Raw genomic sequence first — 96,494 nt, 5'->3', positions numbered from 1 at the left:
GGTCTGACGGTTGATTACCAGATCGTCGACAACTTCTACGCCAAGGCTTCGGTTCAGTACCTCGATCCGGAAGATGCAGACGACTCCACTTCGGGCTACTTCCGCCTGCAGCGTTCGTTCTAATCTGCCTATTGATGCTCCCGGTCTTCGGGCCGGGAGCACTTCAAATCAGTTTCTGATCCGAGTGACCTCCGATCAGCTACGGGGACGAGTCCGGTCTTCCCTGCCGGGCCGTCCTTGCAGCGTTTTTACGCACAGTCCTCCGGCAGTCTTTCAGCACAGCCTTTCAGGTGAACCGAAGCGGTATGCTGCATATTGCACGGCGGCTTCTTGCCAGCATTGCCTCTCGAGGCACTCCCATTTTCAATTTTCAAGTGAGCTGGATTGATCGATAGCATCATCGGCTCCAACCGGCGCGCCGACCTCATCAACGAACGGATCGATCTTGATGTGAGGGCGACCAACGAGCCTGACGATGCGCAAGCTCGACCGGGCGCGGCGCATCCTGGTCGCAAGTCCCTCGCTGGTCGAGCGTACCGGCGGTTTGAATTGCGTGGAAAAGCTCGCCGACCTTCCGACGTTGGCAATGACGTCATGGGTGTCCTTTCATGGTTGGGAATTGATCGCTCCGAATGACGCCAAACGAGTGATTCGGCATCAGCCGCGGCTCACCTGCCGCAGCATGACCGCCATCCTCGACGCGGCCCGGGCGGGTCTCGGCTTCGGGCTTTTGTTCGAAAGCGCCTGCGAGGCCGATCTCCAGGCCGGCAAGCTGGTGCGGGTGCTGCCGGATTGGCAGTCGGAGGAGAGCCCTTTTATATTGTCTTCACGACCGCCAAGGGCATGCCGCCGGCAGCGCGAGTGTTGATCGATTTCCTCGTCGAAAAATCCCGACAGCATTAGTGAAGCGGCATTGACGAACAAGGGCCTTCGCCTCGAAACCGGAATGCGCTTATTTCAGCCGTGCCAGCAGCTTTTCGCCAGTCAGTTCCTTGACGGCATCCTTGCCGATCCAGCGGGCGGTTTTGTCAGGGCTTTCCGCCAGCCCCTTGGCATGGGCGAGGGCGGGTGAATGGCAGGCGAGATTGCGCTTGCCGATACTGCGGAGTGCCCAATTGACCGCCTTGCGCACGAAGTTTCGAGGGTCGGTGGCATGAGCCTTGATCAGCGGCAGCCAGGCAAGGATGGTCGTGTCGGGTTCGTTCTTGCGATGGACGGCGGCGCCTGCAATCATGGCGAAGGCAGTGCGCCTGACGAATTCACGCTCGTCGTCGGCGAATTCTGAGATGAGTGCGTCCAGTCCGGCCTCGACGAAGAGATCGGCGGCGCAATCGACGATCTCCCAGGAATTGAAATCATTGGCCCAATTCCGGGCTTCTTCCGCCGTCAGCCGTTTCGGCTCGGCAGTGCAGAGGGCGAGCAGGCGGGCTTCACGGATATCGCTTCGCCAGAGTTCGATCGCTCTGGCGTGATTCTTCTTCGCCAGTCTGACGACCGCCCTGATATCGGGATTGGAGATGCCGAGGGCGTGTGTGGTCACGATGCCGAAGCGCGCCATGCCGGCGACGTTCTCCTCCGAACGCAGCGTTTCGAGATGCGCGATCAGTTCTGCCGCATCGGAGGAGGCGTCAATCATTTTTCGAGACGTGCAAGCAATGAGGATGTATCCCAGCGATTGCCGCCCATCGCCTGGACGTCGCCGTAGAACTGGTCGACGACGGCGGTAACCGGCAGCTTGGCGCCGTTGCGGCGGGCTTCGGTGAGCACGATACCGAGATCCTTGCGCATCCAGTCGACCGCGAAGCCGAAATCATATTTGCCGGCGTTCATGGTCTTGTGGCGGTTTTCCATCTGCCAGGAGCCGGCCGCCCCCTTGGAGATCACCTCGACGACCTTTTCGATATCAAGGCCGGCGCGCTTGCCGAAATGCAGCCCTTCGGCAAGCCCCTGGACGAGGCCGGCGATGCAGATCTGGTTGACCATCTTGGTTAACTGGCCAGAGCCTGCCGGTCCCATCAGACCGACCATGCGGGCATAGGCGTCGATGACGGGCCTGGCACGATCGAAGACGGCCTCGTCGCCGCCGCACATCACGGTCAGGACGCCGTTTTCAGCGCCGGCCTGGCCGCCGGAAACGGGAGCATCGATGAAATCGACGCCTTTTTCCTTTGCTGCGGCATAAAGTTCGCGCGCAACCTCGGCGCTGGCGGTGGTGTTGTCGATCAGCACCGACCCCGGCCTCATGCCGTGCAGGACGCCGCTTTCGCCCGATGTCACCGACCGGAGATCTTCGTCATTGCCGACGCAGACGAAGACGAAATCGGCGTCCGCGGCAGCCTCGGCCGGCGTGGTGGCGGATTTGCCGGAGAATTTTTCTGCCCAGGCGACGGCTTTTTCGGCCGTACGATTATAGACGGTGACATCGTGGCCGCCCTTCGTCTTCAGATGACCGGCCATGGGAAAACCCATTACGCCGAGACCGATGAATGCGACTTTAGTCATATGTCCTGTCCTTATCCGGAGTGCGAGACCCTGAGGATTAACCGAAACGGCCGGGCCAGAAAAGCCGTGAAGACGGAGTTCCTTGCGATAGACGGATATGAGGCTGGTCGCCGTTCGCCTCAGCCCTAAATGGAGATCAGGCAAATGTTTCCGGGGGTGACATGCGCGAAACTCCGACGATCGAGCCGCGGCGCAAAGGCCGCAGTGGAATGCAGTCGATGCTTATTCCATCGCAGCAGATGGTCGCAGAGCAGATTCGATCGGCACAGCAAGGTGTTTTCACCGAGCTTGGCGTCCTTCGCCGCCGCCTCGCTGCCGAATACGGGGCGGACGCCTGTTGTCCCGTTACCGTGGAGCGACATCTGCGCGCGATTGCCGATCTGTCTTTCCTCGCCCTACAAAAGGGAGAACCGGTTTCAATGGTCACGCCCTATTGGCGCATGGTCGATCCCATGAGCCTCTTGGCAACGCGTCTTGCGGGTGGGGCGGGCTTTATCCGGGAGCGGCTGGCCGCCGAACGTCAAGAAGGATAGCGGCGGAAGGCTGCTATCAGCAGGCGTTTGCCGGCAAGCGACGGAACTGGGAAAATTATTCCCCCAAGCGGACAACAATGGCAAGTTGATATTGTCGATATAATTTATAGTCTATGCCAGTATTCCGACGAGCGATGGCTCAAGGCATCCGGCCGCGCCATCGATCGACAGGTATTTCAGATGTTCACGCGCAGATGAGCCCGGCATTCCCCTCCCGCCGCACCGCCATCCTCCCAGGCCGGCGCACGTTCTGCACGCTTGCCAAGGGCCAGCTAAACCGCGCGGGCCGACTTTCGAATTTCACAGCAAAGGACCGTTTCCATGACCGCCACATCCGATCCCATCAACTTCCTCTGGTTCATCCCGACGTCGGGCGACGGCACCTATCTCGGTTCCGCCGATCTTAATCGCGCGCCCGAAATCGGCTATCTCACGCAGATCGCCCAGGCTGTCGATCGTCTCGGCTATTCCGGCGTGCTGCTGCCGACCGGGGTTGCCTGCGAGGAGTCCTTCGTGACGGCGGCGGCGCTCGCGGCTAAGACCGACAAACTGCAGTTCCTGGTGGCGATCCGCCCGGGCACGGCCTCACCGGCTTATTACGCGCGTCTGGCGACGACGCTCGACCGCATTTCCAACGGCCGCCTGCTGCTTAATATCGTTGTTGGTGGCAGTCCGGCAGAGCTTGCCGGTGATGGCATCCATCTCGAGCATGACGAGCGTTATGCCCATGCCGAGGAGTTTTTCACCGTCTTTGAGGAACTGCTTGACAAGGGCACGGCAAGTTTCGACGGCAAATATATCAAGGCGACCAATGCGCGCCTCGGCTTTCCCTCGGTGCAGAACCCGCGTCCGCCGCTCTATTTCGGCGGCTCGTCGGATGCCGGCATCGATTTCTCGGTCGGCCGCGTCGACAAGTATCTAACCTGGGGCGAGCCGCCGGCGCAAGTGGCCGAAAAGGTCGCCAAGGTGCGCAAGGCCGCCGCCGAGCGCGGCCGCGAGGTGAGCTTCGGCATCCGCCTGCACTTCATCGTGCGCGAAACCGACGAGGAGGCATGGGAGGCGGCGGAACGGCTGATCCGTCATCTCGACGACGATACGATCCGCGAGGCGCAGGAGCGCTTCGTTCATGAGTCGGACTCGGTCGGCCAGAAGCGGATGGCTGCCCTTCACGGCGGCCGCCGCGACAAACTTGAGGTCTCGCCGAATCTTTGGGCCGGCGTCGGCCTGGTTCGCGCTGGTGCGGGCACGGCGCTTGTGGGCTCGCCGAAGACGGTGGCCGCACGCCTTGCCGAATATCAGGACATCGGCATAGATACGGTCATCGGCTCCGGTTATCCGCACCTGGAAGAAGCCTATCGCGTCGCCGAGCTGCTCTTCCCCGAACTCGGCATTACCCGCGAGCAGCAGCGCCTGGCCTTCAACAACGAGTTCGGCCGCAAGCAGGTTTTCGCAGGCGGCAGCCATGGCGGCAATCTGAAGGTCGTTTCCGGTTCCTGAGGTCGAACGAAGCGGGTAAGTCCGACATCGCCGGAAGCCGCTCGCGGCTTTTGGCGTCCTGTTGCCAACTGACGTGCAGGTGTATGTGGCTATGCCCACTTCGGCTCCTCGTGCCAGCCTAGCGGAAATCGTCCCGGCGCGCGTGAGCTAGCGGAGACGCGTCGATGTATAGTCAATGAGCTATGTTTAAATCGCTGACGGTTTTTTCTCCAGCGGCGAGTTCGTTGCGGGCTCTGGTCAGCAAGCTCACCTATTCAGTGTTTTTCGTTTTAGCCCTTGACTAACGCATACCTGCGTAGCTATACGTTAATCCATAGCTGAATAGGTATTGATCTAAAATGTCCGATGTTCAAGACACGCTGTTCAAAACGCTCGCTGATCCGACCCGGCGGGCTCTGTTCGAGCGGTTGTGCCGGGAAGGGGAGAAGACGGTCGGGGCTCTGACGGCCCGGGCCGGGGTCTCGCAGCCGGTCGTCTCAAAACATCTCGGCATATTGAAGCAGGCCGGATTGGTACGCGACCGCCACGAGGGCCGCCAGACGCATTATAGCGCGCAGCTCGGTGCGCTTGCTCCGCTGGTCGACTGGACCAGCGAGATGGCCGGGTTCTGGCAAAACCGCTTCAACGATCTCGAAGATTTGCTGAAAAGGATGGATCAATGACCGACATATCGACAGAAACGCGCTCCGTCGTCATCGAACGGGAAATCCCTTTTCCTTCGGAAAAGATCTGGCGGGCGCTCACGCAGCCGCACCTGATCCAGGAGTGGCTGATGAAAAGCGACTTCAAGCCGGCCGTTGATCATCGCTTCAGCTTCAACGCTGATTGGGGTTCGGTCGACTGCAAGGTTCTGGAGGTCGAGCCGAACAAGACCCTGTCCTATAGCTGGGATGCCTACGGTCTTGAAAGCACCGTCACCTGGACTCTCACTCCGACCGGTACGGGCACGCATCTGCGCATGGAGCAGTCGGGTTTCCGGCCGGATCAGCGGCAGGCTTACGGCGGCGCCAGGAGCGGGTGGACGCAGTTCCTTGCAAATCTGGAGCAGGTGCTGGCGCGAATGGAGTGAGGCCGCCCGTCGCTTCGGCTGATGCAAACGGGGGGAGGTCCCATTGAACCGGAACAGCTGGTTGCGTCAGCGCCACCGGTGGCTGTCCGTTGCCTTTACCGTGGCGGTTATTGTCAATATTATCGCCATGGTACAGGAGAAATCGACCGTCTGGGGCGGCGTCTTGGCATCGCTGCCGCTTGGCCTGCTATTGCTGACCGGTCCTTACCTCTTCCCGCTGCCTTATGCTGCCAGATGGCGTGGGAGATAGGAGTGACGCAATGGCCGGCAAGACGTCCAAGACCCAGGTGACACTCACCGAGAAGACCGCCGCCAAGCCGGCCGCTGCAGAGCCGACCCTTCTTTCGGGCGGCAATCCGCAGATCGCCAAGGGTTACGGCGAAGCTCCGGTGCAGGCCTATATCGCCGCGATGCCGGGCTGGAAAAGCGATGTCGGGCGCCGCCTCGATGCACTGATCACGCGTACCGTGCCCAACGTGCATAAGGCAGTCAAATGGAACTCGCCGTTCTACGGCATCGAAGGGCAGGGCTGGTTCCTCGGCATTCATTGCTTCACGAAATACGTCAAGGTGGCATTCTTCCGGGGTGCGTCGCTGCAGCCTCTGCCGCCCGGCTATTCCAAGCAGAAGGAAGTCCGCTACCTCGATATCCGCGAGGACGACGAAATCGATGACGCCCAGCTTGCCGCCTGGGTGGAGCAGGCCAGCCAACTGCCCGGCGAACGGATGTAACAACGAATACCCCTCGCATGAGGGCGGGAGGAACTATGAAGAAAGCGACAGCAGCCATGAAGACGAGGGATTCCGGGGACGCAAATGGGGGAGCCTCGCCGTCTCAACTGATCGACGCGAGGATCAAGGAACTCGGCGATTGGCGCGGCGAAATGCTCGCCCGAATCCGTGCGCTCATCAAGCAGGCCGAGCCCGAGGTGGTCGAGGAATGGAAGTGGCGAGGGGTTCCGGTGTGGGAGCGTTCCGGCATCATCTGCACCGGCGAGACCTATAAGAACGCGGTGAAGCTGACCTTCGCCAAGGGCGCCTCTTTGCAGGACCCCTCGGGTCTCTTCAATTCCAGCCTCGACGGCAACACGAGGCGGGCCATCGATTTCCATGAGGGCGACGAGATCGACGAGGAGGCGTTGAAGACGCTCTTTCGCGCCGCCGCAGCCTTGAATATGTCAGCAAAGGCCGCCGCCTCCGGGAAGAAATCGTCGTGATTAGCAGAAAAGCGAAAATGCTCTAAAACGCGTCGCATCAAACTTGATTCATGCGACGCGCTTTAGCTCTTTGTTTTGATGCATGTCGCTATCCCGGAACCGCTGCACACTTCCGGGCGACATGCATCAGTGGATCGGGTTCGCCTCGCGCTCTAGGAAGAGTTCCAGATTGTCGAGGCCGATTTCCGTGCCCTGGAGGCGTGCGCCGTTGTCGGCGTAGCCGTCGAGAAAGACCACCTGTTCAGTAAAGATCATCCTGGTGCCCTCGGGGTCGGCTTCGAAGGCGACGGTGGCGAGCGAGGCGGAGATACGCCTTTCACCGAGCTTCATCTCATAGGCATAGATGATGCGGACATCGGGCACGATATCGATGTAATGGGCGTCAAAAGCATGCAAAAGTCCGTCGGTATCGGCGACATGATTCCGCTCGGTGCCACCGGGACGGAAGTCGAGTCCGTATTCCAGCGGCGCCCATTCGCCGTGGCAGGCGAACCATTGGCGCTTGGCCTCCGGTATCGACCAGGCGCGGAAGACGCGGGCGACCGGCGCCTTCAGGCGCCGCTCGATGACGAGGGTGGTGTGTTCGGCGGATCGTGTTGTCATTCGGAAAAGGTCTCCGGCTCTTCGGCGAGATATTGATCCAGCCTGTCGAAGGTAGCGTTCCAGCGGCTCTTTCGCTGTTCCACCCAGCGCTCGACGGCGGCAAGCGCGCCCTGCTGCAGGCGGTAGGTTCGCACCCGGCCGGATTTTTCGGAGAGTACGAGGCCGCTTTCCTCCAGCACCTGCAGATGTTTCATTACTGTCGGCAGGGCAACCGCAAGCGGCGCGGCCAGCTCGGTGACGGAAGCCGGGCCGCGGCCGAGGCGGTCGATCATGCCGCGGCGGCTGCGATCGGAAAGCGCGTGGAACATGCGGTCGAGACCCGCCTGGCCGTCAATCATCCCGCGGCATCCCGGAAGCGGATGGGCAGCCTGTCATGGTAGGGATAGAACTTGAAATAGGGGCGGGCCTCTTCCAGCGCCCTTGCAAAGGATGGGCGGGCGAGCAGCCGGTCGTAGTAGGCGCGAAGCTTCGGCTGCTCCTCTAAAAACGGGACCAGCGTCTCGGCGTAGAAGAGGGCGGGTGCTGCGCCGCAATCGGCCATGGTGAAGGCCTCGCCCGAGATCCATGAGCTCTCCGAGAGCTGTTTTTCGATCATCGCATAGGCGGTGGCAAGCGTTGCCTTGCAGCCGGCCACCTCTGTCTCGTCCTCCTTGCCCTCGGGGCGCCGGCGATTGCTGACGATGGTCTGCATCGGCGCCTGGACATAATTGTCGAAGAAGCGATCCCAGAGGCGGACCTGCAGTGCCCGGTCGATTTCCAGCGGCAGCAGGGAAACGGGGCCGGGATAATAGTGATCGAGATATTCGATGATGATCGACGTCTCGGGAACCGTGCTGTCGCGCGCTTCGTCCCGCAGCAGCGGCATCTTGCCGATCGGCCAGAAGCGGAAAAGATCAGCGCGCGAGGTCTCGTCGGAGAGATCGACGAGGCGGTTTTCGAAGGGTGTGCCGTTTTCGTAAAGCGCGATCAGCACTTTGTGGCAGAAGGAGGCGAGCGGATGCCCATAGAACACGAGCGACATGCGGCGACCTTTCCTGTTAGGCGGAAACTTTACCGACCGACTAAGTATCAGGTCGGAAAGGAATGCGCAACAGATAGTTCGTCGATCGTGAAACTATTGTATCAACCGATATATCTCGCGATCACCAGATGGCCGGGCGTTGGCTGGCCGTCTTCCATGCGCACGTTGATATCCGATATCTCGACGAGTTCGAAACCGGTAGCCGCCAGGCGTTCTTTCACATAGGCGTCGGCATGGGCGAAGCGCTGGTGTGGGCCGACCATGTAGGCGCGGCCTGCAAGGGTCTCCTCCGGCAGGGTTTCCGAGGAGAAGATGAACAGGCCGCCGGAGGTCAGGTTCTCGGCTGCGCCGAAGAACAGCGGTTCGAGCGCGCCGAGATAGGGCAGCACGTCGGTGGCCGTGATGATGTCGAAGGCTTCCTCATCATTGTCGTCGAGGAAGTCCTCGACCTCGGCGACGAAGAGCGTCTCGTAGAGATCCTTCTCATGGGCGATCTCGACCATCTTCTCCGAAATGTCGAGCCCAGTCATATCCGCGCAGAGGTCGCGCAGCGCGCCGCCGGTGAGGCCCGTGCCGCAGCCGAGATCGAGCAGCCGCTTGAACGGCCCGAGCTTCAGCGCCTGCAGCCGCTGGCGCACCAGCATCGGCACGTGATAGCCGAGCTGCTCGACGAGCACGTCTTCGAAAACCTCGGCATGCTGGTCGAACAAGGTCTCGATATAGGCGTCCGGCGCCCTGACCGGCGTCTCGCCCCGACCCATCGCGGCGATGCGCACCGCTGCACCGCCGTGGTCGTCGGGATCGATCGCCAGGACCTCCTCATAGGCTGCAACGGCCGCGTCGACATCGCCGGCCTTTTCCAGCGCCAGAGCGCGGTTATAGGCCTCGCCAAGGGCTTCTTCGTCGATCTTCTTTGCCATAACAGTCCGCCGTCCTTTTGTTTCACGCATGCGTCTAAGGCGGCTTTCGATGTTTTGCAATGGCGTGGCTGTGGGCGCAGAATGGCCAAAAACAAGACGAAGGGAGGAAAAGCCATGAAATCGGAGCAAGAACGGACGTCATCGGTGTTGGAAGGAGAGGCTGCGCGGGCGTTGCTGCTGCCTGGTACGCCGGGCGAGATTACCAATACGCTCAGCCATTATTACCGCGGCGAACTCGGACGGATGACGAGCTGGCGCGACCGCATCGACCGGACATCCAATTGGGCGATCACCGTGGTGGCGGCGCTGCTTTCGGTGTCGCTGTCGACGCCGACCTCGCATCACGGCGTTCTGCTGTTCGGGATGATGCTGGTGACGCTGCTTCTGATTATCGAGGCGCGGCGCTACCGCTTCTTCGACATCTACCGCGCCCGCATCCGCCAGATCGAGCGCAGCTATTTTGCGCAGATTCTGGCGCCAGACGCGGGGGCCGGCAGAGAATGGGCCGCGGTGGTCGCCAGCAGCCTGCGCAAACCGCGTTTCCTGCTCAGCTATCGGGACGCGATGCACCGCCGGCTCAAACGCAATTACGTCTGGATGTATTCCATCCTGTTTCTTGCTTGGTGCCTGAAGATCTCGACGCCGAAACTGCAGACGGAGGGCATGCCGGCGCTGCAGGCGCAGTCCTGGACCTATGTCATCGACAATGCCGTGCTGGGGCCCATTCCAGGCCTTGCGGTCATTGTCATCGTTGCCGTCTTCTACCTCGGCATCCTCTGTTTTGCGCTCAGCCCAGTCCGCGACCAAGGCGAATTCGGCCATGGCGAGGCGCATGTCTGATGCTGCGCAAGCCGGATCAGTGCAGGATGAACTCTCCCTTCAGCGCCCGCCACTCGGTTGCCGAGATCAGCTTGCGGTGGATGTAGCGCACCGAGTGCAGCGGTCCGTCGAGCTTTTCTTCCCAGAATTTCAGGAATCCGCGCATTTCGGGGAAATCGGGGGCGAGATCATATTCCTGCCAGACATAAGTCTGCAGAATTGCCGGATGATCCGGCAGGTGGTAGAGGATCTGGGCGGTCGTCAGACCATAGCCCTGCAGTTGTTTTTCCATGTCCTTGTGCATCGTGTTCACTTCTTCTCGTCCCCACTCGCGCGCTTATTAGCGCTACATGATATGGAAACATGCGAGTGGTTAACGGAAGCTTTACAGATACTTCATAAAAGGACAATTTATTTTTGATATCAATGGCTTGGCAGCATCTCTCCGAGAGTGCTGCCAAGCCGGACCGCAGGGGTCAGCGCTTGAGATGCCGGGTCAGGCGGCGTTCGATCCAGGCCCAGAGATGGCGCAGCGCTTCGACGATGGCGAGGTAGAAGATCGCCGCCCAGAGATAGGTCTGGTAATCGAAGGTGCGGGAGAAGGCGTAGCGGGTTTCGCCCATCAGGTCGAGCACGGTGATGATGGCGACAACAGCCGAACCCTTGATTAAAAGGATGATCTCGTTGCCGTAGGGGCGAAGGGCGACGATGAGAGCCTGCGGCAGGACGATCTTGCGGAAGGCGATGAACCTGTGGATGCCAAGGGCCGCGGCCGCTTCGTGCTGTCCGTGCGGCACGCTTTCGACAGCGCCGCGAAGGATTTCCGCTTGGTAGGCCGCGGTATTGATGGTCATGGCAAAAAGGCCGCAATACCAGGCTTCGCGGAAGAACCACCAGATGCCGACGGCCTCAAGCTGCGGGCGGAATACGCCGAGGCCGTAATAGACCAGGAACAGCTGGGCAAGCAGCGGCGTGCCGCGGAAGAAATAGATGTAGCCATAGGCGAGCGCATTCAGCACCCGGTTCTTCGACATGCGCGCCGCCGCAAGCGGCAGCGACAGAACTGCGCCGCAGATGACGGAAATGAAAACGAGGCTCAGCGTGACCCAGAGGCCGTGGAGGTAACGCGGTCCGTAGCGAGCGAATTTTTCCGGATCCCAGCCGTTTATCACGGAGATCATCAGCAAAGCGCCGAATACCGCCCAGAAGGCGACGAGAATATAACCGGCGATGCGCGCCGGCGTGACCGGCTTCATCACTTCGCGCGGTGCGGGCTGCGGCGGGATCAGCGTTTCGGCGTAGCTCATCGGCGGATCTCCGAACGCTTGGCCCAGCGCTCGACATAGACGAGCAGAAAGGAGGAGAGGATGGCCAGCACCAGATAAAGGCAGCAGGCCAGGCCATAGAAGAAGAAGGGTTCCTTGGTCACGCGCACCGCGACGCTCGTCTGGCGCAGGATATCGGCAAGGCTGATGATCGAGACGTAGGAGGTGTCCTTCAGGAGCACCATCCAGAGGTTCGTCAGGCCTGGCAACGCGATGCGCACCAGCTGCGGCAAGATGATGAGACGTAGCGTTCGGCCGTGATGCAGGCCAAGCGAGTCGCCGGCTTCATATTGTCCCTTGGGAATGGCGCGAAAGGCCGAGAGCAGAACTTCCGAACAGTAGGCTGAAAAAACGACCGAAAGCGCGATGACGCCGGCGAGGAAGGCGTTGATCTCGACCGGCGGTCCGTCATAGCCGACGAAGGTCAGCAGAGACTGGATGAGCATCTGCATGCCGTAATAGATGATGAAGAGCGTCAGGAGCTCCGGCAGGCCGCGGAAGATGGTCGTGTAGATGCCTGCCGCCAGCCGCAGCGCTTTTTCTTCCGACTGCTGGCCGAGCGCCACCAGGAAGCCGATGGCGAGGCCGATCGGCAGGGTGACGATCGCCACCGAAACGGTAACCTGCAGGCCAAGTGCGATCTCGTCGCCCCAGCCGGTGTCGCTACAGGCAAGGATCGTCGACTGACCGAGCCAGGTGAAGATGCCGACGGGTCCGCACAGCGGATCCAAAATGTGCACAAGTGCGCTCCAGAAGGAGCCGAGCGCGGAAAATAATCCGCCCATGCGTGAATTCCCCTCACGGCTTTTGCCGTTTTGATCTTGCCATCTTTGTCAAACAAAAATGGCGGAAGAGCAAGCCTTCCGCCATTACCTTGACTGGCCAGATAGCGAATTTCTTATTCGCCGTAAACGTCGAAGTCGAAGTACTTGTCCTGGATCTTCTTGTATTCACCGCTGGCGCGGATCGCAGCAATTGCCGTGTTCAGCTTTTCCTTGAGCGGATCGCCCTTACGGATGGCAATGCCTGCGCCGTTGCCGTTGATTTCCTTGTCGACCGGCAGGGTCGTCAGGATCTTGCAGCAGGCGCCGGCGTCGGATTTGACCCATTCGGAGAGAACGACGACGTCGTCGATGACGGCGTCGACACGGCCGCTGGAGACGTCGAGCTTGTATTCGTCAGCCGTCGGATAGAGCTTCAGCTCAGTATCGGCGAGGTGCTTCTCGGCGTAGTTGGCATGCGTCGTCGAGGTCTGTGCGCCGATCACCTTGCCTTTGAGGCCGGCAACGTCGGTGATCTTCGAATCCTTCGGCACGGCGATGGCCGGCGGGGTGTTGTAGTACTTGTTGGAGAAGTCGACGAGCTTCAGGCGCTCCGGCGTGATCGACATGGAGGAAACGATCATGTCGAACTTCTTGGCGTTAAGCGCCGGGATGATGCCGTCCCAGTCGGTGCTGACGAAGGAGCATTCGGCCTTCATCTCGGCACAAAGCGCCTTGGTGATGTCGATGTCGAAGCCCTGGATCGTGCCGCTGGCGTCGACGAACTCGAAGGGCGGATAGGTCGAATCGGTGCCGATCACATACTTCTCGCCATCGGCCATGGCCGAGCCGGCGAAAAGGGACATCGCCGCGATCGAGGCTGCCGCGAAAATACGGGTGGAGATATGCATGAGGATCCTCTCTGTTGGTAGCCGCCGCTCTTTTTCTCGTGGGCTGACGGCTGCAGTTCAACGGTCCGAGACCGCCTTGCGGCGATAATCAGACTTTTTTTCATGGAATTGCAACACAAATCCCATCGCAATTGGGCGGTGCAAATTGCAGTCGAGATGAACGTCGGCAGACTGCAACATTCACGCGAGGTTAATCTGCAGCTTCCTAGAACCGGAACAAATCGGCGGCTCGGCGATTGCCATTTCGCCGTTTCGCCTCATTGCGACGCTAGGGGCGGAAGCTGGGCCTGTCGGCCTTCAGGAAGCTCAAACAGGATCGAGGAAACCCGATGGGCATGAAATCAAGATTGTTCGCAAGCGCGGCTTTTCCGCTGCTTTCCCTCTCGCTGGCGTTCCAGCCTGCATCGGCAATGGCTGCCGTGCGCGACGTCGCGACGCAGGCTCAGGCCGTGCGGCAAGTCGAACAGGGCGGTTTCGAGGTGGCCCAGGATGCGCCACAGGATGCGCCTTCCGATGAGGAGTTGCTGAAGAAGAAGCGCAAGCAGAAGGAAGAAGCTCCAGCCGAAAAGGCACCGGCCGCCGAGCAGCCGAAGGAGGCGCCCGCCGAAAAGCCGAAGGCTGAGCGCAAGGAGGCGCCGGCGCCTGAACCCAAGGCTCCTGAACCCAAGGCAGAGCCGGAAGCGCCGAAGGAAAAACCTGCGCCGCAGGCCGAAAGCAAACCCGAGCGGAAAGCCAAGCAGGAAGCCCAGCCCGAGGTCAAGCCGGAGGCCGCGCCTCAGCCGGAGCAGCCTGTAACGCAGGAGAAGCCGAGGAAGCCGAAGAAGCAGGCCGAGCCGGAGGCTCAGCCGCAGCCCGAACAGCAGCCGGCGGCAAAGGAAGCGCAGCCGGACACGGAGCAGGCGCAGCCGGAAGCCAAGCCGGAAGGCGGCAAGCGCGCCAAAGGGCAGGACAAGGCCCTAGGCAAGGATAAAGGCAAGGGCAAGGCCGAGACTGGTGCTCCCGAAGCCGTGACGCCAGCCGAGGAGCAGGCAAAGCCCGAAGTCAAGCCGGAGGCAAAACCCGCCGCCGAAGCACCGGTGGAGAAGAAGCCGGTAAAGGGCGAAGCCGCAGCACCCGCGGAGAAGCCGGCTGAAGGCAAGGCAACTGAAGATAAGGCAACTGAAGGCAAGGCGACCGAAGATAAAGCGGCGGCACCAGAAGCCGTACCCGCCGAAAAGCCAAAGGACGGCACCGCGGCAAAGCCTGCCGGCGAACAGCCCGCCGGCGCGCAGCCGGCCGCGCCGGCGACCGACACTGCTCAGCCGCTGCCGGATGCCAGCGGCGGCCAGCAGGTCGAGCAGGCCATTCCGGCGCCGGAAAAGGTTTCGCCCGAAGAGCTGGAGCGCCGCAAGAAGATTGCCGCGGATCCGGCCAAGAGCAACGAGACCGTCGTGCTGCCAGTCGAGAACGGTGCGGCCGTGCTCGACAGCGACAAGGATGCCGACCGCAGCAAGGGCCGCGAAGGCCGCCGCGACCGCGACAAGATGCGCGCCGAGACCCAGGAGGTGAAGGTGCCGACCTCGGATGCCGATGCGCAGGCCGCCAGCGGCGCCAAGGCGGCGCCGACGATCAAGCTTGAAGCGGTGACCAGCGAGAAGGGCAGAAAGCTCGATGCGCGGCCGCAATTCGTCCGTCCCGACGGTGCGCGCGTCGACGATAGCACCGACGACAATCGTGTGATCATCCAGTACGACAATCGGGTGATCGTGCGTGGCGACGACGACAGGCGGTTCCTGCGCGACGGCGAACGGCCGAGCTACGAGGAACTGTCGGGTGATCGCTACCGCGAGACAATCACGCGGCCGGAGGGTTATCGTATCGTGACAATCCGCAACCGCTATGGCGACATCATTCAGCGGTCGCGCGTCGACGCCCGCGGGCGCGAGCATGTGCTCTATTATTCGCAGGACCTCTACGACGATCCGGACCGCGACTATTTCGAGGATCCGGGCGCCGACCTGCCGCCGATGCGGCTGCGCGTACCGCTCAACGATTACATCATCGATACTCGCAGCGACCCGGACCGGGATTATTACGAGTTCCTGAGCGAGCCGCCCGTCGAGCCGGTGGAGCGTGTCTACTCGCTTGACGAGGTAAAGTATTCGGCCCGTATCCGCGACAAGGTGCGCCGCATCGACCTCGACACGATCACCTTCGCGACCGGCAGCGCCGATATCCCGATGACCCAAGCGCGTACCCTGCGCAAGGTTGCCGACGCGATCAGCCAGGTGCTGAAAAAGGATCCGAGCGAAACCTTCCTGATTGAGGGTCACACGGATGCCGTCGGAACCGATCAGAGCAACCTGGTCCTTTCCGACCAGCGGGCGGAATCGGTCGCGAACGTGCTCTCCGACGTCTACGGCATCCCGCCGGAGAACTTGGCGACCCAGGGCTATGGCGAGCAATATCTGAAGGTCAACACGTCAGGCCCCGAACAGGAAAACCGCCGCGTCACCATCCGCCGGGTGACGGCGCTGGTTCGGCCGGTGGCTGCCAACCAGTAAATATCGTTGCCCCTCTCCATTATGGGGAGGGGCATTTTATGGCCTTTTCCTTCTTCTCGGCGGGGCGAAGGCGGCCGTCGATGATCTGCTGCCCCCATCCCGCCGGTCCTACTCGCCGGCTTTCCTGGCCGCCTTTTCGATGATGTCGGCGACCTTCTCTGCTTGGGACGCGAAGACGGCGTGGCTTGCCTTGATCTCGGTCACCTCGCTGCCGGCCCGTTTTGCCATCTCGCGTTCCAGGTCGGGGTTGATGGCGCGATCCTCCGTGGCGACGATCGACCAGCTCGGTTTTGTCCGCCATGCCGGCTCGGCGCTTTTGGCGGAGAACGCCTGCTTCGAGGCGAAGACCTGTGACCTTGCTAGGAAGTCGGCTTCGGCTTTCGGCAGGTCGGCAGCGAAATCCGCGGCGAAGGCTGCGGGGTCGAGATAGAGATACTTACCGTCCTTGGTTTCCTTAATATCCATGCTGCCGGCGGGCTTGGAGCTCGCAAGGCTCAGCAGGCTTTCGCCCTTGTCGGGCTGGAAGGCCGCGACATAGACGAGGCCTGCGACATTGGGGTCGTTGCCGGCTTCGGTAATCACCATGCCGCCATAGCTGTGGCCGACGAGCAGGCTCGGTCCGTCCTGGAGGTCGAGAACCCGCTTCGTCGCTGCCACATCGTCGTCGAGCGAGGTGATGGGCTCCTGGACGATGCTGACGTTGAAGCCGCGTTTCTGGAGAATCTCCGTCGCCTTGCGCCATCCCGACCCGTCGGCGAGCGCGCCGTGCACGATCACGATGTTTTTAACGGCGGCAGCCTCTGCTGCGAAAGCGATGACGGTGGTGGCGAAGGCAAGGGCTGCCGTGAAGAGAAGACGTCTGTTCATGGGTATCACTCCTTTGGTCGTTGTCGAGGATCGGAACTGATCAGTCTGCAGGTCAGCCGAAAGTGAAGGCGTAGGCCTGCACTCCGGGATCGAGGAAGCGGATCTGGAAGTTGCGGGCGCCGACCGTGCCGGACTGGCGCACCAGCTGGTAAAGCCTGGTCGCCGTCACCGTGCCGTTGCCGTCGGCACCGATGTCCGAGCCGTGGTCCGGCCCCGGCGCCTTGCCATCGACCGTCACCTGGAAGCGGATCGGTTTGCCGTCGGCGCCAGGCCCCAGGACAAGATGCAGGTCGCGGGCGCTAAAGCGATACGTGATGCCGCCGCCGGCCTCATCAAGCCTCGCCTCATCCTTGCCGACAGTCCAGGTTCCGGACAGGCCCCAGCCGTTGAGGCCGGGTTCGGCGATCGAATAATTCTGCGGCGCGTCGGCCTGCAGTCCCTCGGGCGAGGCAAAATTCGCTGCCTGTTCGTAGCCGAGATAGGTTTCGCCGGAGCGGATATTGCCAAGGTCCGGACCGGCTTCCACGCCCTTGGCATCCGGTGCGACCGCCGTACTTGACGTCATCTGGCCGCCGGCTTCGCGCAGCAGGTCCTGAATGGCTTTTTCGGTCCTGCCATAATTGCCTTCGCCGAAATGGTGGTAGCGGATCTGGCCCTCGGCATCGATGAGATAGCCGGCCGGCCAGTAGCTGTTTTCGAAGGCGCGCCAGATTTTGTAGTCATTGTCGATCGCGACCGGATAGCCGATCTCGAAGTCACTGAGCGCCTTCTTGACGTTGTCGAGCTTCTTCTCGAAGGCAAATTCCGGGGCGTGGACGCCGATCACCACGAGGCCCTGATCGGCGTATTTTTCCGCCCAGGCTTTGACATAGGGGATCGTGCGAATGCAGTTGATGCAGGAATAGGTCCAGAAGTCGACGAGCACCACTTTGCCCCGCAGCTGCTCGGTGGTCAGCGGCTTGGAGTTCAGCCATTCGACGGCGCCGTCGAGCGAGGGCGCATAACCTTCGACGGGCAGATCGCTGCGGAAGGGCTTTTTCGCGTCTGCGATCAGCACGTCGTTGCTGGCGACCTCGGCGGAGGCGCCGGCGGGCTTGGCATGCAGCCTGTCGAGCACGGCCTGCTCCAGCGAGGCGGTGCTCGCATAGGAAAGCCGCGATAGCAGACTGGTGTCGAGGCCGAGGGCGATGACGGCAACGCCAGCGAGTACCGCAGCACCGAGACCTTGGCGAATCCGGTCGCCGAAGCCGAGCGAGCGTTTCATGGCGGCGAATATCCTGCCGCCGACAAGCAGGGCGACCGCGAGCGAAGACGCGGCACCGGCGGCATAGGCGGCCAGCAGGAAGGTGGTCTGCAGGTTGGCGCCCTGCAGGGCGGCGCCTGTGAGAACAAGGCCGAGGATCGGCCCGGCGCAGGGCGCCCAGAGCAGGCCGGTGGCGACGCCCAGGATGAGGGCGCTCTTGACCGTCGGCGCGGCGCGTCCACCGCCGTTGGCGTTCAGGAGATTGTTGCCGAGATCGACGATCGGCCGGGCAAGGGTGCTGGCGAAGCGCGGCGACAGCAGGCTGGCTCCGAAGAGCGCCAGCAGGACGATAGCGGCGAGGCGGCCATATTCATTGGCGCGGATGGCCCAGCTGCCGCCGACCGCGGCCAGCGTGGCGACCAGCGCGAAGGTGGCGGCCATCCCCGCCAGCATCGGCAGCGTGCTCTTGACGAAGGGCTGCCCGGCACGGGCGAAGACGAAGGGGAGGATCGGCAGGATACACGGGCTGAGGATCGTCAGCGCGCCTCCGAGATAGGCAATGATCAGAAGTGTCATCATCGTTTCCTTTGAAACCGATTGATCGGGCTCTGGACGGCGATGGGCCTGAACCAGCAACGACGGGGATATGGCCGGGTCGACGTATCCCGGATGTGTCCGACTTCGCGGGAAAATGTACCGAAGTGTTGCTGATGGGAGATCGCGATACAGAGCGACACAAACCGGGGTCGCAGCAACCGCCAGCGGTGAAAACGGCGCGATTGTATCGGAATGTATCCCGGCGGCCGGAAGCTACATCAGCATTCAATAATGATTGCTCATGACATATCGCTGATACAAGTGGAACGTCTTTTGAGGACGTGATTCATTCGACAGGAGAGACCGATGTCAGAGCAAATCAACCATCACCGCCGCCGCTTCTTCGGCATGACGGCAATCGCCCTTGCGGCCGTCGAATTCGGCGTGGCCGGCACGGCCGTTGCTCAGTCGGCGCTGCCGGCCGTGAAGGCCGGAACCAATACGTCTTTCGAAGCGCTGAAGCGGGTGAATGCCGGGGTGCTCGATATTGGTTATGCCGAGGCGGGCAGCGCGGATGGCCCGGTTGTGCTGCTGCTGCACGGGTGGCCCTATGACATCTACAGTTTCGTCGATGTCGCGCCGCTGCTGGCCTCGGCGGGCTACAGGGTGATCGTGCCTTATCTGCGCGGTTACGGCACGACCCGGTTTCTGGACCAGGCAACGGCGCGCAATGGCCAGCCGTCGGCGCTGGCTGCCGATATGATTGCGCTCATGGATGCGCTCGATATCGAAAAGGCGGTCGTTGCCGGTTATGACTGGGGCGGGCGGACGGCAAACATTATGGCGGCATTGTGGCCGGAACGCTGCAAGGCGATGGTCTCGGTGAGCGGCTATCTGATCGGCAGCCAGGAGGCCAATTTGAAACCGCTGCCGCCGAAGGCTGAGCTGGCCTGGTGGTATCAGTTCTATTTTGCAACCGAACGCGGGCGCCTGGGTTACGAGAGCAATACCCATGATTTCGCAAAGCTCATCTGGCAGACGGCTTCGCCGAAGTGGAATTTCGACGATGCGACTTTCGACAGGTCGGCGGCCGCCTTCGACAATCCCGACCATGTCGCGATCGTCATTCACAATTATCGCTGGCGCCTGGGGCTTGCCGAAGGCGAGGCGAAATACGATGCCTATGAGAAGACGCTCGCCGCATTGCCGATGATCTCCGTGCCGACGATCACCATGGAGGGGGATGCAAACGGTGCGCCGCATCCGGAGCCCTCGGCCTATGCCGGAAAATTCTCCGGCCGATACGAGCATCGGACGATTAGCGGCGGCATCGGCCACAACCTGCCGCAGGAAGCGCCGCAGGCCTTTGCGCAGGCGGTCATCGACGTGGACCGCTTCTGATCGATGAGGCCGGCCGCAGAGCCTCGTTGCTTGGGCCGGCGGAATATGCGTAGGTCGCGTCAGCCGCCTCGATATCGAGGAGGAGGGCGCGGCCGCTTCTATCGGTAAGGGAACAGGAACATATGGATCATGTCGATCACATCCTGGTCGTCGACGACGATCGCGAAATCCGCGAGCTGGTTTCGGGCTATCTGCAGAAGAATGGCCTGAGGACCAGCACTGCTGCGGACGGGCGCCAGATGCGCAACTTTCTCGAAGCCAACGCCGTCGACCTGATCGTGCTCGACGTGATGATGCCGGGCGACGACGGGCTGGTGCTGTGCCGCGAACTGCGCGCCGGCCGGCACAAGGCGATCCCGATCCTGATGCTGACGGCCCGCACCGACGAGATGGACCGGATCCTCGGATTGGAAATGGGCGCCGACGACTATCTCGCCAAGCCCTTTGCCGCGCGCGAGCTGCTCGCCCGCATCAAGGCGGTGCTGCGGCGCACGCGCATGCTGCCGCCCAACCTGCAGATCAGCGAGGCCGGGCAGTTGCTGAGCTTCGGCGACTGGCGGGTCGACACGGTCGCCCGGCATCTTCTCGACAAGGAGGGGACTGCGATCGCACTCAGCGGCGCCGAGTACCGGCTGCTTCGCGTCTTCATCGATCATCCGCAGCGGGTTCTCAATCGCGACCAGCTTCTGAGCCTGACGCAGGGCCGCGATGCCGATCTCTTCGATCGTTCGATCGATCTCCTGGTCAGCCGCCTGCGGCAGCGGCTGGGCGACGATGCGCGAGAACCGACCTACATCAAGACGGTGCGCAGCGAAGGCTATGTATTTTCCGTTCCGGTCGAAATCACGGAGCTGCGCCAATGAGGGCGATCCCATGGTTCTCGGGTTTGATCTGGCCGAGGACGTTGCGGTCGCGAATCTTCTTGATCCTTTTGATCGGTCTCGCCCTTGCCTACGGGCTGTCCTTCAGCGTGCTCTATATGGAGCGCACCATGTCGGCCAAGGCGGTGATGCTCGGCACGCTGGAGAATGATGTCGCAACGTCTATCGCCGTTCTCGACCGGCTTCCGCCGGGCGAGCGCGGCGATCTCCTCGATCGGCTGAGCCGCGGCAATTACCGCTTCGTGCTCGGGCCCGGACTTCCCGGCGTGCCCGACACGTCAAGCAAAGGGGCCGAGATATCGGGCAAGATCGAGGAGGCGATCGGGCATCGCTTTCCTATCAGCATCGAACGGATTCCGGGTGCGGTGAACCGATTGCAGGCGCATCTGACGCTGAGCGACGGAAGCCCGCTGACGATCGACGTCACGCCGAAGGGCGTCATGCCGATCGCCGGATGGCTGCCCTATGTCTTCGTCATCCAGATGCTGCTGCTCATCCTCTGCACCTGGTTCGCGGTTCGCCAGGCGATCCGGCCGCTGGGTGCGCTTGCGGCCGCGGCCGATGCCCTCGACCCCAACAAGGACGGTCCTGCTTTGACCGAGGCCGGTCCGAGCGAGGTCGCGCATGCGGTGAGGGCATTCAATGCGATGCGGGAGCGGATCGCCCATTACCTCGAAGAGCGCGTGCAGATACTGGCGGCCATCTCGCACGATCTGCAGACGCCGATCACCCGCATGCGGCTGCGCGCCGATATGGCGGAGGATTCACCCGAAAAGGAAAAGCTGGTGCATGATCTCGGCGAGATTCAGCGCCTCGTCCAGGACGGTATAGCCTATGCGCGCAGCGCCCACGGCAGCGGCGAGAAGAATGCCCGCATCGATCTCGCCTCGTTCATCGACAGCATATCCTATGACTATCAGGACACCGGAAAGGCGGTGACCGTCGTCGGGCTGGTTCAGGGCGCCGCCTTGACCAAGCCGCATGCCCTTCGCCGCATCCTGTCGAATTTCATCGACAATGCGTTGAAGTTTGCGGGTGCTGCCGAAATCAGCGTCGAGCACAATGCGGAAAACAATGTCGTCATCACCGTGATGGATCGGGGGCCTGGAATTCCTGAAGACATGCTCGAAGCCGCCATGCAGCCGTTCTTCCGGCTGGAGCAATCCCGCAACCGGGAGACGGGCGGCACGGGTCTTGGTCTTGCGATCGCCCAACAACTGACGGCCAAGATCGGCGGATCGCTCCGGCTCTACAATCGCGCCGGCGGCGGGCTGGCGGCGGAAGTCACCCTTCGGTGATGCTGGCCTGCCGGAAAAATTTCCGGCGGTTTGTATGGGATAATGTCCTGGATGCCGGATGCTACGTTTTGTGACATTTCGGCCGATTTCGGAAACATGCCGGATATAACAGTCGGTCAAACCTCACTCCGTTCAACCCGATCGCCTGAGGCGATCCGATCGCGAGTAGCGACCGAGACAAGGAGTGTTTCCATGACCAAGATCGACAAGGTTCTTTATACCGGCAAGACCCGCACCACCGGTGGGCGCGACGGCGCTTCGCAGAGCGATGACGGAGAGCTAAATATCAAGCTCTCGCCGCCCGGCAGCGCGCGGCCGGGCACCAATCCCGAACAGCTTTTCGCCGCCGGCTGGTCGGCCTGCTTCATCGGCGCAATCGGCATAGCCGCAGGCAAGCTGAAGGTCGGGCTTCCGGCGGAGACCGCGGTGAATGCCGAGGTCGATCTCGGATCGACCGACGGCGGGTATTTCCTGCAAGCCCGCCTCAATGTCAGCTTGCCTGGCATCGAAGCGGATGTCGCGAAGGCGCTGGTGGATGAGGCGCACCGGACCTGCCCCTATTCGAAGGCCACGCGCGGCAATATCCATGTCGAATTGATCGTTGTCTGACGGATAGCGACCGATCGGCCTCGCCGATGGAGGTTTTGATGCGATTGATGATCATCTGCATTCTGGGCGCGACGGTCTTCGCCGCGCCCTGCATCTACGACGTAAGTTCGCGGGAGCCTTCGCCGCTCGCCGGCCTTGTGACGGCGGCGTCCACGGTTTCCTCTTCAGGCCATCAGGGAGAAAGACAGTGAAACTCTATCAGAACGAAATTTCCTCGGCGACCTCAAGAGTTCGGATCGCGCTCGCCCTTAAGGGGCTGACGGCCGAGGTGCTGCCGATCTCCATTCTCGGCGAAGAGGCCGAGAGCCGGCAGGCCGGATATCGCAGCGTCAATCCGCAAGGGCTGGTGCCGGCCTTGCTGACGGATGATGGCGTTCTCATCACCCAGTCGCTGGCGATCGTCGAATATCTCGACGAGGTCCAGCCGCAACCGGCCCTGCTGCCCGACACAGCGGAGGGCCGGGCGCTGGCGCGGTCGATCGCCCTGGCGATCGCCGCCGAGATCCATGCGCTGCTGCCGCCGCGGATCGGGCTGCATCTCAAAACGACCTTCCAGGCCAATGCCGATGCCATCGCCGGCTGGAGCCGCCATTGGGTCGGCGAGGGAATGGCGGCTGTGGAGACGATGATTGCCGGCCGGAGGCCGGGCGCCTTCGCCGTCGGCGACCGGCCTGGCGTTGCCGATATCTTTCTCTTCCCGCAGGCGATCAGCGCCCGACGCATGGGCTTCGATCTCGCCCGGTGGCCCAGTATTGCCGAGATTGTCGGCAGGCTCGAGACAATCCCGGCTTTCCAGGAGAACGCGCCGGCGCCGAGACGATGACGCGATGAAGAAGCGGCCGCAAACGATGGCGGCCGCTTCTGTTCTCAGCGGTTGACCCTTGCCTGCAGATGCGCGGGATAACGATCGCCTTTCACCTTGATGGTGGCGAGCGCGCTTTCAATATTGCCGAGATCCTCAACAGTAAGTTCGACCTCGGCGGCTGCGATGTTCTCGTCAAGCCGATGCAGTTTGGTGGTGCCGGGGATCGGTACGATCCAGGGTTTCTGCGCCAGCAGCCAGGCGAGCGCCACCTGGGCCGGGGTGACCTTCTTGTGCGCAGCGATCTCTGCGAGGAGATCGACGAGCACCTGGTTGGCCTTTCGCGCGTCTGCCGAAAACCGCGGAACGATGTTGCGAAAGTCCTTGCTGTCGAAGGTTGTGGTTTCGCTGATCGCGCCGGTGAGGAAGCCCTTGCCGAGCGGACTAAACGGCACGAAGCCGATTCCGAGTTCCTCCAGCACCGGCAGGATCTCTTGCTCGGGCTCGCGCCACCAGAGCGAATATTCGCTCTGCAGCGCCGTCACAGGCTGGACGGCATGGGCGCGCCGGATCGTCTGGGCGCCGGCTTCGGAGAGTCCGAAATGCCGGACCTTGCCTTCCGCGATCAACGCCTTGACCGTGCCGGCGACGTCCTCGATCGGAACATCCGGATCGACGCGATGCTGGTAGAACAGATCGATGACATCGGTCTTCAAGCGCTTCAGCGCCTGGTGGGCCACCGCGCGGATCTGTTCCGGGCGGCTGTTCATGCCGCTCTGGCCACCATTGGCATCGAAGTTAAAACCGAATTTTGTGGCGATCACCACCTCGTTGCGAAAGGGGGCAAGCGCCTCTCCCAGAAGCTCTTCGTTCTTGTAGGGGCCATAGGCCTCGGCCGTGTCGAAGAGGTTCACGCCGCGTTCGAATGCCCGCTGGATTAGTGCTGTCGCTTCCTGAATACCTGTCGCCGGGCCATAACCGTAACTCAGCCCCATGCAGCCGAGACCGATGGCCGAGACATGAAGTCCGCTCTTTCCAAGCTCACGTTTCTGCATAGAAGTTTCCTTTTCTAACCTTGGTATTGCGTGTCGGTGACATGCTCCAGCCAGTCGACAACCTTGCCATCGAGCTGTTCCTGGATGGCGATATGGGTCATCGCCGTCGTCGGCGATGCGCCGTGCCAATGGCGTTCACCCGGGGCGAACCAGACGACGTCGCCGGCGCGGATCTTCTCGACGGGGCCGCCCTCGCGCTGCACGCGACCGCAACCCGACGTGACGATCAGCGTCTGGCCGAGCGGATGGGTGTGCCAGGCGGTGCGGGCTCCGGGCTCGAAGGTGACGCTGGCGCCGGCCGCACGTGCGGGGCTGGTCACGGCAAACAGCGGGTCGACACGCACGCTGCCGGTAAACCAATCGGCTGGTCCGTTTGCCGAAGGTTGCGAACCGCTTCGCTTGATATCCATTCTTGTCTTCCTTTCGATGTCGGGCTTTCGATGTCGGGGTGGACATGTCCACTCGAGTGAAAAGGTATTTAGGGCGTGCGCCTGATCGCGATTAGATGGTATAAACGGCAAGAACCCATGAGAAAGTTTCATAAATGCCGCGCCCCGCCGTCAACGACCTCATCGCCTTCCTCGCCGTTGCACGCGCACAGAGCTTCACAAAGGCGGCGGGTAAGCTGGGTGTGTCGCAATCGGCACTCAGCCACACCATCCGCGGGCTCGAGGAGCGACTTGGACTGCGATTGCTGACACGCACGACCCGCAGCGTCGCGCCGACAGAGGCCGGCGAACGCCTGCTCGTCTCCATCGGGCCGCGCCTCGACGAGATCGAGAGCGAGCTGGCCGCCTTAAGCGCGTTTCGGGAGAAGCCGGCAGGCACCATTCGCATCAATGCGGGCGAGCATGCGGCCAATGCCGTCCTTTGGCCCGCCTTGGCAAAGCTCCTGCCTGAATATCCCGATATCAATGTCGAAATCATCGTCGACTACGGTCTGACCGACATCGTCGCGGAGCGCTACGATGCAGGGGTGCGGCTTGGAGAACAGGTAGCGAAGGACATGATTGCGGTGCGCATCGGCCCCGACATGCGCATGGCCGTAGTCGGCGCTCCCGCCTATTTCGACACCAGGCCGAAGGCGCTGACGCCGCAGGACCTTACAGATCACAATTGCATCAATCTGCGCCTGCCGACCTATGGCAGCGTTTATGCATGGGAGTTCGAAAAGGACGGGCGCGAGCTCAGAGTTCGGGTCGAAGGGCAATTGGTTTTCAACAATATAGCGCTGCGGCTGAACGCAGTACTGGCAGGTCTGGGGCTGGCATACATGCCGGAGAACTTGGTCGAGGCGCATCTGGCCGATGGACGACTGGTGCGCGTCCTCGAGGATTGGTGCCCGCCGTTTTCCGGCTACCATCTCTACTATCCGAGCCGCCGGCATACGTCGCCGGCATTTGCCCTCGTCGTCGATGCACTTCGCTATCGAGCATAAGCGCTCGCCGTTTCGCACCGCCCGGACAGGCATATATCCGAACCACTGGTGATCGGCTCTTGGCGGAAGCGAAATCATGCCTGCCAGTGATTTGACATTCCTTCGTTCGCCGCTAATTCACACTTGAAATTGAAGGAAACAGTGAATGAATACTGCGGCACCTGCCACGAAAGCCCGGACCGGCGTGTCCGGTTTGGATACAGTTCTGGCCGGGGGGCTTTCGCCGGGGCACGTTTTCCTCCTGGAGGGAAATCCGGGAGCTGGCAAAACGACGATTGCGCTGCAGTTCCTGATCGAAGGTGCACGGCTCGGCGAGCAGGGGCTCTACATCACCCTTTCGGAAACCGAGAGCGAACTTCGGGCCGGTGCCGCATCTCACGGCATGGTGATCGATGGCAATATCGAGGTCTTCGAGGTCGTGCCTCCGGAAAGCCTGCTGGATGCCGACCAGCAGCAGAGCCTGCTTTATTCGTCGGATCTTGAACTCGGAGAGACGACAAAGGAAATCTTTGCCGCTTTCGAGCGGATTAAGCCACGTCGCGTGGTTCTCGATAGTCTGTCGGAGATAAGGTTGCTCGCGCAAAGTTCACTGCGCTACCGCCGCCAGATCCTGGCGCTCAAACATTATTTTGCCCGACAAGGCGCGACAGTGCTTCTGCTCGATGATCTGACGTCCGAGGTGCTCGACAAGACAGTGCACAGCGTCGTGCACGGCGTCATCCATCTCGAAGAGATGGCACCGAGCTACGGCTCCGAACGCCGACGTCTGAGGGTCATAAAATATCGCGGACAGGCCTTCCGCGGCGGCTATCACGATTTCATCATCCAGACTGGTGGCGTTATCGTCTTTCCGCGGCTCGTCGCCGCCGAACACAGGTCGAATTACGCCCGTGATCAGATTTCCTGCAATATTCCAGAACTGGACCTTCTTTTAGGAGGTGGCCTTGAGCGAGGTTCCAGTACGCTCATCCTTGGTCCTGCCGGCACCGGCAAAAGCACGTTTTCGTTTCAATTCCTGATGGCTGCGGTTGCGCGCGGCGAGAAAGTGGCGGCCTTCATTTTTGACGAGGAGCTGGGCCTGCTCTTCACGCGGCTGAAGGCGCTCGGAATGGATCTCGAAGCCATGCGAAACGCGGGCTATATTCACATCGAACAGCTCGATGCCGCCGAACTGTCGCCGGGCGAATTCGCCCACCGCGTGCGCAATTGCGTCGACAAGTCGGATGCGAAAACCGTCATCATCGACAGTATCAACGGTTATCAGGCTTCGATGCCGGATGAGAATTCGTTAATTCTTCATATGCATGAGTTGCTGCAATATTTGAACAGGCAAGGCGCCAACACCTTCCTCACCGTTGCCCAGCACGGCTTGGTCGGTGATATGAAGGCGCCCGTCGACGTCACCTATCTCGCCGACACCGTCATTCTGCTGCGCTACTTCGAGGCTGCGGGAAAGGTGCGGCGTGCGGTCTCGGTGATCAAGAAGAGGACCGGCTTTCACGAGGATACCATCCGGGAATATCGTATCGACGGTTCCGGCCTGAGGTTAGGTGATCCTCTCGTGGGGTTCCAGGGCGTGCTTCGCGGCGTTCCCGAATTTGTCACGACCTCAACGCCGCTCCTCGCGACCGATGGCGGGGATAGCGGCAATTCCTAATTCCGGCAAACCGAAAGCATTGATCTACACGCCTGCCGGTCGCGATGCCTGGGTGGCGAGATCGTTGGTCGATGAGGCCGGATTGGCATCGATTGCTGCCACTGACCTGCCTATGTTCGCGTCATTGCTCAGCGATGACATTGCGCTTGGCGTGCTGACGGAAGAGGCCGTTCGCTCAAGCGATCTCAAGCCGATTGCCGCTTGGGTTTCGGCCCAACCGAGCTGGTCGGACCTGCCGTTCATCGTCCTCACTCAACGCGGTGGAGGACCTGAGCGAAATCCCGCCGCTGCCAGGCTTTCCGAGGTTCTTGGCAACGTCACATTCCTGGAAAGGCCGTTCCATGCGACCTCCTTCATCAGCGTTGCCCGGACCGCATTGAAGGGGCGCCTGCGCCAATATGAAGCGCGAGCCCGGCTCGAGGCTCTGGGCGAGGGAGAACGACGGTTGCAGACGGCGCTTGCCGCCGGTCGTCTCGGGGCGTGGGAGCTGGAGCTGTCCTCGATGGCCCTGTCTGCTTCGGCGACCTGCAAAGCGGTCTTCGGCCGAGGGCCGGATGACGATGTCACGCGCGACGATCTGATCGCAAGCATCCACCCCGACGACCGGGATAGTGTGCTGGCACGCCTGCGCCAGACGATCGATACTGGACGCGACTATTCGATCGAGCACAGGACGATCTGGCCGGATGGATCGCTGCATTGGACCGAGGTCCACGCGCAGCTCTATTCCGACAGATATGGTTCCGCCAGGAAACTCGTCGGCGTCTGCTCCGATACCACCGTCCGCAAGACCATCGAGGAAAATCTGAAACGGCTCAATGAGAACCTCGAAGAGCGTGTGAGGGAACGGACCAAAGAGGTCAACGCCGCTCACCAGACTCTGCTCGAGGAAGTCGCCCAGCGTGAAAGAGCCGAGGAGCAGCTTCGCCAATCGCAGAAGATGGAGGCGATCGGCCAACTGACCGGCGGCGTCGCACACGATTTCAACAATCTGCTGATGGTCGTTCTCGGAAATCTGGAGTTGCTCGGCAAGCATGTTGCCGGAGATGGCAAGGCGACGCGTCTGGTCGACGGGGCGATTCAGGGCGCGCGGCGCGGGGCGGCGCTGACGCAGCGGCTGCTGGCTTTTGCCAGACAGCAGGATCTGCAGGTCAAGCCCGTCGATCTGGCCGAGCTGGTCTCCGGCATGAACGACCTGTTGCGGCGTTCGGTCGGACCCTCGATCAGCATCGAAACCAACCTGCCGGCGACGCTGCCGCCGGCGCTGGTCGATGCGAACCAGCTGGAATTGGCGCTACTCAATCTTGCGGTCAATGCCCGCGATGCGATGCCGGATGGCGGGACGCTGTCCATATCGCTGCGTGATGCGCAGGTGGCCGGCGATGACGGCATTCTCGACAAGGGCGCCTATCTGGTGTTGGCGGTGGCCGACAGCGGCACCGGCATGGACGCGGAGACGCTGAAGAAGGCAATAGATCCGTTTTTCTCGACCAAGGAACTCGGAAAAGGCACGGGCCTCGGCTTATCGATGATCCACGGACTTTCCGTTCAGCTGAATGGCGCACTTCGGCTGACAAGCGAACTTGGAGTCGGAACGACCGCTGAATTGTGGCTTCCGGCGACCGAACGGCGCCCCGAGCGGGCGATCGAAGCCGAACTGCCCGTTCCCCAAGCTGCATCCAGACTTAAGATCCTGCTCGTCGATGACGATGCTTTGATCGCCATGAGTTCGGTCGACATGCTTGAAGATCTTGGCCACGAGGTCGTCGAAGCAAACTCCGGCGCGCAGGCGCTGGAACTGATCAGCAGCGGTCAGCATTTCGACCTTGTCATAACCGACTATTCGATGCCTGGTATGACCGGCGCACAGCTTGCCCGGGCCGCACGGGACATTCATCCGGCGTTGCCGATCGTGCTGGCGACAGGTTACGCCGATCTTCCTGCCGGCACCGATATAGATCTTCCGAGATTGGCAAAGCCCTATGATCAGTCTCAACTCGCCAAGGAAATCGCCAAGGCGATGGCAAGCGAAACGGCTCCGCTTCTTAGATCCGGCGGCGACGCAGGTGGTTCAAAGCTTCGCCTGTCCAAGGCCAACGGTGCCGGCGATGAAATCGGCGATGGCGCCTGTGTCGTCTAGATCGAAGACCGGCAGGGCTGTATCCGTAACGGCGTGATCGGCGGCGATGGCGCAGATATGGGGATCGCTCGACGCCAGCGGCTGGCGATTGGCGGCTTCCAGCCGGCGGGCCTCGATCTTCGGGATCGGCTCGCGCTTGTAGCCTTCGATCAGCACGAGATCGCAGGGCGCAAGACGCGCAAGGATCTCCTCGAATTCCGGTTCGGGCGCGCCGCGCAGCTCATGCATGATGGCGTAGCGGGTGCCGGAGACGATGGTGACCTCATGGGCGCCGGCCTCGCGGTGGCGGTAGCTGTCGGCGCCGACCTTGTCGATATCGAAATCATGATGGGCATGCTTGATCGTCGAGATCCGGTAGCCACGGCGGGTGAATTCCGTCACCAGCCGGACGGCGAGCCCCGTCTTGCCCGAGTTCTTCCAGCCGGCGATGCCGAAGATTTTGGGTGCGGTCATGCGCGAAGGGCCTCCAACCAGCGTTCGGCTTCGACGAGATCATCCGGCGTGTTGATGTTGAAGAAAGGATCGAGCAGGCTGGCGCGGGTCGGATGCAGCGGAAATGATACTTCCGTAACGTCATGCCGTGACAGGAAGTCACGCACGCGGCGCTTTTCGTCGGTGACGATCCAGGCTTCGAGGTCGGCGGCGAGTATCGCCGGCCAGAGCCCAAAGACGGGATGGCTGCGGCCCTCGGAGGCGGCGATGGCGATCTGCGACGGGCGCTCGAGCGCTGCCGCCAGCCGGGCGACGAGATCGGCCGGGAAGAACGGGCAATCCACCGAGACGGTGACGACATGGGTGATCCCGGGAAGGCCGGCAGCATAGACCATCGCCGCATGGATGCCGGCCAATGGCCCGGCCTTGCCGGGAAAATGGTCGGGGACTGCAGGCACATCCTCGGCGGTGGCATCGGCATTGACGGCAACAGAGAGGACTTGCTGCGAGAGGCGGGTCAGGACATGTCGGAGCAGGCTTTCGGCCCCGAGCATTGCGCCCGCCTTGTCGCTGCCCATTCGCTGCGAGCGGCCGCCGGCCAGCACGACGCCTGCTATATCGGATCTGCCGAGCGAGAATTCAGTCATAATCCTACCTCAAACCGGTGAGCGCGGCGCAGATTCCTGCGCGATCGGCGGCACGCGGCGCTTGGCTTCACGATAGAACGTATAGAGGCCAGAAGCGATGACGATCGCAGCACCCACAAGCATCCAGCTGTCAGGCACTTCGGCAAAGAAGAAGAAGCCGAGCAGCGAGGAAAAGATGAGGCTCGTATAGCGAAACGGCGCGACGAAGGAAATTTCGCCGGTGCGCATGGCGAGGATGACCGACTGGTAGCCAACGAGCACAAGCACCGAGGCAAGCAGAAGATGACCGAGCGACGTGGCGCTGACCGGTTGCCAGCCGCCGAGCACCGGGATGAGCAAAGCGCCGAAAAAGGAGATGGAGATGGCGGTGATGACGGTGATCATCAGCGAGGGAATCTCCGGATCGATCGAGCGGGTGGCGAGATCGCGGCCGGCCGTCGTCAGCACCGCGCCGACGCAGAGCAGGGCGGCAGCGGTGAATCCTTCCGGACCTGGGCGAATGATGATCATCACGCCGACCAGGCCGACAAGGATCGCCGACCAGCGCCGCCAGCCGACGGGCTCATTGAAGAAAAGCGCAGCGCCGAAGGTGACGACCAGCGGCAGCGACTGCAGGATCGCCGAGGCATTGGCGATCGGCATCATGCCGAGCGCGGTGATATAAGTGACGGCGGAGAACATCTCGCAGACGATGCGGAGGATGATGATCGGCTTCAGCACGACGCGCCAGGAGCGCAGAGCGCCCATTTTCCAGGCGATCAGATAGACGAGCAAGCTGGTGAAGAGGCCGCGCAGGCACATGATTTCGCCGGCGTTCATGGAGGCGATCACCGATTTGGAGAGAGCGTCGCTCGCGGAAAACCCGGCCATCGCCATGCTCATATAGATGGCGCCCTCAGTATTGCGTGACCGCGGCATGAAGAGATTCCCTTACGTGTGCGTCCCTTCTTAATCGGGAAGAACAATCAAGGGAATCGGATGAATGTCACACGCTGGATAAATCGATGGTGCAGCGCACAATGGCGCTGACGCTGCGGCAGCTGCGTATGTGGAAAGTCCGGCAAGGCGGCGTTTTGCAACGCGAATTTCGATATTCCGATGCGGCGTCGAGGCTTTTGTCCGCTGCTGCGAGGGGCTGATCGTTGGCCGAAAGCATCGGCTGTCGGCGGTTTTCGTTTGTCCGCGCGGGAAACGGGTGGCTGCATCGCCCGATGTTTGAGATTCCGGATGCCTCGACAATTGAGGAGAAACGGACATGAGACTTCTGAACGACAAGGTCGCGATCATCACCGGCGCAAGCTCCGGCATTGGCCGCGCCGCGGCGAAACTCTTTGCACGGGAGGGCGCCAAGCTCGTGGTCACCGGAAGGCGACAAGAGGCGCTCGACGCCGTCGTCGCCGAAATCGAGGCGGAGGGTGGGCAGGCCGTCGCAATATCGGGCGACATCAGGGACGAGGGGCTGCAGGCCAGGCTTAGTGAAACGGCTGTCTCCCGCTTCGGCGGACTCGACATCGGTTTCAACAATGCCGGCATTCTCGGCGAGATGGGGCCGGTGGCGGAACTGTCGCCGGAGGGCTGGCGCGAGACGATCGAGACCAATCTCACCGCGGCCTTCGTCGGCGCCAAATACCAGTCGGCAGCGATGGGAAAAGGCGGCGGATCGCTGATCTTCACCTCCACCTTCGTCGGCCACACCGCCGGCATGCCGGGCATGGCCGCCTATGCGGCGAGCAAGGCGGGGTTGATCGGCTTCGTTCAGGTGCTCGCCGCCGAACTCGGCCGGCGGAACATCCGCGTCAACGCCCTGCTGCCCGGCGGCACTGACACGCCGGCCAGCATCACCAACGCGCCTGACGCGACCGAGGAACTGCTCGCCTTCGTCGAGGGGCTGCATGCGCTGAAGCGCATGGCGCAGCCGGAAGAGATCGCCAATGCGGCGCTCTTCCTTGCGTCTGATCTGTCGAGCTTCGTGACGGGGACGGCGATGCTCGCCGATGGTGGGGTTTCGATCAGCCGGACGTAGGATGGGCGAGGGCGGGATCGGCAGCCTATGGCCGCGGACCTGTTGAAATCCATCCGCCACCGATGGCCATGCGCCGCGGGGCTATTGTCGCAACCAGAGACGAATCGTCCTTTAAGCGGCATCGAAACGCGCGGCCGAGCGTGCAATTCATTTGGCGCCGCCAATTCGCGAGAAAGCGGCCAGAACAGTGCGCTCGGACTGCATCAGATACGCCTCAAGTGCCGCGGAGGCTTCGGCCGTCATCCCTGCCTCAAGCTTTTCAAGGATTGCCGCATTAAGATCGACGTAGGGAGCGTGCAACAGCTCGGGATCGGAGAGCAGGCCGAAGCTGAGGCGCAGCTCTGCGGCGATCTGCGCATAGAAGGTGTTCAGACGGTGACTGTCGGCGAGATCTACGATCGCCGCGTGAAAGACCATGTTCTCACTGCCGACCATACCCCAATCCTTGGCCTCGCGCGCGAGCTTGGCACGCGTGACTGCCGCGCGCATTCGTGCCACCGCCGGATGGTTGGGATACGCCTTGGCGAGCGCCTGGCATTCGATCACACGGCGCACGCGATAGATGTCGATGATCGAGGCCATACTGGGTGTGGCGACAAAAACGCCGCGATTGGGCTCGTGCCGCAAGAGCCCTTCTTTTGTCAGAAGCCGGAATGCCTCACGCAAAGAGTTGCGCGACACATCCAGACCGGCACTTAGCGCTGTCTCGGAAAGGCGCTGGCCCGGCTTCAATTCGCCAGCAATCAGTTTGTCGCGGATTTCCTCCGCCAGGCGCGGCGCGAGCGCCGATGTGATATTTTGTTCGACCATCAAATCCCCTAATGCACAGACACGAGTGAAACCTCCGCGCCCTTGCGCACCGGTATAGCGGTTTGCATCTCCGGGAGCCATAAGAGGAGTGGCTTGACCACGCGGACTGGGGCAACGCCAGACGCCGTACATGGCCCCTCGGGCAGACAGAAAGTGAAAGCCCCCGCAACCCGTTCCTTATCGTTGATGCACGAAAGGAGGCAAGAGCCACTTCGGATGTGGCCGGAACTTGCAACAATAAAGGACACCTGGTCCAAGTGCGTTTGTTGCGGCCGAATTGCGGTTATTTGGTAGAACGATACAGCAAAATCGTTGAACAATCTTGACAGAATTGTAAAACGTGTCACCGTGATGCTGTCAACAAACCTAGGCAGCCCGCCGAGATCTCGGCGTCGGCCTGCACATAAGGAGGGGTTCATGGAACAGTCAGCAATTTCAATGACAACCGTTGCGCCGGCGCGGATGTCGGCCAAGTCGCGCCGCGCTGCGCTCGTGGCGGCCATCTTCCTGATGGCCACGTCTGCCATCGGTCCGGGCTTCATCACCCAGACGGCGACGTTCACAACAAAACTCTGTGCGGCCTTCGCCTTCGCGATCCTCGCCTCTATCCTGATCGATTTCGTCGTTCAGCTGAATATCTGGCGGATCGTCACGCTGACGAAGATGCGGGCTTCCGACCTCGCCAACGCCGCCCTCCCGGGCTCCGGCTATCTGCTCGCAATTCTCGTCATCGTCGGCGGATTATTCTTCAACATCGGCAACATCGGCGGCACAGGCCTCGGCATCAATGCGATGATCGGCCTTGATCCGAAGCTTGGCGGGGCGATCAGCGCGCTGCTTTCGATCGGCATCTTCCTGTCGAAGCGTGCCGGCATGGCGATCGATCGCTTCATTGTCCTGGCCGGTATCCTGATGATCGCCTTGACGGTCTATGTTGCCTTCGCATCGGCGCCGCCGGTTGGCGACGCGCTGTTCCAGACCTTTCTGCCGTCCACCATCGATTTCGCTACCATCACCACCATCGTCGGCGGCACGGTCGGGGGCTATATCACCTATTCCGGCGCCCACCGACTGCTCGACAAGGGCACGGTCGGCATCGAGAATCTCGGTGCGGTCAACCGTGCAGCGCTGACGGGCATCGCTGTCACCGGCCTCATGCGCTACGTGCTTTTCCTGGCCGTCCTCGGCGTGGTTGCGGGCGGAGCCGTCATCGATGTTTCCGGCGCGGGTGCGAATCCGGCTGCCCAGGCTTTCCAGGCCGCCACTGGCAACATTGGCCTGCGCATCTTCGGCGTCATCTTCTGGGCTGCTGCGATCACCTCAGTCATCGGTGCCGCTTACACGTCGGTCTCGTTCGTCACGATTTTCAAGAGAGACATCACCGAACGGGCCCGCAGCATCGCGACTGTCATCTTCATTGCCGTGTCGCTGTTCTTCTACGTGATCATCACCACGCCGCCGGCACAGATGCTGGTCTTCGTCGGGGGGCTGAACGGCCTGATTCTGCCGATCGGCCTGTCGATCTTCATCTATGCGGCCTGGGCCCGGTCCGACCTGATGGGAGGCTATCGGTATCCGCGTTGGCTGCTGGTGCTCGGCGTACTGGTCTGCGCACTGACCTGGTACATGGGCTACAAGTCGATCGGCCCGATCTTCGCGCTGCTTGCCGCGTAACGCGGGACGAGGAGGGCGCGGGCGCCTTTGCGCCCGGGCCCCGCTCTGACTTTTTGAATCAATCACGCTTTCGGTTCCGGACAGCCCGGCCTACATCGTTCGTGATTCACAGGGAGATCTGACATGACTGCCATCGATCTGAACAGCGATCTCGGCGAAAGCTACGGCGCCTGGGGCATGGGCGACGACGCGGCTATGCTGGCCATCGTCTCCAGCGCCAATATCGCCTGCGGCTTCCATGCCGGCGATCCGCTCGGCATTCTGAAGACTGTCAAAGCCGCCGCTGAAAGGGGCGTTTCGGTCGGAGCCCATGTTTCCTATCCCGACCGAGTCGGCTTCGGACGGCGCGACATGGGCGTCACCAGCCCGGAACTGACCGCCGACGTCATTTATCAGATCGGCGCGCTGAAAGGCGTCGCCGCTGCTGCGGGCGTCGTAGTCGGCTACGTTAAGCCGCACGGCGCGCTCTACAACCGCATTGCCCACGATCCAATACAGGGCCAGGCGGTGATCGACGGCATCAAGGCGATCGATCCGGACCTGGTTCTAATGGGCCTGGCCGGAGCACCCATCCTCAAACTCGCGCACAAATCCGGCCTCAAGACCGTGGCCGAGGCCTTCGCCGACCGCGCCTATACGGCCGGCGGGGAACTCGTTTCGCGTCGTGAACCGGGCGCGGTTCTGCACGACACAACCGTGATCGCCCGTCGCATGCTGCAACTTGCTCACGAGGGTACGATCGAAGCGATCGACGGCTCGACCATCAAGGTCGATGCTCAGTCGATCTGCGTCCATGGCGACAGCCCCGGTGCGGTCGCGATCGCCCAGGCGATTCGTCAGGCCTTTGAGACCGACGGGATCACCGTTCGCTCGTTCCTGGCGGCGTGAGCAAACATTTGGAGGAAACCATGATTGCGATTGAGAACCTTGGTCACATCGATGCCGAAGCGGCGCGCCTCGCGCGCCGGCGCTATCGGGCCGGTAATGCCGAGCCGACGTCGGGTGTGGCGCCGGGATTTACCCAGGCAAACATGATCGTCCTGCCGCGCGACTGGGCCTTCGATTTCCTGCTCTTTGCGCAGCGCAATCCGAAGGCCTGCCCATTGCTCGACGTTTCCGATCCCGGCTCGCACATGACGCTTCTGGCTCCGGGGGCCGATCTTCGCACGGATCTGCCGCTCTATCGCATCTGGCGCGACGGCAAGCTCGCCGAGGAAATCGCGGATGCGACGACGGCCTGGGCGGAACGCCCCGACCTCGTCAGCTTCCTCATCGGATGCAGCTTCACCTTCGAAACGTCGATGGCCGAGGCGGGCATCGAGATCCGGCATATCACCGACAAGTCGAACGTTCCGATGTATCTGACCAACCGCGCCTGCCGCCCGGCAGGCCGGCTGCGCGGCAACCTGGTCGTATCGATGAGGCCGATCAAGGCGAGCCGCGTCGCCGATGCCGCGACCATCTCCGGTCGCTTCCCGGCGGTGCACGGCGCACCTGTCCATATCGGCGCGCCGGAAGAAATCGGCATCCGAGACCTGTCGAAGCCGGAATTCGGCGAGCCGGTGCGTATCGAGCCTGGTGAAATCCCGGTGTTCTGGGCCTGCGGCGTGACCCCGCAGGCCGCCGTGATGGCATCCGGCGTGCCCTTTGCCATCACCCATGCGCCGGGGCATATGTTCATCACCGACATTCCCGACACCGCCTATCACGCCTGAGGATCCGATGCGCTTCCTGCCCGTCAACCTGACGACCCTTCTGGTCGAACTCGACGATCTCGACCAGACGCTGGCGCTGTTTGCTTCGCTCGAAACCGATCCGGTGGAGGGCATCGAAGAGATAGTGCCGGCCGCACGCACGCTGATGATCGGCTTTCGCGCAGAAAGGCTCACCGCGGAACGGCTTGCCGGCGAGATCGCCACCCGCGACCTTTCGGCCCGCATCGCGCCGTCCGACCAGCTCGTCGAAATCCCGGTTCACTATGACGGCGAAGACCTTGCCGATGTGGCGCAACTGACCGGTCTGTCAGTCGAAGAGGTCATCCGTCGTCACACCGAGAGCACCTTCACCGTCGCCTTCTGCGGCTTTGCCCCCGGTTTCGGTTATCTTGTCGGTGGTGATCCCGCGCTGCATGTGCCGCGGCGCCAAAGCCCGCGGACTCGGATTCCGGCGGGATCGGTCGCTCTTGCTGGCGCCTTTTCCGGCGTCTATCCGCAGGCAAGTCCCGGCGGCTGGCAGATCATCGGCACGACGTTGGAAAAAATGTGGGACCTGTCGCGCGATCCGCCGGCCTTGTTCCAGCCCGGCTACCGGGTGCGCTTCTTCGATCTCGAAAAGCGGACGGTTGCGATTTCCACTCTGGCGACGAAGGTCGCAGATGCGGGCCCGGCCGAGGTCTCCGGCGGGGCTGTCACACTAAAGGTCCTGGCCGCACCCATGCCGGCACTGTTTCAGGATCTCGGCCGCTTCGGCAAGACCGGCCAGGGCGTGTCCTCCTCAGGCGCGCTCGATCGACGGGCACTCAAGGCGGCCAACCGTGTGGTCGGCAATGCTGCCGGCACCCCGTGCCTCGAAATCACCCTCGGCGGATTTTCTTTCGAGGCGTCGGGCCGGACGGTGATGGCACTGACCGGCGCGCCCTGTCCGATATCGATCCGCGATGCCTCAGGGCGCACCATTGCCGCCGAAACCTATCGGCCCATCTCGCTGGAGCCCGGCGATGTGGTGACGCTCGGCCATGCGCCGCGCGGCATGCGAAGCTATTTGTCGATCCGCGGCGGTCTCACTGTCGAGCCGGTGCTCGGCAGCGCCTCGACCGATACGCTTGCCTTCATCGGCCCGGACCCGGTCACGGCAGGGACGATCTTGACACTGCAAACGGCGACGCAGTCTCTCGGCAGCGTATCGCTTTCCGAAGCGCCGGCCTTCGCGTTTCCGGCTTCCGGCGAGATCGTGACGCTCGACGTGATCATGGGACCGCGCAGCGACTGGTTCACCGAGGCCGCCATCACCAGTTTCTCGGGTCAACTCTGGCAGGTGACCCCGCAGTCCAACCGTGTCGGTATCCGTCTTTCCGGCGACATCGCCATCGAGCGTAAGGACAAGACGGAGCTGCCGAGCGAGGGAACCGCAACCGGCGCGATCCAGGTGCCGCATAGCGGCCAGCCGGTGCTTTTCCTTGCGGACCATCCGTTGACCGGCGGTTACCCGGTCATCGGCACGGTCGCCGAATATCATCTCGATCTCGCCGGGCAGATCCCGGTCAATGCCCAGATACGCTTCCGGCCCGTGACGAGGTTTGCCGATGTTCGGCCGCACGTGCCCGACACCAAAGCCCGGCCGCCAAGAAATAAGTGAGGAGACATCCATGCAGAAAGTCCTGATCGCCAACCGAGGCGAGATTGCGGTGCGCATCATCCGGGCTTGTCGCGACCACGGCCTGCAATCGGTCGCCGTCTATGCCGATCCGGACATGGATGCGCTCTTCGTCAAGCTGGCGGACGAAGCCTACGGGCTCTCCGGCAGCCGTCCGGCGGAAACCTATCTCGATATCGACAAGCTGATCGACATTGCCAAACGTTCGGGCGCCGACGCCGTTCATCCCGGCTACGGGTTCCTGTCCGAGCGTGCGGAGTTCGCCCGAGCCGTCATCGATGCAGGCCTCATCTGGATCGGACCGGATCCGCATGTCATCGAAGCCCTTGGCGACAAGGTCGAGGCCCGGCGCATTGCGCTGAGTGTCGGTGCGCCTCTCGTCGCTGGCAGTGACGGTCCGGTCGAGACCGCTGCGGAAGTCACCGCCTTTGCTGAAAAACACGGTCTGCCCGTTGCCATCAAGGCGGCGCATGGGGGCGGCGGACGCGGCCTGAAGGTCGCCTGGAAGATGGAGGAGGTGGCGGAACTCTACGAATCCGCCGTGCGTGAGGCCAAGGCCGCCTTCGGCCGCGGCGAGTGTTTCCTCGAACGCTTCCTCGATCGTCCGCGCCACATCGAGGCGCAGGTGCTGGCTGACAAACATGGCAATGTGCTGGTTCTCGGCACCCGTGACTGCTCGCTACAGCGGCGCAACCAGAAGCTCGTCGAGGAGGCGCCGGCACCGTTTCTTTCCGACGCTCAGCGCCAGTCGATCCACGACGCCGCGAAGAAGATCTGTGCGGCGGCCGGCTACTCGGGGGCGGGAACGGTCGAGTTCCTGCTCGGTGTCGACGGTACGATCTCCTTCCTCGAAGTGAACACGCGCCTTCAGGTCGAGCATCCGGTAACCGAGGAGACGACCGGCATCGATCTCGTGATCGAGCAGTTCCGCATCGCCGATGGCCTGCCGTTGCGCGTCACCGAAACGCCTGCCCCGCGTGGCCACTCGATCGAGTTCCGTATCAACGCCGAAGATCCCGGCCGTGGCTTCTTGCCGACACCCGGCGCGATCACGGCTTTCGACGCGCCCTCCGGTCCCGGCATCCGTCTCGACACCGGTGTCGGCGTGGGCTCGACCGTTCCCGGCACCTTCGATTCGCTGATGGCGAAGCTGATCGTCACGGGCAGTACCCGTGAGGAGGCGTTGAGCCGCGCCCGCCGTGCCCTCAAGGAGTTCAGGATCGAGGGCGTCGCAACGGTCCTTCCCTTCCACCGCGCCGCGATCGAGACAGAAGAATTCATCGGCGAGACAGGATTCAAGGTGCACACGCGCTGGATCGAGACCGGCTTCGCCGATCGGCTTTCGGCCGTCGCCCGGCCCGAGCCGGTTGCCGATGGCCACCTGATCCGCACCCACGTCGAGATCGATGGTAAGCGACATGAACTCGGCATTCCCGCGGCGCTCCTTGCCGGTCTCGGCGGACTTGCAGGCGCGGGTCGTGGAGGTGCGACAGCGGCAAGGACCGACGACGCGGCGACCATAACCGCACCGATTTCCGGCACGCTGCAGGCGTTCAAGGTCGAAGATGGCGCGGAGGTTGTTGCCGGTGATCTCATCGCCGTCATGGAGGCGATGAAGATGGAAACCCAGGTCACGGCATCGCGGGCAGGCAAGATTCGGATCAAGGTAGAAGTTGGCGGATATCTTCAGGCGGGAGCGGAAATCGCCCGCTTCGAGGAGCCGGTGTCCTCCGCTCCACCTACGACATGATCAACCCGCCATCGACATTGATCGTCTGGCCGGTGATGTAGGCGGCGTCGTCGCTGGCGAGGAAGGTGACCAGTCCGGCGACGTCTTCGCCGGAGCCGGCGCGTTTCATCGGGATGCCTTCGACCCATTCCTTCATCAGTTCGCCGGGGGCGTAGTTGCCAAGCAGCTTGCCCCAGGCTTGGTCGTTATAGGCCCACATGTCGGTTTCGATGATGCCGGGGCAGAAAGCGTTGACGGTGATGTTTTCGGTCGCGACTTCCTTGGCCAGGCTCTGGGTGATGCCGACGACACCCATTTTCGAGGCGGCATAATGCGGCGTAAAAATGAAGCCGTCGCGGGCCTGGCCGGAGGCGGTGTTGATGATGCGGCCGCCGCGCTTGTGCTTGCGCATGCGCGATATCGCCTCTTGAGCGCAGAGGAAGACGCCCTTGGTGTTGACGGCCATGACCTTGTCCCACTCGTTCTCGGTCAAGTCCTCGACGCGGGCGATGGTGATGACGCCGGCATTTTGGATCGAGACGTCGACAGAGCCGAATTCCGTCTCGGCCGCATCGTAGAGGGCGATGACGCTTGTTTTGTCGGTAACGTCGCCGATGAAGGAGATTGCCTTGCCGCCTTCGGCCCGGATCTGCTCGGCAACGCCGTGGACCAGATCCTCGTTGGCCGAAACGACAAGGTTGGCGCCTTCGCGGGCAAAACGCCTGGCGATGGCCGCGCCGATGCCGCGGCTGCCTCCGGTAATGACGACAGTCTTTTGCTCAAAGCGTTTCATGCTCTTTCCTTCGCGGTATCGTCGATAAACAGCAAATCTGGATGCCTGCCTTACGGTCATTGTTGAAGCTCAAGCGGCTGCGACAGCCGTTCGATCAGCGCGAAGGGCGGGCAGGCGGCGATATCGCGCGCCGTCTGGCCCGTTGCTCCCTTCAGCGCCTCGGTCTCAGCCAGGGAGGAAGCGAGACCGGTTCACTTTCTGTCGCCGGCAATGCGTCTTCTTATCCATCACCAGCAGCAGAAACCGCCGTCGACGAGAAGATCGACGCCGGTGACGAAACTTGCCGCAGTCGACAGAAGGAACACCGCCGGACCGACCATCTCGTCGACCGCTGCCATGCGCTGCATCGGCGTCTGCTCTTCGAAGAGCTTGGTCTGATGAACCATCTCCGGACGGGTGTTCATGGGCGTCGCCGTGTATCCGGGGGAAATGGTGTTGACGCGAATGCCGCGGTCGACCCATTCCATCGCCATAGACTTCGACATATGGATCACGCCCGCCTTAGAGGCGTTGTAATGCGCCTGGTTCAGCCCCCGGTTGACGATCACACCCGACATGGAAGCAATGTTGACGATGGAGCCGCGTCCATTCTTCAGCATGGCGCGAGCCTCGGCCTGGCAGGAAAGGAAGATGCCTTTCAGGTTGATATCCATCAACGTCTGATATTGATCCTCCTCCATCTCCTCCGCCGGGTTCGCGTTGGCGATGCCTGCCGCGTTGACGGCAAGCGTCAAGGTGCCGAGATCGGCTTCGGTACGTGCGACTGCATCTCCAAGGGAAGATTTGTTCGTAACATCAGCCGCGATCTGGATCGAGCGGCGGCCGGCGACGCTGATATGTTCAGCCGTCCTGGCCAATCCGTCGTCGCTCCGACGGTCGAGCAGGGCCACGTCGGCGCCGCATTGCGCAAGCCCGATGGCAATGCGCTGCCCGATGCCGCTTCCGGCCCCGGTGACGATGGCAACCTGGCCGCTGAGATCGAAAAGCTTCGGGGCGTTCAGAGTGATGTCGGACACCGCTCTTCCTTTCTCTATCTGTTTAGATGGTAGCTAGCTCCATGACCGAGACGTCATTTGCCTGGCCACGATCGAGGATCCCCGCCTGCTTGCCTTGGGCAAGCACGAGAATGCGGTTGGAGACTCCGAGAACTTCCTCGAGGTCCGAGCTTACGACGATGACCGCCACGCCCTGTTTGGCAAGATTGACGATGATGTCGTAGATGCCTGCGCGAGCGCCGACATCGATGCCTCTCGTCGGTTCGTCGAGCACGACGACTTTGGGATCACGCATGAGCCACTTCGCGATCACGACCTTCTGCTGGTTGCCGCCCGAAAGGTCGGAGGCGTACTGCTCCGCACGGCCCTTGACGCCGAACTTGGCAACTGCCTTTTGCGCAAACGAGCGCTTGACGCTCGGCGTAATCCAACCGCCGCCCAGTTTGTCGAGATTGGCGTAGATAATGTTCTCGCTGATCCGGTGCCCGACCACCAGGCCCTGTTCCTTGCGGTCTTCCGGAACCATCACGATGCCCTTGGCGATCGCGTCCGCCGGATCGCGCAGCCTGAGTTCCTCGCCTTCCAGCTTGATCGAACCGGCACTGATCGGATCTGCGCCCGAAATCGCACGCACCAGTTCGGTGCGGCCGGCGCCGACCAAGCCGGCTATCCCGAGAATTTCACCGGCCCGCACCTCGAAGGTAACGTCTCGGAACGAGTTGTCGGGCGAGCTCAGCCCGGACACCTGCAGGACTGGACGGTCTGTCGGAACGGGCAGGGTGGGGAACAAGCGGTCAAGCGGGCGTCCGACCATGCTCTCGATAATCGTTCGCACCGGGGTCGCGCTGTCCGAGAATTCCTGCACCCGCTCCCCGTCGCGAAGAACGACGATCCGGTTGGTTATCTGCTTGATCTCTTCCATGCGGTGGGAAATGTAGACGATGCCTACGCCTTCCGAGCGAAGCTTGCGAACCTGTTCGAAGAGGGCTTCCGTCTCCGCGCCGCCAAGCGCGGCTGTCGGCTCATCGAGGATCAAGAGCTTTGCGTCGAGAGCCAGCGCCTTGGCGATCTCGATGAGCTGCTGATTTGCTGTGGAAAGGCCGGCGACCGTTCGCGTTGCCGGGATGTGAAGGTTCAAGCGAGCGAGCTGATCCTGGGCCCGGCGAACCATTTGGGCACGGTCGACGACGCCGTTCTTCATTGGCCAGCGTCCGATGAAGACGTTTTCGGCGATCGACAGCTGCGGCAGAAGCTGCAGTTCCTGATGGATCAGCACAACGCCCTTGTCGATCGCTTCCCTGGGGGTGGCCGGGGCATAAGGCTGCCCCAGCCATGTCATTGATCCTTCGGACGGTGTGCGTGACCCGGCGATGATGCCGGACAGGGTCGACTTGCCCGCTCCGTTTTCGCCGAGAAGTGCAACCACTTCGCCAGGATAAACGTCCAAGCTGACATCCTTCAGCACCTGGAGCGGCCCGTACCACTTGGATATGCCCCTCAGGGAAAGAACCGGATCTGTCATTGGCACACCTCCTCAAGACCTCGACTTCATTACGGGTGGTTGGCGATGAAGCCTGCCACGTTTTCCTTGGTTGTCAGCGTGGCATCGAGGAGCTGGACCGGGGGCACTTTTTCTCCGGCGACAAGCTTGGCGGCATTTTCAACCGCGTCACGGCCCATCTTCTGCGTCTGCTGTGTCGCAGTGACGTTGAAGACGCCCTTGCTGAGGGCTTCGAGAGCTGCAGTGTCGCCATCGAAGCCGCCAACGACGATCTTCTGCGACGGATTGGCGACCTTGATCGCCTGCGCGGCGCCAAGTGCAAGACCGTCGGCCTGGGCGAACACGATCGAAACGTCGGGGTTTGCCTGCAGCATGTTCTGCATGATCTGGAAGCCTTCGTCCTGGCTCCAGATGTTGGAGAACTGCTCAGCGACAACTTTCACGTCAGGATAGGCCTTGAGGGATTCAGCGCAGCCCTTCGAGCGATCGACTTCCGGCGTCGTGCCCTTCTGGCCGTGGATGATGACCATCTTCCCCTTGCCGCCGGCTTCCTTCAGAATGTAGTCGCACACTGCCTTGGCAGAGGCGACGGAATCCGTTGCGAGGAAGGTGTCGCCCGGTGCACCCTCGGCGTTGCGGTCGACGTTGACGACCGGGATGCCGGCGCTCTTGGCCAGCTTGACCGGAACGGTCGCAGCGGCCGCACCGGCCGGAATGTAGATCAGCGCGTCGATTTTCTGGGTCAGAAGATCCTGGATCTGGTTGACCTGCGTCGGTCCGTCGCCTTTTGCGTCGACCGTGATGACTTCGATGCCGCGCTTCTTGGCTTCGGCCTCGACCGATTGCTTGATCTGGTTGAAGAAGTTTGCCTGAAGATTGGCAACGGCCAGGCCGAGCTTCTTCAGTTCCGCAGCGTGTACGGGACCGAGCATGAGGCCGAGCAGGGCGGCAGACGCGAGCATGGTGCGCGCTATTTTCATTGTATTTCCTCCGTTGTTTGATGGGACCCTCGGGTATGTCCTCCCCCTTGGGTTATTGATCCGCCCCAAACGTTCGGGGCGGAATTCCAGGTCCGCCAATGCGGCGGACCACGCTCGTCAGGCGCGACGCCTGCGAATGGTTTCCGCGCCGACCGCGAGCACGATGACGATGCCGATGATCACCTGCTGAAGGAACGGCGAGACGTTGAGAAGATTGAGCCCGTTGCGAAGCACACCGATGATAAGAACGCCGATCAGCGTTCCCCCGATGCCGCCGGCGCCGCCGGAGAGCGACGTGCCGCCGATGACAACAGCGGCGATGGTGTCCAGCTCATAGCCGAGACCGCTGGATGGCTGGACGGAATCCAGCCGAGCGGCGAGCACGATGCCAGCAAGCCCCGCAAGGACGGCACTGACGACATAGACTGATATCGTCACGAGCGGGACGTTGATCCCGGCCAGGCGTGCGACTTCCGGATTTCCGCCCACCGCATAAAGCATGCGCCCTTCGGAGCGGAAGTGCAGGAACAGCCATGCCGCAAGAACAACCGCAAGCATCAAAAATACCGTGGCCGTCATGACGCCGAAATGGCGGTCGATTGCCAGCATCATGAACCAATCGGGGAATCCGACGATCTGCTGGCCATCGGTGATCATGTTTGCAACGCCGCGAGCCGCGGACATCATCGCAAGCGTGGCAATGAAGGCCGGTACCCTGAATTGCGTCACCAGAAGTCCGACGATCAGGCCGGAGACTGCCGATGCGATCAGCGCAGAGGCGATCCCGATGGGCAGCGGCAGACCGGCGACATTGGCGGTCCAGCCCATGACCATCATCGCCAGCGCAAGCGCCGAGCCGACGGAGAGATCAATGCCGCCGATCAGGATGACGAAGGTCATTCCGACCGCCATGATGCCGAGAACGGTGATCTGGTCGAGGATGTTGAGGCCGTTTCGAACCGAAAGAAACGTGTCGGTGCTCAGGCTCAGAAAGACGCACAGCGCGAGCAGTCCGACGAGCGGACCGGTTGCTCCCTTGAGCTTGCTCAGCCAGGCTCCGGACGAAAGCCTGTGTTCATTGATATCGAGCGCCACCATTGCTCCTCCCTATATGCCTAGGCTTGTATCCGATATTCGTGCAAGCAAGAATAATTATTCACACTTGTTGGAAAATTCATTAACAAGTTGCTTTCCGGCTGTCAACAAGATTTCCTCGGGCGTCCGCTGTCATTGCATTGTATAAGGGGCTTGACTAATCAGCTTCTTGTGCAAAAATATTGATAAGTGAATATTTATGCACACATGAGGAACCCATGGATACGATAGAACTTGAGCGCATCGCCCGCGAGATCCGATTGCGCGATCTCCAGGCGGTCTTTGAAGCGGGCGCCGGCCATATTGGCGGGGAGATGTCGGTGATCGACATTTTGACGGCGCTCTATTTTCGTGTCCTGAATGTCTGGCCCGATCAGCCGAAACACCCCGACCGCGACAGGTTCGTCCTTTCAAAGGGACATACGGCATGCGCTCTCTATGTGACGCTCGCAAAACGCGGCTTCATTCCGGAGGAGGAGGTCTCCACCTTTCTGCAGCCGCATTCGAGGCTGAACGGGCATCCGAATTGCAACAAGGTTCCCGGCGTCGAAACCAATACCGGGCCGCTGGGCCACGGTCTTCCGGTGGCCGTCGGAATGGCGAAAGCCGCCAAACTCTCAGGCGCAAAATTTCATACCTATGTCGCCACCGGCGACGGTGAGATGCAGGAGGGTTCCAACTGGGAAGCTATCATGGCGGCCGCCCAGTTCAAACTCGACAACTTGACCCTGGTCATCGATCACAACAGGTTCCAGCAGGGTGCGGCGCTCGCCGAAACCAATGATCTCGCTCCGCTTCGCCCGAAGCTCGAGGCCTTCGATTGGGAGGTCACCGAGATCAACGGAAACGCCATGAGCGAAGTCGTTCCGGCTCTCGAACACCGGGGAGCAAGACCGCATTGCATCGTCGCCCATACCAACAAGGGCCATGGAATTTCGTTCATGCAGGACCGGGTCGACTGGCACCACAAGGTGCCGAGCAAGGAACAGTACGAAATCGCATTGGCAGAACTGTCGGAGGCACTGTAATGAACGCGTCAGTAAACCCACCCAAGCTCTATGATTGCCGCGACGCATTTGCCTCTACGCTTGAGCGGCTGGCAGCCGAAAACGACACGATCGTTGCCGTCTGCAACGACTCCGTCGGCTCTTCGAAGCTCGGCGGCTTCAAGGCGAAGTTTGGAGAGCGCCTCGTCAATGTTGGTATTGCCGAGCAGAACATGGTTGGCGTTGCAGCAGGCCTGGCCAACGGCGGACGTCTTCCATTCGTATGTGCCGCTGCTCCGTTTCTCACAGGGCGGTCGCTGGAGCAGATCAAGGCCGATATTTCCTACTCGAATGCCAACGTCAAGCTGGTGGGCATTTCTTCCGGAATGGCATATGGCGAACTCGGTCCGACACATCACTCGATCGAAGACTTCGCCTGGACGCGGGTCCTGCCCAACCTTCCGGTCATTGCGCCCTGTGACCGCATCGAAACCGCCGCTGCCGTTGCGTGGGCCGCGACCTATAACGGGCCCTGTTTCCTGCGTCTGTCGCGCGTTGGCGTGCCCGATCTGCTTCCGGAGGGTCACAGGTTCGAACTCGGCAAGGCAAATCTCCTTCGCCAAGGTTCCGACGTCACGCTTATCGCCAACGGCACTTTGACTCATCGCATTGTGAAGGCGGCCGAAATCCTCGCGGATCGCGGCATCAATGCCAGGGTTCTGAACCTTGCGACGGTTCGTCCAATCGACGAGGAGGCTATCATCGCCGCGGCTAGGGAAACCGGAGCGATCGTCACGGCCGAGGAGCATTCTATCTTCGGCGGGCTCGGTTCCGCGGTCGCCGAAGTGGTGGTCGACAATGCTCCAGTGCCGATGAAGCGTCTCGGCGTTCCTGGCATTTACGCCCCGACCGGTTCGGCAGAGTTCCTGCTCGACGAGTTCGGGATGGCGCCGGCTGCCATCGCCGACGCCGCGCAGTCGCTAATCAGGCGCAAATAATTGGGATCACGTGACCGGCGGGGACGCTTTTGTCGTCCCGGCGGTGACCTGATCCGGAGAGGATAGAATGCGGACAATTCTGGCAATCGACCAGGGCACGACCAATTCAAAGGCCGTTCTCGTTTCCGAAAAGGGAGAAATCGTCGGCAGAGGTTCGGCTCGCGTCGGCATCTCCTATCCGAAGCCGGGCTGGGTCGAACAGGACCCGCGCAGGCTCTACGCCTCGGTCTGCGAAGCAGTCGACGCCTGCCTGAAGGCCGCCGGCCCGGATGTGGTGATCGAGGCCGTGGCCATTTCCAACCAGCGTGAATCCGTCACTGCCTGGGACGCCGAAATGGGAGATGCGCTTGGACCGTTGGTCAGCTGGCAGTGCCGCCGAACGGCGCCCGATTGCGAACGACTCATTGCCGAGGGCCACCTCGACCGGGTGCAGGCGCTCACGGGCCTGCCCTTGGATCCGATGTTTCCGGGTTCCAAGTTTCGGTGGCTGCTCGACCGTGTTCCGGCCGGGCGATCGGTGCGACTGGGAACGGTGGACAGCTGGCTCGTCCACTGCCTGACCGGCGGGCGCCGGCATGTCTGCGACGCTTCGAATGCCGCCAGGAGCCAATTGTTCGATCTGCGGGAGCAGAGATGGAGCGAGGAGCTTGGCGAGATCTTCGGCGTCGATATCGCGCTCCTTCCCGAGGTGCTCGACAGTTCTGCCGATTTCGGTAGAACGCAGGGATTGCCGGGGGTGGCGGATGGCACGCCGATCATGGCCGCGATCGGCGACAGCCACGCTGCCCTGTTCGGGCACGGCGCTTTCAAGCCGGGCGACGGCAAGGTGACCTTCGGAACCGGCTCTTCCATTATGACGACGCTTGCGCAATATATTCCTCCACGCAACGGTGTCACAACCACCGTCGCGTGGCGTATCGGGGGAAAGCCGACCTTCGCTTTCGAAGGCAATATTCTGGTCTGCGCCGCCAGTCTTCCCTGGATGGCTGATATTCTTGGCCTTGCCGATGTGGCGGCGCTTGTCGAACTTGCGGAAAGTGCTGCGCCGGGCGGACCCGGGTTCGTGCCGGCATTCGTGGGACTGGGGGCGCCTTACTGGAATTCCGACGCCCGTGCCCTGTTCTCCCAGATCACCTTCAATACAACGCGGGCGCAAATGGCGCGGTCGGTCACCGATTCCATCGCCTTGCAGGTGCATGACGTGATCGCGGCCATGCGGGCGCAGAGCGGCGGTGCGCTCGGTGCGCTCTATGTGGATGGCGGACCGAGCCAGAACCGCTTCCTGATGCAATGTGTCTCCAACCTCATCGACCATCCCGTGATCCAATGCGAAGCACCCGAGGCATCGGCTTTGGGTGCTGCTTACCTGGCGGGACTGGCACTCGGCTTGTGGACCGATCTCCAGGTGGTCGCGAGGCTGCCGCGAAACACCCAAACCATAGAGCCGCAACCCATGGATCGAGCGGGGCTTCTCGATGCCTGGAATGATGCGCTCGCCCGCTCGACGTCCCGCGAAACACAGGCTAAAGGTGAATAAAAATTCACTCTGGGATTAGCAATGACTCGGCTCAACGAACTCCGCCTCATTTCAAGGGTCGCCCAGATGTACCACATCGAGGGGCGGCGGCAGGCCGAGATCGCACAGCACCTTCGCCTGTCGCAGGCGACGGTGTCGCGCATGCTCAAGCGTGCCGAGGCTGAAGATATCGTGCGAACCAGCGTCATCCCTCCCGTCGGCACCTACAGCGAACTCGAGAGCGCGCTTCGCGAGAAATACGATCTGCCGGAGGCGATCGTCGTCGAGTGCACGGAAGATCGGGACGGCGCCATCATGGCCCGCATTGGCGAGGCAGCGGCGCATCTCCTCGAGGTGACGCTTGCGCCGGGGGAGATCATCGGCGTTTCCAGCTGGAGCCAGACCATTTTCAAGATGGTCGAGAACATTCATCCGCAGAAGAGCGCTCAGGTGAAATATGTCGTCCAGACGCTTGGAGGCATGGGTGACCCTTCCGTGCAGACGCATGCCACGCAGCTGACCACGCGGCTTGCGCGCCTGACCGGCGCCGAGCCGAAACTGCTCCCGGTGCAGGGCGTGACGTCATCCCGAGAGGCAAAACTTCTGATGCAGGCCGATCCGTATGTTCGCGAGACGATGGACCTGTTCGGCAGCATAACGCTCGCGATCGTCGGAATCGGAGCCGTCGAACCGTCCGAACTTCTCGCACGGTCCGGCAACATCTTTTCATCTCGGGAACTCTCCGATCTTGCGGAAGCGGGCGCCGTCGGCGACATCTCGCTGCGCTTCTTCGATAAAAACGGCAAGCCGGTCAAGACGCCCCTGGACGACCGGGTCATAGGACTTCCGCTTGAGGATCTCGAGCGGGTGGAGCGGGTTATCGCTCTTGCTGGTGGATCGAAAAAGACCGACGCAATCGCCGGTGCGTTGCGCGTGGGGGTCATCGACATGCTTGTTACGGACAAGTTTACGGCGCAGCGATTGATCGACTGATTGATTGATGAGGTCGGAAGGATCCTGCCGCTCCGTCGTTTCTGGGCTTTTCAGGATGGTTGTGCCTGGGCGGGAGCGCCCGCCTCGTCCTTCGAGGCTTCGCCCTATGGGCTACACATCTCAGGATGGGGCTCTCTTGGGTGTTGGCACTTCAGGATGAGGGCTGATCGATGTGCCGTGCGTTCAATGGGCTGATTGGTGTGCTTTGCTCGTAACTTCGCTCGACGGCAGAAAATCTAGCGCAGGTATTAACCCACTCTCCGTCATTCCTGTGCTCGTCACAGGAATCCAGTGCGCCCAAGTCTTTGGGCGCGGGAAACCCTTCGCTTGGGCTCAGGGCGTTCGACGCTGCGATCGATTCACTGGATCGATCGCTCCCGCTTCGCGGGACCGCGTCTCACCCGCCGGTGACACTCATATGCCGCGCCACGGCCGGACGATTGTGGGTGCGGTCGATGATGAAATCATGGCCCTTCGGTTTGCGGGTGATGGCTTCGTCGATGGCAGCTTGGAGGAGGGCGTCGTCTTCGGTGGCGCGGAGTGCTGCGCGCAGATCGGCGGCGTCGTTCTGGCCGAGGCACATAAAGAGCGTGCCGGTGCAGGTGAGACGGACGCGGTTACAGCTCTCGCAGAAATTATGGGTCATCGGCGTGATGAAGCCGAGGCGCCCCCCGGTCTCCGTGACCCTGACGTAACGGGCCGGGCCGCCGGTCTGGTAGTCGATGTCGGTAAGCGTGAACTGCTTTTCCAGATCGGCGCGAAGCTCGGAGAGCGGCAGGTACTGGTCGGTGCGGTCCTCGTCGATCTCGCCCATCGGCATGGTTTCGATGACGGTGAGGTCCATGCCGCGGCCATGGGCGAAGCGCAGGAGTTCGGGCATCTCGGAGTCGTTGAAATCCTTGAGCGCCACGGCGTTGAGCTTGATCTTCAGCCCGGCCTTTTGAGCGGCATCGATGCCTTCCATGACCTTGGCGAAATCGCCCCAGCGGGTGATCTTGCGGAATTTGTCGGGGTCGAGCGTATCGAGCGAGACGTTGATGCGGCGCACGCCGCACTCATAAAGCTCCTCGGCATGGCGGGAGAGCTGCGAGCCGTTGGTGGTCAGCGTCAGCTCGTCGAGGCCGGAACCGATCTTTTCGCCGAGCTGGCGCACAAGATACATGATGTTCTTGCGCACCAGCGGCTCGCCGCCGGTCAGCCGGATTTTCCTCACGCCTTTGGTGATAAAGGCGGAACAGAGCCGGTCGAGCTCTTCCAGCGTCAACAGATCCTTCTTCGGCAGGAAGGTCATATTCTCCGCCATGCAATAGGTGCAGCGGAAATCGCAGCGATCGGTGACGGAGACGCGGAGATAGGTGACTGCCCGGCCGAAAGGGTCGATCATCGGATTTGCATCCGCCGTGAGCGGCGACGCGTTGCCTATCGTTCCGACTCTCGTATTCACCAATTCCTCCGCGAGCGAACCTGAAGCGCGCCAGACCTGCCTGTTTTCAAGCGATATCTTCCTATGTGTGCATATGTGATTGCGCCGTCAAGGGAAACGGATTTCGCACACGCTAATTTGCGCTTGCCTCGAAAAAGGCGAACGCCTACTGCTCCAGAGGAAAGAGGGTGATAGAGATGAGCGATATCTGGCCGAGCGAACTTCGCGTTTCGAAAGACCGGCAGAGGCTGGCGATAACCTTCGACGATGGCCAGAGCTTCGACCTGTCGGCCGAACTCTTGCGCGTGCTGTCGCCGTCGGCCGAGGTGCAGGGCCACGGGCCGGGGCAGCGGGTGACGGTGCCGGGCAAGCGCAACGTCGCGATCATCTCGATGACGCCGACCGGCAATTATGCCGTCAGGATCGGCTTCGACGACATGCACGATACCGGCATCTACACCTGGACCTATCTGCGCGAACTCGGCGAAAGGGGCGCCGAGCTGTTTTCGGCCTATGAGGATGAACTCAGGGAAAAGGGCATGAACCGCGACACGGCGGAAAAGCCGCGCTGAACTTCACATAACCAGCCATCGGGGGGCCATATGGCGAAAACGAACGGAAAGAACTGGCTGCGCGCCAAGGGGAGTGCGGCCGGCAGCAAGGTGACCTTCCTCGAACTGTTCTTCGACCTGGTCTTCGTCTTTTCGATCTCGCAGCTTTCGCATGCGCTTGCCGCCCATTATACGCCGCTCGGTGCTGCCGAAGCGGCGCTGATGACCTTTGCCGTCTGGTGGGTTTGGATTTTCACCGCCTGGGTGACCAACTGGCTCGATCCCGACAAGATGCCGGTGCGCGGCATGCTGGTGGCGCTGATGATGCTCGGGCTGCTGCTGTCGGCCTCCATTCCCGAGGCCTTCGGCGACAAAGGGCTGCTGTTTGCCGGCGCCTATGTGGCGATGCAGGTCGGACGCTCGTTGTTTACCACCTATGCAATGACGCGCGTCGACCGCGCCAATACGCTGAATTTCGTCCGCATCACCACCTGGCTCGTGGTGGCCGCCGTCTTCTGGATCGCCGGCGGGTTGCTGGAGCATGAAGCCCGGCTGATCGCCTGGGTGATCGCGCTGGCGATCGAATATATCGGGCCGGCCGCGGGCTTTGCCGTGCCCGGGCTCGGCCGCTCGAAGCCGAGCGACTGGGACGTTTCCGGCGCCCACATGGCCGAGCGCTGCGCGCTGTTCGTCATCATCTGCCTCGGCGAGGCGATCCTGGTTTCCGGCCGCACCTTTTCGGAGCTGCCGGTTTCGGGGCTGACCGGCATCGTCTTCGTCACCGGTTTCATCGGCACCGTCGCCATGTGGTGGCTTTATTTTCGCTTCGGCCATGGGCGCGCCGCCCATCGCATCGAGCATGAGGCGACGCCGGGGGCGTTGGCGCGGCTTGCCTTCACCTATGGGCATATCCCGATCCTGGCCGGCATCATCGTCCATGCGGTGGCCGTCGAGTTCATGTTCTCGCATCCGCATGAGACGGGCGATCTCGGCATCGCTGCGGCGGTGCTCGGCGGCTCCGGCCTGTTCCTCATCGGTAATCTCTGGTTCAAGGGCGCGACGAGCGGGCAGCTGCCGCTGTCGCATCTTGCCGGTCTGGTGCTGCTGATCCTGCTTGCCTTCGCGGCACCCTTCCTCGAAATCTATCTGCTGGGCATTCTGGCGACGCTGGTGCTGATCGTCGTCGCCGCCTGGGAATACCGCTCGCTGAGCGGTGCATCGCCGGCGCCGACGCTGCATTGATCATCAGTCGTCGTCGCTGAGATCCTTGAGCAGCGTGGCTATGATGCGCTCCATCGAGGTGGCCGTCGCCATGCATTGTTCGATCGGCTCGTCGGAGAGCGTGCGTTCGATAAGATCGGTCTGGATCGCCATCGCCGCCTCGGTCAGCCGGCGGCCCTCCGCAGTGAGATAAAGGCGCAGCACGCGTTTGTCGCGCGCGTCGCCGCGCCGCTCGATCAGCTCCCGTTTTTCCATCTGCGGCAAGAGCATGCTCATATTGGAGCGGCCAACCAACAGCTTGCGCGCCAGCTCCTGCTGCGAGATGCCTTCGAAACGGTAGAGATTGACGAGAATATCGAGGTGCGGCGGCTTGATATCGAGATCGGCCAGCGAGCGCGTCAGCGACTGCTGCATCAGCTGGCAGGCGCGCGCCACCGCGATCCAGCTGCGAAAACGCGGATGATCCCAGGGAAGGGATTGATTTTTGTTCATCGTTGTACTTTATTGTTCAGTGTTGAACAGTCTTTTGGATTCTCACTATGGCAAATTTTGCGCTTGAGGTCACCCGCCTGGGTTTTTCGGCTCTGCAGGCGATTTCGCCCGATCTGGCGGGCAGGGCGGCGTTCCGGCTGTTCTGCCGCACCCCTTCGCCGCGGCCGAAGGGAGCAAGGGCGAAGGCGGCGCATGCCGCGGGCGCGGCCCGGCTGGCAGGCGCCGAACGCTTCACTCTCAAGATCGCAGCCGGGGCGAAAGCGCATGCCTATCGGCTGAATGGCGGGGCGCTGGGAAAACGCCAGCGTTTGCTGGTGACACATGGCTGGGGCTCGAGCGCCGAATATATGGCTGAGGTGGTTTCGATGCTTGTGGCAACCGGCGCGGAGGTGGTGGCGCTCGATTTTCCCGGTCACGGGCGCGCCGGCGGGCGTTTCCTGCATATGGGCCTTGCGGTCGGAGCGATCGCCGCGGCCGAGCAGCGGTTCGGCGCCTTCGATGCGGTTATCGGCCATTCCTTCGGCGGTGCGGCGCTGATGGTGTCAGCGGCGGGCTTGCTGCCCGGGGTGGCGCCTGTTGCCTGCGAGCGGCTGGTGCTGATCGGCGCGCCAAGCGAGATGGCCGGGCTGTTTGTCGATTTCGGCCGGATGATCGGCCTTCACCCGGCCGCGCAAGCGGTGCTGGAGGATGAAGTCCATCGCGTCACCGGCCGGAGACTTGAGGAGTTCGAGGCGCGCGATACGCTGGGCGCAATCGGCCGGCCGGTGCTCGTCATCCATGCCGAGGACGACAAGGAGGTGCCGCCGACCCATGCCAGGCGCTATCAGGCTGCCGGGAAGGACGTCCGGCTGCTTTGGGCGAACGGCTTCGGCCATCGGCGCATCGTCGGCGCGGCGCCCGTCCTCGGCGCGATCGCGGCATTTCTCGACTGCGATGGGGGCGAAGAGGGTGTTTCCGACGAAAGCATCAAAAAAGATGCGGAGATCATTCCGTTTTTTGAGCTTCCGGCGCGGCGCGCGGCATTGTAGCGTCCGTCGCAACGATCAAGCCGCGGCGGGACGCCTCATGAAAATCATCAGCAGCATCGAAGAGCTCAATAGGATCTATGGCGCAGGCCTGTCGCAGGCCTCAGTCGACAAGGTGACCAAGCGGCTGACACCGCTCTATCGGGAGATGATCGAGACCTCGCCCTTCGCAGCACTTGCGACCGTCGGGCCGGAAGGGCTCGACTGTTCGCCGCGCGGCGATCTCGGCGGCGTGGTGCGCGTTGCAGATGACGAGACGCTGCATCTGCCGGACTGGCGCGGCAACAACCGCGTCGATTCGCTTTCCAATATCGTGCGTGATCCCAGGCTCGCGCTGATGTTCCTGATCCCTGGCTCGAACACGACGATGCGCATCAACGGCCGCGGCGTCGTCTCGGATGACGAGGCGTTGCTTGCAAGCTTCGAGATGGACGGCAAACATCCGCGCACCGTCATCGTCATCTCGATCGACGAGGTCTATTTCCAGTGCGCGCGCGCCGTGATGCGGGCCGAACTGTGGAATGCCGAACATTTCGCCGATCCTGCAAGGCTGCCCACGCCCGGCCAGATGCTGAAGGCCGCGGTCGGCGATTTCGACCAGGAAACCTACGACCGGGAATGGCCCGGCCGCGCGGCGAAGACGATGTGGTAAAACCGCCGCGGAGTGGAACGGCCGTCAGGTCTTGTAGATCAGCCAGCTCTTGGTGAAATCCTTCTGCATGCCGTCCTGATAGAGGATCGTGCAGTTGCGGCCGGCATTCTTGGCGCCGTAAAGGGCGATGTCGGTCTTGCTGTAGAGTTCGCCGGCATCCTCGGCGCTGGAGGCCATGCAGATGCCGATCGAGACGGTGATCGGCCCGTAGTTGACCCGCGTGCGGGAATTCTTGAACGGGGTCGTTTCCAGCGTGCGGCGGATGCGCTCGGCGATTGCCGTGATTTCCTCGGGCGTATTGCCGTCGATGATGAGGGCGAATTCCTCGCCGCCGGCACGGGCGACGAAGACATCGCGCCGGACGTTGCTGCGGATGACGGAGGCGACGGTGGCAAGGATCTTGTCGCCGACGGGATGGCCGTAGGTGTCGTTGATCTTCTTGAAGTTGTCGATGTCGGCGAGCAGCAGGGCCGTCACGGGCCGCATGCCGGGATTGTTGAAAACGGCGGCGAGGCGCTCGTCGAAGGCGCGGCGGTTGGAAAGGCGCGTCAGCGAATCGGTGTTGGCGATGCGTTTGTATTCGTCCAGTTCCTTGCGGACCTGGTCCATCTCCTGCGAGCGTTGGACGACGTCCTCGACGGTGCGTTCGCCGTGCGCCATGGTGTCGCCGGTCGCCTGGCTCAAAAGTTCGATGGCGTTTTCGATCAGCTCGACGCTGGCATTGCTCTTGGAGGTGATGCGCTTATGGGTCTCGCCGAGCAGCCTGGTATAGCTTTCGAGCGAACTCTGCTCCTGTTTCAGGATCCGCAGCAGGCCGTCGAGTTCGCCTGATATGCGGGTATGGGCGTCATCGACGACGCGGACCGGGCTGCTGGTGAAATATTGCGCGCCAAGCGCGTCAAGTTCGGCCTGCGTCGCCTGGCTGCCGAGCGCGGAAAGCTCGCGGGTGAGCGCCGGATTGGAACCGATATAGGCCTCGTAGAAGAGTTCGTAATTGCGCGGTATCGGCGCAACGCCCATCGAGCGCATGGCATAGGTGATCTGGCCCGCAACATCGGGAACCTGCACCTTGGGCGCGACAGCCGTATTCATCCGGCGAACTCCTCATATATTCAAAGGCAATATTCTATTTGGTAGCTTAAATTTCTTGGGAAAAGATTAAAGCGATATATACCAAATACTACATACGACAATTGCCCCATGGGTCAATACTTCTTGCAGGCCTATGATTCTGCACGGAAAAACGTATCTTTGGCGAGACAGTGCATACTCATTGTGTGAGAACGCTGTCTGAAAAACTTACAGTTATTCTCTGCCGGAGATCGTCTTCGACTTGTCGATATCAGCCCAGGTTCAATTCCTGGAAGAAATCATTGCCCTTATCGTCGATGACGATGAAGGCGGGAAAGTCTTCGACGTCGATCTTCCACACCGCTTCCATGCCGAGTTCGGGATATTCGAAGACTTCGACCTTACGGATGCAGTCCTGGGCGAGGCGGGCGGCAGGGCCGCCGATCGAGCCGAGGTAGAAGCCGCCGTGTTTCTTGCAGGCCTCGCGCACCGCCCGTGACCGGTTGCCCTTGGCGAGCATCACCATCGAGCCGCCGAAGGACTGGAACTGGTCGACGTAACTGTCCATGCGGCCGGCCGTCGTCGGGCCGAAGGAGCCGGAGGCGTAGCCGGCGGGCGTCTTGGCCGGACCGGCGTAGTAGACCGGATGGTTTTTCAGGTAATCGGGCATGCCTTCGCCCTTTTCCAGCCGCTCGCGGATCTTGGCATGCGCCAGGTCGCGGGCGACGATGATCGTGCCTGTCAAGGACAGGCGCGTCTTGACCGGATGTCGCGACAGTTCGGCAAGCACCTCGGCCATCGGCCGGTTGAGATCGATACGCACAGTCGATTCCGACAGCTTCGCCTCATCGATCTCGGGCATGTATTTCGACGGATCGGTTTCGAGCTGCTCGATGAAGATGCCGTCGCGGGTGATTTTGCCCTTGGCCTGGCGGTCAGCGGAACAGGAGACGCCGAGGCCGATCGGCAGCGAAGCGCCATGGCGGGGCAGGCGGATGACACGCACATCATGACAGAAATACTTGCCGCCGAACTGGGCGCCGACGCCCATCTGCTGCGTCAGTCTGTGGATTTCCTTCTCCATCTCGAGATCGCGGAAGGCGTGGCCGCTTTCCGAACCTTCGGTCGGCAGCTCGTCGAGATAGCGGGTCGAGGCGAGCTTGACGGTCTTCAGGTTCATCTCGGCCGAGGTGCCGCCGATGACGATCGCTAGATGATAGGGCGGACAGGCTGCCGTCCCTAATGTCAGGATCTTCTCCTTAAGGAAGTCGATCATCCGGTCATGCGTCAAAAGCGAGGGCGTGCCCTGGTACAGAAAGGTCTTGTTGGCCGAGCCGCCGCCCTTGGCGACGAAGAGGAATTCATAGGCGTCGGTCCCTTCCTCGTAGATGTCGATCTGCGCCGGCAGGTTATTGCGGGTGTTCTTCTCCTCGAACATTTTCACCGGCGCGAGCTGCGAATAACGCAGGTTCTTCTTCTCATAGGCATCCATGACGCCGCGGGCGAGGGCGGCGCCATCGCCGCCTTCGGTCCAGACCCTGCGACCCTTCTTGCCCATGATGATCGCCGTGCCGGTATCCTGGCACATCGGCAACACGCCGCCGGCAGCAATATTGGCATTCTTCAGGAGGTCGTAGGCGACGAAGCGGTCATTGTCGGTCGCCTCGGGGTCGTCGAGGATCGAGGCGAGCTGCTTCAGATGGCCGGGGCGCAGCAGGTGGTTGATGTCGGCAAAGGCCGTTTCGGCGAGCAGGCGGATGCCTTCCGGCTCGACGGTCAGGATGTCTTGGCCCTTGAAGCTATCGACCGACACATGATCGCTACTGATCTTGCGATAGGGCGTGGTGTCCTTGCCGAGCGGGAAGAGATCGTCAGCCATCGAAGTGACCTTTCTGGTGGGCGCGTCGCTAAAATTGGAACCGATCTAAATCCCCTGTCGGGCAAAAGCAATCTGCATGCGGCGGAGTTTGGCGTTGCGGCCATGTCGTGCTGCATTTTGCCGTCGGGATGTCACACGCGGCAGGCGAGTAAAAGAAAGGCGAGATCGACATTTGTCGCGGCCGTTCAGGTTGCCTCCAGATCAAGTCCGGTTCATATTCCCGCAGCGTTAACCTGCCGGGGCTTCCAATGCCAAATGCAAAGCCAACTGCTGTCGACGACCTACTCGTTTTTTTCGAACATGACTGGATCAGGGGCGATCTGCTGCGCCTCGCCAGCGATCCCGAAGGAGCGGAGATGTATGCGCGCTTCGTCAATGGCGTGCGTATCGACGCCAAACATGGGCCTGACCATGAAACGATCATTGAAGGCAAGTACGGAACCTTCAAGGTGAAACCTGACGGTCACTTCACGTACGAGCTGGACTACACTCTCGACGTGGTGAAGAATTTAGGGAAATACGATCAGCTCATCGAGACGCTGAGCTACAAGATGTCCGATGGCTCCGGGGGCACGGACCTCGGCGTGCTGACGCTGGCGATCGACGGCGTCAACGAAGGCGAAAAATACCACGAGGTCCTGGATTTTGACGACATGGGCGTCACGTCGAGGGCGGATAATTTCTTCCTTCCCGACTATCGGGGCTTTGCGCTCTCCGTGAACGACAGTCAGGAGCTGACGCTTCTGAACGGCATCGTCTACGATACCATCCCGGGCGTCGACGCCATCACCGAGGACGGCTTCAGCGATACCGTGCTATCCCCGGGCTCGCTGCCGGTGACCTTGAAAATGGTCGATGGCGGGGAGTTTACCTTTCAGGGCGTCTCGATCGCCGAACTGTCTGCATTGCCCTTTCACCTGACGCTGACCGCCATGAATGATGGCCAGATCGTCTATCAGCAGGAGTTCGAGGTCACCGATCCCAATCTTACGGTCGAGATCGAAGACATTGAAGAAATCCGTTTCGATTTCATGGGCAATTCGGTGGTGATGGACAATTTTTCGCTGTTGGTGTGAGGTTTGCAGGGCTGTGGGTTGCCGCGGCAGGCGGATGCGGGTCTGTCCGCGTTGGTGAAAAATTCAGCAGAACGGCTACCCCAACCTCCCTCATTCCTGTCAGGAGCACAGGAATGAGGGAGGGGGCGGTGGGCGGTACTCCCCAAGGTCCTACTTCGGGCCGATCATCGTTTCCGGGCGGACAATCGCATCGTAATCCTCCGCCGAGACCAGTCCGCTGGCGAGGGCTTCTTCCTTCAGCGTCGTGCCATTCTTATGCGCGGCCTTGGCGATCTTGGCGGCGGCGTCGTAGCCGATCTTCGGGGCGAGCGCGGTTACCAGCATCAGCGAGCGGTCGAGGCCGGCCTTGATGTTGTCCTCGCGCGCCTCGATGCCGACGACGCAATTGTCGGTGAAAGAGACGGCGGCGTCGGCCAGCAGCTGCACCGATTGCAGGAAATTATAGGCCATCATCGGATTGTAGACGTTGAGCTCGAAATGGCCCTGGCTGTCGGCGAAGGTCAGCGCGGCATGATTGCCGAAGATGTGGATGCAGACCTGCGTCAGCGCCTCGCACTGGGTCGGGTTGACCTTGCCGGGCATGATCGAGGAGCCGGGTTCGTTTTCCGGCAGCGCCAGTTCGCCGAGGCCGGCGCGCGGGCCGGAGCCGAGCAGGCGGATGTCGTTGGCGATCTTGAAGAGGGCGGCGGCCGCCGCATTGATGGCGCCATGGGAAAAGACCATGCTGTCATGCGAGGCGAGCGCCTCGAACTTGTTCGGCGCGGTGACGAAGGGCAGGGCCGTTATGGCTGCGATTTCTTCGGCCACCTTCTCGGCGAAACCGAGTGGCGCATTGAGGCCGGTGCCGACGGCGGTGCCGCCCTGGGCGAGTTCGCAAAGGCCGGGCAGGGTCATTTCGATGCGCTTGATGGCCGAGCCGACCTGGGCGGCATAACCCGAGAATTCCTGGCCGAGCGTCAGCGGTGTGGCATCCTGGGTGTGGGTACGGCCGATCTTGATGATGTGGCTGAATTCGGTGACCTTCATGTCGAGGGCGGCATGCAGGTGCTTCAGGGACGGCAGCAGGTGATGAGCGATCCGTTCGGCGCAGGCGATGTGCATCGCCGTCGGGTAGGTGTCGTTCGACGACTGGCTCATATTGACGTGATCGTTCGGATGCACCGGCTTCTTGGAACCCATGACGCCGCCAAGCATTTCTATGGCACGATTGGAGATCACCTCATTGGCATTCATGTTGGACTGCGTGCCCGAACCGGTCTGCCAGACGACAAGCGGAAAATGCTCGTCGAGCTTGCCGTCGATCACTTCCTGGGCGGCGTCGACGATTGCCTTGCCAAGCGCAGGGTCGAGCTGGCCGAGCGACATGTTGGCGCGGGCGGCGGCCTGCTTGACGATGCCGAGCGCACGCACGATCGACAGCGGCTGCTTTTCCCAGCCGATCTTGAAATTGCCGAGCGAACGCTCGGCCTGGGCGCCCCAATATCGGTCGGCGGCGACGTCGATCGGGCCAAAAGTATCGGTTTCGGTGCGGGTTGCGGTCATCGGCCTTGCCTTCCCTTTACATGCTGTTTTCGGTCATCTGAGAAAGATGAGGTCTTATAGGTGGGAACGTCCGACAAGAAAACCGGACCCCATGCGAAATATTGAAATCCAAAGTCATGTTTGGATGGGTTGTGGTGCGTGCTTTTTCGGCCACTTTGAAAATTTTATGCGTCCGGGCGATTTCGTCCCACTGGCCCGGATGCGAAAATTCGGTAAAAAATTAACTAATAATTTCATAATTTTGTGTGAACTTCGGCGCGGCGCCGCGCAGGATCTCCGTCACACAGAATTGAGTCCGCCGGCGCTGGCGGCGCAGGCCGGTTTCTGATCAATGAGCCGGACGCTGAGTTTCGCGGGATTTGAGCTGAGAACAGCATGACACCGGGACTGGAAGATATATGACGTTCGTTTTGAAAAGCGCGGCATCCGCATTGGCAATTTCCTGCGGCGTGGCGGTTATGAGTGCCGCACCCGCGCATGCTTATACTTTGATGGACATGCTGCGCGGCGACAGGCAGCGGACCCAAAGCACCATCTTCATGGATCAGGCGCCCGGCCGTCCGGTGCCGCGCGGCGCCGACGGCGGCTCGCTCGGCGGGCTCGATCCGGAAGCGCCGCTGCCGAAGGTGAGCGGCCCGCGTTACTACACCTATAAGACAGAGACGCTGCAGTTCGTCGACACCAGCAGGTTTGCCGATCCCGTCGTCACCGGCGCGGTCGCCGATGTTTCGGCAAGCGGCGATGCCAGCGCCGAACCCGCAGTCCAGCGCCGCTTCCTGGCGCAGGCCAAGGTGCGCGCCAATGCGGACGTTGCGAAGGTGCTCGAAGCCTATTACGGCGACAGCCGCAATCCGCTTGTCTGGGTCGATGGCAACCAGATCAACGACCGCGCGAAGTCGGCGATGGCGACACTTGCCGATGCGGCTTCCGTCGGTCTCGATCCTGCCGATTATACGGTCCAGACACCGGCGATTGACCCGGCCAATCCCGATCCCGCCTTCCGCGACCGGGCACTGACGCAGTTTGAGCTCGAACTCTCGGCCAAGGTGCTGGCTTTCGTGCAGGACACCGTGCGTGGCCGCATCGATCCGAACAAGATCTCCGGCTATCATGACTTTCAGCGCAAGGCGGTCAATCTGACGTCGGTGCTGAAGCTTGCCCGCATGAGCCCCGATGTCGGCGCCTACATCGCCAGCCGTTCGCCCGATAGTGCTCAATTTGAGGCGCTGAAGGCGGAGCTTGCCAAGCTTCGCGCCGCCGACGGCGGCAATGAGGAGCGAATCGTCGTTTCGCTCGACAAGCTGCTGAAGCCTGGCGACAGCTCGCCCGAGATTGCCAATATCGTCAAGGCGATCGGCAAGCATGGGTCCGAAACGCTGAAGACCGATCACGCGGCAACGCTTGCCGCTTACGCAGGCAGCACCGACTATTCGCCCGATATCGTCTCGCTGGTCGAGGCCTTCCAGCAAGAGCGCGGACTGAAGGCCGATGGCGTCATCGGCCAGGCGACCGTGCGGGCCATGACCGGTGGCGATACCAATGCCTCGAAGATCGACAAGCTCGTCGTCGCCATGGAGCAGGCGCGCTGGCTGCCGGAGGATCTTGGTTCCCGCTACGTGATGATCAACCAGCCGGCCTTCATGGTCTATTACCACAATGACGGCAAGGAACAGCTGTCAATGCGCGTCGTTGTCGGCGGCAAGAACAATCAAACCTATTTCTTCGACGACGAGATCGAGACGGTGGAGTTCAACCCGTTCTGGGGCGTGCCGCAGTCGATCATCATCAACGAGATGTTGCCGAAGCTGCGTTCGGATCCGAACTATCTCGACCAGCTCGGCTATGAAGTCGAGGTGAACGGCCATGCCGTCGCCTCGTCGAGCGTCGATTGGTACGGCTCGACCAATAATGTCTCGGTGCGCCAGCCGCCGAGCAGCGACAATGCGCTCGGCGAACTGAAGATCCTGTTCCCGAACAGCCACGCGATCTACATGCACGACACGCCGTCGAAAAACTTCTTCAAGCGCGATATGCGGGCTTTGAGCCACGGCTGCGTGCGCCTTGCCAATCCGCGTGCTATGGCAGCTGCCGTGCTCGGCACGACGGTCGACGACGTCGCCAAGCAGATCGCCACCGGGCAGAACCATGCCGTGAAGGTGCCGCAGAAGATCCCGGTCTACGTTTCCTATTTCACCGCCTGGCCGAACAAGGACGGCGTGGTGGAATATTTCGACGATGTCTATGGCCGCGACGGCTATGTCGACAAGGCCTTCGACGCGACGACAAAGGCGCGTGGCGCGCAGATTTGACGCAGGGTCTAGCGGGTTATGGAATGGGCGGTCTTCGGGCCGCCCGTTTTGTTTTGGGAGTGAGGAGTAGGGGAGTGCTGCGCTTGGCAGACTGGCGCCCAAAACTCGCCCCTCATTCCTGTGCTCGTCACAGGAATCCAGCAGCCGCGTGTCTACGTGGCGGGGAATTGCAGCCCCGTCGACAAATGGTGCCATTGCAGAAGCAATGTCGTCTTCAAGTGATGGATGCTGGTCTCAATTTAAGGGTCTTTTCGGCTTGCGGACGCAAGCCGGCTGGATTCCTGTGACAAGCACAGGAATGAGGGACGGAGAGGACAAATGAGCGGACTCCTCAGACCGCGACCTTCACCGCATACTCCCGCAGCAGCCGCTCCACCAGTTCCGGCGTCAGCTCATCGTAATGGGTGATGATCATATCGGGATCCAGGTTGGAAACCGGCACGTCCGAATATCCAAAAGGCACGGCGATCGACGGTACGGCAGCGTTCTTCGCCACGGCGATGTCGTTGATGCTGTCGCCGATCATCACGGTGCGGGTGATGTCGCCGCCGGCGCGGTCGATGGTGCCGGTGAGGTGGCGGGCGTCGGGCTTGCGCACGGGGAAGCTGTCGCCGCCGGTGATGGCATCGAAATAGCTGACGAGGTCGAGTTTTTCGAGCAGGCCGAGCGCCAGGCTTTCCATCTTGTTGGTGCAGACGGCGAGGCGGTAACCGGCAAATTTAAGCCGGTCCATCGCGGCGACGAGGCCGGGATAGGGTTCGGTGCAGCCGGGCATGTTGCCGGCGTAATGGGCGACGAAGCGCTCGACCAGGGGCGGCAGGGCGTCGCTTTCGAGCGGATGGCCGCGCAGCCGGCAGGCGCGTTCGATCATTACGCGCGCGCCGTGGCCGACGAGATGGGTGAGGTCGTCATAGCTGACCGGGTCGAGGCCAAGGGCTGAGATCGTATGATTGAGGCTCTCGACAAGATCCGTATGGGTATCGAGAAGGGTACCGTCGAGATCGAAGACGATGAGTGCCGGGCGGGCGTGGGAAAGGGTCAAGGCTTGTCTCTTTGCGCAATGGGTCGTTCTGGAGAAAAGTCGTCCTGAGGCACGACAGGTTTCCCCTGGGAACGACAGGTCGGCTCCGGAACGATGGATCATCCCAGAGGTAGGCGATCGCGCGGCGGAAAGCAACGTTAGGATGCCGGCCGGGAAGGCCGCAGGCATTTGTTTCGGCTTTTCATTTTCCGTGATGATTTTGACTTTCGTTTGCCAGGCGAGCCGTGTAAACAGCACATCCAACGCAATAATTCGGAGTTGGCGGCGCATGGATGCCCGCGAAATGAAGATAAAGGCCGCCGCAGCCGCACTCGCCCATGTCGAAGACGGAATGCGCCTCGGCATCGGCACGGGCAGCACAGCGGAAGAATTCGTTCGCCTGTTGGCGGAGAAAGTCGCAAGCGGCTTCAAGGTCGAAGGCGTTCCGACGTCAGAAAGAACGGCGCGGCTGTGCGTCGAGCTCGGCGTGCCGCTGAAGTCGCTCGATGAACTGCCGGCACTCGACCTGACGATCGACGGCGCCGACGAGGTCGATCCGTCGCTCAGATTGATCAAGGGCGGCGGCGGCGCGTTGCTGCGCGAAAAGATCGTCGCGGCCGCTTCCGAGCGGATGATCGTCATTGCCGACGAGAGCAAGCTTGTGGAAACGCTCGGCGCCTACGCGCTGCCGATTGAGGTCAATCCGTTCGGGCTCGTCTCGACACGGATCGCGATCGAGAAGGTCGCGGCCCGGCTCGGCCTTTCCGGCGACCTCAGTCTGCGCCAATCCGGTGACGGAGAGTTTACCACGGATGGCGGCCATCACATTATCGATGCATCTTTTGGCCGCATTCCTGATGCAGAGGCGCTTTCGAGCGAGCTGAATTCCATACCCGGCGTCGTCGAACACGGGCTCTTTATCAATATGGCGGCACTTGCAATCATTGCCGGTCCTGCGGGTGCGCGCACGCTGCAGGCAAACAGATAACAGGAGCGTACACACATGATGAACATTGCAGGTCTTGGCCGTTTTGCCGCTGCGACCATCGTTCTTTCCGGGCTTGCCTTCGGCTCTGCCGTCAAGGCGCAGGAGGTCTCCGAGGAGCAACTGAAGGCCTCTCGCGCGGCGATCGACGCCATCGGCGCCACCGCCCAGTTCGACAACATTTTGCCCGGTCTTGCCGAGCGCCTGAAGGCCGGCCTGATCCAGGATTCGCCGAACTACCAGGACATCATTTCGTCGACGGTCGACGCGCAGGCGCTGGCGCTGGCGCCGCGCCGCGGCGATCTGGAGAAGGAGGCGGCGCTCACCTATGCCAAGACCTTCACCGCCGACGAACTGAAGGCGATCGCCGACTTCTATAATTCCGACGTCGGCAAGAAGCTGCTGCGCGACGGCCCGGTTGCCTCGCGCGAGACGGCGAAGGCTGCCGACATCTGGGCGCAGGGCATTTCTCGCGACCTGGAAAAGCAGAGCAATGCCGAACTCTCCAAGGTCATCAAGGCACCGCCGCCGGCAACCGACAGCCCGGTGGCTCCGGCACCCGCTCCGGCCCCGGCTGCCCAGAAGTAAAGGCTGCCTCCGCAGATTTGCAAAAGCCCGGCATCGTCCGGGCTTTTTTGCTATGATGGATGCGGCAATACTGATGAGGCTTTGGCGAGGCAACATGTCTGCTCATTACGAGGGCTTGCAGGTGCGAGTATCAGGTAGGGTCCAAGGGGTCGGATTCCGCATGTGGGCGCGCGATGAGGCGTTGCGGCTCGGGCTCACAGGCTGGGTGCGCAATGAAGCGGACGGATCGGTCACCGCTTTGATCGCAGGATCCGATACCGCCATCTCGACAATGATCGATCGTTTCGGCCGCGGGCCTGCGGGAGCATCGGTTTCCGGCGTCGAGTCGGAAGCGACCCAGCTTGCGGAAATGCCGACGGATTTCCGCATCACCGCTTGAAAGCGGCAAACCGCCAGGAGATGGCGCTCTGTGAGCGCCGGACCCTCAGCCCCAATCCTTCGAGCTCTTGGCCAATTGCCATACGCCCGTTTCATCCGGCTCAACGCGCTTGTTGCCGCGATAGAAGATCGGCAGTCCTGTTTTCTTGTCCATCGCAAAGCGGCTCGGCGCGTATTTTTCGTTCTCGTGGCCTTGGATGGCGAGGCCGAGCGCTTCCTTGAATTTGCCAGCCTTGCAGAGGTTGGCGAAGAGAGTTTGATCCATCTTTTGCTCCGGCTTCTTTTTTACAGCGTGGATTTGCCTGCCAGCCTCAGGCGGTCGGGTCAACCGTTTGCCGGGAAAATTCGGGCGAGAGGAACGGGATGATGCAGGAGCGGGCTTTTGTTTTCAGGGCGATCACCCCTATATCAGGAACATCCTTCCAGCGATTCCCTTCCGGAGCTCCTCATGTCTTCCTACGACTACGACCTCTTCGTCATTGGCGGCGGTTCCGGAGGCGTGCGCGGCGCGCGTGTCGCTGCCTCGCTCGGCAAAAAGGTGGCGATCGCGGAGGAATACCGCTACGGCGGCACCTGCGTCATCCGCGGCTGCGTGCCGAAGAAGCTGTTCGTCTATGCTTCGCAGTTCCATGAGCATTTCGAGGATGCGGCCGGCTTCGGCTGGACGGTCGGCGAAAGCAGCTTCGACTGGAAGAAGTTGGTGGCGGCCAAGGATGCGGAAATTGCCCGGCTGGAAGGCCTCTACAAGAAGGGCCTTGCCGGCGCCAATGCCGAGATCCTGGAAACGCGCGCCGAACTCGTCGACGCCCATACGGTGCGGCTTGTGAAAACTGGCCAGACGGTGACGGCAAAGACGATCGTGATTGCCACCGGCGGGCGGCCGAACCCGCATGCAGCCCTTCCCGGCCACGAGCTCTGCATCTCCTCCAACGAGGCCTTTCATCTCGAAGAGCTACCGAAATCGATCGTCATCGCTGGCGGCGGTTATATTGCCGTCGAGTTCGCCAATATCTTTCATGGCCTCGGCGTCGAGACGACGCTGATTTATCGTGGCGCCGAGATCCTGTCGCGCTTCGACGAGGATCTGAGGCGCGGGCTGCATGAGGCGATGGTCGCCAAGGGCATCCGCATCCTTTGCCACGACATGCTGCAGAAGGTTTCGAAGGGCGAGGGCGGGCTCGTTCTGGAGACGCTGAACAGCGGCACGCTGCAGGCCGGCGTCGTCATGCTGGCGCTCGGGCGCGATCCGAACACCGAAGGCCTCGGCCTCGAGGCGGCCGGCGTTGCGATCGACGAGCGCGGCGCGATTATCGTCGACGACTATTCCCGCACCAATGTCGAGAACATCTACGCGCTCGGCGATGTCACCAACCGGGTACAGCTGACGCCGGTGGCGATCCACGAGGCGATGTGCTTCATCGAGACCGAGTACAAGAACAATCCGACCCGGCCGGACTACGAGCTGATCCCCACCGCCGTCTTCTCGCAGCCGGAGATCGGCACCGTCGGTCTTTCAGAAGAAGAGGCGGGCAAGCGTTACGGTGAGCTCGAGGTTTATCGGGCTCAGTTCCGGCCGTTGAAGGCGACGCTTTCCGGCCGCGCCGAGCGGATGATCATGAAGCTGATCGTCGATGCGGGAAGCCGCAAGGTAGTGGGCGCCCATATCCTTGGCCATGATGCCGGCGAGATGGCGCAGCTGCTCGGGGTCACGCTGAAGGCCGGCTGCACTAAGGACGACTTCGACCAGACCATGGCGCTGCACCCGACTGCGGCCGAAGAGCTCGTCACCATGTATGCTCCTAGCTATCGGGTCCGTGACGGGCAGCGCGTCTGAGTCATCCGTGTGCGCTTAAAGCGCGTCGCATCAAACGTGATTCATGCGACGTGCTTTAGCTCTTTGTTTTGATGCATGTCGTTATCCCGGAACCGCTGTGCACTTCCGGGCGACATGCATTAGCTGGTAATGCGAGGCGCGCGAATGACCTTGAGGAATAGCGCCTTCATCGCATCGGCGATACCTTCCGTCGGCGTCACCTCGAAATAGAGGCCGGGCGAGGCGCATTCCTGCATCTTCGTCGGGATCTGGCTCTGGAAGGGGCTGATCCAGGTATTGTACCAGCTGTTCTTCGGCAGAGGTAGATAAGTGGTGTAGAGCACCGCAATCCTGATGCCCTTGTCCTTCAGCGGTTTGCAGAAGGAAGTGTCGATTGGCTCCTGGCAGCGGTTGCCGGTCAGTTTCTTGGTGCAGCCTTTCGGCTTTTCGCTGTCGCCGACGCCGTCCGAGACGAAGAACAGGATCTTCTGCGGTGTCGTGGCGGTGCTGCCGTCGCCGGGGGTGGTGATAATGTCTTTCATCTGCGTCAGCGCGTTGTCGAAGCTCGTCTGCTGGTCGTTATTGTAGCCCTGCTTCGGGATGGTCATCAGATCGACCGCGTCAGTGTAGGTGCCTACCTTGTCGAGGTCGTCCGTCGGGTCCGATATCGTGGTCAGATTGGCGTCTTCGGCCTTGGTGCCGAAGGTATAGACTCCCATGCGGAACTGGTTGGTGGAAACGCGCGTCGACTTCGCGGTCAGCGTCAGCTCCTTCGTCGCTTGGCGCACGACATCGATGCGCATGCTGACTCCGAGCTTCTTGGCAAGGTTGTAGTAGTTGTTTTTATTTTCCGTTTCGTGGCAGGCGAAAGCGCAGCTATCGCTGGTGTTCTTTTCCATCGTCGCGACGTCTTTCGCCGTGGCGCCGACGCCCATCGATGGCGTGTTGTCGAGCAGGATGTAGAAATCCATGAACGATGCGGTCAGATATTCGGCGGTTGCCGTGCCGGAGATGGTGATCGAATCCTTGCCGAGAACGCGCATGAAGGTGGTCGGCACAACCGCGGTGAAGGAAACCTGTGAATTCAGCTTGTTGGCGGTCTTGGTAACGTCGATGCCGAGATCGACATTAACATCCGACAGTTCTCCCGATACCTGCGACAGGAAGATGCTGCGGGCGTCGGTCTTGCCGAGAGAGATCGTGCCATTGCCGCTCATGGTCATGGCGGCGGCGACCGCGCCAGATTTTTCGGCGATCGAGCCGACGGCGGCGGCATCGGCGGCAGCAAAGAGCTGCGTGCGTAGGCTAATGGCGTGGGCGAAATCCACCGCCATGCCTGCCATGCCGAGGAGCGGCACCATCAGCAACGCCGTCATGATGCCGAAATTGCCCGAACGATCCGATATGAATCCCGGCGGAAGGATCGCCATGATGTGTCCCCGATGTTGAAACTCTTCCCGGTTCTACATTCAAAGTCTAAAATATGGGGAAACCGACGTGGTATATGCCGGTTTAACGATGGAAACGGGGATTTTTGCTACCTGTATGCGAGCGTTGGTCGATGGCGGTAGCGTGGCATGGAGCATCGGGGCGATTGGCCTTTGCAAGCCCGATCTAAAGGGCTATAAGCCGCCGCAATCAAGGACAGGTACATCCCAGGGACGGGTGTGAATGAGGTGAGTGACATGGCAGAGAATTGGACCCCGAGCAGCTGGCGGCAGAAACCGATCCTGCAGGTTCCCGAATATCCGGATGCAGCCGCTTTGGCGGCAACGGAGGCCACGCTCGCCAGCTATCCGCCGCTGGTTTTTGCCGGTGAGGCGCGCCGCCTGAAGAAGCATCTCGCCAATGTCGCAGACGGAAACGGCTTCCTGCTGCAGGGCGGTGACTGCGCCGAGAGCTTCGCCGAACACGGCGCCGACAATATCCGCGACTTCTTCCGCGCCTTCCTGCAGATGGCCGTCGTGCTGACCTTCGGCGCGCAGCTGCCCGTCGTCAAGGTCGGCCGCATCGCCGGCCAGTTCGCCAAGCCGCGTTCGTCGAACGTCGAGAAGCAGGGCGACGTGACGCTGCCGGCCTATCGCGGCGACATCATCAACGGCATCGAGTTCACCGAAGAGTCGCGCATTCCGAACCCGGAGCGTCAGGCCATGGCTTACCGCCAGTCGGCCGCAACGCTGAACCTTCTGCGCGCCTTTGCGATGGGCGGTTACGCCAACCTCGAAAACGTGCATCAGTGGATGCTCGGTTTCGTCAAGGACAGCCCGCAGGGCGAGCGTTACCGCAAACTTGCCGACCGCATCAGCGAAACCATGGATTTCATGAAGGCGATCGGCATCACCTCGGAAAACCACCCGAGTCTGCGCGAGACTGATTTCTTCACCAGCCATGAGGCGCTGCTGCTCGGCTACGAGGAGGCGCTGACCCGCGTCGATTCCACCTCCGGCGACTGGTATGCCACATCAGGCCACATGATCTGGATCGGTGACCGCACGCGCCAGGCCGACCATGCACATATCGAATATTGCCGCGGCATCAAGAACCCGATCGGTCTGAAATGCGGCCCGTCGCTGCAGGCCGACGATCTGTTGCAGCTAATCGATATTCTCAATCCGGCGAACGAAGCCGGCCGCCTGACGCTGATCTGCCGCTTCGGCCATGAGAAGGTCGCTGAAAACCTGCCGCGGCTGATCCGCGCCGTCGAACGCGAGGGCCGCAAGGTGGTGTGGTCCTGCGACCCGATGCACGGCAACACGATCACGCTCAACAACTACAAGACCCGTCCTTTCGAACGGATTCTGTCGGAAGTCGAAAGCTTCTTCCAGATCCACCGCGCCGAAGGCACGCATCCCGGCGGCATCCATGTCGAAATGACCGGCAAGGACGTGACGGAATGCACCGGTGGCGCCCGCGCCGTCACCGCCGACGATCTGCAGGACCGCTACCACACCCATTGCGATCCGCGCCTCAACTCCGACCAGGCGCTCGAGCTCGCCTTCCTGCTTGCCGAGCGCATGAAGGGCGGACGCGACGAGAAGCGTATGGTCGCTCACGGCTGAGACCAGCCCGATACGGATGAAGAAAACCCGGCGTGATGCCGGGTTTTTTATTGCCTTCAAATGCTGGCTTGGACGCTATGGAGATTGGCATAGATGCCGTCTTGCGCCATCAGCTGGTCATGGGTCCCCTGTTCGACGATGCCCTCTGCCGTCAGAACCAGGATGCGGTCGGCATGGCGGACGGTCGACAGGCGATGAGCGATGACCAGGGTGGTCCGGCCATTCGCCAGGCTCAGCAGCGCCTGCTGCACCGCCCGTTCACTCTCATTGTCGAGCGCGCTGGTCGCTTCGTCGAAAATCAGGATCTCCGGATCCTTGAGGAAGGCGCGGGCAATGGTGAGGCGCTGGCGCTGCCCGCCCGAGAGCTTGACGCCGCGCTGGCCGATATCGGTGTCATAGCCTTGAGGCAGGGCCATGATGAAGTCGTGCGCATTGGCGGCGCGGGCCGCCGCCTCCAGCTCCGCATCGCCGGCATCGGGCCTGCCGTAGCGAAGGTTCTCCGCCACGGTGCCGGCAAAGAGATAGACATCCTGCTGCACCACCCCGACATGGCGCCGCAGCGAGGCCAGCGTCACATCGCGGATATCAGTGCCGTCAATGCGGATCGCTCCGGCCTCGACATCGTAGAAGCGCGGTATGAGCGCGCAAAGCGTACTCTTGCCGACCCCTGAAGGACCGACGAGGGCAACGAACTCGCCGGGCGCGATGGTGAGGGAAAGCCGCTCCAGCACGCGCGGGCCATCGGCCTCGTAACCGAAGGCGACGTTGGAGAAACTGATCTCTCCCCTCGGCGCCGGCATCGGCCGGGCGGCGGGCCGATCGGTGATATCAGGGTCGATCTCCAGGATTTCCATCGCCCGGATGAAACCGGTGTAGCCTTCCTGCCAGAGACGCACGAAATTGGCGAGCCGCTGGACCGGATCGACAAGCACGGCAACGCAGAGCAGAAAGGTCAGCATATCCGGGACGGTCAGGTCCGCTGTCAGGATACGCAGGCCTCCGACGACGATCACCAGTATGGTGACGAGCTGGGCGAAGGTTTCCGTGCCGACCGAAAACCATGCCTCGCTGCGGTAGCCGTCGGCGCGGCTTTGCAGGAAGCGCCGGTTCTGCTCGGCGAAGCGTTCCCTTTCCAGCGCCTCGTTGGCGAAGGACTGGACGACGCGGATGCCGGCGAGCGCATCCTCGACCCGCTCGTTCACGACGGCGATCTGATGCTTGCTGGCTTCCAGTGCGCGGTTCATGCGCCGGTTGAAATAGAGCGCATAGATCACCGCGACAGGGGTCAGCAGCAGGATAAGGCCGGCCAGCGGCGGATCGATGAAGAACAGTACCAGCATGGCGCCGCCATATTTCAGCACAGCGATGGAGAGGTCCTCGGGTCCGTGATGGAAGAGCTCGCCCAGCCATAGGGAGTCGTTGGTGATACGGCTCATCAGCTGGCCGGTGCGCTGGCGGTCGTAGAAGCTGAAGGAGAGCTGCTGGTAGTGTTCGAAGAGTTCCTGCCGCACCGTCGCTTCGATACGGGCGCCCATGACGTGGCCGCGATAATCGACGAAGAAGATGGCGGCGATCTGGACCGCCAGGACGGCCAGCATGATGCCGCCCATCCCCAGGATCTGGGCAAAGGCCTCCGGGGCGTTAGGCAGAGCCAGAAGACGGCTGGTGACGATATTGGCGCAGAGCGGCAGGGCGAGCGCCGTACCGGCGACGAGGATGGCGCACAGCAGATCCGCCAGCAGCAAAGGCAGATGCGGGCGATAATAGGAGAGAAATTTTCGCATACGCGACCAACGCCGACCGCGGTCGACGGTTGAATCGTCCAGAAAGAATTTCAGGAAGGCGTTATGGCGTCGCGAGCTTTTCCTCGCGCGGGAGAACCGAATATTCATGAGGCAGAATGTCCCTGTGGGCGATGTTTCCTTTCTGTTTGGACAGGGTCGCTCTCATGTCAGTCTCCCAGAGGTTGAATGAAATTGGAGCTGCAGTATCGCCGACTACAGCGACTGATTCAATGCCGGCATGTGACGGGATGGGCGGGTGTTGTCGACAAGCAACAGCGGTGACCGCAACAACTGGACACGGCAACGCCTGCGGGCGTCAAGATTTCTGATGATTTTGTTGAACGGAATGGATTTGACGGCAATCGCGATCGGCGGCAAGTTTCACTCATAAAAGGGGAGAGCGATCATGACCGAACGGCATACAGGCGGCTGTCTTTGCGGCGCCGTGCGATATTCGATTGGGGCGAAGCCTGGACCCGTCGTCGGCTGCCATTGTTCGCAATGCCGCCGGCAGACCGGGTTCTATTATGCTGCGGTCAATGTGCCGCGCACGGCCCTTTCGGTGGAAGATGCCGGCGCGATCCGCTGGTATCGGTCGAGCGCCGAAGCCCAGCGCGGCTTCTGCTCGAATTGCGGTTCGGCGCTGTTCTGGCAAGGAGACCAATCGCCGGAGGTTTCCGTCATGGCCGGAACTTTCGATGAACCGAGCGGCCTTGCCTTCAGCCATCACATCTACTGCGCCGACAAGGGCGATTTCTATGAGATCACCGATGGCCTGCCGCAATATGACAGGTATCCGGTCTAAAGCGCGTCGCGATCTTTCAGATACGCTCCTCGGGCTTTAGTTTCTTGTTTTTACGCACGTCGTTGCGGCGAAACGCCTAGCGGCTTGCCCGGGGAAAACCGCTTCGCGCTTTGCCTGGGAAATCCGCTGCACAGTTTTGCGCGACATGCTTTAGCCCCTGGCGGCAAGATCGGCGCTGAGGCGGGCGACGTCCTCGCGAAGCGCCGTAAGCTCGGTCAGCACGCGCATGTCGATCTTCTGGTGCAGGGAGAGCACTTCGAGCTCGGCCTTGAGATTGACTTCGTAATCCTTGGCGGCTTCGAAGCGGTCGCGTTCGGCTTGGCGGTTCTGCGACATCATGATGATCGGCGCCTGGATGGCGGCGAGCATCGACAGGATCAGATTGAGGAAAACAAAGGGGTAGGGGTCGAAAGCGCCTGTTGCCAGGATGATGGTATTGATCAGCGTCCAGACCACAAGGAAGGCCAGGAAGGCGAGGATGAACGACCAGGAACCGCCGACGCGGGCGATGCCGTCGGCGACACGCTCACCGAACGAGGACTCGGCGGAAAGAGCGGCGTTGACATCGGTCGAGATGACTTTGCGCGCGTGCGCCTTTGCCAGCACGCGTTTTTCAATATCGCCGAGTTCGTCGGCCGGCTTGTCGAAATGATGGTGCATGAAGTTCGAAAGATTAGACATGGCCTGTTTCCGGTGCCCGTTATCGATGCAGTCGCTATCGGGCGCAGTATTCCGCTCCTCCGGCAAATTGCAATGCGTGTCTATGCCGCGAGGCGGTTGCGTGTCCGTTCACAAAAATTTCGTCGCCGCAAGGTGCGGCTTTTGCCGCGGACATGTTGCGGTTGCGGAAGGTGCAGGCTAAATAAATGACATGACACAGGAAAACGCTCTTTCTGATATCTTCCGCATTGCCATCGGCCAGCTCAACCCGACGGTTGGCGATGTCGCCGGCAATCTCGCCAAGGCACGCGAAGCGCGCGCCGATGCGGCTCGCGAAGGGGCGCATCTGCTCGTTCTGACCGAGCTTTTCATCTCCGGCTATCCGCCTGAAGATCTGGTGCTGAAGCCGGCCTTCATCCGCGCCTGCTGGAAAGCTGTGGAGAATCTTGCCGCCGACACTGCCGATGGCGGGCCAGGTGTTCTCATTGGTTTTCCCCGGCAGGACGAGACCGGACGCTACAATTCCGTCGCCGTGCTCGACGGCGGCACGGTGATCGCGGTGCGCGACAAGATCGATCTGCCGAACTACGGCGAATTCGACGAGAAGCGCGTTTTCAACCAGGGCGCCATGCCGGGGCCGGTGAATTTCCGCGGCGTGCGCATCGGCATTCCGATCTGCGAGGATATCTGGGGCGACCTCGGCGTCTGCGAGACGCTGGCCGAAAGCGGGGCCGAGATTCTGCTGTCGCCGAACGGTTCGCCCTATTATCGAGGCAAGGTCGATATCCGCCATCAGGTGGTGTTGAAGCAGGTGATCGAGACCGGCCTGCCGCTGGTCTATGCCGCCCAGCTCGGCGGCCAGGACGAACTGGTATTTGATGGCGCCAGTTTCGCCTTCAATGCCGACAAGTCGCTCGCCTTCCAGATGAGCCAGTTCGAGACCGCGCTGGCGGTGACGACATGGAAGCGCGGCGAAACCGGCTGGCATTGCGCCGAAGGGCCGATGGCGCATATTCCTGAAGGCGAGGAGGCCGACTACCGCGCCTGCCTGCTCGGCTTTCGCGACTACGTCAACAAGAACGGCTTCAAGACGGTGGTGCTCGGCCTTTCCGGCGGCATCGACTCGGCGATCTGCACGGCAATCGCCGTCGATGCGTTGGGTGAGGAGCGGGTGCGCACCGTCATGCTGCCCTACCGCTACACATCGGAAGACTCGTTGAAGGACGCGGCCGATTGCGCAAAGGCGCTCGGCTGCCGCTATGACATCGTGCCGATCGAGCAGCCGGTGACGGGCTTCAGCAGCGCGCTGTCCGATCTCTTCGCGGGCACGGAGAGCGGCATCACCGAGGAGAACCTGCAGAGCCGGGCGCGCGGCGTCATCCTGATGGCGATCTCCAACAAGTTCGGCGCGATGGTGGTGACGACGGGTAACAAATCGGAAATGTCGGTCGGCTACGCCACGCTTTACGGCGACATGAACGGCGGCTTCAATCCGATCAAGGACCTCTACAAGATGCAGGTCTATGCGCTGGCCCGCTGGCGCAACGAGAATGTGCCGCCAAGTGCGCTGGGGCCGTCGGGCGAGGTGATCCCGAACAATATCATCGACAAGGCGCCGTCGGCCGAACTGCGTCCCGACCAGAAGGATCAGGATTCGCTGCCGCCCTATCCGGTGCTCGACGATATTCTCGAATGCCTGGTTGAGAAGGAGATGGCGGTCGAGGAGATCGTCGCGCGCGGCCATGATGTGGCGACCGTCCATCGCATCGAGCACCTGCTCTATCTCGCCGAATACAAGCGGCGGCAATCGGCGCCGGGCGTGAAGATCACCAAGAAGAATTTCGGGCGTGATCGGCGCTATCCGATCACCAACCGGTTCCGGGATCGCTAGCGCTGTCGGGATTGCTGACGCTATCGCTCTAGAAATGCGAGGGAGGAAACATGCGCAGCTCGGTCGAGATCTACAATGTCAGGACGGGCAGAGCTCGCGAGGTTTGGCAGACGGACAAGCTCGTCGAGGCGCCGAACTTCTCGCCCGACGGTTCCTACCTGCTCTTGAACGGCGACGGGCTGCTCTGGCGACTGCCGCTCGATGGCGGCGAAGTCGTCAAGGTCGATACCGGCTTTGCCGTCAACTGCAACAATGATCACGGCATTTCACCCGATGGCACCGAGATCGTCATTTCTGACAAGACCGAATTCGGCAAGTCGACGATCTATATCCTGCCCATCGAGGGCGGCAAGCCGCGGCTCGTCACCGAGAACCAGCCGTCCTACTGGCACGGCTGGTCGCCCGATGGCCGCCAGCTTGCCTATTGCGGCATCCGCGACGATCTCTTCGACATCTATACGATCTCCGTCGACGGCGGCGCCGAGACGCGGCTGACGCATGGCGAGGGCCGCAATGACGGGCCGGATTATTCCGCTGACGGACAATGGATCTATTTCAATTCCAGCCGCACCGGGCTGATGCAGATCTGGCGCATCCACCCCGATGGCAGCGGGCTGGAGCAAGTGACGTCGGACAATCAGGGTAACTGGTTCGCCCATCCATCGCCCAGCAATGACAAGGTTCTGCTCCTGTCCTATGACCCGTCGGTTTTCGACCATCCGCGCGATCTCGATGTGCGGCTGCGGCTGATGGACATGGATGGCGGCAATCTGAAGACGTTGTTCGAGCTGTTCGGCGGGCAGGGCACGATCAACGTGCCCTGCTGGTCACCAGACGGTGACGAGTTTGCCTATGTGCGGTATTTCCCGGTGAGATCTTGAGAGCGGCGCACCGCCATTTTTTTATGGGGTGGTGGTGGCCTGTCTGGCACGATTGAACCTTGTGCGCCTGACCAACTTGACGCGACGTCCGGCACATAGTTGCCGGTTTGGTTGCGCCTAGCGCTTCATTTGTCACTCCTCGATACATCCATAAATTCAACTTGACCGCGACCACCGAACGCCACGGAGAGAAAAATGGGATCTGCCGAAAGCGGTTTCTTAACCTCGCACCCCACGTAAAAGCTCACGTTTGCAAGCCGCTCGGTTTCTGATACTTCGATTCTGGAACAACTCGCATATCGTATTCGATCCATTTCCTGGGATTCAGTAAGGTATTTATTTAATATATCCCTCGTCTGCTCTTCCGGGCTCTTGTGTGACTGGAGGGTTTCTCCATAGGAGTATATAAAAAGTATAGAATGTAAAGAATAATACTATGGGACGACTTAGTATTTTAACAAAACGAAACTCATCTTGCACCTATGGGCGCGGCTGTTGCGACGATATGCATTTTCACAAAGCTCTGATCTAATCCTCAAGTCAACTCGCTTAGGGCTGGCGGGCGGCCACTATTTGATGATGGGGAGCGGGGGGCAGTTGGTCCGCGGACTCTATCAATACCCGTAAGGCATTTTGTCGGCCGTACTTGCGCCGAATTCTCCGCAGTAAGCTTTCCGGGCCTCGTAATCGCTAATGTATTCGCCAGCGGAATTGTCGTGACAATTCGAGATCATGGCATCGGCGGCAAGGCCTGACCAAACTATCGCGATAACGAAGACAATCAGGCATGACAGGCAAAATCCGCCCAGAATTTTCAACAAGCGCATCGGTAGCCCCGTTGTCTAGCTAAACGTGTTTATGGGGTCCTTTCAATTGAGCAAGGCCGCTTCTAGCACGATGTAGCCGATCCTTTGATGATGGGGCAGTGGGTTTGTGCGTTTTCTATAGCACCTTCGCCACTCTGACATGCTAATCGGCCTAGATAGACCCAGCTAACAGCGTTTCAAATAGGAAATTACTCAGTCGTGCGTAAAGTATTGATCGCGACCTTAGCCTTCATGATCTGCTGCCCTGTTCTACTGTTTATCACGTTTCCGGTCGAGTATCTTCGGAGGCTCGGAAAATACGAGCACTCTCATGCTCTCAATCGGATGGCGGTCCCGATCGCCAGATTCTATATACAGAATGATATGAGATATGCTTGCGGTAACGAGACGTACTTCAGGAATTATAATGCCATGAGCTTTTTCGATGACCTGCCGCTTTCGCCGGACGAGGAGATCATGCTTCAGTCACAGGACAAGATTGCACTCCTGTTTTTGAGTGACGTCGTTTATGACGATAATGAATATCTCGACTCTATTCGAACCGTGACCGCTTATAATATGGTCGTCGCCTCTAAGTGCCTGCACAGGCGCACGTCGTGAAAAGCCCTACCGGCGGACGCGGTCGAAGTGCTGGCTTCCTATGGCCTGGTCAAACCGGAACCATGGGGCGGCTTCTGGACCGATAAGGGCCTGCATCTTTTGGACGAAGATTGACATGCGAATGGGCGGCGGGATATCTGCCCGCCGCGCTTGATAGAGCCGCTCAGGCCGCGACGGCGGCCTTGCGACGATCGCGGACGGCGTGGGCCAGATTATCGAGCACGTCGACCGACATGTCCCAGTCGATGCAGCCGTCGGTGATGGACTGGCCGTAGACCAGCGGTTTGCCGGGCACGAGATCCTGGCGACCGGCGACGAGGTTGCTCTCGATCATCATGCCCTTGAGATGCCTGTTGCCGGCGGCGATCTGCGAGGCCACGGATTTGACGACGCGCGGCTGGTTCATGGGATCCTTGCTGCTGTTGGCATGGCTGGCATCGATCAGGATGCGTGGGGTCACACCCAGTTTGACGGCTTCGCCCACGACAGCTTCGACATCGGCTGCTTCATAGTTCGGCTGTTTGCCGCCACGCAGGATGATGTGGCAGTCCTCATTGCCCTTCGTCGAGGCAATGGCGGCTTGCCCGTCCTTGGTGACGGCGGGGAAATGATGCGGCTGCGAGGCGGCCAGGATGGCGTCGAGCGCGACACGGACGCCGCCGTCAGTGCCGTTCTTGAAGCCGATCGGGCAGGAGAGGCCGGAAGCGAGCTGGCGATGGATCTGGCTTTCCGTCGTGCGGGCGCCGATCGCGCCCCAACTGACGAGGTCGGCAATGTATTGCGGCGTGATCGTCTCGAGGAATTCGACGCCGGCGGGCAGCCCCATGGCATTGACGTCGAGCAGCAGGCGCCTGGCAATCCGAAGCCCCTCCTCGATGCGGTAGCTGCCATCGAGATGCGGGTCGTTCATCAAGCCCTTCCAGCCGACCGTAGTGCGAGGCTTTTCGAAATAGACGCGCATGACGATTTCGAGATCGCTGGAGAAGCGCTGCCGCTGTTCCGCCAGCCGCTCGGCATATTCGCGTGCCGCAGCAGGATCATGGATGGAGCAAGGGCCGATGACGACGATCAGGCGGTCGTCTTCTCCCTCGAGAATCTTATGGATCGCATGGCGGTTGCTGGTTACCGTCTCGCTGACGGCAACGGTTCGGGGGATTTCCGCGATGATATCAGCGGGTTTGGTCAGCGGTGTGATCTCGAGGATGCGGAGATCGTCAATGGTATCAGACACGGTATGGCTCCTGTTTGGTCATACCGTGCGGAACAAAAAAGCCGCCAGGTAGACTAGCGGCTGTTCGGGTTGTCGTCGCGTCGACTTCAGTTACGCATAGACCCGCATCCGCTGGGAGCAGCGGTACCAATAAAATCGCGAGGCGTAGATCGAAGTGGTCGACATCGGGCGTGTGTATCGTCGCGGCAGCATTTTGTCACGCAGAATTTGCGGCTTAAAAACCAGGGCGCGGTACCCTTCCCGCAGGGAGCAGAAAGCATATCGCCCAAAAGCGCGGGGCTTCAGGGCGATATGAAGGAGAAGCCGAGATCAGAGGGCGTCGACGTTCACGCCGACGGTGATGGCGCCGATCGGCGTTCCCTTGTCATCGGAAATCGTGACGCTTGCCTGCGACTGCAGCGCCTGGGTCGATTCGTCCTTTTCGATATCGTCGACGAAGACGGCGTCCTTGCCGGCGCCGAAGGATTTCTGGAACTTGCCTTCGTCGCCCTGCCAGTAGTCGGAGGTGGGATCGCTTTGGCCGACATTCAGCCCCTTTGCATCCATGACGAAGATCTCGGCAATCTTGCCATTGGAGGCAGCCTTCTTTTCCTGAAGGAATTTCGACAGCGCATTGCCGAGCACGCCGTCAATCATCGAATGGTCGGAACCATCGACCTCGGCGCGCCACTTCTTGTCGAGGGCGTCGATATCGGCCTGGCCCAGATTGGCGTTTGCGGCATTCTGCGCCTTGATGGCCTCGATGATAACCGGATCGTTCAGCCAGGGCTTTATGTCGCTTGTCACGTAGTCGGAGATCGGGGCGAGCTTCGCATCCTGCGCCATGGATACGCCCATAGGCACGGCGACTGCGGTGCAGGCCAAAAGAAATGCGGTCACGACTTTCTTCATAACTGTTCCCTTCCCGATTTTTGGGGTGTTGAGGATTGAAAGCTTATTGAACGACGTTTGCGTCAGAACTCTTCCCAGGCATCGGGAGAAGCGGCGATGGCGGTGTTGCCCGCATGCCGCTGCGACAAGGCCCTCTGTTCCGGACGAGATTGACGAACGGGTTGAGTGGCTTTGGGCTGGCTGGCGGCAGAGGCTGCGACAGTGAACCTGCCGGCCGAATCCTGCAGAAGGCGTCCCTGTGTGCGCAGCTCCTGGCAGGCCGCGTTGGTCTCTTCGACCATTGCCGCGTTCTGCTGGGTGGCCTGATCCATCTGGTTGATGGCGCCATTGATTTCCTGCAGGCCGGTCGCCTGTTCGCGATAGGACTGGACGATGGAAGCGATACTGTCGCTGATGCGGTTGATCTGCTCTTCGATCTTCAAGAGGGCATCGCCGGTTTCGTTCACCAGCCCGACGCCGGCTGCCACTTCCTGGCCGGAGACGCTGATCAGGTTTTTGATTTCCTTCGCCGCATTGGCGGACCGCTGGGCAAGTTCCCGCACTTCCTGTGCGACGACGGCAAAACCCTTGCCGGCTTCGCCAGCACGCGCCGCCTCGACGCCAGCGTTCAGCGCCAGCAGGTTGGTCTGGAAGGCGATTTCATCGATGACGCCGATGATGCGGCCGATCTGGCTCGACGAGGTCTGGATCCTGTCCATCGCTCCGATCGCGTCGCGTACCACGGTCGCCGAGACATGCGCGCTGCGCTTCGTTTCCTCGACCAGCTTCCCGGCACTCTCAGCCCGTTGCGATGACATTCTGACCGTGGTGGTCACCTCATCCAATGCGGCGGCGGTCTGTTCCAAGGCTGCTGCCTGCTGCTCGGTCCGCCTGGCGAGCTGATCGGCGGAGGAGGCAAGCTCGCTCGATCCTCCTTCCACTGCGACTGAAGCGATCTTGATCTCGGTCAATGCGGCCGCAACCGCTTCGACCATGCGGTTGAAATCCTGCCGCAGTTTATCGAATTCAGGACCGAGATCGGCGAGGTGTATCGAGAAGTCGCCGGCGGCGAGCTTTTCCAATTCATTTGCGAGCGCTGTCATGACCTGCCGCTGAGCATTGCTGGCTTCCTCCGTCAAGGATGCGTTGCGCGCCCGTTCGGCGTCGAATGAGGCGCTCTGCTCGGCCGCGGCCTGCTCTCTTTCGACCTTGGCAATCGCCTCGTTGCGGAAGACTTCCAAGGCACGTGCGAGGAAACCGATCTCGTCGCCGTTTTCCCTGTAGGTAACGGGAGAGGCCAGATCGCCTTTCTGCAGCGCGCTGATCCGCTCGCTGAGAACCCTGAGGGGGCGGCCGACGAGGCTGCGCATGGCGAGAAGAAAGGCGACAACGGCGATGGCGGTGATGACGAACTGCGTCAGCAGCGAAATCAGGACCTTCTGCTTGACTTCGGCAGCGATTTTTTCGACCGACCAGTTGGTGACGACGTAGCCGGTCGCCTTGCCTGATTTATCCAACGGAAGCGGCGCAATGATCGTAACAACGCCGGCAGATATTCCGCTGTCATCGATCGTCGTTTTCTCAGGCTTGGTGCTGAGGCTCTTTGCGAGATCGGCGGGTGCCGGCAAACCGCTGATGCCGTCACGTGTCCACGTATCGACGGCGGCAGGTTCGGCGTTGAAGGCGGCAAACTGCACAAGATCAAGCGAGGGGTCGTCGCGGTAAAGCGAATAGGCGTCGCGCACAGCATTCGCCTTGCCCCATTTCACGCCGCCGGCGGCCAGAGACGCAAACTGCTCCACATCCTTGGACCAGTTCGCCTTGGCGCCATCGATCAACGCCCTGGTTTCGTACATCCAGGTGTAGGTGGCAAAGGCGGAGATGCCGCAAAGGTTGACGGTCACGATAATCGCCGCCAGCTTGGCTGTCAGAGGCATCGTTTTCAAAAAATGGAACATGCCGCGGGGGCCTCGAAACGCGGGCTCGGTCAGATATGTTTCCGACCAGCCTATCAATACAGGCATCCACGCCGGCGGTCGCAGCATGAGCACTCATGCCCATGTCCCCTGTGCGACCCAAAACGCGCAAACGCAGTCTGTCTTCGATGTGTGAAGAAATCATAAAGTGGAATGGGATAGCGAAACGGCGGCCAGCGGGATCAAGGGCTGTTTTCCGCCATGGCCTCTTCCGGCTCGGCCTGGCGGTGCTTGCGGCGGCGCGTCGTCAGTTCGGCGCCGGCATCGCGCGGCAGGCGCAGGAAGGTGATGCAGGCCAGCGCCGAAATCGCCGAGACGCTGAAGAAGGCGGTGTGAAAATCCGAGACCAGAAGCCTGCCGCCGTGGAGGCTGCTCGAAATTTCGAGGATGCCGCCGGCGATCGCCACACCCATTGCCATGGATATACGCTGGGCAACGGCGTTGATCGCGGTCGCCTGGCTGCTGTCGGCCTCACCGACATCGCCGAAGGCCATGGCGTTGACGCCTGAGAAGGCCATGGAGCGGAACAGGCCGCCGGTCAGCAGGCAGGCCATGATCAGCGGCAGCGGCGTCTCCCTGGTAAAAAGGCCGTTGATGCCGAGGAAGATTGCCGCCAGCAAGGTGGTGATCGATATCACGGTGCGGAAACCGAAGGCATTGAAGGTGCGTGAAGCGGCAAATTTCGACCCCATGGAGCCGAGCGCGCTGACGAAGGTGACCGAGCCCGATTGCAGCGGCGTCAGGCCGAAGCCGAGCTGCAGCATCAGCGGCATCAGGAAGGGCAGGGCGCCGAGGCCCATGCGGAAATTCGAGGCGCCGAGGATCGCCGCCCGGAACATCGGATAACGGAACATTTTCGGATCGAGCAGCGGATAGGGCGCGCGGCGGGCATGCAGGAGATAGAGGAGGCCGGCAAGGATGCCGACGGCCACCGTGACATAGCCGTAGATGACGGGCACGGCCGGCAGGCTGATCACCGACAGGCCGAAGACGAAGCCAGAAAAGCCGATGCCGCAAAGGAAGAAGCCCGGAAAATCCATCGGCCGTGGACTGCGAGGCTCGACCGCCGGCAGGAAACGCGTGACGAGGATGATGCCGAGCACGCCGATCGGGACATTGATCCAGAAGATCCAGTGCCAGGTGAGATAGGTGGTGAGGAAACCACCGATCGGCGGCCCCATGATCGGGCCGATCAGCGCGGGGATGGTCAGCCAGGCCATGGCATCGACGAGTTCGTGGCGCGGCGTTCCCCGGACCAGCAGCAGACGGCTGACCGGCGTCATCATCGAGCCGCCGGCGCCCTGGATCAGCCGCGCGACGACGAAGGCCGCAATCGAATTGGAAAAGGCGCAGGCGACTGAGCCGATCATGAAGACGAAGATCGCCATACGGAAGATGTTGCGCGCGCCGAAACGATCCGACATCCAGCCGCTGATCGGGATGAAGATCGCCAATGCCACGAGATAGCTGGTGACGGCAAGCTTCAGCGCGATCGGCGAGGTGCCGAGATCGGCTGCGATCGCCGGCAGGCTGGTGGCGATGACGGTCGAATCCATCTGTTCCATGAACAGGGCGACCGCAAGGATCATGGGTGTCAGGCGGGGCACGGGCAACTGGGTGCAAAGAGGAAAATTGCGGCGCCACAGGCGTCGGTTAGGATCTGTTCGGTTCTACGGCAGCGATGCACACCTGTCCACGCGATCGATGTCACATACGGGTGAATGCGGCATGAGGCCGCTTGCCGCAGGGCCGGTTTGCTGAAATAGATGCGCCGTCAGGTGCCCGCTTTTCAAGCGGGAGAATCGGGAATTCGGTGCGAGACCGAAACGTGCCCAACGCTGTAAGGCCGACGTTTGCCGCTTTATCATGCCACTGGCTTTCGCCGGGAAGGCTGCGGCAGACGGATGACGCCAAGTCAGAAGACCGGCCTGGCAAGATAGACCCAACCCGCGCGGACGGCGGGCGGTTGCGTTGTTGGGGATTTGACGATGCGACCCTTTGATGAGGATGCCCTGTCCGTGGCGTCCGGTTTTTCCTTGGCCGAACGCGAGGCCGTCTATCACGCGATCATGACGCGGCGCGACGTTCGCAGCCAGTTCCTGCCCGAGCCCTTGCCCGACGACGTGGTGGAACGGCTGCTGACCGCCGCGCACCACGCACCCTCCGTCGGCTTCATGCAGCCGTGGAATTTCATTCTGGTGAGAAGTCCAACGGTGCGAGCGCGCATCCGCGATGCCTTTGCCAAGGCCAACGAGGAAGCGGCATTGATGTTTGAGGGCGAGCGGCGGCAGGTCTATCGCTCCCTCAAGCTGGAAGGCATCGTGGAGGCGCCGCTCGGTATCTGCGTAACCTGCGATCCCACCCGCAGCGGCAGCGTGGTGCTGGGGCGCACGCACAATCCGCGAATGGACAGCTATTCGACAGTCTGCGCCATCCAGAATCTCTGGCTGGCGGCCCGCGCCGAAGGGATCGGCATTGGCTGGGTCAGCATCTTTCACGAAGCCGACCTGAAGACCATTCTCGGCATCCCCGAGCATATCGAAGCGGTTGCCTGGCTCTGCGCCGGTTTCGTCGACCGGCTCTACGACCAGCCGGAACTCTCGGTCAAAGGCTGGCGGCAGCGGCTACCGCTTGAGGAACTCGTCTTCCACGATGGCTGGGGAAGGAACGAGAGGTAGCGATCACTGCTGCTGCGGCTGCGGGCCAGGTGCGGCAGGATTGGCAAGGTCGATCGAGCCCTGGTCGCCGGCGAGGAATTGCGGGCCGACCTGGCGGACCTTGTTCTGCGTGGGGTCGTAGGGACGCTCTGGAACCGATGGCTGCGGCGCGGCGGCGGCCGCTGTATCCTTCGCCGGCGGATTGGTGCGGATGGTGGTGATCGAGCCCTGTGGCGGCGGCTGGCTTATCGCCTGCTTGCCGCGCATCTCGTCGTAATAGGCGGTGAGATTGCAGGCACAGGCGTTTTTCTCGCCGGGCGCGCGGCTTTTGTAAGCGAAGGCGTTCTTCATGGCGCTGTAGGGCGTGCCGGTTGCGACCGAGATCATGTTCGAGGCTTCCGTGCTCGTCACGTCGCGATAGAAAAGCTGGGTTTCGATGCCGGGGCACATCTTGGCGCAGGTCTGGGCGTCGCGGCCGAAATCGACCGAGGTGGTGTTTGAACTGATCGGGAAGAAGCCGCCGTCACAGCTGCGCACGCAGATGGTGCTGACCGGCGACAGCATATCGGCCCGCGGCAGGCCGTAGCGCGGATCGGCCTCTTTGCCGCCGAGCGGAATGAAAGTGTCCGAACGCATCGCCTGCTCCTCGACGCTCGGGGCAGGGTCGTTGGCATTGCGCTCGGAAGGCGCATAGAAGTTCTCGCTGTTGCAGCCGTTGCTGTCGAGCGCGGCCATCAGTTCGCGGCGGTCGTCATCGGCGCCGTTCCGGCCGGCCAGCTCGTTGCGGCGGTCCTGGAGATAAGCGATATTGTCGATCATCCGGCCTTCGGCCTGCGACAGCTCGGTGCAATAATCGGCATTCTCGCCGCCGATCACCACCATGCTGCCCGAGGTGCAGCCGTAGTTGCGCAGATCGTTACGCACCTTGCGAAGCTCGAGGTTCTGCTCGGCCATGGCACTGGCATATTGGCGTGCTTCCGGGCCGTTGCCATTGCCGATCGAGCGCGGCAGGTCGGCGAGACGGCCGCGCAGGTCCTCACAGATGGCATTGGTCTGCGCGACGGCGGGCGCTGCGAAGGCGAGGAGAAGGGCGAGAGACAGGTTTCGGCGTTTCACGGCGTCGTCCCGGAATGAGCAAACGGTCGGTGGGTCGAATGCGACTTCAATCGGCCGCGCGTTTTCCCTTAACGGATTTCTCTTAATAAGCTCAAAGAAAATATTAGCGTATTTTCCTGATCTTATCCAGCAATCGCCAGAGACGCGGTGAAAATGACAAGCATCCCCGACGAGATCCCTTCCTTTGCACCGACATCAGGCGTGACGGAAGCCCAACACGGCCTTCACCTCTTCGCGGACGGTTGTTATGAGCCCGGTTCCGGGCATGGAGGCTGGTCGTTTGTCGCTTATCGCGATGCGGTGGAAATCGCCTCCGACTTCGGTGGCGTCGACGATTCCAGCAATAATGCCATGGAATTGACCGCCGTTCTCAGGGCCGCCATGTGGATCAACAGCCAAACAGCCGGAGAACCCGCGATCATCTGGTCCGATTCCGTCTATGCCGTCAAAGGCTGCAACAGCCGCCGACATATCTGGAAGAACAACGGCTGGAAGAAAAGCAGCCCGAATGGACATGGGCGACGGCGAACGATCGACAATGCGGACCTCTGGAAAGCCGTCGATCTTCAGCTATCCCAAAACGCCCTGGTGACCATTGCCTGGTGCAAGGGACATTCGGGGATTGCCGGCAACGAGCGCGCGGACGCGCTCGCGGATAGGGGACGCCTGTCGATAGCCGATGGCTGACGTTGGCGGCAACCGGCTTACGCCGGCTGCGATGCCTCGACGACGGCGAGGGCGGCCATGTTGACGACGCCGCGGGAGGTGACTGAAGGCGCCAGGATGTGGGCGGGCAGGGCGGTGCCGAGCAGGATCGGGCCGACATGCAGGCCGTCCGTCATCGACTTGACCACGCCGAGCGTGATGTTGGCGGCGTCGAGATTTGGGAAGACCAGCAGGTTCGCCTCGTCGTGCAATGTCGTATCCGGCATGACGCGTTTGCGCAGTGCTTCGGTGATGGCGCTTTCGCCATGCATTTCGCCGTCGACCTCAAGATCGGGGGCAGTCTCGCGCACGAGCTGCAGGGCGTTGCGCATCTTCGTGGCGCTCTCGGATTCGCGCGAGCCGAAGTTGGAATGCGAGACGAGGGCGGCGCGCGGGGTGATGCCGAAACGGCGAATTTCCTCGGCCGCCAGCACCGTTGCCTCGGCAACCTCCTCGGCGCTCGGATTGAAGGTGACGTAGGTGTCGGTGAAGAAGGTGGCGCCGCGCTGCGAGATCATCAGGCTGAGGGCGGAGAAATCGCGGACATTCTTGCGTTTGCCGATGATCTGACGGACGTCGCGCAGATGTTTTTCATAGCGGCCTTCCAGACCGCAGATCAGCGCATCGGCTTCGCCGCGCCTCAGCGCCAGTGCGCCGATGACGGTGGTGTTGGTGCGCACGATGGTGCGGGCGGCTTCGGGAATGACGCCGCGGCGGCCAACGAGGGAGAAATACAGATCGACATATTCGCGGAAGCGCGGATCGTCTTCCGGGTTGATGACTTCGAAATCCTGCAGCGGCCGGATACGCAGACCGTAGCGCTTCAGGCGCGTCTCGATGACCTGCGGGCGGCCGATGAGGATCGGGTCGGCAAGGCCTTCCTCCAGCAGCACCTGGGCGGCGCGCAGCACACGCTCATCCTCGCCCTCGGAGAAGATGACGCGCTTGCGCTCGGCGGCCTTGGCCGCGGTGAAGATCGGCTTCATGACGAAGCCGGAGCGGAAGACGAAGCGGTTCAACTGGTCGAGATAGGCGTCGAAATCCTGGATCGGGCGGCGCGCCACGCCGCTCTGTTCGGCGGCCTTGGCAACGGCAGGCGCGATGCGCAGGATCAGGCGCGGATCGAAGGGCGAGGGGATCAGGTAATCCGGGCCGAAGACCGGGGTTTCGCCGGAATAGGCGCGGGCGGCGACGTCGGACGGCTCTTCGCGGGCAAGGGCTGCGATGGCGCGCACGGCCGCCATCTTCATTTCCTCGTTGATCGTCTCGGCGCCGCAATCGAGCGCGCCGCGGAAGATATAGGGGAAGCAGAGGACGTTGTTGACCTGGTTGGCGAAATCCGAGCGGCCGGTGCAGATCATCGCGTCGGGGCGAGCGGCACGGGCAAGACCAGGCATGATTTCGGGCGTCGGATTGGCGAGCGCCATGATCAGCGGCTTGTCGGCCATCTGCGCCAGCAGCTCCGGCTTCAGCACGCCGGCGGCCGACAGGCCGAGGAAGACGTCGGCGCCGCCGATATTTTCGGCGAGCGTGCGCGTGTCGCTCTTCTGGGCGTAGACGGATTTCCATTCGTCCATCAGCTCGGTGCGGCCCTCATAGACGAGGCCTTCGAGATCGTGGACCCAGATGTTTTCGCGTTTTGCGCCGAGAATGACCAGCAGGTTGAGGCAGGCAAGGGCGGCGGCCCCGGCGCCGGAGGCGACGATCTTGACGTTCTCGATCGCCTTGCCGGCAAGTTCCAGCCCGTTCAGGATCGCGGCGGCGACGATGATCGCCGTGCCGTGCTGGTCGTCGTGAAAGACCGGGATCTTCATCTTCTCGCGCAGGCGTCGCTCGACCTCGAAACATTCCGGCGCCTTGATGTCTTCGAGATTGATGCCGCCGAAGGTCGGCTCCAGCGAGCTGACGGTCGAGACCATCTGCTCGACGCTTGCCGCGTCGATCTCGATATCGAAGACATCGATGCCGGCGAACTTCTTGAAGAGCACGGCCTTGCCCTCCATCACCGGCTTCGAGGCCAGCGGACCGATATTTCCGAGGCCGAGCACGGCGGTGCCGTTGGAGATGACGGCGACGAGATTGGCGCGCGAGGTATATTCAGCCGCCATCTCAGGATTGTCGCGGATGGCAAGGCAAGGGGCGGCAACGCCCGGCGAATAGGCGAGCGCCAGGTCGCGCTGGTTGCCGAGCGGCTTGGTTGCCTGGATCTCCAGCTTGCCGGGACGGGGATAGCGGTGGAAAAACAGCGCCTGCTCGTCGAGATCGCCGCTTGTCAGGTTCTTGTCCGTCTTGGATTTTTCCTGGTTATCCATTGCCGCCTCCGTGCACGTCTTTTTGGGAGTTCCCTCCATACATCAATCGGATACGGGCGACAGTATGGAAATGGGGGATGGGCGAAGTTTTCGAGAAGTGGGCGCCCGGTGGCTTCAGGCGATTAGCTAATCCTTTTGGAAAACTTGTTTGGCGATCACCGCAGGCGCAATATGCCGCCGCGACGGTGCGGGGCGCCGGTCGCATGGAGGAAATCATGGACAATTTGAACCTGACGACCCTGCAAAAGGGGCAGACGATGGTCAATGATGTGGCCATTGATGCATTTTCTGCCGGATTTCGCGGCAAGCTCCTAACCGGCAAGGATCTAGATTACAACGAGGCGCGGTCGATCTGGAATGCGATGATCGACCGGCGGCCCGGGCTTATCGCGCGTTGCGCCGGTGCTGCAGATGTCATGCGCGCGGTGCGGTTTGCCCGCGACAACAATCTTCTCGTTTCGGTGCGCGGCGGTGGGCACGGCATTGCCGGCAACGCGGTCTGCGAGGGCGGCGTCGTCATCGACCTGTCGGCGATGAAATCGGTGCGGGTCGACCCGGAGACGCGCCGCGCCAGGATCGAGCCGGGGGCAACGCTTGCCGATGTCGACCAGGAAACGCTGGCCTTCGGGCTGGTGCTGCCGACCGGCATCAATTCCACCACCGGCATCGCCGGCCTGACGCTTGGCGGCGGCTTTGGCTGGCTGACCCGCAAATTCGGGCTGACGATCGACAATCTGGTCTCGGTCGATGTGGTGACGGCCGATGGGGAACTGGTCAAGGCGAGCGAGACGGAAAGGCCGGACCTCTTCTGGGCCTTGCGCGGCGGCGGCGGCAATTTCGGTGTCGTCACCTCCTTCGAGTTTCAGCTGAACCCGCTGCATTCCGATGTTCTTGCCGGGCTGGTCGTACATCCCTTCGCTGACGCGGAGAGAGTGCTGCGGGAATATCGGCAGGCGCTGGAAGCCGCACCCGATGAACTGACCTGCTGGGTGGTGATGCGCCAGGCGCCGCCGCTGCCCTTCCTTCCGGCCGAGTGGCACGGCAAGGAGGTCGTGGTGCTCGCCATGTGCTATTGCGGAGATATCGCGGCGGGAGAAAAAGCGACGGAAAGATTGCGAGCGATCGGAAAGCCGATTGCCGATGTCGTCGGTCCGGTGCCGTTCACCGGCTGGCAGCAGGCATTCGATCCGTTGCTGACGCCAGGTGCGCGCAATTACTGGAAGAGCCAGGATTTCGCCTCGCTTTCGGATGCGGCGATCGAGGTGCTGCTCAACGCCGTGCGCAAGCTGCCGGGACCGGAATGCGAGATATTCGTCGGCCATGTCGGTGGCGCGGCCGGCCGTATTGCCACCGAGGCCACCGCATTTCCGCAGCGCAGTTCGCATTTCGTCATGAACGTGCATGCGCGCTGGCGGGAGGCCGGGATGGATGCAAATTGCACCGGCTGGGCGCGCGAACTTTTCGAGGCAACCAAGCCGCATGCCGTGGGAACCGCCTATATCAACTTCATGCCTGATGACGAGGCCGATCGGGTGGAAATGGCCTATGGCGCCAATTACGCCCGGCTTGCCGAAATCAAGCGGCGTTATGATCCTGACAATCTGTTCCGGATGAATCAGAACGTCAAACCGATGGCGGCTGTGCGAGCTGCGTGAGTGGATCGAAACGGAACTTGGCTGCAGTGAAAACCCCTCCCGACAAGGGAGGGGCTTGATGCTGCTGCCGATGCTTTGCATTCGTCCCTTTGTGGGTCTATCCCTCAGGTTTCGGCGCGATCGTCACGTCGGCGCCATAGGCATCGCGCAGTTCATTTTCCTGTCCCGGCTGCCGGTCGGCCGCCTGATGCAGCAGGATCGACTCGTATCCTTGCAGGCGCGTCCCCTTGATCAGTGTGATATCGGCATTTCCGGGGTTGTCGGAACGCTCGAACCACTCGACGGGGCGGTGGAGAAAATTCATTTCGACTGCCCGATTGGTGACGCCATGGCCGACGATCACGACGTTGTGGCTGCTGTTTTCGGCGTCGCGCATGACGGTCTGCAGGAAGAGGCGCACCCGCTGGGCCACATCCGCCCGGCTCTCGCCATCCGGCGGCCGCGCGTAGAACTTGCCGCTGTTGCTGCGCAGCCTCGCCCATTTTTCGAATTCTTCGGGGAATTTCTGCTTCTGTTCGGCATGGTCATAGATTTCGGTGAAAAGACCGAAATCCTGCTCGCGCAGCAGGTAATCCTCCCGGATCTCGCCGATGAAGCTTTCCGGCAAGGCTGTCAGCAAGGCATCCTTGCTCTGCCGTGTCCTGAGGAATGGTGAGTACCAGATCTGCAGCTTGCCGAAATCGGCGCGTGGCAATGCCTTCAGATAGGAGGCGATGGCGCTGCCGGCTTCGACCGCCTGACGGTGGCCCCACTGTGTCAGCGGCACGTTGTGATCACCGAATTGGCGATAGGCCTGTTCGTTGAGGTTGCCGAGAGATTCGCCGTGGCGAACGAGAAAGAGGCGCATCAGCCATCCCGCAGTGTCGGATCTGGAATCGCCGCCATCATGAACGTGCCCGATGGAGAGGGCAACATCGCCACCGCGCCGGCTTTTCCGCAACCTGTCATCTTCCTGAAACACGAGTCTGGTTTTGGAAGGCTAGATGAAAGATGGGGCATGAGCGACGCTCGTGATAGACATGATGGAACCCAGACATTTCCGCACGCTCTTCATTTCCGATGTCCATCTCGGCTCGAAGGCCGCGAAGGCTGATTTCCTCCTGGATTTCCTGCGCCACCACGAGGCCGATACGATCGTGCTCGTCGGCGACATCGTCGACGGCTGGCGCCTGAAGCGCAGCTGGTACTGGCCGCAGGTCTGCAACGACGTGGTCCAGAAGCTGTTGCGCAAGGCGCGCAAGGGCACGCGCGTCGTCTATATTCCCGGCAATCACGACGAATTTCTGCGCGACTTCCCGGGCATGCATTTCGGCGGCATCGAGGTTGTCGAGCGCATGATGCATAACGGCGCCGACGGCAAGAAATATCTGATCCTGCACGGCGACGAATTCGACGTCGTCGTCCGCAACGCCCGCCTGCTCGCCTATCTCGGCGACTGGGCCTACGATACGGCGATCCGCATCAACCTCCTGCTCGCGGCCGTGCGCCGCCGCCTCGGTATGCCCTATTGGTCGTTTTCGGCCTGGGCGAAGCTGCAGGTCAAACATGCCGTCAACTTCATCGGCGAGTTCGAGCGCGTCGTGGCGGAGGAAGCTCGCAAAAACGGCGCCGACGGTGTCATCTGCGGACACATCCATCACGCCATCATCCAGGACATGGACGGCATCCGCTACATCAATACGGGCGATTGGGTGGAAAGCTGCACGGCGGTCGCCGAACATGAGGATGGCGCCTTCGAACTGATCACCTGGCGAGCGCTCGCCAGCAGCGTGCCGACGCTTTCCGCCATTGAAATGCACGATGAAGGCGAACTGGCCCCGCAGGCGGCCTGATTTCGGCATCGGCGCGTCCGCACTCCACCGACTTACCCGTTACCGTCGGGCGACAGGCTGTATTTATTTTCTAAAACGTTTCAGTAGGGCTATTTCTCGCAATAGGCGCCTCCAGGGTGGTGTGTTAGGACAACGACCAGTTTCCTTCAGGTCCACCAATGATTCCCGCCCAACATTCCCCGAGTGAGGGAGCGCCCCCGCGCTTCCGGCTGCTCAGCGCGCTTTCCTATTGCGCACCGCTGCTCGTCAACGGCATCGTTCTGCCGTTCTTTCCGGTCTGGCTTGCGACCCACAGTTTCAGCGACCACGAGATCGGCATCATCCTTGCCATACCGATGGTGGTGCGCGTGCTGGTGGCGCCCGTCGTCGCGATGATTGCCGACCGTCTGAAGGAGCGCGCCGACGTGCTGCTCTGGTCAGGCAGCCTGTCGCTGCTGACGGCTATCGCGCTTTTCTGGACGACGAGCTTCTGGCCGGTGACGATCGTCTATGCGCTGCAGGGCGCCACCTTCGCGCCCTATGTGCCCGTCGTCGAATCGATCGTCATTTCGGGTGTGCGCCGCTGGGGGCTCGATTACGGATCGATGCGCGTCTGGGGCTCTATTGCCTTCATCGTCTCGACGCTGGTCGGTGGCCAACTGATCAGCCGGTGGGGCGGCGGATTGGTGCTCGATGTCATGGTGTTCGGCTTTGCCATGACGGTCGTCATGGCGATCTTCTGTCCGCGCATCGGGCCGACGCGGCGGCGTGGCCAGCCGATCAACATTCCGGCCGCCACCGGCAGCGGACTGCGCGAGCCGCATTTGCTGCTGCTCTTGATCGGTGTCGCCATCCAGCAGTCGAGCCATGCAGTGCTCAACGCGTTCTCGTCGATCTATTGGCATCATCTCGGCTTTTCCGGCACGGAGGTCGGCTTGCTCTGGAGCGCCGGCGTTGCTTCCGAGGTGACGGTGTTCTTCCTGTCGAAACGTCTCAACCGGCGCTTCGACGCTTGGACGCTGATCCGCTTCGGCTGTGCCGTCAGCGTCTGCCGCTGGATCCTGTTTCCCATGAATGCGGGGTTTGCCGGGTTTTTCCTGCTGCAGTGTTTCCACGGCTTCACCTATGCCTTCGTCCATACCGGCGTGCAGCGGCGGATCATGGCGACGGTGCAGGAGACGCAGGAATCCTCGGCGCAAGGCGCCTACTTCTTCTATGTCGGCATGGCGATGGCGCTGATGACGCTGGCGTCGGGTTATCTCTATGCCTGGCTCGGCGTCGTCAGCTATTACGTCATGGCGCTGGTCGCGTTTACCGGCCTCGGCCTCGTCATATCGGCCTATTACCTTCAGCCCCAGAGCGTGCTTTCGGGCGGAAAGACCAGGGAAGCGGCGTAGCGCAGGCCGGGTTCGCGGTCGCGGGCAAGCAGCAGCGGGCCGTCGAGATCGACGAAATCGGCATTCTGGGCGAGCAGCACCGCCGGCGCCATGGCAAGCGAGGTGCCGACCATGCAGCCGATCATGATGCTGAAACCAAGCCGCTCAGCTTCCGCCTTCATCGCCAGGGCTTCCGTCAGGCCGCCTGTCTTGTCGAGCTTGATGTTGATCGCGTCATAGCGGTCGGCAAGGCTCGCAAGATCGCCGGTATGGTGGACACTTTCGTCGGCGCAGACGAGGAGCGGGCGGCGTATTTCAGCAAGCAGTGCGTCGCGGCCGGCCGGCAGCGGCTGCTCGACCAGAGCCACACCGGCTTGCGCCGCGATATCAAGATGACGTTCCAACACCGCTTCCGGCCAGCCCTCATTGGCGTCAAGGATGATTGTGGCATCGGGCGCGGCGGCGCAGACGGCGCGGATGCGGCTTTCATCGTCGCCGGTGCCGACCTTGACCTTGAGCAGCGAGCGGCCGGCATGTTCACGCGCCTTTGCGGCCATCACCTCCGGTTCCCCGAGCGAAATGGTATAGGCGGTGGTGAGTGGCTTCAGATCGGCAAGGCCGAGGCGGGTCGCAACGCTTTCACCCGTTCGTTTGGCCTCGAGGTCCCAAAGGGCGCAATCGACGGCATTGCGGGCAGCGCCAGGCGGCATCGCCGACAACAGGTCGCGGCGCGAGATCCCGGCCTCGACCAGCGGACGCGCGGCTTCGATCTGGGCGAACACGCTCTCCATGGTCTCGCCGTAGCGGCGATAAGGCACGCATTCGCCAAGCCCCCGCGCAGCGTCTTCGGCGAGCGTACAGGTAATCACCTCGGCCTCGGTCTTGGCGCCGCGCGAGATAGTGAAGGCTCCGGCAATCGGAAAGGAATTCATCTGGATATTGAGGGTGCGCGGCATTATTGCTGTCCTGTGAGCATGGAAATCGCACGTTGCTTCTGTATATTGACGCGCCGGGCGGCAAAGGATCCGCCGAGTCGGCAATGTCGCCCTTAAGCCTTGAAAGACATAAGTATCTTGAACGCCGAAAATCGCAACGTTGCCTCACTTGACGTGGACGACCAATCCGGTGGTTCGGGGCAGCATGTGCGTCTCAAGGGCAACTGGCGCAGCGCCTATGTGCATTTCGTGCTGCGCGACTTCGAGAAGCTGCTGCATCAGAAGGCCGGGGACCTGACGGTCGATCTCTCCGACATCACCGATATCGATACGGCTGGGATCTGGCTGCTGTGCCGGCTGAAGAAGGAAGAGGAGGCTGCCGGCCGAACCGTCCGCTTCGAAGGCACCAATCCGCATATCGATGAAATGCTGGAGATGTTTTCCGAGGAGCCGGCCAAACCGGAGCCGGAGCAGAAAGAGAAGGTCTCGCTTGCCGCGCGCGTCCTCGCGCCGATCGGCAGGATGACCTACGACATCTGGGACAATTTTGCCGCCGCCATGTATATCCTCGGTTCGGCAGTGCGCGGCGCGCAGATGAAGTTCGGCCGCGGCAGCGGCGTTTCCCCGGCCTCGATCGTCAACCAGATCGACCACATGGGTGTTCGCGCCGTTCCGATCATTCTTCTGATGTCATTTCTGATCGGGGCGATCATTGCCCAGCAGGGCGCCTTCCAACTGCGCTACTTCGGTGCTGAAGTCTTCGTCGTCGATCTCGTCGGCATCCTGCAATTGCGCGAAATCGGCGTGCTGTTGACCTCGATCATGATCGCCGGCCGTTCGGGCAGCGCGATCACCGCCGAAATCGGCTCAATGAAGATGCGCGAGGAGATCGACGCGCTGAAGGTGATGGGACTGAACCCGATCGGCGTGCTGATCTTCCCGCGGCTGGTGGCGCTGACCATCGCGCTGCCGCTTTTGACGGTGCTGGCGAATTTCGCCTCGCTCGCCGGCGCGGCCGCCGTCGCCTGGGGCTATTCCGGCATCACCTTCGCCAACTTCCTGTCGCGCCTGCACGAGGCGGTCACGCTGTCGACGGTGCTCTCCGGCATGATCAAGGCGCCGTTC

Annotated in this window: 91 protein-coding genes, 2 pseudogenes and 1 riboswitch (1 of these 94 cut by a window edge); of the genes and pseudogenes, 52 read left to right on the top strand and 41 right to left on the bottom strand. The window is 61.5% G+C overall.

Going from position 1 to position 96,494, the window contains the following annotated elements; all coding sequences use genetic code 11:
- Together K6N12_RS22715 and K6N12_RS22710 are read left to right on the top strand one after the other, a co-directional pair.
- A pseudogene (locus K6N12_RS22715) lies at positions 1-123 on the top strand (porin); the annotation flags it as partial.
- 273 nt (positions 124-396) lie between these two features.
- Positions 397-903, top strand: a pseudogene (locus tag K6N12_RS22710) (LysR substrate-binding domain-containing protein); the annotation flags it as partial.
- Between the two features lie 49 nt (positions 904-952).
- Here the strand turns inward: K6N12_RS22710 and K6N12_RS22705 are convergent.
- The gene (locus K6N12_RS22705) at positions 953-1,636 is read right to left on the bottom strand and encodes a DNA alkylation repair protein (RefSeq protein ID WP_097628490.1); all 684 of its coding nucleotides are present in this window, start codon (positions 1,634-1,636) and stop codon (positions 953-955) included.
- Positions 1,633-2,502, bottom strand: a complete 870-nt coding sequence (locus K6N12_RS22700; RefSeq protein WP_097628491.1) for an NAD(P)-dependent oxidoreductase — start codon at positions 2,500-2,502, stop codon at positions 1,633-1,635. The genes K6N12_RS22705 and K6N12_RS22700 overlap by 4 nt, the downstream gene beginning before the upstream one ends.
- Before the next feature lie 161 nt (positions 2,503-2,663).
- Here K6N12_RS22700 and K6N12_RS22695 point away from each other — a divergent pair, with 161 nt between their 5' ends.
- The 7 genes from K6N12_RS22695 (at position 2,664) to K6N12_RS22665 (ending at position 6,817) form a co-directional block, all read left to right on the top strand.
- Entirely contained in the window at positions 2,664-3,035 is a 372-nt protein-coding gene (locus K6N12_RS22695) for a hypothetical protein (RefSeq protein ID WP_097628492.1), read from the top strand.
- A 321-nt stretch (positions 3,036-3,356) separates the two neighbouring features.
- Positions 3,357-4,532, top strand: a complete 1,176-nt coding sequence (gene ssuD, locus K6N12_RS22690) for an FMNH2-dependent alkanesulfonate monooxygenase (RefSeq protein ID WP_097628493.1) — start codon at positions 3,357-3,359, stop codon at positions 4,530-4,532.
- Between the two features lie 338 nt (positions 4,533-4,870).
- On the top strand, positions 4,871-5,194 hold the full coding sequence (locus tag K6N12_RS22685; RefSeq protein ID WP_097628494.1) for an ArsR/SmtB family transcription factor: 324 nt from the start codon (positions 4,871-4,873) through the stop codon (positions 5,192-5,194).
- Positions 5,191-5,601, top strand: a complete 411-nt coding sequence (locus tag K6N12_RS22680; protein WP_097628495.1) for an SRPBCC family protein — start codon at positions 5,191-5,193, stop codon at positions 5,599-5,601. Before K6N12_RS22685 ends, K6N12_RS22680 begins: the two co-directional genes overlap by 4 nt.
- A 43-nt stretch (positions 5,602-5,644) precedes the next feature.
- The gene (locus K6N12_RS22675; protein WP_097628496.1) at positions 5,645-5,851 is read left to right on the top strand and encodes a hypothetical protein; all 207 of its coding nucleotides are present in this window, start codon (positions 5,645-5,647) and stop codon (positions 5,849-5,851) included.
- A gap of 10 nt (positions 5,852-5,861) precedes the next feature.
- On the top strand, positions 5,862-6,332 hold the full coding sequence (locus K6N12_RS22670; protein WP_097628497.1) for a DUF1801 domain-containing protein: 471 nt from the start codon (positions 5,862-5,864) through the stop codon (positions 6,330-6,332).
- A 35-nt stretch (positions 6,333-6,367) separates the two neighbouring features.
- A complete protein-coding gene (locus K6N12_RS22665; RefSeq protein WP_097628498.1) occupies positions 6,368-6,817 on the top strand; it encodes a DUF1801 domain-containing protein in 450 nt (149 codons plus the stop codon).
- A 126-nt stretch (positions 6,818-6,943) separates the two neighbouring features.
- Here K6N12_RS22665 and K6N12_RS22660 read toward each other — a convergent pair whose 3' ends face one another.
- The 4 genes from K6N12_RS22660 to K6N12_RS22645 all read right to left on the bottom strand — a co-directional run bounded on the left by K6N12_RS22660 (position 6,944) and on the right by K6N12_RS22645 (position 9,361).
- On the bottom strand, positions 6,944-7,420 hold the full coding sequence (locus K6N12_RS22660) for an SRPBCC family protein (RefSeq protein WP_097628499.1): 477 nt from the start codon (positions 7,418-7,420) through the stop codon (positions 6,944-6,946).
- A complete protein-coding gene (locus K6N12_RS22655; protein ID WP_097628500.1) occupies positions 7,417-7,758 on the bottom strand; it encodes an ArsR/SmtB family transcription factor in 342 nt (113 codons plus the stop codon). Before K6N12_RS22655 ends, K6N12_RS22660 begins: the two co-directional genes overlap by 4 nt.
- Positions 7,755-8,441 (bottom strand): glutathione S-transferase family protein, encoded by a 687-nt coding sequence (locus tag K6N12_RS22650; protein WP_097628501.1) that lies wholly within the window; start codon positions 8,439-8,441, stop codon positions 7,755-7,757. The genes K6N12_RS22655 and K6N12_RS22650 overlap by 4 nt, the downstream gene beginning before the upstream one ends.
- 101 nt (positions 8,442-8,542) lie before the next feature.
- Positions 8,543-9,361: a class I SAM-dependent DNA methyltransferase gene (locus K6N12_RS22645; protein WP_097628502.1), complete on the bottom strand. Its 819-nt coding sequence runs from the start codon at positions 9,359-9,361 to the stop codon at positions 8,543-8,545.
- A gap of 114 nt (positions 9,362-9,475) precedes the next feature.
- On the opposite strand from K6N12_RS22645, the gene K6N12_RS22640 reads away from it, so the two are divergent.
- Complete coding sequence (locus K6N12_RS22640; RefSeq protein ID WP_097628503.1) at positions 9,476-10,201, top strand: DUF2270 domain-containing protein; 726 nt, start codon at positions 9,476-9,478, stop codon at positions 10,199-10,201.
- A 16-nt stretch (positions 10,202-10,217) separates the two neighbouring features.
- Here K6N12_RS22640 and K6N12_RS22635 read toward each other — a convergent pair whose 3' ends face one another.
- From K6N12_RS22635 to K6N12_RS22620, 4 genes are all read right to left on the bottom strand, one after another.
- Positions 10,218-10,484, bottom strand: coding sequence for an usg protein (locus K6N12_RS22635; RefSeq protein WP_003594110.1), 267 nt, complete (start codon positions 10,482-10,484; stop codon positions 10,218-10,220).
- A 172-nt stretch (positions 10,485-10,656) separates the two neighbouring features.
- The gene (locus tag K6N12_RS22630) at positions 10,657-11,487 is read right to left on the bottom strand and encodes an ABC transporter permease (protein WP_097628504.1); all 831 of its coding nucleotides are present in this window, start codon (positions 11,485-11,487) and stop codon (positions 10,657-10,659) included.
- Positions 11,484-12,290 (bottom strand): ABC transporter permease, encoded by an 807-nt coding sequence (locus tag K6N12_RS22625; RefSeq protein WP_097628505.1) that lies wholly within the window; start codon positions 12,288-12,290, stop codon positions 11,484-11,486. Before K6N12_RS22625 ends, K6N12_RS22630 begins: the two co-directional genes overlap by 4 nt.
- A 113-nt stretch (positions 12,291-12,403) precedes the next feature.
- On the bottom strand, positions 12,404-13,177 hold the full coding sequence (locus K6N12_RS22620) for a transporter substrate-binding domain-containing protein (protein ID WP_003569151.1): 774 nt from the start codon (positions 13,175-13,177) through the stop codon (positions 12,404-12,406).
- A gap of 329 nt (positions 13,178-13,506) precedes the next feature.
- On the opposite strand from K6N12_RS22620, the gene K6N12_RS22615 reads away from it, so the two are divergent.
- On the top strand, positions 13,507-15,720 hold the full coding sequence (locus K6N12_RS22615) for an OmpA family protein (RefSeq protein ID WP_097628506.1): 2,214 nt from the start codon (positions 13,507-13,509) through the stop codon (positions 15,718-15,720).
- Positions 15,721-15,828: 108 nt separating this feature from the next.
- Here K6N12_RS22615 and K6N12_RS22610 read toward each other — a convergent pair whose 3' ends face one another.
- Both K6N12_RS22610 and K6N12_RS22605 read right to left on the bottom strand, forming a co-directional pair.
- Positions 15,829-16,587, bottom strand: coding sequence for an alpha/beta fold hydrolase (locus tag K6N12_RS22610; RefSeq protein WP_097628507.1), 759 nt, complete (start codon positions 16,585-16,587; stop codon positions 15,829-15,831).
- 52 nt (positions 16,588-16,639) lie between these two features.
- Entirely contained in the window at positions 16,640-18,406 is a 1,767-nt protein-coding gene (locus K6N12_RS22605) for a cytochrome c biogenesis protein DipZ (RefSeq protein WP_097628508.1), read from the bottom strand.
- Between the two features lie 327 nt (positions 18,407-18,733).
- Between K6N12_RS22605 and K6N12_RS22600 the strand changes: the two genes are divergently transcribed.
- The 6 genes from K6N12_RS22600 (at position 18,734) to maiA (ending at position 23,379) form a co-directional block, all read left to right on the top strand.
- Positions 18,734-19,768, top strand: coding sequence for an alpha/beta fold hydrolase (locus tag K6N12_RS22600; RefSeq protein WP_097628509.1), 1,035 nt, complete (start codon positions 18,734-18,736; stop codon positions 19,766-19,768).
- Between the two features lie 122 nt (positions 19,769-19,890).
- Positions 19,891-20,631 (top strand): response regulator, encoded by a 741-nt coding sequence (locus K6N12_RS22595; RefSeq protein ID WP_097628510.1) that lies wholly within the window; start codon positions 19,891-19,893, stop codon positions 20,629-20,631.
- Positions 20,628-21,947, top strand: coding sequence for an ATP-binding protein (locus K6N12_RS22590; RefSeq protein WP_131711034.1), 1,320 nt, complete (start codon positions 20,628-20,630; stop codon positions 21,945-21,947). The genes K6N12_RS22595 and K6N12_RS22590 overlap by 4 nt, the downstream gene beginning before the upstream one ends.
- Before the next feature lie 192 nt (positions 21,948-22,139).
- On the top strand, positions 22,140-22,556 hold the full coding sequence (locus tag K6N12_RS22585; RefSeq protein ID WP_131711033.1) for an organic hydroperoxide resistance protein: 417 nt from the start codon (positions 22,140-22,142) through the stop codon (positions 22,554-22,556).
- Positions 22,557-22,594: 38 nt separating this feature from the next.
- Positions 22,595-22,747, top strand: a complete 153-nt coding sequence (locus tag K6N12_RS22580; protein ID WP_165503901.1) for a hypothetical protein — start codon at positions 22,595-22,597, stop codon at positions 22,745-22,747.
- On the top strand, positions 22,744-23,379 hold the full coding sequence (maiA, locus tag K6N12_RS22575) for a maleylacetoacetate isomerase (RefSeq protein WP_131711032.1): 636 nt from the start codon (positions 22,744-22,746) through the stop codon (positions 23,377-23,379). Before K6N12_RS22580 ends, maiA begins: the two co-directional genes overlap by 4 nt.
- Before the next feature lie 44 nt (positions 23,380-23,423).
- Here maiA and K6N12_RS22570 read toward each other — a convergent pair whose 3' ends face one another.
- Positions 23,424-24,413: an aldo/keto reductase gene (locus K6N12_RS22570; RefSeq protein ID WP_131711031.1), complete on the bottom strand. Its 990-nt coding sequence runs from the start codon at positions 24,411-24,413 to the stop codon at positions 23,424-23,426.
- 14 nt (positions 24,414-24,427) lie between these two features.
- On the bottom strand, positions 24,428-24,823 hold the full coding sequence (locus K6N12_RS22565) for a (R)-mandelonitrile lyase (RefSeq protein WP_097628515.1): 396 nt from the start codon (positions 24,821-24,823) through the stop codon (positions 24,428-24,430).
- Positions 24,824-24,957: 134 nt separating this feature from the next.
- Here K6N12_RS22565 and K6N12_RS22560 point away from each other — a divergent pair, with 134 nt between their 5' ends.
- From K6N12_RS22560 to K6N12_RS22550, 3 genes are all read left to right on the top strand, one after another.
- Entirely contained in the window at positions 24,958-25,851 is an 894-nt protein-coding gene (locus K6N12_RS22560; protein ID WP_097628516.1) for a LysR family transcriptional regulator, read from the top strand.
- 145 nt (positions 25,852-25,996) lie between these two features.
- Positions 25,997-27,508, top strand: a complete 1,512-nt coding sequence (locus K6N12_RS22555; protein WP_097628517.1) for an ATPase domain-containing protein — start codon at positions 25,997-25,999, stop codon at positions 27,506-27,508.
- On the top strand, positions 27,483-29,648 hold the full coding sequence (locus tag K6N12_RS22550) for an ATP-binding protein (protein ID WP_131711030.1): 2,166 nt from the start codon (positions 27,483-27,485) through the stop codon (positions 29,646-29,648). Before K6N12_RS22555 ends, K6N12_RS22550 begins: the two co-directional genes overlap by 26 nt.
- Here the strand turns inward: K6N12_RS22550 and mobB are convergent.
- From mobB to K6N12_RS22535, 3 genes are read right to left on the bottom strand one after another with little or no spacing between them, the layout of a single operon-like run.
- Positions 29,580-30,101 (bottom strand): molybdopterin-guanine dinucleotide biosynthesis protein B, encoded by a 522-nt coding sequence (mobB, locus tag K6N12_RS22545; RefSeq protein WP_097628519.1) that lies wholly within the window; start codon positions 30,099-30,101, stop codon positions 29,580-29,582. The two genes, K6N12_RS22550 and mobB, sit on opposite strands and share 69 nt — an antisense overlap.
- Positions 30,098-30,727, bottom strand: coding sequence for a molybdenum cofactor guanylyltransferase MobA (gene mobA, locus K6N12_RS22540; RefSeq protein ID WP_097628650.1), 630 nt, complete (start codon positions 30,725-30,727; stop codon positions 30,098-30,100). The genes mobB and mobA overlap by 4 nt, the downstream gene beginning before the upstream one ends.
- A gap of 9 nt (positions 30,728-30,736) precedes the next feature.
- On the bottom strand, positions 30,737-31,645 hold the full coding sequence (locus tag K6N12_RS22535; protein WP_097628520.1) for a DMT family transporter: 909 nt from the start codon (positions 31,643-31,645) through the stop codon (positions 30,737-30,739).
- 337 nt (positions 31,646-31,982) lie between these two features.
- On the opposite strand from K6N12_RS22535, the gene K6N12_RS22530 reads away from it, so the two are divergent.
- On the top strand, positions 31,983-32,750 hold the full coding sequence (locus tag K6N12_RS22530) for an SDR family oxidoreductase (RefSeq protein ID WP_097628521.1): 768 nt from the start codon (positions 31,983-31,985) through the stop codon (positions 32,748-32,750).
- Between the two features lie 147 nt (positions 32,751-32,897).
- Here K6N12_RS22530 and K6N12_RS22525 read toward each other — a convergent pair whose 3' ends face one another.
- Complete coding sequence (locus K6N12_RS22525) at positions 32,898-33,560, bottom strand: GntR family transcriptional regulator (protein ID WP_097628522.1); 663 nt, start codon at positions 33,558-33,560, stop codon at positions 32,898-32,900.
- Positions 33,561-33,977: 417 nt separating this feature from the next.
- Between K6N12_RS22525 and K6N12_RS22520 the strand changes: the two genes are divergently transcribed.
- The 5 genes from K6N12_RS22520 (at position 33,978) to K6N12_RS22500 (ending at position 40,356) form a co-directional block, all read left to right on the top strand.
- Positions 33,978-35,234 carry an NRAMP family divalent metal transporter gene (locus K6N12_RS22520; RefSeq protein WP_222148974.1) on the top strand — a complete coding sequence of 419 codons (1,257 nt, stop codon included), beginning with the start codon at positions 33,978-33,980 and terminating at the stop codon, positions 35,232-35,234.
- A 123-nt stretch (positions 35,235-35,357) separates the two neighbouring features.
- Complete coding sequence (locus K6N12_RS22515; RefSeq protein WP_097628524.1) at positions 35,358-36,122, top strand: LamB/YcsF family protein; 765 nt, start codon at positions 35,358-35,360, stop codon at positions 36,120-36,122.
- A gap of 20 nt (positions 36,123-36,142) precedes the next feature.
- A complete protein-coding gene (locus K6N12_RS22510) occupies positions 36,143-36,949 on the top strand; it encodes a putative hydro-lyase (RefSeq protein ID WP_097628525.1) in 807 nt (268 codons plus the stop codon).
- Between the two features lie 7 nt (positions 36,950-36,956).
- On the top strand, positions 36,957-38,588 hold the full coding sequence (locus K6N12_RS22505) for a 5-oxoprolinase subunit B/C family protein (RefSeq protein WP_131711029.1): 1,632 nt from the start codon (positions 36,957-36,959) through the stop codon (positions 38,586-38,588).
- 10 nt (positions 38,589-38,598) lie between these two features.
- Positions 38,599-40,356, top strand: a complete 1,758-nt coding sequence (locus K6N12_RS22500; protein WP_131711028.1) for an acetyl/propionyl/methylcrotonyl-CoA carboxylase subunit alpha — start codon at positions 38,599-38,601, stop codon at positions 40,354-40,356.
- Here the strand turns inward: K6N12_RS22500 and K6N12_RS22495 are convergent.
- The 5 genes from K6N12_RS22495 to K6N12_RS22475 all read right to left on the bottom strand — a co-directional run bounded on the left by K6N12_RS22495 (position 40,346) and on the right by K6N12_RS22475 (position 45,702).
- Positions 40,346-41,128, bottom strand: a complete 783-nt coding sequence (locus tag K6N12_RS22495) for a glucose 1-dehydrogenase (protein WP_131711027.1) — start codon at positions 41,126-41,128, stop codon at positions 40,346-40,348. The two genes, K6N12_RS22500 and K6N12_RS22495, sit on opposite strands and share 11 nt — an antisense overlap.
- A 227-nt stretch (positions 41,129-41,355) precedes the next feature.
- Positions 41,356-42,144, bottom strand: a complete 789-nt coding sequence (locus K6N12_RS22490) for an SDR family oxidoreductase (RefSeq protein ID WP_222134660.1) — start codon at positions 42,142-42,144, stop codon at positions 41,356-41,358.
- A 22-nt stretch (positions 42,145-42,166) separates the two neighbouring features.
- A complete protein-coding gene (locus K6N12_RS22485) occupies positions 42,167-43,645 on the bottom strand; it encodes a sugar ABC transporter ATP-binding protein (RefSeq protein ID WP_131711025.1) in 1,479 nt (492 codons plus the stop codon).
- 29 nt (positions 43,646-43,674) lie between these two features.
- Positions 43,675-44,604: a sugar ABC transporter substrate-binding protein gene (locus tag K6N12_RS22480; RefSeq protein ID WP_003540275.1), complete on the bottom strand. Its 930-nt coding sequence runs from the start codon at positions 44,602-44,604 to the stop codon at positions 43,675-43,677.
- Between the two features lie 117 nt (positions 44,605-44,721).
- Positions 44,722-45,702 carry an ABC transporter permease gene (locus tag K6N12_RS22475; protein WP_131711024.1) on the bottom strand — a complete coding sequence of 327 codons (981 nt, stop codon included), beginning with the start codon at positions 45,700-45,702 and terminating at the stop codon, positions 44,722-44,724.
- A 215-nt stretch (positions 45,703-45,917) separates the two neighbouring features.
- On the opposite strand from K6N12_RS22475, the gene K6N12_RS22470 reads away from it, so the two are divergent.
- The 4 genes from K6N12_RS22470 (at position 45,918) to K6N12_RS22455 (ending at position 50,192) form a co-directional block, all read left to right on the top strand.
- Positions 45,918-46,727 (top strand): transketolase, encoded by an 810-nt coding sequence (locus tag K6N12_RS22470; protein ID WP_097628532.1) that lies wholly within the window; start codon positions 45,918-45,920, stop codon positions 46,725-46,727.
- Positions 46,727-47,683, top strand: coding sequence for a transketolase family protein (locus tag K6N12_RS22465; protein ID WP_097628533.1), 957 nt, complete (start codon positions 46,727-46,729; stop codon positions 47,681-47,683). Before K6N12_RS22470 ends, K6N12_RS22465 begins: the two co-directional genes overlap by 1 nt.
- A gap of 67 nt (positions 47,684-47,750) precedes the next feature.
- Positions 47,751-49,220, top strand: coding sequence for an FGGY family carbohydrate kinase (locus K6N12_RS22460; protein WP_131711023.1), 1,470 nt, complete (start codon positions 47,751-47,753; stop codon positions 49,218-49,220).
- Positions 49,221-49,241: 21 nt separating this feature from the next.
- Complete coding sequence (locus K6N12_RS22455; RefSeq protein WP_054182988.1) at positions 49,242-50,192, top strand: sugar-binding transcriptional regulator; 951 nt, start codon at positions 49,242-49,244, stop codon at positions 50,190-50,192.
- Between the two features lie 397 nt (positions 50,193-50,589).
- Here the strand turns inward: K6N12_RS22455 and moaA are convergent, their stop codons facing one another.
- Positions 50,590-51,636, bottom strand: a complete 1,047-nt coding sequence (moaA, locus tag K6N12_RS22450) for a GTP 3',8-cyclase MoaA (RefSeq protein ID WP_131711022.1) — start codon at positions 51,634-51,636, stop codon at positions 50,590-50,592.
- Between the two features lie 176 nt (positions 51,637-51,812).
- Between moaA and K6N12_RS22445 the strand changes: the two genes are divergently transcribed.
- Both K6N12_RS22445 and K6N12_RS22440 read left to right on the top strand, forming a co-directional pair.
- Positions 51,813-52,187 carry a gamma-butyrobetaine hydroxylase family protein gene (locus K6N12_RS22445; protein ID WP_054182994.1) on the top strand — a complete coding sequence of 125 codons (375 nt, stop codon included), beginning with the start codon at positions 51,813-51,815 and terminating at the stop codon, positions 52,185-52,187.
- A 30-nt stretch (positions 52,188-52,217) separates the two neighbouring features.
- Positions 52,218-53,408, top strand: coding sequence for a low temperature requirement protein A (locus K6N12_RS22440; protein ID WP_131711021.1), 1,191 nt, complete (start codon positions 52,218-52,220; stop codon positions 53,406-53,408).
- Positions 53,409-53,411: 3 nt separating this feature from the next.
- Here the strand turns inward: K6N12_RS22440 and K6N12_RS22435 are convergent, their stop codons facing one another.
- Positions 53,412-53,879 carry a MarR family winged helix-turn-helix transcriptional regulator gene (locus tag K6N12_RS22435; protein ID WP_097628537.1) on the bottom strand — a complete coding sequence of 156 codons (468 nt, stop codon included), beginning with the start codon at positions 53,877-53,879 and terminating at the stop codon, positions 53,412-53,414.
- 47 nt (positions 53,880-53,926) lie between these two features.
- Between K6N12_RS22435 and K6N12_RS22430 the strand changes: the two genes are divergently transcribed.
- Together K6N12_RS22430 and K6N12_RS22425 are read left to right on the top strand one after the other, a co-directional pair.
- Positions 53,927-54,907 (top strand): alpha/beta hydrolase, encoded by a 981-nt coding sequence (locus tag K6N12_RS22430; protein WP_222148973.1) that lies wholly within the window; start codon positions 53,927-53,929, stop codon positions 54,905-54,907.
- Between the two features lie 37 nt (positions 54,908-54,944).
- Positions 54,945-55,556, top strand: coding sequence for a pyridoxamine 5'-phosphate oxidase family protein (locus K6N12_RS22425; protein ID WP_097628539.1), 612 nt, complete (start codon positions 54,945-54,947; stop codon positions 55,554-55,556).
- Between the two features lie 24 nt (positions 55,557-55,580).
- Here the strand turns inward: K6N12_RS22425 and K6N12_RS22420 are convergent, their stop codons facing one another.
- Both K6N12_RS22420 and K6N12_RS22415 read right to left on the bottom strand, forming a co-directional pair.
- Positions 55,581-56,648, bottom strand: coding sequence for a GGDEF domain-containing protein (locus K6N12_RS22420; protein ID WP_097628540.1), 1,068 nt, complete (start codon positions 56,646-56,648; stop codon positions 55,581-55,583).
- Positions 56,649-56,898: 250 nt separating this feature from the next.
- On the bottom strand, positions 56,899-58,506 hold the full coding sequence (locus K6N12_RS22415; RefSeq protein WP_131711019.1) for a fumarate hydratase: 1,608 nt from the start codon (positions 58,504-58,506) through the stop codon (positions 56,899-56,901).
- Positions 58,507-58,754: 248 nt separating this feature from the next.
- Here K6N12_RS22415 and K6N12_RS22410 point away from each other — a divergent pair, with 248 nt between their 5' ends.
- Entirely contained in the window at positions 58,755-59,582 is an 828-nt protein-coding gene (locus tag K6N12_RS22410) for a VCBS domain-containing protein (protein WP_097628542.1), read from the top strand.
- 150 nt (positions 59,583-59,732) lie between these two features.
- On the opposite strand, the gene fumC is transcribed toward K6N12_RS22410, so the two are convergent.
- The gene (gene fumC, locus K6N12_RS22405; RefSeq protein ID WP_097628543.1) at positions 59,733-61,124 is read right to left on the bottom strand and encodes a class II fumarate hydratase; all 1,392 of its coding nucleotides are present in this window, start codon (positions 61,122-61,124) and stop codon (positions 59,733-59,735) included.
- 91 nt (positions 61,125-61,215) lie between these two features.
- Between fumC and K6N12_RS22400 the strand changes: the two genes are divergently transcribed.
- Positions 61,216-61,452: a hypothetical protein gene (locus K6N12_RS22400; RefSeq protein WP_143541935.1), complete on the top strand. Its 237-nt coding sequence runs from the start codon at positions 61,216-61,218 to the stop codon at positions 61,450-61,452.
- 70 nt (positions 61,453-61,522) lie between these two features.
- On the top strand, positions 61,523-63,433 hold the full coding sequence (locus tag K6N12_RS22395; protein ID WP_097628544.1) for a L,D-transpeptidase family protein: 1,911 nt from the start codon (positions 61,523-61,525) through the stop codon (positions 63,431-63,433).
- 331 nt (positions 63,434-63,764) lie between these two features.
- Here the strand turns inward: K6N12_RS22395 and K6N12_RS22390 are convergent, their stop codons facing one another.
- Entirely contained in the window at positions 63,765-64,475 is a 711-nt protein-coding gene (locus K6N12_RS22390) for an HAD family hydrolase (protein ID WP_097628545.1), read from the bottom strand.
- 268 nt (positions 64,476-64,743) lie between these two features.
- Between K6N12_RS22390 and rpiA the strand changes: the two genes are divergently transcribed.
- From rpiA to K6N12_RS22375, 3 genes are all read left to right on the top strand, one after another.
- Positions 64,744-65,442, top strand: coding sequence for a ribose-5-phosphate isomerase RpiA (gene rpiA / locus K6N12_RS22385; protein WP_097628546.1), 699 nt, complete (start codon positions 64,744-64,746; stop codon positions 65,440-65,442).
- A 15-nt stretch (positions 65,443-65,457) separates the two neighbouring features.
- Positions 65,458-66,027: a DUF2059 domain-containing protein gene (locus tag K6N12_RS22380; RefSeq protein ID WP_003579679.1), complete on the top strand. Its 570-nt coding sequence runs from the start codon at positions 65,458-65,460 to the stop codon at positions 66,025-66,027.
- Positions 66,028-66,121: 94 nt separating this feature from the next.
- Positions 66,122-66,406: an acylphosphatase gene (locus tag K6N12_RS22375; RefSeq protein ID WP_097628651.1), complete on the top strand. Its 285-nt coding sequence runs from the start codon at positions 66,122-66,124 to the stop codon at positions 66,404-66,406.
- Between the two features lie 45 nt (positions 66,407-66,451).
- Here K6N12_RS22375 and K6N12_RS22370 read toward each other — a convergent pair whose 3' ends face one another.
- Positions 66,452-66,670, bottom strand: a complete 219-nt coding sequence (locus tag K6N12_RS22370; RefSeq protein WP_003569075.1) for a hypothetical protein — start codon at positions 66,668-66,670, stop codon at positions 66,452-66,454.
- A 183-nt stretch (positions 66,671-66,853) separates the two neighbouring features.
- Here K6N12_RS22370 and gor point away from each other — a divergent pair, with 183 nt between their 5' ends.
- The gene (gene gor / locus K6N12_RS22365) at positions 66,854-68,239 is read left to right on the top strand and encodes a glutathione-disulfide reductase (protein WP_097628547.1); all 1,386 of its coding nucleotides are present in this window, start codon (positions 66,854-66,856) and stop codon (positions 68,237-68,239) included.
- Between the two features lie 119 nt (positions 68,240-68,358).
- On the opposite strand, the gene K6N12_RS22360 is transcribed toward gor, so the two are convergent.
- Positions 68,359-69,648 carry a vWA domain-containing protein gene (locus K6N12_RS22360; protein ID WP_222148972.1) on the bottom strand — a complete coding sequence of 430 codons (1,290 nt, stop codon included), beginning with the start codon at positions 69,646-69,648 and terminating at the stop codon, positions 68,359-68,361.
- Between the two features lie 255 nt (positions 69,649-69,903).
- Between K6N12_RS22360 and K6N12_RS22355 the strand changes: the two genes are divergently transcribed.
- Complete coding sequence (locus K6N12_RS22355; protein ID WP_097628549.1) at positions 69,904-71,277, top strand: class II 3-deoxy-7-phosphoheptulonate synthase; 1,374 nt, start codon at positions 69,904-69,906, stop codon at positions 71,275-71,277.
- 56 nt (positions 71,278-71,333) lie between these two features.
- Here K6N12_RS22355 and K6N12_RS22350 read toward each other — a convergent pair whose 3' ends face one another.
- The gene (locus tag K6N12_RS22350; protein ID WP_097628550.1) at positions 71,334-73,169 is read right to left on the bottom strand and encodes an ABC transporter ATP-binding protein; all 1,836 of its coding nucleotides are present in this window, start codon (positions 73,167-73,169) and stop codon (positions 71,334-71,336) included.
- 298 nt (positions 73,170-73,467) lie between these two features.
- Here K6N12_RS22350 and K6N12_RS22345 point away from each other — a divergent pair, with 298 nt between their 5' ends.
- On the top strand, positions 73,468-73,866 hold the full coding sequence (locus K6N12_RS22345; RefSeq protein WP_097628551.1) for a GFA family protein: 399 nt from the start codon (positions 73,468-73,470) through the stop codon (positions 73,864-73,866).
- Positions 73,867-74,016: 150 nt separating this feature from the next.
- Here the strand turns inward: K6N12_RS22345 and K6N12_RS22340 are convergent, their stop codons facing one another.
- Positions 74,017-74,547, bottom strand: a complete 531-nt coding sequence (locus tag K6N12_RS22340; RefSeq protein WP_064838705.1) for a DUF1003 domain-containing protein — start codon at positions 74,545-74,547, stop codon at positions 74,017-74,019.
- Between the two features lie 190 nt (positions 74,548-74,737).
- Between K6N12_RS22340 and K6N12_RS22335 the strand changes: the two genes are divergently transcribed.
- The 3 genes from K6N12_RS22335 (at position 74,738) to K6N12_RS34175 (ending at position 78,725) form a co-directional block, all read left to right on the top strand.
- Positions 74,738-76,417 (top strand): NAD+ synthase, encoded by a 1,680-nt coding sequence (locus K6N12_RS22335; RefSeq protein WP_097628552.1) that lies wholly within the window; start codon positions 74,738-74,740, stop codon positions 76,415-76,417.
- Positions 76,418-76,467: 50 nt separating this feature from the next.
- Positions 76,468-77,298 carry a TolB family protein gene (locus tag K6N12_RS22330; protein ID WP_097628553.1) on the top strand — a complete coding sequence of 277 codons (831 nt, stop codon included), beginning with the start codon at positions 76,468-76,470 and terminating at the stop codon, positions 77,296-77,298.
- A gap of 1,238 nt (positions 77,299-78,536) precedes the next feature.
- On the top strand, positions 78,537-78,725 hold the full coding sequence (locus K6N12_RS34175) for a hypothetical protein (protein WP_239620288.1): 189 nt from the start codon (positions 78,537-78,539) through the stop codon (positions 78,723-78,725).
- 163 nt (positions 78,726-78,888) lie between these two features.
- Here the strand turns inward: K6N12_RS34175 and K6N12_RS22320 are convergent, their stop codons facing one another.
- The 4 genes from K6N12_RS22320 to K6N12_RS22305 form a co-directional block, all read right to left on the bottom strand.
- Positions 78,889-79,956 (bottom strand): 3-deoxy-7-phosphoheptulonate synthase, encoded by a 1,068-nt coding sequence (locus K6N12_RS22320; RefSeq protein WP_097628555.1) that lies wholly within the window; start codon positions 79,954-79,956, stop codon positions 78,889-78,891.
- Between the two features lie 309 nt (positions 79,957-80,265).
- Positions 80,266-80,847 (bottom strand): hypothetical protein, encoded by a 582-nt coding sequence (locus K6N12_RS22315; protein WP_097628556.1) that lies wholly within the window; start codon positions 80,845-80,847, stop codon positions 80,266-80,268.
- Positions 80,848-80,909: 62 nt separating this feature from the next.
- Positions 80,910-82,784 (bottom strand): methyl-accepting chemotaxis protein, encoded by a 1,875-nt coding sequence (locus K6N12_RS22310; protein ID WP_097628557.1) that lies wholly within the window; start codon positions 82,782-82,784, stop codon positions 80,910-80,912.
- A 200-nt stretch (positions 82,785-82,984) separates the two neighbouring features.
- The gene (locus tag K6N12_RS22305) at positions 82,985-84,391 is read right to left on the bottom strand and encodes an MFS transporter (protein ID WP_097628558.1); all 1,407 of its coding nucleotides are present in this window, start codon (positions 84,389-84,391) and stop codon (positions 82,985-82,987) included.
- A gap of 170 nt (positions 84,392-84,561) precedes the next feature.
- Positions 84,562-84,748: riboswitch (cobalamin riboswitch) on the top strand.
- A gap of 42 nt (positions 84,749-84,790) precedes the next feature.
- Between K6N12_RS22305 and bluB the strand changes: the two genes are divergently transcribed.
- Complete coding sequence (bluB, locus tag K6N12_RS22300; RefSeq protein ID WP_097628559.1) at positions 84,791-85,480, top strand: 5,6-dimethylbenzimidazole synthase; 690 nt, start codon at positions 84,791-84,793, stop codon at positions 85,478-85,480.
- A 3-nt stretch (positions 85,481-85,483) separates the two neighbouring features.
- Here bluB and K6N12_RS22295 read toward each other — a convergent pair whose 3' ends face one another.
- Entirely contained in the window at positions 85,484-86,575 is a 1,092-nt protein-coding gene (locus tag K6N12_RS22295) for a DUF2865 domain-containing protein (protein WP_097628560.1), read from the bottom strand.
- 153 nt (positions 86,576-86,728) lie between these two features.
- On the opposite strand from K6N12_RS22295, the gene K6N12_RS22290 reads away from it, so the two are divergent.
- On the top strand, positions 86,729-87,262 hold the full coding sequence (locus K6N12_RS22290) for a ribonuclease H family protein (RefSeq protein WP_097628561.1): 534 nt from the start codon (positions 86,729-86,731) through the stop codon (positions 87,260-87,262).
- 17 nt (positions 87,263-87,279) lie between these two features.
- On the opposite strand, the gene K6N12_RS22285 is transcribed toward K6N12_RS22290, so the two are convergent.
- On the bottom strand, positions 87,280-89,592 hold the full coding sequence (locus tag K6N12_RS22285) for an NADP-dependent malic enzyme (protein ID WP_131711017.1): 2,313 nt from the start codon (positions 89,590-89,592) through the stop codon (positions 87,280-87,282).
- 215 nt (positions 89,593-89,807) lie between these two features.
- Here K6N12_RS22285 and K6N12_RS22280 point away from each other — a divergent pair, with 215 nt between their 5' ends.
- Complete coding sequence (locus tag K6N12_RS22280) at positions 89,808-91,247, top strand: FAD-binding oxidoreductase (protein ID WP_097628562.1); 1,440 nt, start codon at positions 89,808-89,810, stop codon at positions 91,245-91,247.
- Between the two features lie 97 nt (positions 91,248-91,344).
- On the opposite strand, the gene K6N12_RS22275 is transcribed toward K6N12_RS22280, so the two are convergent.
- Positions 91,345-92,094, bottom strand: coding sequence for a histidine phosphatase family protein (locus K6N12_RS22275; RefSeq protein WP_097628652.1), 750 nt, complete (start codon positions 92,092-92,094; stop codon positions 91,345-91,347).
- 172 nt (positions 92,095-92,266) lie between these two features.
- Between K6N12_RS22275 and K6N12_RS22270 the strand changes: the two genes are divergently transcribed.
- Together K6N12_RS22270 and K6N12_RS22265 are read left to right on the top strand one after the other, a co-directional pair.
- Positions 92,267-93,079: a UDP-2,3-diacylglucosamine diphosphatase gene (locus K6N12_RS22270; protein WP_131711016.1), complete on the top strand. Its 813-nt coding sequence runs from the start codon at positions 92,267-92,269 to the stop codon at positions 93,077-93,079.
- Between the two features lie 158 nt (positions 93,080-93,237).
- Positions 93,238-94,455 carry an MFS transporter gene (locus K6N12_RS22265; RefSeq protein ID WP_097628564.1) on the top strand — a complete coding sequence of 406 codons (1,218 nt, stop codon included), beginning with the start codon at positions 93,238-93,240 and terminating at the stop codon, positions 94,453-94,455.
- Here K6N12_RS22265 and dgcA read toward each other — a convergent pair.
- Positions 94,407-95,390 carry an N-acetyl-D-Glu racemase DgcA gene (gene dgcA / locus K6N12_RS22260; protein WP_131711015.1) on the bottom strand — a complete coding sequence of 328 codons (984 nt, stop codon included), beginning with the start codon at positions 95,388-95,390 and terminating at the stop codon, positions 94,407-94,409. The genes K6N12_RS22265 and dgcA overlap by 49 nt on opposite strands.
- A gap of 99 nt (positions 95,391-95,489) precedes the next feature.
- On the opposite strand from dgcA, the gene K6N12_RS22255 reads away from it, so the two are divergent.
- Positions 95,490-96,494: the 5' portion of an ABC transporter permease gene (locus K6N12_RS22255; protein ID WP_179867166.1), read on the top strand. The gene runs 165 nt beyond the window's last position; 1,005 of the gene's 1,170 nt are visible here — the first part of the coding sequence; it begins with the start codon at positions 95,490-95,492; its stop codon lies off the right edge, out of view.

This window comes from Rhizobium redzepovicii (genome assembly GCF_019793435.1).
Lineage (GTDB): Bacteria > Pseudomonadota > Alphaproteobacteria > Rhizobiales > Rhizobiaceae > Rhizobium > Rhizobium redzepovicii.
The sequence above is the reverse complement of the archived record's forward strand: the minus strand, read 5'-3'. Positions and strand labels throughout refer to the sequence as shown.

Coding starts and splice junctions, on each gene's coding strand:
- K6N12_RS22515 (WP_097628524.1), top strand. CDS start 35,358: ATGACTGCCATCGATCTGAACAGCGATCTCGGCGAAAGCTACGGCGCC.
- K6N12_RS22420 (WP_097628540.1), bottom strand. CDS start 56,648: ATGAATACGGCTGTCGCGCCCAAGGTGCAGGTTCCCGATGTTGCGGGC.
- K6N12_RS22555 (WP_097628517.1), top strand. CDS start 25,997: ATGAATACTGCGGCACCTGCCACGAAAGCCCGGACCGGCGTGTCCGGT.
- K6N12_RS22525 (WP_097628522.1), bottom strand. CDS start 33,560: ATGGTCGAACAAAATATCACATCGGCGCTCGCGCCGCGCCTGGCGGAG.
- K6N12_RS22340 (WP_064838705.1), bottom strand. CDS start 74,547: ATGTCTAATCTTTCGAACTTCATGCACCATCATTTCGACAAGCCGGCC.
- K6N12_RS22480 (WP_003540275.1), bottom strand. CDS start 44,604: ATGAAAATAGCGCGCACCATGCTCGCGTCTGCCGCCCTGCTCGGCCTC.
- K6N12_RS22700 (WP_097628491.1), bottom strand. CDS start 2,502: ATGACTAAAGTCGCATTCATCGGTCTCGGCGTAATGGGTTTTCCCATG.
- K6N12_RS22370 (WP_003569075.1), bottom strand. CDS start 66,670: ATGGATCAAACTCTCTTCGCCAACCTCTGCAAGGCTGGCAAATTCAAG.
- K6N12_RS22680 (WP_097628495.1), top strand. CDS start 5,191: ATGACCGACATATCGACAGAAACGCGCTCCGTCGTCATCGAACGGGAA.
- K6N12_RS22550 (WP_131711030.1), top strand. CDS start 27,483: ATGGCGGGGATAGCGGCAATTCCTAATTCCGGCAAACCGAAAGCATTG.
- K6N12_RS22560 (WP_097628516.1), top strand. CDS start 24,958: ATGCCGCGCCCCGCCGTCAACGACCTCATCGCCTTCCTCGCCGTTGCA.
- K6N12_RS22445 (WP_054182994.1), top strand. CDS start 51,813: ATGAGCGATATCTGGCCGAGCGAACTTCGCGTTTCGAAAGACCGGCAG.
- K6N12_RS22335 (WP_097628552.1), top strand. CDS start 74,738: ATGACACAGGAAAACGCTCTTTCTGATATCTTCCGCATTGCCATCGGC.
- K6N12_RS22435 (WP_097628537.1), bottom strand. CDS start 53,879: ATGAACAAAAATCAATCCCTTCCCTGGGATCATCCGCGTTTTCGCAGC.
- K6N12_RS22280 (WP_097628562.1), top strand. CDS start 89,808: ATGGACAATTTGAACCTGACGACCCTGCAAAAGGGGCAGACGATGGTC.
- K6N12_RS22685 (WP_097628494.1), top strand. CDS start 4,871: ATGTCCGATGTTCAAGACACGCTGTTCAAAACGCTCGCTGATCCGACC.
- K6N12_RS22645 (WP_097628502.1), bottom strand. CDS start 9,361: ATGGCAAAGAAGATCGACGAAGAAGCCCTTGGCGAGGCCTATAACCGC.
- K6N12_RS22670 (WP_097628497.1), top strand. CDS start 5,862: ATGGCCGGCAAGACGTCCAAGACCCAGGTGACACTCACCGAGAAGACC.
- K6N12_RS22410 (WP_097628542.1), top strand. CDS start 58,755: ATGCCAAATGCAAAGCCAACTGCTGTCGACGACCTACTCGTTTTTTTC.
- K6N12_RS22355 (WP_097628549.1), top strand. CDS start 69,904: ATGGCAGAGAATTGGACCCCGAGCAGCTGGCGGCAGAAACCGATCCTG.
- K6N12_RS22530 (WP_097628521.1), top strand. CDS start 31,983: ATGAGACTTCTGAACGACAAGGTCGCGATCATCACCGGCGCAAGCTCC.
- K6N12_RS22620 (WP_003569151.1), bottom strand. CDS start 13,177: ATGCATATCTCCACCCGTATTTTCGCGGCAGCCTCGATCGCGGCGATG.
- rpiA (WP_097628546.1), top strand. CDS start 64,744: ATGGATGCCCGCGAAATGAAGATAAAGGCCGCCGCAGCCGCACTCGCC.
- K6N12_RS22615 (WP_097628506.1), top strand. CDS start 13,507: ATGGGCATGAAATCAAGATTGTTCGCAAGCGCGGCTTTTCCGCTGCTT.
- K6N12_RS22585 (WP_131711033.1), top strand. CDS start 22,140: ATGACCAAGATCGACAAGGTTCTTTATACCGGCAAGACCCGCACCACC.
- K6N12_RS22600 (WP_097628509.1), top strand. CDS start 18,734: ATGTCAGAGCAAATCAACCATCACCGCCGCCGCTTCTTCGGCATGACG.
- K6N12_RS22375 (WP_097628651.1), top strand. CDS start 66,122: ATGTCTGCTCATTACGAGGGCTTGCAGGTGCGAGTATCAGGTAGGGTC.
- K6N12_RS22265 (WP_097628564.1), top strand. CDS start 93,238: ATGATTCCCGCCCAACATTCCCCGAGTGAGGGAGCGCCCCCGCGCTTC.
- K6N12_RS22305 (WP_097628558.1), bottom strand. CDS start 84,391: ATGATCCTTGCGGTCGCCCTGTTCATGGAACAGATGGATTCGACCGTC.
- K6N12_RS22440 (WP_131711021.1), top strand. CDS start 52,218: ATGGCGAAAACGAACGGAAAGAACTGGCTGCGCGCCAAGGGGAGTGCG.
- K6N12_RS22380 (WP_003579679.1), top strand. CDS start 65,458: ATGATGAACATTGCAGGTCTTGGCCGTTTTGCCGCTGCGACCATCGTT.
- K6N12_RS22505 (WP_131711029.1), top strand. CDS start 36,957: ATGCGCTTCCTGCCCGTCAACCTGACGACCCTTCTGGTCGAACTCGAC.
- K6N12_RS22465 (WP_097628533.1), top strand. CDS start 46,727: ATGAACGCGTCAGTAAACCCACCCAAGCTCTATGATTGCCGCGACGCA.
- K6N12_RS22400 (WP_143541935.1), top strand. CDS start 61,216: ATGCGAAATATTGAAATCCAAAGTCATGTTTGGATGGGTTGTGGTGCG.
- K6N12_RS22470 (WP_097628532.1), top strand. CDS start 45,918: ATGGATACGATAGAACTTGAGCGCATCGCCCGCGAGATCCGATTGCGC.
- K6N12_RS22655 (WP_097628500.1), bottom strand. CDS start 7,758: ATGATTGACGGCCAGGCGGGTCTCGACCGCATGTTCCACGCGCTTTCC.
- K6N12_RS22425 (WP_097628539.1), top strand. CDS start 54,945: ATGAAAATCATCAGCAGCATCGAAGAGCTCAATAGGATCTATGGCGCA.
- K6N12_RS22660 (WP_097628499.1), bottom strand. CDS start 7,420: ATGACAACACGATCCGCCGAACACACCACCCTCGTCATCGAGCGGCGC.
- K6N12_RS22520 (WP_222148974.1), top strand. CDS start 33,978: ATGGAACAGTCAGCAATTTCAATGACAACCGTTGCGCCGGCGCGGATG.
- K6N12_RS22290 (WP_097628561.1), top strand. CDS start 86,729: ATGACAAGCATCCCCGACGAGATCCCTTCCTTTGCACCGACATCAGGC.
- K6N12_RS22310 (WP_097628557.1), bottom strand. CDS start 82,784: ATGTTCCATTTTTTGAAAACGATGCCTCTGACAGCCAAGCTGGCGGCG.
- K6N12_RS22315 (WP_097628556.1), bottom strand. CDS start 80,847: ATGAAGAAAGTCGTGACCGCATTTCTTTTGGCCTGCACCGCAGTCGCC.
- K6N12_RS22455 (WP_054182988.1), top strand. CDS start 49,242: ATGACTCGGCTCAACGAACTCCGCCTCATTTCAAGGGTCGCCCAGATG.
- ssuD (WP_097628493.1), top strand. CDS start 3,357: ATGACCGCCACATCCGATCCCATCAACTTCCTCTGGTTCATCCCGACG.
- K6N12_RS22475 (WP_131711024.1), bottom strand. CDS start 45,702: ATGGTGGCGCTCGATATCAATGAACACAGGCTTTCGTCCGGAGCCTGG.
- bluB (WP_097628559.1), top strand. CDS start 84,791: ATGCGACCCTTTGATGAGGATGCCCTGTCCGTGGCGTCCGGTTTTTCC.
- K6N12_RS22535 (WP_097628520.1), bottom strand. CDS start 31,645: ATGCCGCGGTCACGCAATACTGAGGGCGCCATCTATATGAGCATGGCG.
- K6N12_RS22510 (WP_097628525.1), top strand. CDS start 36,143: ATGATTGCGATTGAGAACCTTGGTCACATCGATGCCGAAGCGGCGCGC.
- K6N12_RS22640 (WP_097628503.1), top strand. CDS start 9,476: ATGAAATCGGAGCAAGAACGGACGTCATCGGTGTTGGAAGGAGAGGCT.
- K6N12_RS22270 (WP_131711016.1), top strand. CDS start 92,267: ATGATGGAACCCAGACATTTCCGCACGCTCTTCATTTCCGATGTCCAT.
- mobB (WP_097628519.1), bottom strand. CDS start 30,101: ATGACCGCACCCAAAATCTTCGGCATCGCCGGCTGGAAGAACTCGGGC.
- K6N12_RS22605 (WP_097628508.1), bottom strand. CDS start 18,406: ATGACACTTCTGATCATTGCCTATCTCGGAGGCGCGCTGACGATCCTC.
- K6N12_RS22430 (WP_222148973.1), top strand. CDS start 53,927: ATGGCAAATTTTGCGCTTGAGGTCACCCGCCTGGGTTTTTCGGCTCTG.
- K6N12_RS22665 (WP_097628498.1), top strand. CDS start 6,368: ATGAAGAAAGCGACAGCAGCCATGAAGACGAGGGATTCCGGGGACGCA.
- dgcA (WP_131711015.1), bottom strand. CDS start 95,390: ATGCCGCGCACCCTCAATATCCAGATGAATTCCTTTCCGATTGCCGGA.
- K6N12_RS22415 (WP_131711019.1), bottom strand. CDS start 58,506: ATGGCTGACGATCTCTTCCCGCTCGGCAAGGACACCACGCCCTATCGC.
- K6N12_RS22635 (WP_003594110.1), bottom strand. CDS start 10,484: ATGCACAAGGACATGGAAAAACAACTGCAGGGCTATGGTCTGACGACC.
- K6N12_RS22625 (WP_097628505.1), bottom strand. CDS start 12,290: ATGGGCGGATTATTTTCCGCGCTCGGCTCCTTCTGGAGCGCACTTGTG.
- K6N12_RS22350 (WP_097628550.1), bottom strand. CDS start 73,169: ATGAATATTCGGTTCTCCCGCGCGAGGAAAAGCTCGCGACGCCATAAC.
- K6N12_RS34175 (WP_239620288.1), top strand. CDS start 78,537: ATGAGCTTTTTCGATGACCTGCCGCTTTCGCCGGACGAGGAGATCATG.
- K6N12_RS22360 (WP_222148972.1), bottom strand. CDS start 69,648: ATGGCGATCCTTCCGCCGGGATTCATATCGGATCGTTCGGGCAATTTC.
- K6N12_RS22345 (WP_097628551.1), top strand. CDS start 73,468: ATGACCGAACGGCATACAGGCGGCTGTCTTTGCGGCGCCGTGCGATAT.
- gor (WP_097628547.1), top strand. CDS start 66,854: ATGTCTTCCTACGACTACGACCTCTTCGTCATTGGCGGCGGTTCCGGA.
- K6N12_RS22500 (WP_131711028.1), top strand. CDS start 38,599: ATGCAGAAAGTCCTGATCGCCAACCGAGGCGAGATTGCGGTGCGCATC.
- K6N12_RS22485 (WP_131711025.1), bottom strand. CDS start 43,645: ATGACAGATCCGGTTCTTTCCCTGAGGGGCATATCCAAGTGGTACGGG.
- K6N12_RS22630 (WP_097628504.1), bottom strand. CDS start 11,487: ATGAGCTACGCCGAAACGCTGATCCCGCCGCAGCCCGCACCGCGCGAA.
- K6N12_RS22590 (WP_131711034.1), top strand. CDS start 20,628: ATGAGGGCGATCCCATGGTTCTCGGGTTTGATCTGGCCGAGGACGTTG.
- K6N12_RS22460 (WP_131711023.1), top strand. CDS start 47,751: ATGCGGACAATTCTGGCAATCGACCAGGGCACGACCAATTCAAAGGCC.
- mobA (WP_097628650.1), bottom strand. CDS start 30,727: ATGACTGAATTCTCGCTCGGCAGATCCGATATAGCAGGCGTCGTGCTG.
- K6N12_RS22570 (WP_131711031.1), bottom strand. CDS start 24,413: ATGCAGAAACGTGAGCTTGGAAAGAGCGGACTTCATGTCTCGGCCATC.
- K6N12_RS22495 (WP_131711027.1), bottom strand. CDS start 41,128: ATGAAACGCTTTGAGCAAAAGACTGTCGTCATTACCGGAGGCAGCCGC.
- K6N12_RS22705 (WP_097628490.1), bottom strand. CDS start 1,636: ATGATTGACGCCTCCTCCGATGCGGCAGAACTGATCGCGCATCTCGAA.
- K6N12_RS22695 (WP_097628492.1), top strand. CDS start 2,664: ATGCGCGAAACTCCGACGATCGAGCCGCGGCGCAAAGGCCGCAGTGGA.
- K6N12_RS22610 (WP_097628507.1), bottom strand. CDS start 16,587: ATGAACAGACGTCTTCTCTTCACGGCAGCCCTTGCCTTCGCCACCACC.
- K6N12_RS22330 (WP_097628553.1), top strand. CDS start 76,468: ATGCGCAGCTCGGTCGAGATCTACAATGTCAGGACGGGCAGAGCTCGC.
- K6N12_RS22285 (WP_131711017.1), bottom strand. CDS start 89,592: ATGGATAACCAGGAAAAATCCAAGACGGACAAGAACCTGACAAGCGGC.
- K6N12_RS22650 (WP_097628501.1), bottom strand. CDS start 8,441: ATGTCGCTCGTGTTCTATGGGCATCCGCTCGCCTCCTTCTGCCACAAA.
- K6N12_RS22580 (WP_165503901.1), top strand. CDS start 22,595: ATGCGATTGATGATCATCTGCATTCTGGGCGCGACGGTCTTCGCCGCG.
- fumC (WP_097628543.1), bottom strand. CDS start 61,124: ATGACCGCAACCCGCACCGAAACCGATACTTTTGGCCCGATCGACGTC.
- K6N12_RS22275 (WP_097628652.1), bottom strand. CDS start 92,094: ATGCGCCTCTTTCTCGTTCGCCACGGCGAATCTCTCGGCAACCTCAAC.
- K6N12_RS22395 (WP_097628544.1), top strand. CDS start 61,523: ATGACGTTCGTTTTGAAAAGCGCGGCATCCGCATTGGCAATTTCCTGC.
- K6N12_RS22565 (WP_097628515.1), bottom strand. CDS start 24,823: ATGGATATCAAGCGAAGCGGTTCGCAACCTTCGGCAAACGGACCAGCC.
- K6N12_RS22595 (WP_097628510.1), top strand. CDS start 19,891: ATGGATCATGTCGATCACATCCTGGTCGTCGACGACGATCGCGAAATC.